This is a genomic window from Mycoplasma anserisalpingitidis, assembly GCF_007858495.1.
GTDB classification, from domain to species: Bacteria; Bacillota_I; Bacilli_A; order Mycoplasmatales; family Metamycoplasmataceae; genus Mycoplasmopsis; species Mycoplasmopsis anserisalpingitidis_A.
In genome coordinates, this window is the sequence record NZ_CP041663.1 from 576,715 (window position 1) to 692,057 (window position 115,343).

Consider the following 115,343-nt stretch of genomic DNA (forward strand, 5'->3'; position numbering starts at 1 on the left):
AGATCCATGAAAAAAATAAGTAAATTAATATGTCTAGGAACTTTAACTTTATCTTTAACGCCAATTTTATCAATTAGTTGTACGCAAGGAAAAACAGATAAAGTTGATAAAGTTTCACCAACAATAATAAATAAAAATCAAGAATTAAAGAGCACAATTGAGGAATTCAATAAATTATTAAATCAACTGGTTAATGAGAATAGTGATTTGACTTCATCTATCAAAAATGTTGAACAATTTTTATTTGAAAGTTATTTTAATCAACAATTAAACAAAAATAATAAAAATATTTTTAATACTTACACCGAATTTAAAAATTCTCTTGGAGAATTATATAAAGATGAAAAATTCAATGAGTTCAAACAAGAACTTTATACTGATGTTCTACATTTGATTCAACATAATAGAGAAAATATTTTAATTCAAATTCAGAATATTTTAGAATTTAATAAAGGCGCTGATTTTGATACTTTTATAAATAAAATTAATTCAAATCAAGAACCTAAAAATGAAGATATTCAAAATCACAACTTAAAGGTTTCGAAAACATATGAAAATTATGTTTTTGACAAACATTACTACGAAGAAACTCAACTAAGCGGTAATGAACACAATGAACATGACCATGATCATGAACACATAGATGTAGATGGACAAGAAAATCACAGTCACGGTTTAATTAATTTGATTAAAGATATCGACCTAGCCATCAAAAATACTTTAAGTAAAATTCATTTTGATGGATTCAGTAATTTATTAAATGCTGAACAATTAGAAAAATTGACTAACTTAAAAAATTCAGTTGAAAATTTTGTTTTATTGTACAATCAAAATACTTTAGAAAAATTAATTGATAAATTAATTCAACTAACCACAAAAATCAATACACTTTCAGAAGAAATTTCTCAGGAATTAATTAAATAATTAATATAATTAATTTATGAGAAATTTTGTTAAATTATCAGACAAACAAAAGTACTTAAGTTATGTAGACAAAATGAAAGAAGCTACCAAAGGAAATAACTCTTTAGTTTATTTAATCTTTGTATTTTTAGGTCTTATTTGTCTTGGATTAGGTATTTATAACGGTTCAACAATTAATTATAAGAACATCGATTATTTTGGATTAAGCTTTGCAGTAATCTTATTAATAGCTGGCATAGTCTTTCTTATCTATGGTATAGTTCTAACAGTTACAAACTGAAAATTTATAGAATCTAAAACTCATAAAGAAAAAATTAAATGATACAAAATTAGTAGAAGATTTTTGTTTGATTTTCGTCCATACATTTATGAAGAAATGTTTAAAAATGAGCTTCAAAATCCGGAATTTGATATAGTAAAAAATCAAGAAGACATTTATAAAAGACTTTTTTAATTTTTGAAAAAAATAGTATGATTTTTAAGCATTGGTTGACAGCTGTTATTTTTAATAATAGAGGAAAGTCCGCGCTAGCACAGGCTGCGACGCCTGTAGTGATCATGCCAACACCAATAAGGTTGGGGTAATTTATTACACGACTAGCACCACAGAGACGAGAATTGTGAAACGGGTAAGCTCCATGAGCTAGAAACTCAAATTAAGGTAGAGGAATCTAGATTCGGGAATTGAACCGATATAGAAGTTTATAACTAGATAAATTGTCAACGCCTATTTTATAGGTACAGAACGCGGCTTATAGATGCTGAAAAATGGCTTATGCCATTTTTTTATTTATTAGAGTAAAATAGTTATATGAAATATAAAGTTGGTGAAGTTGCTTATGGCAAAGTGTTCGAGATTCAAAATGAATATATAATTGTAAAAACATTAAATGAATGAACATTTAAAATTTATTTATCTGACATTTCAGATTGGAAAAACATTGACTTAAACAAAGTTTTTAATGTTGGTGAGATAATTAATTTTATAATTAAAAGTGTTAACCCATCAAAAAGAGGTGTTGGTAATTTTAAAGCTAACCACCCAAATTTTTTAAGAAGTCCATTTAATCATGAAATTTTAGAAACTGCTGGTCATTTCGATAAATTAAAAAGACATAGTCTTAATGAAATAGGTTTTTATGAGTATAAAAATATCAAAATCAAGAATAATAAATAATATTGAATTTAATCCTAGAATAATGTATCAAATAAATGAAGCAAACTCAAAATTTAAAAGTAAAAACTTCATAAATAGCGAATATTTTGAATTTATGGAGATTGCTTCAAATTTTAATAGTAAGAAAATTGATGAGATTATTTCTTGCCTAGAACAAATACTAATGAATAAAACTCAAACTTTAGTAGTATACTCAAATTCTAGAGTCGAAAAAAGTGTAAATACAATTAAGAAGTACATATATAGTAAGTCAAAACAATGATTTAATTCACCTATAGAAATAATATTTCTAAATTCAGATGAAGATTATGACAGTTTTGAACATAAATTAAATTTCATTTTGAATAAAGTGTCTAAATTTAGTTTCATTATTATAAAAAATGATTTTGATTTATACGAAAATGTAAAGCGTTTTAAATCATTTTTAAGTTTATTTATAGATAAATTGGGTTTTGAATATTTTGGTCAAAATAGTTATCTTTTTTTACCTTCAAATTCAACCAAGTTTATAAATGAATTTTCACTAAATAGTAAGTACATTTCACTTATTAGTACAAAACTTTCACAAAACTTATTTTATTTTAGTGAATTTATGTTGCTTCTTTTTGCATTCGCAGGAGTAGATATCTACGAATTTATTAAAGGTTATAAAAATTCATTTATGTTAAGCAACGAAGAATTTGATAACAATACTCCTTTACAAATTGCTTCGCAATTACATTTCAACTTAACAAAAAAAGATGAATTTAATTTTATTTTTTTTGCTTTCAATTCTCCATCATTGGATTTAATAATCAATGATTTTATAAGAAACTTAAACTTTATTGATCCAAAAAATTTTTTCGATAAATTTGAAATACCAGGTAATATTTATAAAAATTACCAAATGTTCCTAGAAACTGATAAAAATAAGGCGGTCATTTTTTACAATCTTCAAAACGAAAAAATCGACTACCAAACTAGTCCTGAAGTTGATTATGATTTCATGGATCAAAGCATTATTATCAACTCACTTAATCAACTTAATTTTGACATTTCAAACTTATTTATAGATAGTTTGAGTTTTGATAATAGTTATACTCAATCCTTAAGTGTTGAGATTCCAAAGAATGATCACTATTATTTAGGTTATTTATTGTGTTTAAATTCGCTCATTTTAGTTTACTACTCAATTTTTAATAATGTTAGTGCATTTAAAAAATAAAAAAACTCAGTTAAATGAGTTTAGATTAAACTAATACCACAAATGATATTCAGAAAATAAATATTGTTATTCCAAAAAAGATCAATGTTGATATAGCATCAGTTAAGGTTGTTAGAATTGGCGCTGACATAACAGCTGGATCTTTTTTTAGTTTTAATGCAAAAATAGGAATAATTGTACCTAAAAATTTAGCCAAAATAATAACAAATCATAAAGCTATTGAAGAAGCTAAAATCATAAAAATAATTGAAGTTCTCTCATCGGCATGGAGTAAATCACCAGAAATTAAGAAGTAAATACTTAGTCTTAAAACATTAACGAAAAATAATATAAGACCAACAACTACAGAAATATTAAACTCTTTTAATATAACTTTTTTAATATCTTTAGATTCAATTTCTCCTAAAGCTAATGAACGAGTAATTGTTGTAGATGACTGAGAACCAGCGTTTCCGGCAGCACCAGAAATGACAGGAATTAAAGAAACAATAATAGCTGTAGAAAGTGTAACTCCAAGAGATTTGATGAAGTTTTCAGAAATATCAGTAAAACTTTGAATGATAAATTGACTTAAAGTAGCAGAAATCATCAAAATGATCAATCAAAGAATTCTTGACTTAACAATACTTAAAACGGTTGTTTTAATATAAGACTCTTCTTTATCTTCAATAGTAATTCCGGCCATTTTATACATATCTTCAGTTGCAGAATTACGAACGATATCAATAACATCGTCAGAAGTAATCATACCCACAAGACGATTATCACTTGTTACAACAGGAAGAGATGACATATCATGCTCTGCGAAAATATTTGATGCATGCTCAGTATCATTATGAGCGTAAACTGATGGAACTGCAGAATAAAGTGATTCAATTTTTTCATTTTCATTAGCAAAAACAATTTCTTCAAGAGAAATTGAACCAAGTAAAACACCTTTATCATCTGTGACGAAGAAATAGTGAGATAACTCAGCATTATTCTTTTTATAATCACGTTTAATTTTACTTAATGCTTTTTTGCAAGTATAGTCAGCTCTAATTGTTGAAATATCAACTGACATAATACTTCCGACTTGATCTTCTTTATATTTTAAAATACTATTAATTAAGTTTCTTTTTTCGGGTGGAGTTTCAAAAAGAATTCTTTTTTGAATGTTTGCGGGTAAGTCTTCAATAACGTCTGCAAGTTCATCACTTTGAAGTTCTTGAAGAATTTCCATACCTCATTCTTCTGTAAAACTAATTGCTAATTTAGCTTTAACTTCATCATCTAAATAACTAAATAATTCGGCAGCTTCATCTCTTTTTAAGACTCTTAAGTAAAATAATTGATCTTCAAGTGAAAGTTGCTCAAAACAACTCGCAACATAAGCGATCGGGTACTCATCAAGGAATTCTCGTGATAATTTTACGCTTTTGTTTTTAATTAATTTTTGTAATTCTTCAAACATTTGATCAATGTTGTTGTCCATACGACCTCCTTGATGATTTTTAAGGTTAAAAGACTAGCTTGAACTAGTCTTTCAAATATTTAATTAATTGTTCTTGGAACTCTTCGAGTTTAATAGGGACTATATTTCCGTTTTTAGCAATAGAAATAGTTCCTGTCTCTTCAGAAACAACTATGGTTGTAGCATCACAAATCTCGCTAATTCCCATAGCAGCCCTATGTCTTGAACCATATTTATTGTCCATACTTTTTCTTGTTATTTTATAGAATGTAGAAGCATAATAAATTTTGTTGTTTCTTATCACAACAGCTCCATCATGCAATGGACTTTCTTTATTAAAAATAGAAATCAATAAAGAACTTGAAATATTAGCATTAATAATAACTCCATCAGTTCTTAAGTTATCAATATTATCACTGTTTTCAATAGTAACAAGTGCACCGACTTTATTCTTGCTCAAAAACGCAACAGCTTCCCTAAGTTGATTGATAAGTCTTACTTGAGTGCTTTTTCCTAGTTTATCGTACTTACTTTTCATCATTTTAGTTTTAATGATTTCCAATAATTTAGGTAAACCCACTAATAATAAAATTAATGAAACTAAAACAGTGATAATGATTAGTAAAATTAACTGAGTAGTTTGCATCATATTTTTATTTAGAACACTTTCGTTAGCGACTGCATCAGTAACTTCTTTTAAAACATTAATTAACATCATACCTCCGTATTAAGCAAAGAAATGAACAAATGCAAATGCTAAAACTATCAATGATATTACTAACAAGCTTCCTAAAATTTTGTAAAGCAATTCACTTTTATTACTTTCTCTAACAAATTCACTCTTAGTTTGTTTTTTAGAAATTTTAACAGTAACATCTTTGTCGACTAATTCTTTTTGATTTTGTTCATAGTCATTTTGAAGAGCTTTTCTTCTTGCTTCGATTAATTCATTATTGTTCATTTTTCTCCTAAATATATAAATTATACTAAATAATTTATTATGAAATTTTAATGCTTTGTATTTGTTCTTTGATTAATTTTTCTTCTAAAGAGTTAATCATATCTAATTCTTCTTCTAATTTAGTTACAGTTTGAAGATCAGGTTTTGTAACCGGTTCTTTTGGGGCAAATAATTCGCAAGTTTCATTTGCTTTAATAATTGATGTTTCGTATGTACCTATTTTACGGGCGATATTGATAATCTCATTTTTGTCATAACTTAAAAGAGGACGAAGAATTTGCATATCTGTACTTTTACCAATCACTGCCATTGACTCAAGAGTTTGCGAAGCTACTTGACCTAAATTATCACCATTTGAAAGAGCTAAGATTCCTTTGTTTTTTGCAATAATTTCAGCTATTCTATAAAAACTTCTTCTCATTAAGGTTATTTTATAGCTTTGATTTGAAGTTAATGCTAGATAATTCATTAAAAATGTATAGTTAGCTAAATGTAAATAACTTACACCTTGATACTTGCTTAAAACTTGTACAAAGTGTTTCATTTTGTTTACTGTTCTTTCATCAGTGTGTGGTGGAGTTATAAAACTAAGGAATTCAACTTTAAGACCTCTTTTCATGAGTTTTAAAGCTGCAACTGGACTATCTATTCCACCACTAAGTAAGTGCAAAACCTTTCCACTTGAACCAACCGGCAAACCACCAATCCCTTGAATATAATCAGAAAAAATATAAACATTTTTTTCTCTAACTTCAACAAAAAAAGTTTGATCTGGATTATGTACATCTACTTTTAAATTAGTATTTTTTAAAACGTGCCCACCTAAAATATTGTTTATCTCAGATGAATTTATTGGGTATTGTTTGTAATGTCTTCTAGCTTCAATCTTGAACGTTTTACTATCGTTTCTTACTAGTTTTAAGACATTTTCTTTGATTTCATCCATTTCATGCGAACATACAATAACTGGAGAATATGAACTTATTCCAAAAATATATTGTAGATCGTTCACTGTTTGTTCTGAATAATCGGTGTACATTCTGTCAAACTGAATATCAACTTTTTGTCCTAAAATTCTTTCAGCATTTTGTTTTAAACAATTAGTAAAAAATTTTCTATTTTTCTTCTTTAAAACTAGCTCACCATATCTTATTAAAATTTTGCTATACATTATTGTGTCTCTCTTTCTTTTGGTAAATTTCTAAAATCTCTTTAAATGCTTCATTATATTTTTTTTCATTATATAAGTTAATAGCTCTATCAATTATTTCGTTATTAATTGTTGAATTTTTTAGTTGGTTAATTTTATCATAAATAAATTCAAATGCATCCTTATATCACCTTGCTTGGGAATATAAGTTAATTATATAAATTAGTTGACTTTTTCAAGCATCCATTATTGAATTTATTTCATCAATTTCAATAAATTTATTCTCTAATGATTTTAAATAAACTGAATGTATTTCCTTTAATTTATTTATTTCATTTTCAGCTATTTCACTCTCTAAAATATCAACAGTTAATAATTGGTAATAAAGAGATTGAGTGTTATTGAAATATTCAATAAAATTATTTTTTGTGTAATTTGCAATTGTTTTTTCATTTATATTTTGTTCGACTAAGGTTAAAATTTGTGAAGAATTATTTAAGAAAAAGTTTATATTATTAAATAAATCTTGATAATTTTTATCATCAGATTTTAAAATTATCTCATAGGATTTTTTTATATTATCAAATAATTCCGGAATTTGTTCTTTATCCTTTAAGTTGAATTTAATAAAATCAATGTAATCGTAAATTTCCTTAAAAAATTCAATAAATTCTTTTATCTTTTGAACTATTATTTTTTTATTATTTTTGTTTGTATAAAGTTCAAAAATTAGTTTATAAATTTGTCTTAATTTTTTTTCAGTTGAATCACAATTTTCTACTTTTAGATTCTTTTGAAGTCTTAAAATATCATTTTTTAAATTTGATAAATGTATATTATTTTTATTATTATTTAACACATCAGGTAAATTTTTATACAATGACCATTCAAAATTTCCGGCCTTATCAATTCAAATAATTAGTTCGTGCATTTTATTTTGTAACTCATTAATAACAAAATCTAAGTTATCAAAATCAGCTGAAACTTTTCTATTTTCAACATTATTCAACTCTTGAGAAATTAAATTTATTTGTTCAATAATATAGTCAAAAGTATTAATTAACTTAAAATGATTTAAATTTGAATACTGTCTTAAATTCGTAATTATTTCATACATTTTTGATCAAATCTCGTCGATAGTATTCCACTTTTCATTTAACTCTTTAGAAATATCAAAAAATTTAACAGTTAATGTTTCGAATTTTTCATTATTCATTTTAATTTTTTTGTAGTTTTTTACTAAATTGGATAATTTTTTTATTGAATATAATTCATTCATTTTTTCATAAATATCTTTTATTACATCTGTTTCAAGGATAATATTTCTGTTTAATTCTGAAAGTTCTTTGTAAGAAATAATTGAGTCATTTTTTCTTTTTCTTACATTTTCAAATCTAGTCATAATATTGCTAATTTTCTGAGCTTTTTTATTAACAGAAATTTTTAATGTGTTTGTTTTTTCATATATCAACTTTACAATTAATTGTAATACTAGATAAATTATCGCAGCAAGTAAAATAGCAACAGCAACAGCAATAATTGTAATAATAACAATTTTTGCTGTTTCTGACTTATTTGCAGTATTATTAGTAATTTCCGATAGTTTATTTTTTATATCCATAATTTAGTTTCCTTGTCTGTTGCAAAATAATTATATAAAGATTAGTAAAAAACAGAAAATATTATAAAATATTTAAGCATAAATACAGCGGTTTATTATTTTTAGAACTGAATTTATCCATTAAATTGCAAAGTAGAAGAGCTGAAAATTCGAAATCTTAAGATAAAATCACCTAACTAGGAATAAACACCTTTATGCAGAAAGAGGAAAAAATGTCAAGATATACTGGACCAGTGTTCAAAAAATCACGTCGTTTAGGTTACTCTATCTTAGAAACTGGAAAAGAATTTGCTAAAGGTAGAAAAAGAACATATGCGCCTGGACAACACGGAAACAAAAGAGTAAAACTTTCAGATTATGGTTTACACTTATATGAAAAACAAAAAATTAAATTTGTTTTTGGTATTAATGAAAAACAATTAAGAAAAGTTTACGTTAAAGCTTCAAAAATGAAAGGTGTTACAGGTACAAACTTACTTCAATTACTTGAAAGTCGTTTAGATAACTTAGTTTACAGAGCGGGGTTTGCAACAACAAGAAAACAAGCTCGTCAATTAGTTAACCACGGACACTTTACATTAGATGGTAAAAAAGCAGATATTCCATCAATGCAAATTAAATTAGGTTCAAAAATTGAACTTAGAGAAAAATCAAGAAACAATGTTCAAATTAAAGATGCTTTAGAAAACTCAAGTGCATCAGCATGATTAACAAGAAAAGATTTTGCAGTGACATATGACCGTTTACCAGAACGTAACGAAGTTCACACAGAAATCAAAGATGCTTTAATCGTTGAGTTCTACGCTAAATAGTAGGATTAAGGAGTAAATATGAAAAAAAATATTCATCCACAATATCACGAAGTTAAAGTGACTTGTTCAACATGCCAAAAAGAATTTGAATTCCGTTCAACTAGAAAACAATTTACAGTTGACGTATGTTCAGGATGCCACCCTGTTTACACAGGAAACAGAGCTAAAGTTAAAGCTACTGGAAGAATCGATAGATTCAATAGAAGACTTGAAAAAAAACAAAACTAATATAGTCTTAGAATGCACTCGATGCATTCTTTTTTTTTTTTTTTTCAATATAATATTTTAAATATTAAATCTAAAGTTTATTTTATAGTCTTTGACTATAAAAGCAAAAGGAAAAACAATGAAAAACAACTCTAAATCAAAGAAAAAGAAAACATTAATAATTTTGTCATTATTAAGTCTTACTTCAGTAACTTTAGGTTCTGTAACAGCTTTTGTTTTACATGAAAAATCTGATAAAAAAATTGAGAAACCAATTGATGAATCCAAAGTTGATGATGAATTAAAAAATCAAAAAATTGAGAAATATGAACAAATCATCAAAGAAAAAGACGAATATATTAACTCTTTAAGTGATTCCGATAAAGAAAAAAATAAAACTGAGTTAGATAAATTAGTTGATGAATTCTCAAAACTTCCAGATAAATCTGAATTAAATAACAAAACAAACACAGAACTTGATGAGTTAATTAGCAAAGCTGAAGAAATTTTCAATAACTTTAAAAATGCAGTTGAAAATAATCAAAATGATAAAAGTGAAGATGATGAAAACTCTAATTCTGAAAATAAATTTGAAAGCATAGTTGATAAGTTTCACATTCTTGAAAGTCAAATTAGAAATTACGCTTCAAAATTAGATAAAAATAAATTTGGTGATATTGCAAATGAATGTTTGAATTATGCTGAAAGTATAAGTTCATTCATTTCTCCATTTGAAAATATTAAAGAATTTAATGAAAAACAAATTGAAACATTGAATAAAAAATACAATGAATTTGTGCAAGTTTTTGCCAAATTACAATATAAAGAAAATATCATTGTATTAAATGAATTTAAGAATAAATCTCAAGAACTAATTGAGCATTTAAACAAAAACTACTCACAAGAACTTTCAAACAAATTAGTAGAATTCAAAAACCAAAAATCAATTTTAGACAAAAGAAGTTTATCAATTAAAACAATTCAAGAAATTTCAAAATTAGAAGATCTAAGTGAAATTCAGGAACTTAATCAATCATACCATTCCCTTGTTAATAAAATGGAATATGAAAAATATCGTTTAGACTTTAATAAAAAGATTGAAGATATTATTGCAAATCCAGATTCACAAATTAATGAAGATGACAAGAAAAAACTTAACGATATTGTAGAAAATTTAAATAAAACTGTTGACAATAACATTAAAAATAATGTCAAAGATGATAAATTACTTGATAAAACAAAAAATGATTTTGATAACTTGCTAAATCAAATAATAAATAAAAATCAAAATAACGAAGAAACTAATAAAGCTGAAAGTAAAAAATGAACAGAAAAATTAGAAGTATTAATTAAAGAGATTAATGGTACTTTCATTCCTGATAATTTAAATAATATTGGTACACAAGATATTAAAAATAAACTAGTCAATAGTATTGAATTAAATAAACCTAATTCTGATGCTGACCTAGAAGCTAAAGAAAAATACAATTCTCTATTAGAATCATACAATAACGCAAAAAGAGAACTGACGCAATATAACACAAATAAAGAATCATTAGAAACAACTAAAAAAATATTAGAAAGCGAAGCATTAAAATACACCGAAGAAAAATATAAATCTTTAGTTGAAAAAATAAATGAGAAAGTTAAAAAAGTTAATGAAGAATTAGAGAATTTATCTTCTGATGAATTAATAAAAACTAACTTAGAATTAAGAGAATTTATTTCAACACTTCCAAATAAAGTTGCAATATGCGATTCATTAGATAATTTAAAACAAACAATTGAACAAGCAAACTCATATATCTCTAACAATGGTGATACTTATGAAACAAATCTTAATAAAGAGTTAAATGTAATTGTTATTGCCAGTGAAGAAAAATACAAAGAATTTTTAAGTGATATTTTTAGTCCATCAATCGCTTCTGAAATAATTGATAATGTTAACAAAACTTTACAAGATAAATTGCTTGAAGTGAAAAATATTAAAGAAGAGCGTAATAAATCTAAAGAACTTTTAGAAAAGAAAATAAATGAATTAACTACTTATAAAGATAAAGTTTTAAGCAAAGATGAAAAATCTAAAAATATGTATGCCGACTTGATAAACCAATTAGAAGAATTGATTATTCAGTCAAACAAAATTAAAGATGACTCTGATGCTCAAACATTAACACAACAAATCGATAATATTGATAAACAACTAAGTGAAATTAAAAATACTAAGAACCAAAGAGATCAAGAAAATGGCTTAATAAAGGGCTCGCTTGAAGACCAGTTAATTGATGCTCAAAACTGAATTGATAGTAATTTTGATCCTAATTCAAACAACCAAATCAAGAGGAATTTAGAATCTGTTATTAATGAAATTATTTCTAATAAAGATTTACCTGAAACAGATAATCAAAAATTAAATGAACTTATTCAGCAACTAAAAAACGCTCTTGACAAAGCTAAAGAAGATCTTAAATCTCAAAATAAGGCCAAGGAAGAGTTATTAGTTAATGTTGGTAAATTAGAAAATTATATTAAAAATAATTTAACTGAATCACCATACAATGAAATAGACAACAATCTAGGTTTAAGCAAAAAAATTGATGAGATTAAAACAAATATCAATAATTATTCAGCTGAAGAGTTAAAAAACTTAAACAAAGAAATATTAGAATTAATAACTAAGAGCGAAGAAGCAAAAACTGACAAAGATCATGAAATCGCACTTAAAAAATTAAATGACTTAGTAAGTGAATCTAAAGGCTACGTAAACCAATTAAATGACTCAGTAAATAAAGATAGATATAACCAAATTTCTTCTCTTTTAGGTTCCAAAATTTCGAATGCCGAATCAAATATTAACAATCAAACTACCGAAGAGTTAAAAAACAATTATTCTAGTTTGTACAAAGCTTTAAAAGATGCTAAAGACAGTAAATATGCACTCGACCAACAAATTTACAATGATAAAAAATCTGAGTTGAACAACAAGGCGCTTGAAGCCCTCAACAAACTTGTAAACTTTAGAGATGATGTTCCCACTGAAAAAGAATTTAAAGAACAATTAAAGAAAAAAATTGATGAAGCTAAGAGTGTAACTACATTAACGAAAGAAAACATAAATTCCATTCTTGAAGAAATTGAAAATAAATCTAAAACTTTAGATGAATTAATTTCTCAAGCAGATCAGAAACTTGAATATTTCAAATCATTAAACAAATTAAAAAATGATTTAAGTAATGCTAAAGAAGAATTAGAAAATATTCCTAAAAACAATTCTGATTCAAGGTACAATGAAATCAAGGAAAATCTTGATAAGGTTATTAAAGAAATTGAAAACAACATTGAAAACAAGGATACTAACTCATTAAAAAATGACAGTACTAGACTCGAGCAAGCAGTTGAAAATGCTAAAAGTCAAGTTGAAACTGTATCTAAAGAAAATGCAAAATCAGAGTTAAATAAAACCATCGAAAAGGCAAATAAACTTTTAGACGAGCTAAAGAAGGATAATAATAGCAATAGCTATAAACAAATAATTGATGAATTATCAGAAATTACCGAACAAAGTCAAAAAGTTTATGAAGATGCAAACAATACAAGCACTAATAATGTTGAGCAAAATAATAAATTAAACCAAGCCATCGAAAAAGCTCAAGCAGATAAATCACAAGTAGATTTAAATATATTAAAGAATCAGTTAAGTGATTTAATAACTAAGTCTAACAAATTAATTGAATATATTAATTCTGATTCAGAAATTTTCGCTTCATTATCAACCGAGGATACTAAGACCAAAACAAAAGAATCACAAGGTGTCTTAGAATCTAACGAAAAAAATGTTTTAACTGAAAAATATAATAGTCTTTTAGAATCTTACAACTCACTAATTGATGCCAAAAATGCAATTTCAACCGAAACATACAATAAATATGTTGAAAAATTAAATTCTAAGGTATCTGAAGCTCTTGCAAAAGCTGAAATTTTAGATACAAATAATAAAAATGAAGCACAATTTAAATCTGAAATCATTTCGGAAATTAACAATCTAAAACAAGCTCCTGAATTAAATCAAGATGATATTATAGGAGTTGTGTCTAGCTTCAAAACACAAATCAATTCCTTGGATGACATAATTGCTAAAATTGATAAAAAGAAAAACAATTTTAATTTATTAGATGAAATGCTAAAAGTGTGAAAAAATATCACCGATTTTAGAGATGAATATAGTACTTCAAACAGCGAAAACTTTCAAATATTAGATCAACAACTTAAAATTAATGAAATGATTAGTTCTATGAGTGACAAAGTTCTCAATCAAAGTAAAACATTTGATGATAAACAAATAATTGACTTAACAAACGAATTAAGCGAAAGACTTTCACAAATATTGAGACTTAAATCTGATATTGAACTAGAAAGCGCTAACACCAAATTTACTAAAGCATTATCTGAAGCTGAAGAGCTTTACAACGATTTAATCAACCCATCTAACTACCAACGTTATGATTCATTATCAGTGGAATTCAGAAATTCAATTGATACTATAAAAAATAGTCTAGAGGGGGGGGTTGAAATTGATTTAATATTGACTAAAACATCTGAATTAAATGAATTAATTACAAACACCAAAGCTAATAGAGAATCTATTGATTTAAGTTTATATAACGAAAAAATCAACGAAAGAAAAGAATTATACAACTCATTTATTAATGAAATTCTAAGTAGATTTGATCAAAGTAATCCTGATGAAAAAGCAGATTATGACAAATTCTTAAACTTAATAAACAATGAAAATAAAGAAATTGCATTTAACTCTGAAAATATTAATGATATTTTAGCTACATTAGATGATAATATAACAAATATTAAAGACTTAAGAACTCAAGCAGAAAACCGCATAAAATATCATAATTTAACCAAAGACACAAAAAGCACAATTGAAAAAGCTGAAGAATTATTGAATGAAATTAATGAGCATAACTTATCATTAGTGTTTTTTGAAAATGGAATGACTGAACAATTAGAAAATTCGATAAATTCTGCAAAACAAGCTTTAAAATCAAATTCATTTGAAGGATTAAACAATGCAAACAATAATCTAAAAAAACTAATTTTAATCGATAAGTTCGAAATGGATTACCAAACCAATAACTTTTCTGTTGGTAAAGTATATGCTTCAAATGATGATGAAGATCAAATTAAACGTGAAGCCATAAGAGAATATATGAATCTTGCTTATGGACTAAAAGAAAAAACTCAGAATCCAAATATTACTGAAGAAGAATTGAATAGAAATATTGAAGAATTAAGCACAGCTTTTAGCAAGCTTCAAGAAAAAATAATCATTCTTGAAAATAACTTCTTTAATGAAACTGTTGGAAATCATAATTCTTTAGTTAAAGCTTCAAAAGAATTTGTAAATTCAAATTCGGTTGATATACCAGCAAACATAAAAGAATATTATGATAGATTCGAAAAAGTTTTTTCAGAAAACAGCGAAATTCCTACAACTCTAGATAACAGTAAATTCAAGCAAACAATCAAAGAAATTAGGGATAAAGACAGTAAAATTATTTCTCAAAGAGAAATAACCATGAATGCAGTCATGTTACTTAGCGAAATTAATAAATACAAAGATTATGAATCTAAAATAAATTCAATTTACTCAAACAAATCAATAAATGAAGATTATGTTGATATTTTAGACAAATACCGTTCAGATGTAATCCAATCACTAAACGATAGAAAAATTAGTGATACTACAATTGATGATAAATTACTTGGAAATCGGGCAGAAAACGAAAAATTTATTTCTTATGTTAGAAACATCAATAATATACTTGAAAATGCTTTAACAAAAACAATTGATGAAATTTATCAAGAACAAGAAATAGATAAAAATAATTTGATAATTGACTTGCAACAAAAAATAGATGAATTTAACTCATATAAAACAGAAAAAGAAAAAAATAATATTACTCTTAGAGGTATTGAAAAAACCGAAAAAGAACAAATAGATAATGATTTTCAATCATTACCAAAAGATATTTCAAATACCTTCCAAGGTATTTTGGACAACCAAAATAGCATTAATTCACTAAGAACTTGAAATACATCATATGATAATATAATTACTGGATCTAAGAGATATGTCGCAGCTATTGAAGAAACTATTAGAAAAAATAAAGATGTTTTCTTCTTCAGTGTAAAACAAGTAAGAAACAGAAACAATGCTATAACTGGTGTATTAAGCATTGAAACTTATAATGAAATTGATCAAATGTGAGATGCAAAATACGAAAAACTTGATAATGAATTCTTAAGTAATCAAGAAAACCTTTTGGTATTACATGATTATAATGTTTTAAGTACACCAGAACAAATAAATCAATATCATTCTCAAATAGATCAACTTTATAATGATTATCTTGTAAAAGTTAATCAACAATCTAAAGATTTAATTAACTATCAAATTAATGAATTAAATTCTCTGGGTGTTGAATTAGACAATATTGTTAATTCAGCTAAAGATAAATACTCATCTAATAACTTTAGAATTTTAGGTGAATTTGCTAAACAAGTTGATAAATTCAAAGAAAATTCCATTTCATATACAAAAAGCGAAATTCAAAGAATCGCTATTGAACCTACTAAGAATGCTTTTGCTAATTTTAAGAAAGCAATTGACCAAAAAGTATTAGTTAGAAATAAAGTTCCTTTACTACAAGCTGAGCTTAATGATAAAATTTCAATTATTGACACTTTAGTAAAAAATATTGAAAAATTAAGAGAAATACATGAAAAATACGCACCTGGACCTGTTGTTACTGACGAAGAACATAAAAAAATTATAGAAATCTTTTTTGAAATAGAACTTAGTAAATCGGATCCAACTTATAATCTAATATTATCTAAAAATGGTTCTACAGATGGTGATCTTGATATCGAATCGTGAAAAAGAGAAATTGCATATACTAATGAATTAATAAATTACTTTAAAAATAAATAATATTTTTAATTGCATTTGAGCTTTATTATCACAAATAAAATTAATTAAATACCAAAAAATCAACTTTTTTGGTTTTTTTCATACTTTTTTTTTTTTTTTTTTTTATTCTAATATAATTTAAATGATCAAACTATTGTTTTTTATAACAAAAAGAAGGAAAAATGAAAAAAAGAAAAATTGCTATTTATCCTCTGCTTTTTACATCCGTTGCATTGGGTATAACAGTAATTTCACTCCATAATAAGATTGAAGTTAAAATTGATAAAGACAAACAAGATAAAATTAGTAAATATGATGAAATCCTAAAAGAAAAGGATGATTTTGTTAATAGTTTGACTGATGAAAATTCTTCAAACATTAAAAGTGAAATTAAAGATAAATTCAATAATTTACCTTCTAAAGAAGAATTGAAAGATAAAACAAACGAAGAAATTAAAAATTCTATTAGTGAAGCCGAAAAAATCTTGAACGAATACAAAGATAAGGTACAAAATAATTCTTCAGATCTTTCAAATGATGAAACTAAATCAAGTAGATCTCAAGAGTTAAAAGATAAAATTTATCAAATTAAAAAAGATATTACTGAAAATAGCAACAATAACAACGATCCATCTAAAAAAGAAATTATCAAAGAATTAGAAGATTTTATCACTGAAATAGAAGGAAAAGAAGAACAACTTAGTGATGAGGAAATTGATAATAAAATTAAAGAATTAGACACTATTGTTCACAATACCAAAGAAAAATTAGAACAATTCGATCAAGACAAGCAAGATAAAATTAACAAATATGATGAAATCCTAAAAGAAAAGGATGATTTTGTTAATGGTTTGACTGACGAAAATTCTTCAAACATTAAAAGTGAAATTGAAGATAAATTCAATAATTTACCTTCTAAAGAAGAATTGAAAGATAAAACAAACGAAGAAATTGAAAATTCTATTAATGAAGCTGAAAAAATCTTGAACGATTACAAAGATAAGGTACAAAATAATTCTTCAGATCTTTCAAATGATGAAACTAAATCAAGTAGATCTCAAGAGTTAAAAGATAAAATTTATCAAATTAAAAAAGATATTACTGAAAATAGCAACAATAACAACGATCCAACTAAAAAAGAAATTATCAAAGAATTAGAAGATTTTATCACTGAAATAGAAGGAAAAGAAGAACAACTTAGTGATGAGGAAATTGATAATAAAATTAAAGAATTAGACACCATTGTTCACAATATCAAAGAAAAATTAGAACAATTCGAAAAAGAAAAATTTAATATGAAAAAACTTGAATTTAATGAATATATTTTAAACATTGAAAAAGAAGATGTTTTTACTCATGAATTATTCAAGGACTTAAGGCTAATTTTTCTTGAAAATCTAGAATTTTATAAAAAACTTTCTTTTAACACTTCTGAACAAATAGACTCTTTTCTAAATAATATAAACTCATGATATGAAATGATTAAATCAGAACGAAATTCTATAGTAATTGAGGATATCAAAAAAATTTCATATGAAAGAATTGTTCCTAAAGCATACGAAATACGTTCTTTTATGAATAATTTAGCATTTGCTGGCAAAATTTTTGATATACAAAACGAGATAGAACAGAAGTATAATACAGATTTAGGTAATCTAAATTTATTATTTGATTATAGAAATGTTTTTTTAAGAATCGATGAAAATTGTAGTACATTTATTGAAATTGTAAAACCAGTTATTAATGATGTATTATTTCCATCAAATCATTATATTGTAACTTCATGATTTAGTGATACGTCGAAACAGTTAAATTCTTTGGAATGACAATTATATATAAGTGATTTTTTAGATAAATGAAGAAGTGAAATGGATTATACACAAGAAAACGATGTATTTAAAAATAACTTAATTAAGAAGCTTTCTGAACTTAATAATTATATTAATCAACTAATTATCGCTGAATATCAAAGATATTTAGAAATTATTCCATCAACTTATTATTGAAAAAATAAGATAGAAAATCCAACGGAAGATGAAAAAAGAATAATCATAGAAGTTGAAGAAATGTGAAATGATAAACCAATTGAAGTTAATAATTCAAATTTAAACAATGTTACTGAATTTCTAGTTAATTTAAACTCTAAAATCTCGTCAATATATGAAAATAGAATTACATCATTAATTAAAGAAATAGAAGAAGAAAATATAGATCCTAATAAATATCCTAAACTTTTTGAATATGTGAATACATTTAATACACGTAATAAATTTATAGATTTTGATGAATTAAGATTATTAGAATTTTATATTAATAAAGAATATTCAAAAATACTTAAAAACTAATTTAACATTTAGATTATACACAGACATAAGTCTGTGTTTTAGTTTTAAACTTAATAAAATAAACATTTTAATTCATTCATTTTATTAAATGTAAAATTTGATTAATTCAAAAAAAAAAAAAAAAAACGCCTATGCGTTGGTGCCGTCTATAGGACTCGAACCTACGACCTACTGATTACAAGTCAGTTGCTCTACCAACTGAGCTAAGACGGCATGGTGGAAGATAAGGGACTCGAACCCATGACATTTGCCTTGTAAGGGCAACGCTCTCCCAACTGAGCTAATCTTCCAAATGGCAGTCTGTACGGGGATCGAACCCGTGTATGCATGGATGAAAACCATGTGTGTTAACCGCTTCACCAACAGACCAAATATAATGGCGCCGATTATTGGGATTGAACCAACGACAAACTGGTTAACAGCCAGCTGCTCTACCGCTGAGCTAAATCGGCACTTTATTATTATACAACCTATTTGTTGTGCTTTAATATTTTAACATATTTAAGTAAAATACAAATAATTTTTTAATATTTTTTAAATCTACAATTATTCGCGGTAGATGAGTAAATTATATACTAAAAAATAATTATTCAATATCTTTTGAAATAAATAAAATCGATTTATTAAAACTATAAAGTTTTTCTTTAATTACAATCATATCTTTTGGTATTACTATTTTATCTCTATTATCTGTTTCAATAATTACATTACCATTTTTATTTAATAAATTTTTCTGATCAATTAATTCCAAACATTTATTTATTAATTCATAATCCTTGAATGGAGCATCCATAAAAATAAAATCAAATGCTTTATCATTTTTCAATAAATATTCATAACAATCAGTTAATACCACTGTAGCATTATCGATATTAAGTTTATTCAAATTACTATTAATAATTTGGTAAGCATTTCTATCTTTTTCAAGACCCACTGCATGTTTAGCACCGCGTGAAATTGCTTCAATAATTCATGCACCACTACCAGTAAATAAATCTAATACTTCAGCATTTTCTAGATTAAAGTGAATACTAGAAAAAATTGCTTCACGAACCTTTTCAATAGTTGGTCTAGTTGTTTCTCAACTAGGTCTTTCTATATAATGATTTCTATATTTGCCAGAGATTATTCTAAGTCGATTGATTACAACCTTTTCTTTTTTATTTTTCATGTAAAGAATTATAAACAAAAAAATATTCATGTATAAATAATATATATAGTTAATGATATCTTTATTATTAATGCTCATTATTCATTATTGCTGTCTATTAATTTATTTTGTAATATAATTTAAATAAATTTAACAATAATTAAAGAGGTAATTATAAAAATGAGTAATAAATTAGAAAAAAAATTAGTTGCTTCAATGCAAGGAATTGCTCTTGACTCAATTAATAAAGCTGGTCAAGGACACATTGGTATGGCTATTGGGGCTGCTCCAATTACATACACACTTTTTGGTAAACATTTAAACATTAACCAAAATGATCCAAAATGAATCAACCGTGATAGATTTGTTTTAAGTGCTGGGCATGGATCTATGTCAATTTATTCAATTATGCACTTTTTAGGGCTTTTATCAAAAGAAGATATGATGGAACACAAACACATCCACTCAAAAACTCCATCACACCCTGAAATTGATTCAAACGATTACATCGATGCTTCAACAGGACCACTTGGTCAAGGTGTGGCTATGGCTGTTGGTATGGCTCTTTCACAAAAATATCTTCAAAGTAAATTTAATAAAGAAAACTTTGAAATTTTCAACCATGATGTTTATGCTTTACATGGGGACGGATGTATCCAAGAAGGTGTTGCTCTTGAAGCTATCCAATTAGCAGGAACACTTAATTTAGATCGTCTAATCTTAATCCACGATTTTAACAATATTCAAATTGACTCACAATCAAATGAAGTTAATGGCGTAAATTTAATTGAATTCTTCAAATCTCAAAACTTTGAAACATTCACAGCTAATGTTAATGATTTAGAATCAATTGATTTAGCTATTCAACAAGCTAAAAAAGCTAAAAAACCTTCATACATTCAAGTTCACTCAGTTATTGCTGCAAATACTCCAAATGCTGGAAAAAGTGCTGGACACAACGGAACTCTAAAACCTGAAGAAACAGTTGAATTCAAAAACAAAATCGGTCTTTCAAACACAGTTCCATTTGAATATGATAATGATGTTTATGAATATGCTCACACATTAATGGAAGCAAAAAATGTTGAATATGAAAAATGATTAAACTTATTCGAAGAATATAAAGCTAAATATGCTAAAGAAGCCGAAATGATTAGTGCAATTTCTTCAAAAGAAGTTAAATATGATTTAACAGGAGTTGAGTTTACTGAAACTAATGTTCCTACAAGAAATTACATCAACACAATTATGAAGTTTATCGATAAGAATTTCGATAGTGTTGTTGGAGGTTCAGCTGATTTAGCGGCGGCAACTAAAGTAGCATTCTCAAAACAATTAAATTCTGAAGGTGGAAAAAACATCAAATATGGAATTAGAGAATTTGCTATGGCTGCAATCAATAATGGAATCTACTTAGACATGAATCTTAAGACAATTGATGGAACATTCTTAGCTTTTGCTGACTATATGAAAGCTGGAATTAGACTTGGTGCTTTAATGGAAATTCCTTCAATTCACGTATTCACACACGACTCATATCAAGTTGGAGGAGATGGTCCTACACACCAACCATTCGATCAAATTCCTATGTTACGTGCTATGTCAAACGTTAAAGTTGTTCGTCCATGTGATGAATCTGAAATGTTGGGTGCATTCCAATACGGATTAAATAGTAAAAAAGATCAAATCGCAATTATTGGATGTCGTCAAAATATCAAATCATTCAATGCTATTAAAAAAGGTACATTACCAGCAGCTTACGTAATTAAAAATCAAATTAACTACGATTTAAGTATCTTAGCTAGTGGTTCAGAAGTTGAACTTGCTGTCAAAGTATCAAACTTACTTGAAGAAAAAGGAATTAAATCTCAAGTTGTTTCAGTTCCTGTTTTACAAGATTTAGTAAACAATGAATCATTAATCAAAACACTTGGATTAAATTCTAAACCAATGTATGCAATCGAAGCAACAAGTGACTCAATGTGATTCCGTTTAGCAAAATACAATAAATTTGATGCATTCTTATCTGAAGGATATGGATGATCTGAAGATGGTCAAAAAGTTTATGAACTCAAAGGATTTGAAGCTAATAAACTTTCAGCAAAAATTCAAGAATTTCTTAAATAATTAAATTATTAAATCGGTTCGCCGATTTTTTTAATCTAAAAAATATGAAAAATTTTGCATGTTTGCTCAGATTTTTTTAAAAAAGCGTTTACAAATTTGCCTTATTTATAGATATAAAGGAAATATTTTCACTATTATTTTTTCATCTTAAATTTATTATGGAAATGCTAATAAAAATTTTGGAAAATAAAAAAGTAAAAAGGAGGTTTTTTATGAAATTTAGAAGCAAAAAGATACTTTTAACTTCAACTATATTTTTAATGGGATCTTCATCTCTACCTATTCTGTTTGTAAATTCATGCATAAAAACAGAGAAAGACAATCAAAAGGAAAGTAAAATTTTAAAATTTTATGAAGAAAAAGATATTGATATAAATCCGTATTCATTAGATTTCTCAACAATTATGAATACAAACATAGAATCAAATAATATTTTATATTCTTCAGTTGCTCCTCAACTTTTTAGAGCAAAAACAATCTCAGCACCAACTTACAAAAAGAATTCGAGTTATGGATTGGAAAATTCAGGATTATATGCATATAAATTTGAATTAGCTGAAAAAATTATAATTTACAAATCCGATGATGAAGTAGTTCACTTTGATAGCGATGATTATAAAATTGAACAAAAGAATAGTGGTGAAATTTATGAAAAATTAATGAGTGATAATGACAAATCCATAAATTCTCAAAATTTCATCGATTCAATGAATAATGCAACTAAAATCGAAATCAAAATTAAAGACAATATTTACTGAGTTGACTCAAAGGGTAATAGAACCAATTATCTAGTAAATGCTGAAGACTTTTGATTTTCGTATTTAAGAAGTTATTATAACGGATTCTTCCAAAGAACTTTCACTGGTCAAAATGGTAGTCCATCAACATCAATGAATATTGATGCTCAGAATAGAATAAGACTAAAAGATCTATCAAATAAACGTTTTGGTAGTGTGTTGTTTACAAATAATCAACAATTTGAAATACATGGGATAAGTTCTGGTAAATTTATTGAATTTGATTCTGAATTTAACTCTATTAATTCAGTAAAAGAAAATAAACTGATTTTTGAGCAAGATCCAGATTACAAAAATGTAAAAAACTTTATGGGATTTTTTGACTTAATGTTAGTAAACTCATTGATTTTTAGTCCTGCACCAAGTCAATATATAAAAGAATTATCAAAAAAACATAATGAGTATTTTACAAAAGATGACCAAGAAATTCCATTATATGGTTATGGTATCATAAAAAATATTGGATTATATTTTTATGGAACAAATGGCTGAGAAAACAATCTTTATGCAGGACCATACATTCCAAATTCGACTAGTTCATCTCATAACAAAATACTTTTAACTAAAAATAAACATTATTGAGATAAACAATTTGTTGAATCAAATAAGACGATTGAACAAATCGAATTTAATTACTCTCAAAATGACTCAATTTTAAACTTTAACAAAATTAAAACTGAAAAAAACTCATTGATAAATTTTCTCTCGTTAACTCCTGAACAGCAAAATTACATAAACGTAAACTTAGATAAATTTAACTTAATTCCATATAAAAAATACAATAATACTAAGTCAGTTGGTAATAATGCTTTTAACATTACTCCGAAACCAAATGAATTGGTTAATGCTGGTTCAAAGTTTACATTAAATTCAGTTGATTACAATAGTATTGCATTCAACGATAATTATTCAAAAATAGTTTATGGTAGTTCTATAAATGAAATTCAACAAGGATTTAGAGGAAAATTCGATAGTAAAACTTCTATCTCCTCAGGAGTTTTTGACAATAAATCAATTGCTTTTCGTTCAATAATTAATGCATCATTAAATTGAACATATATTAAAGATACATTAAATGTAAATTCCCAATTATGACTAACAAATGCAGCACCAGACACAAAAATAGGTGGTAATAACCAAAGCACTTCAAAATTTAAAACTGTAAGAGATGCAAATGATATTATCAATGATTTAATTGTAATTAATGAACTTGGTGAGAAAATTAACTTAGAAAAGTCTAATTCAAACCAAATCAAAAGTTCTAATTTTGAAGTATTAAAAAATCAAATGAATTTACTTCTCAATTCACTTTTTGATAATTCAGAACTAAAACTAGATAAAAATGATAAGATAACCTGATATATTTATAATAATCGTCTAATTAATCAAAATGAAAGAAATATGTTTGAACAAATGATTCAAACCATAAAAGGATTAGATGAAAGACTAAATCCAATTTTTGTTTATTTACCAACTCAAATTGAAGTAAATAAAGTTTTAGGATCATACAATGGAGGAGGAAATAACTCTATTTCACAATTCATTACCTACTCATATGAAAAAAATGATTTATCACCTTACTTAGATAAAATTACTCATGCGATTGGTTTAAGTCCATTTGCTCTTTGATATAAATTCAGCATGCTAAATGATGAAGATGTCTTGGCATTAAACTTCCCTGCACTCACTCGTTTTAGTAAAACGATGAAAGAAAAGTTTGAGGATGGGTTCCTAAAATTAAATGAAATTTATGTAAAGGAAGACAACCAATTCAGAAAAATAGTTTGGGATGACTTAAATAAATTCAATTCTTATGAAGAAAGAAATCTTTATCTAAGAGGAATACAAAAGACTGAGGAAGAAAATAAAACTGGTTTTGTTAATGTTGGTTTTGGTGGTTTAGGATACTTATGAGATCCGATAAAAAAGATATTCAAAATTGACAACATTATTGAACAAGCCAAATTCGCTAATTATTATTTAAAAATAACTACAAATGAAGAATTGATTCAACTTCTTAGAGAATTAAATACATTTAGATCATTCAATATTGATTTAGATAAAAATATTGATTCAATAAACTTCTTGGATTACAAAATAGTAAATAAAGATGTTCTTTATGAAATACCTTTTAACGATGTAATTTATGTTCAAGATATTAAACTCAAATAAATTTAGTTTTATTGGTTTAATTCTACTAAAAATTATTTCATCATCAATCTTCTTTATAACATTCTTATCAATTATCTACTTGTTTTTTAACTTAAATTCAGTAGTACCATTAAAAGTTAAGGAGATTATCGATGATCCAAATAGAGATATAACCATCTTAAACAAGATTGTCTCTGAATATTTTTTAGATAAAAGCATCATTTTTAGACTTATAAAATTTTGACAACGTTTTTTCACTGGAGAATTGTATGGTTTTTCATCAATTAATGAAAAAATAGGAGTTTACAGTAGTTCACTCACTCAAAACTTTAATTATTGAATTGATTCAAATAAATACACTTTTACAATTTCATTTATAAGTCTTATTTTGAGCGTTCCTATTTCTTTTATTCTTTCATTTTTAGTTGCAATAAAACGTTTTTCTTGAATTGACTATACATTAAATTCTTTTATTCTAACAATTTTAAGTATACCTATAGTAGTCTTTATACCTCTTTGTAACATATTATTAAATTTTGTAGGAGTTGATTATAACTTCGACTATAATAATTTTTGAAAACTGATTTATCCAACTTTAAGTTTACTAACGTTTATTTGCTTTTCTTGAATTCAGATTTTAAGACCTATAATGATTGAGATAACTCAATCAAACTCATATAATTTTCTTAGACAAATGGGTTTCTCACAAACAAAAATGTTCTTATATTTATTTATACCTAGATCTATTAATAAAGCTTTAACAGCATTACCGTTTTATTTAATAAGTGTTTTTTTCTATGGTATTTATCTTGAAACTTTTTATAATTTTCCGGGTACAATAAATCATTTTTATGGTGTTATAAGTAATTATGAAACTGATTCAGCTTGTTATTTTTTATCGATCATAATTATTGTGTTTATGTTTGCCACAGTGATTACTCAAAGTTTAAATGTAGTACTTAAAAATAGGTGGAATAATGAATAAAAGTTTCTTTAATTTTTCTCAAAAAGAACAACATTTTGTTGTTCCAATCCATAAGAATAGTAATTTTTTAAGAAAATTATTATCAAATAAATTATTTATTTGATTAATGGCATTTACAATAATTATTCTAATAATTTCATTAATATCATTTATTTTTAACGGAGGAGTAATTCCACTATTAAAAGAATTAGGAATTGAAAAGAATATTAAACCAATTTTTTTAAGAAAAAACAATTTAATAGAAACAATTTATAATCCGGAAGTTAATGAAAAAATCAAACTTTTGGTCTCTTTTTTAGAAAAAAATAATATTGATTACAGTATCGATTACACTAAATTGGTACCTAAATTATCTTTTAATATTTTAGATATTCTAAACACAAAAGAGCGTTTTGAACTATTATTAGGTACAAATAATTTGGGCGAATCAGTTTTAATAAGCACAATGAATAAGTTTACTCATTCAGTGCTTATTACAATGTCTATATTTATAGCTGAACTTCTTATTGCTTTACCAATAGGTTCGTTTATCTCACTAAATAGAAGGAATTTTACAATTTGTAACGCTGTTTTTAGTTACTTCATTATGGTTCCTGACTTAGTTATTCTAATGTTGTTATTAGTTGTTGTAAAAAACTTTTTTGTGTTGCTAACAATATTGCTTATAACTGGTATTTTTAGATTGATATATTGAACAATGCAATATTGCTCTGCTGAAATACAGAAGGAATATATGATTATCTTAATCAATTCAAACCTATCTAAAACTGCATTGGTTTATAAACACTTGATACCTAAAGTAATATCGAAAATTCTTATTTTATTCTCTGCTAGAGTGGGTTACATGATTGGATTAATAAGTACAATAAACATAATTGGATTTCCAATTGAATGAAATGTGTTAAACAATGTAAAGGAAAATTGAAAATATTTAAATGACAACATTTGACAAATATTATTTCCAATAATTCATTTGACAATATTTTTACTATCTTTCAGATTAGTAATAGTTTCTCTAGCAAGAACAATCGATACTATAAAATAGGAGAATTATGAAAAAATTTAATTTTAATGGATATTTACTTGAATACTTTGAATTATTCAATAATAAAGACAAAAACTTAATATTTATTCATGGTTTTGGATCTAATATAGAATTTTTTAGTAAATTAATTACTAAACTTAGTTCTAATTATAATATTTATGGATTGAATATGCCTGCTCATGGTGATTCGGAATATTCTGAAAACTTAATGAATTTTAAAATGTTTTGTGAAATTTTTAGACAGTTCATGAACTTCTTGGACTTAGATAATATTACGCTAATTGGCCACTCCCTTGGTGGAGGCATTGCTGCCGCTAATTTAAATAATTCTTATAAAATCAAAAAATGTGTCTTAATTGGTCCGATGAATCCAACAAGTTTATCCAGAGTTAATGAATTTAACGAGTGTTTCTTCCCTAGAACAGTTAATGAATGAGAAAAACTAATAAAGCTTTGTTATTACAATCCCGAAATAATAATTCAAAATCCAGAAATTAGAAAAAGAACTGAAGCGTACTTAAAAGACTATTCAGTTGAACTTGACTATATTTATCAACTAGGTAAAGATCTTCCTTCAAGTACAAACATGGAAATAATTGATATTGGTTTAAAAAACTTTAATGGTGAAATAGGATTATTTTTTGGAGATCATGATGGAATAATCGATTTAAAAAAAATCACTTCTTATTATAGAAGTGTTTCAAAAAATTTGAATGTTTATGAAATCAAAAAATCCAGGACATTCTATTTGACTTGAAAATTGAGAGGATTTCATAACAAATCTTACAAGTTTTCTAGAAAAATAATTATAAACTGGTGTTTACATAAATGTAACCATCAGTTTTTTTAATGTCAATAACTGTAATTAAGATGTTTTTGTCATATTGTCTAATTAAACTGATTAAGTCGGCAGCATCAATATACATACAATTTGTGAAAATCATAAATTGCTCTTGTTTTGAGTAGCTTCCAATCACTTTTGACACACTGAAAGAAAATCTACTGCTACTGTTTTCGTGGATAGCATTCAACAACTGTTCATATTCTTTAGCAAAAATTTGGACTTGAACTGTTTTATATCTTGGGAAAATTAAGTTAATTGCAACTTGGAAAATAGCCATCATTCCAAGACCAGCTAAGAAGTTAGGACTAAATAAAACATCTAAAGCTAAAGTGTTTTCTTGAACTTGAGTCGTATCAATTTTTTCAGTGTTTAACGCTATAATAGCCGGTATAAAGTTTCCGATTAAATTTGCAAATATAAGAGAAATAACATTAAGAATAGTTAATACTTGACCTAAATCTTTATGTTTTTTCTTAGCAATCATTGTACCAAGAATATCAAATCCTCCAGAACAAGATTCTAAAATGAATAATGCACCAGTGAATACGCCATTTAAAGTTCCTCAAGCCAAACCATATAAAATAATTGAAACTTGTTTAGTTGCATCTGAAGACGAATTTCACAAGGTCATATATATAGTATATTCAGTAAATCCAGCTGGTGAACCTTTGTTAAGGTTAGCGAAAATAAACACATCTTCAACATTTGGAATAAATCCAATTATTAGTCCCACAAGAGTTTGTACAAATAAAAATAAGATTGTAAAATAGAAGAATCTTTTTGATAAATATTTATAACTAAGCAATAATAGAGGTATATTTAATATAAAATATAACACTCAGAAAATCAAGTTATATCAAAAATAAGAAACTTCCTGTGAGTAGCCATTGTATCTCAAAAGGAATTGACTAAGTCTTCCGATTGATTGACCTATAGCACTAAGACCTAATTCATACAATCCAGTGTTTTGGACAAGGAAAACTAGGCAAGCTCCATACAAAATTCCTATAAATACAATTAACAAAATTTGTTTGAAATTACTCTTGTTGTTATATAACTGAGAAAAGTACAGAACAGAACTTTGAACTTTTACTCTTTGATATGCGTTTTTCTTTTTAATTTTTACTTCTTGGGTTGTTTCTTTTTTAGTTTTATTATTTAAAATTTCATTATCTTTTTTCATGTTTTAAATTATATAATAAAATGCTTTTACTTCTTTATTTTAAGTAAAATAAATAACAAAGTTCTCTTAATTCTACTGCTTGTGTAACGCTTTGAAACACATTTTTGAACAAATGAATCGTAATCAGTGATATCGATGTGTTTTTTAAATAAATTTTCAATTCCTTCATCAACCATTTTATATTTTCTTAGTTTTTTAGGACTTGAATTTCTTATAATTTTTTGTAATTTTGGGTAAGAATCTTGAATTCTTTTTTTACTAAATCATTTTTTTGGAACTGGAGTGAATTTAGAAAAATCTTCACCATTAAAAAACATCTCTCTAATTTTTGTTGCACTTGCAAAAGAATCACTAACTTCTAATGAATGATAATTAACAGTACGTTCATGAGTTAAAGGAATAATATTCAAATTATTAAAAATAATTGTTTTTACATATTCATTAGCTAAAATATCATTAGGAAGTTCGATATTTCTACCGGATAATTCTTGTAATGCTAAATTTGTTGCTTTGGGAAATGAATTTCCTTTTTCTTTTAAATATTTTTTAACTAAAAAATTATATTTGTCTGAATTATTTTTGATTAAATTAGCACATTCGATAAAAATATCTATATTATTACTTTCACAACCAAAAACTAAATAATTTATTTTTTTTTTATTTAACTTAAATATTGCTTGCTGTGCAAAAATATGTGCAGCTTGAGAAGTATCCATCACATTCAACGGAATTACTTTTGATACACCATAACTTTTAGCCATTTTCTTTCTTTTTCTATAAGAAAGGATTGCTAATTCGCCTCTTTGAGTATATTTTTTACTTAAAGCAACAATAATTTGTGAATTTGGAAATTGTTTTTTTATTCAATTTATTTGAAATATATGACCATTGTGAAACGGATTATATTCCGCGATTATTCCAACTTTGATTTTATTATTAAACATATTATTATTGTATAATACAATTATGATAAAAAAAGATAAATTTAAGTCATCTTTTCAACCATTAATAAGTATTTTAATACCAACTTATAATATTACTAAATATTTTGATGATACTTTAAAATCTATAAATAATCAAACGTACAAGAACATAGAAGTTATTATTAGTGATGATAATTCAAAAGATTTCTTTTACAATAAATTAGTTAAAAAGGCTGAAAAATATCCTGACTTGAATATAAAGATTTATCATCAAGAAGAGAATAAAGGTGTTGCTTTTGCAAGAGATTTTTTAGTTGAAAAGGCAAGCGGAGAATATATATTTTTTCTTGATGATGATGACCGTTTATATTCAAGAAACACTCTTTTAAATATTATAAAATACTTAAAGCCAGACACAGAAATATATTCTGGCAATTTTGTATTTGCTTTTGATGCAATACCTTATAATCCTCATAAGAGTAATTATGTCAATTATTCGATTTACAATTCATCAAGAGCGTTAAATAACTCTGTAGATTACTACTTAAAAAAAATTACTTTTACTTGAGGTAATTTATTTAAAAAGGATTTTTTGATAAAAAACAACATTAAATTCAATGATTCTGGACTTAGAATTTTTGAAGATATAGCATCGCTTGGAAAAATCTACTTCTTATGTTCAAAATTTCAATATACAAATAAACCAACTGTGAGATATTTAAGAAGAAGAAATAGTTTATCAAATCTTAATATTGAAAAATTTAATGAAAAAATGCTATTTCTAGAGCAAGCTTATAGAATTAGCATTAATCAAATTAATGAGATATTAAAAAAACAAGATAATCCTAATTCAGAGGAAATAATAAATAAATTACACAATGCAAAATTTATAGAATTTCTTAATTTAATTACTCAGCATTATCTTAAAAGCAGAAAAATAAAAAGAAATAGAGAAATTATTGATAAATACATTTCGAATAATATTTTAAGAATAAAAAACGAAATTTTTCAATATGCAAAACTTAAGTTTTTTGCTAAAAATATGTATTATTTGCCTATTTTTAATAAAATTAAGAAAACTCTTAATGAGAAATAAAAACTTTTTTATATCTACAAAAAAATAAGCAATTATATTTAATTTTTGCTTTTATATTTTAAAAAAGTATATATAATTGTAATGCTAATTATTAGAACCACTTGAATAAGGAGGAAAAATGGCTATTGTACCAAAACGTAAAACATCTAAACAACGTAAACACAAGAGAAGAACCCACGATGCGCTAACAACACCTAACCTTGTTGCATGCTCAAATTGTACTCAATTGATCGAACAACACTGTGTATGCAGATTCTGTGGTTTCTACAAAGGAAAAAAAGTTGAAGGTTTTACACCAATCAACAATTAATTATATTAATAATGCACCTCTTTGGTGCTTTTTTTGTCCACTTTTTGTTTACATTCAAATTAACTAGCATATTAGTTTGGAGGTTAATATATGATACTTTATAAAATTGGTGAAATAATGCATATAAATGCACAAAATATAATATTCGAATCTAAAGGTGATGGATATTCGCTAATAGTACCTAATTCTGCACGTTTTAGTGCCAATCAAAAAGTTAAATTATTCATATACGAATATAAAAGTGATTATAGTGCTCAAACTTATGCTTTTAAAGACTATATGGAAAGGGTTCTATTTGTTGATTTAATATCATTAACCGGTATTGGACCTAGAATTGCAATGAATTTACTGGACAATGATTGAGAAAAAATAGCGAATTACATAGCTCTTTCTGATGTTGAATCACTTAGTAAAATTCCTTATGTTCAAGATAAGCAAGCTAAACTAATAGTGGTAAATTTACAAAACAAATGAAACAAAATTTTACTTAAAAATAAAGATATTACCAAAAACACAAATGAAATATCTAATATAAATGACGTAGTGTCCTCATTAAAGATCATGGGATTTAAAGAAAAACAAATAAATGAAGCTATAAGCAAAATAGAAAATAAAGGTGATGTTGAAGAAATGATTCAGAAAAGTATAGAATTCATTTCAAAACAAATGAATGAAAGTAGAATTACAACCAAGTAGTTTTGATGAATTTATTGGTCAAAGCAATGTAAAGAATACTATCAAAACTATGATTGATAGTTCATTAAGACAAGGGATTAATCTTGACCACATGTTATTCCATGGAATACCTGGTACTGGCAAAACTTCTTTAGCAGGTATAATTGCAAATGAGTTGAATAGACAGATACACTATGTTCAAGCTTCAAATTTAGAGAAAAAATCAGATTTAATAACTATTTTGACTTGCTTGAATGAAGGTGATATTTTATTTATAGATGAAATCCATTCGTTAAATTCAATAATTGAGGAATCGTTGTATAATGCAATGGAATATTTTGTTTTTGACTTAATAATTGGTGTTGATGCGAGTGCAAGAACTATGAGAATGAATTTGAAAAAATTTACTTTAATTGGTGCTACAACAAAATTCAATATGATTTCAAAACCATTCAAAGAACGTTTTGGTTATATCGCTCGTTTTAATAATTACACTAAAAAAGAACTTTGTAAAATTATAAGAAATAGCGCAGACAAATTACAAATAAAAATAAAAGATGAAGAAATATTACAAATTTCTTCCTTTTCCAACTTTACCCCCAGAATTGCTAACAACTTACTCAAAAGATGTAATGATTTTAGAATTTCTCTTAATAAAGATATAATTGACCAAGAAACGGTAAAAATTACTTTCTATAATTTAGATCTTTATAAATTAGGACTAGGAAAAGAACATGTTGATTATCTTAAAATGCTTAGAGAAAATTTTAACGATAAGTGAGTTTCGCTTGATACCATTGCGAATTTGATGAGTATACCTAAAGAAAATATTTTAATTAATATTGAGCCACTTTTATTAATGCATGGACTATTGATTAAGAGCTCCAGAGGTAGAAAAATTAGTTCATATGGTATTGATTATTTACTAGATTTAAAAAAATAAAAAATGCCCGTTAAATAGGGCATTTCTATTATTAATCTTCGTCTTTTGATTGAATATTTCTACGTTTAATAATTTCATCAGAAATATTTTTTGGAGTTTTTTCATAATGATCAAATTGCATTTGATATGTTCCACGTCCACTTGTCATACTACGTAAATCTGTTGAATAACCAAACATTTCTGAAAGAGGAACTGCAGCTTTAACAATTGTAGCTCCATCATTTCTTTGTTCTTGGTCATTAACAAGTCCTCTACGACGCGATAAGTCTCCGATAACATCTCCAATGTAATCACTAGGAACAACTACTGAAACATCCATAATAGGTTCTAATAAAACTGTTCCAATTGCATCTTTAGCTTTTGTAAGAGCCTTAGAAGCAGCTATTTTGTAAGCCATTTCAGATGAGTCAACATCATGGTATGATCCATCAAATAATGTAGCTTTAATATCAATCATTGGGTAACCAGCTAAAATACCAGCAGCCATTTTTTCTTCAAGACCTTTTTGAATAGGTTTGATATATTCCTTAGGAATTTTACCACCGACGATTTTGTCAACGAATTCAAACCCACCATCTGGATTAGGTTCAAATTTAAGTCAAACATGACCATATTGTCCTTTACCACCAGATTGTTTGATGTGTTTTCCTTCAACCTCTGCTGTTTTTGTGATTGTTTCACGGTATGATACTTGAGGTGCTCCAACTTTAGCTTGAACACCAAATTCACGTTTAAGACGGTCAACAATAATGTCTAAGTGTAATTCACCCATTCCGGCAATAATTGTTTGTCCTGTTTCTTCATCTGTGTATGTTCTAAATGTTGGATCTTCAGCTGCTAATTTTTGTAATCCTAATGATAATTTTTCTGTAGCAGCTTTTGATTCTGGTTCAAGAGCTTGTGAAATAACTGGTTCTGGGAATACCATTTTTTCAAGAACAAGTTTTTCTGATTTTTCTGAAAGTAATGTATCTCCAGTTGTTGTAAATTTAAGTCCAACTGCAGCAGCAATATCTCCAGCACGACATTCATCGATTTCTACACGACTATTTGCATGCATTTGTAAGATACGCCCAATACGTTCTTTTTCACCTTTTGTTGAGTTGTAAACGTATGTACCTTTACTTAAAACTCCACGATAAACACGGAAGAATGTTAATGTTCCAACATAAGGATCGGTCATAACTTTGAATGCTAAAGCAGCGAATTCACCATCATCTGTTGATTCAACATTAACTTGTTTATCCTCATATTCAGCTTTAATAGCTGGAATATCAATAGGTGATGGTAAGTAATCAACAACGGCGTCGATCATCTTCTTAACACCTTTATTTTTAAATGATGTTCCACAAACAGCTGGGAAAAATTCACTTGTTAATGTAGCTTTACGGATAGCTTCTTTGAAAGTTACTTCATCAACTTCAGCTCCATCTAATACTAACATCATAAGATCTTCATCATAGTTAGCAACAGCTTCAAGTAATTCTTGACGTTTGATTTCAACAATATCTTTTAATTCTTCTGGAATTTCAATTTCAAATTCTTCTTCAACGGCTTCACCATTATATGTGAAAGCTCTTCTTGTTACTAAATCAACCATACCTTTAAAGTCAGCTTCTTGACCAATAGGTCATTGAATAGCAACTGCATTTCCACCTAAACGTGTTTTAACTGATTTAACCGCAGCAGCAAAGTCTGCTCCAGCTTTATCCATTTTGTTAACATAAACAATACGTGGAACTTTATAATTTGTAGCTTGTCTTCAAACTGTTTCAGTTTGAGGTTCAACTCCTGATTGAGCATCTAAAACCGCTACAGCACCATCTAATACACGTAATGAACGTTCAACCTCAACAGTAAAGTCAACGTGTCCTGGTGTATCGATAATGTTAATTCTTTTTCCTTTTCAGAAAGCTGTTGTAGCAGCTGATGTAATTGTGATACCACGTTCTTGTTCTTGAGCCATTCAGTCCATTTGGCTGGCTCCGTCGTGTGTTTCACCAATTTTGTGAATTTTACCTGTGTGGAATAAAATTCTTTCTGTTGTTGTTGTTTTTCCTGCATCAATGTGGGCCATAATACCGATGTTACGGTAGTCTTTTAAGTCAAATTCTCTAGCCATAAATTAGAGTTTTACTATCATCTAAAGTGAGCGAAAGCACGGTTGGCTTCAGCCATTTTGTGTGTATCTTCACGTTTTTTGATAGCTCCACCTGTTTTGTTTGATGCGTCGATGATTTCGTTAGCTAAACGAACATCCATTGTTTTTTCATTTCTAAGACGAGCATATTGAACTAATCATCTTAATGAAAGTGTTTGTTTTCTACGAGGAGAAACTTCGGTAGGAACTTGGTAGTTTGTCCCTCCAATTCTTCTTGTTCTGATTTCTAATTGTGGAGTAATATTTTCCACAGCTGCTAAGAAAACTTCCATTGGATCTTTTTGAGTTTTTTCTTTAACAATTTCAAATGCTGAGTATAAAATGTCTTGGGCGATTGATTTTTTACCATCTAACATAATAGTATTAATTAACTTTGTAATTAAAACTGAGTTAAAAACTGGATCTGCAAGAACTTCTCTTATAGGTGCACTTTTCTTTCTTGACATATTTTTCCTTTCTTTGAATTTTTAATTTTTGTTTTAGTTTCTTATATTAATTAATTTTATTTATTATGCTTTAGGTTTTTTAGTTCCGTATAAACTACGACCTTGCATACGCTTGTTTACACCAGCAGCATCTTGAGTTCCACGAACGATGTGGTATCTAACCCCAGGTAAGTCTTTAACACGTCCTCCACGGATTAAAACAACTGAGTGTTCTTGTAAGTTGTGTCCTTCTCCTGGAATATATGCAGTAACTTCCATTCCGTTTGATAATTTAACACGAGCATATTTACGTAATGCTGAGTTAGGTTTTTTAGGTGTCATTGTAGCTACACGAGTACATACACCACGTTTGAATGGAGAAGCCATTTTTTTAGCTTTTTTAATTAATGTGTTGTAGGTTACACTTAAAGCAGGAGCGTTTTGTTTCTTAATTTTTGATTCACGTCCATTTGTAACCAATTGGTTAATTGTAGGCATTTCATTTTCCTTTCTTTTTTATTTGTTAAACCTATTATAAATAACTGTATTATTATATAACAACTTACCCGAGTGTATCGATTTTTTTTAGTTTTTTTATTCCTATAAAATAGGTGTTTTCGTAAAAATAAAACAAAAAAACAAATACATTAAAATATTTGTTTCATTATTTTTCTGTTTTTGTATAAATATATATTTTTTCTGCTAATTCTTCTTTAGTTAGATCTTCATATCCAAAAATATTTAATTTCTCAGCAATCTTGAATAATTTTTGATTTGGTAATTCTAATAATTTTTTAATTTCTTCTTCTCTTTGCGAATCTTCTTTGGATATGTTTTTTTCTTTACTATGCGAAGATTTATTTATTTCAAACTCTTCGGTTTCATCAACCTCTTTTGCATTTTGTTGAGCTTCCTCATCTTTAATATTTTGATATGAATTTGGATTTCTATAAAAATCACCCATAAATGGATTGTACATTCCATAAGGATTATTAGGATTTTGACTCATGTTTTCCTTCATCATTTTCATAAATTCTTCTTGTTGCTTCATGAATTCGATTCTAATAAATGCTTTTCTAATGGCTGATACTTCTCTTCCCAATAAAATTCCAAAAATTATAGTTATGACTGATTGAAAAATATTTAACCCCATAATTGCCAGAGGGAATTTACCAATCACATTTACATTTTTATAAAAAATACTAAAATCATCAATTAAAGTAAGAAAATTAATAAGATTGATGAAAACTGTAAGATAAACTAGATAAACAACTAGTTGATTCAAATGTTTAAAATTTTTCTTATCATAAGAACTCTGAACACCAAAGACATAAAATACTAATAGTGCTAAATTATAGATAACTTGTGTTATAACATTTTGTAAAAACTTTTGTTTGATGTTGTTTAAGTCACTCATAGTAAGTGTTTTAGAGCCGGCATCAATCAAAGAGGGATCTACATTATTAAAGTCTGCAAAGTAAAATAGAACGATGTTAATTATTGAAATTAATACAAGAACTAGTAAAAATGCAAAGTAACTTCAAACTCAAAATCTAAATGTCGATTTTTCGAAAGATCATAATTTTTCAGTTGTACCTTGTTTAAGGTAATCACTCTTTTTTAACATTTTATTCCTTTCTATATTTCATAATTTGTTTAAATTATAGCTTATTATTTTCTTTTAATTGTTCAAAATTGTAGTCACTAATATTGAATTGAATTGGCGGATTGCTATATAAAATAATATGTTTTTCTGTTATAGGGTGAATAAATTCTAATTTATATGCATGAAGTCTTTGATTAAAATCATCTACAGCATTTCCATAAACTGGATCTCCATAAACTGGATTTTTGATATAAGCTAAATGTACTCTTATTTGGTGAGTTCTCCCAGTTTCAAGTTCACACTTGACAAGTGATAATGGCTTATTTTCATAATAAAAAGTTTTTAATAGCTCAATATGAGTTATGGCCTCTTTTGAATTAACTGATGTTACAGTCATTTGTTGTCTATTTTTCGGATCTCGCCCTATTGGTAGATTTAATTTTATTTTACTTGAACTAAGGACACCTTCGCAAATTGCAACATAAGAACGTTTAATATTATGTTGTTTGAATTCATCAGTCAAAATTTTGTGAATCTCATTATTTTTAGCAATCATTAATAAACCAGAAGTATCCTTGTCAATTCTATGAACAATACCCGGTCTTAATAGTCCATTTTCATTAGATAAATTATTTTTAAAATGGTATAAAAGACCATTCACAAGAGTGTCATTTGTGTGACCTGGAGCTGGATGAACAACTAAATCGCTTGGTTTGTCTATTACCAATAAATCATCATCTTCATAAACAACATTAATTTCCATTTTTTTTGGCTTAACATCGGTTTCTTTATCTAATAATCTAACTATTTCTATTATTTGACCTTCTCTAACAATATATTTAGGCTTTATAACATTTGTTCCATTAACAAAAACTGCTCTTTGTTCGATTAAAGACTTAATATCATTTCTTGAAATTTCAGTATTATTGCTGATGTATTTGTCAATTCTTTCTTTGTAAGTTACTTCTAATTTAATCATATTGATTATTATACATAATAACTTTTTTTAATAATATGAATTCAAAACTTTTCTTATTCATTTTTTCACAACTAAATTGCAAAATAAAAAGTCAAACTAATGACTTTTCTTGTTGTATTATAAATTAAGCCTTGTATTTAATTCCTAATGCATTTAACATAGGCATTAAGAAGAAATTGAATGGCTTGTTGAAGTGTGGTAAGAAGAATACGTCTGTTAAAGCAATTTCTGGAAGAGTCATTCTTCTTTGAATTGCTAATGCAAACATATAAACAACTTCAACGTGAATGTCTTTTTCTCATGAACCAATTTGAACACCAAGAAGTCTTAATGAATCTCTTTCATAAGTAATCTTCATTGCTACTTTACTGTAGTGACCAACAAATTCACAACGGTCATTATCCATTCAATATTCTTCACCAATATTATCAGCTTTTAATCCGGCAGCAACAGCAGTTTGTTTTGTAAATCCTGTTGAAGCGTAGTGACAGTCAAATACATTAATTGCATTTGTTCCAGCTACACCCGGAAATGGAACGTGAAGTCCAGCTAAATCTAAAGCAGCAACTAATCCAGATTTAACAGCATTTGTTGCCAAAGCAACGTGTGAGTAATCATTTGTTACACAGTTTTTAAGTGCACATGAGTCACCAATTGCATAAATATCTTTATCTGAAATTGAACGTTGAAACTCATCAACCTTAATAGCACCGTTTGGTAATTTTTCAACATCGGCTAAAGCATCAGTTCTAGGTTTAAATCCAATACATAAAATTACTAAATCGGCTTTAAATTGATCTTTGTCTGTAACAACAGATGAAACATTAACTCCATCCTTTGAAGTAAATTCAACAACTTTTTGACCTAGCGCTAATTTAACACCAGATTTTTCCATTCTTTGTTCCATTTCATGTGTGAATTCTTCATCGAAATAATTAGGGATAACTCTTTCTTGTAAGTCAATTAATGTAACATTTTTACCTTTTTGGTGGAATGCTTCAACTAATTCAACTCCAATGTATCCAGCGCCAACAACTACAACATTTTTAACTTTCTTATCATTTGCCTTTTCAACAATTTCTTCTGCATGTTGGTAAAGTTTTGATAATAAAATGTTTTTGTATTCACGTCCTTTGAAAGCTGGTTCGATTGGTCATGTGCCACCAGCAAACACTAATTTATCGTAAGAATCAGTAAATTCTTTACCACTTTTGTTATCTCTTACAACAACAGTTTTCGAAGCTCTATCAATTTTAATAACTTCATGGTTTGTTTTTAAATCTACACCATATTGATTTCTTAAAATTTCTGGTGAAGAGTAAAATAAAGCAGAAGGGTCACTAAAAGCTCCACCTACTCAAATCGCAATTCCACACCCTAAAAATGATGTGTTAGTATTTCTATCATATGCTACAACTTCAGCATTTGGATTTACAGTTTTAAGGGTTCTTAAAAAAGAAGTTCCAGCGTGGTTGGCACCTACAACTAAAATTTTCATAATATCCTTTCGTATAAATAAAATTATTAATTGAATTTATCTATTTTTTCATTAATAATTAAGTTTATTTTATCACTTATTAACTTAAAAATAGATTTTTTTCATAAATGTGGAAATGTGGAAAATCACTGCTTTTGACAATTACAAATATTTATTTTTAACTAAAAATTCTTGAATTCTACACTTAAAATCACTTTATTTTTAAGGTCTATTTTAACTTTAGCATAACTGAAAGAGCTACCAAAACGTGGATAAGTTATGCTACCTGGGTTTATAAACGCTGGATAGTTATCTTTAGATTCAAAATAATTTGGAAAATGAGTGTGTCCATAAATGATTAAGTCATTATTTTTATATTTTAAGAATGTAGATCTTAGTTTATGATAATCCATTAAAGTGTTATAGTTTCCAAATTCATGTCCATGAGTTAAGACAAACTTAAAGTTAGAAATTGTAACTTCAACAACACTATCTAGTGAACTTAAAAAATCATTGTTTCCACATACTGCAAAATTAAAATGTTTGTTAACTCAACTATCATTTAGCTCACTGTCTCCACTGAAAAAAGAAATATCATAATTTTCATGTTTTAAAATTTCTTCTGCTTTACGATAATTGCCATGAATATCAGACATACATAAAATTTCGATTGTTTCATTCATAATCTAATTATAAAAAAAATAAAATAGTTTATGATTTTAAATATGCTACAAATTTTTAATGATATATCTAATTATGCAACAATTATTTTTACAGTTGCATTAAGCATTCCACAATTAATAAAACTTTTAAAAGATAAAAAAACAGGGGAAATCAATTTTTATTCATTTTGAATTTTTCACATTGGAATCTGTTTATGAGTTTTCTTCGGTGCATTAAGCAATACGGAAAACCCTTATATTTTAAAAAATGTTGTTATTGCAGACGGAATTAGTTGTTTGCTAAATGGTTTAATGACATACATGCTTTACCACTTCAAAAAGGAATTTAGTAAAAAAATAAAACTTTATGCAGCCTTAGGTGTTTTAGTATCTTGAATAATAACCGGAACAATGGTAATACTTTATATTGCTTTACCAAATTTCAGACTTACTCCTTTACAAAATTCAATTTTCGGAGCTATAGCACCGGCATTTACTACTTTCTCATTTTTACCTCAATTGATAACATCAATAAAAACAAAACAATGAAGAGGAATCACTTCATGAATGTTTGTTTTATATGAAGTTAATAATATTTTCTGAATAATCTTCTGAACAACTTCAATGGGATTAAATGGCATTTTATGGGACTTGGTAATAGGTTTAGCATGACAAATTGTTTCGCTTTGCATTTATGCGTACCAACTTACAATGACAGTTATTGATGAACAAAAATTCAAGAAATCTCAAAGAAAACAAGCGTAAGAAAAGAGCTCTAAAGCTCTTTTTTCATTCTTTTTACAACTTCATCAATATCAAAAAGTGAGTAACCAATCAGACCAGTTTCTTCATCGAAATCAATCATAATAAAGTCACGACAACCATCAAATAAGAATCTACCAATTATTCTAAGAGCAGTGTCATTTCCTTCGACTTGTCTCACAGATTCACTATAAAATTCAACATCCGTAGGACAAAAATTATCAAATAGGAATTTTTTTAAATCTTTTGTTATATTTTTTAATTTATATTTATTAGCAAGTTGCTCTCACATTTTTTTAGTCTTTGGCAAGTCTTCCACAAGACAATCAATTGTAAAAAATACAATATCATCAAACTCATTAATCATTTCTTCAAAAATATTCAATGTATCATCATCTATGTATGTTCCTGGCTCAGTTAAAATTCTGAAAAAATCAAGTTCTTCTTTACCTTCTCAAACTAGCCCATCAGGATCATTAAAATTTATTTCTCCAAAAAAACGGTGTTTTTTTACCTTCATTCTACTCCTTTGCATTTTAAATATTATATATAGTAAAGGACTAAAATAAATAAAAAAAACTTAATATTTTAAGTTGATCAATCTTAAAGTATTAAGCAATAACATTATTTTTCTTAAGAGTTTTAATTGTTTTAGCACTAACTCTTAAAGTTTTTGTACCAGAAGCAGTTTTAATTTTAACTTTTTGGAGATTAACATTAAATTTTCTTCTTGAAGCGTTCATAGCATGTGAACGTTTATTTCCAAATTGTGGTCCTTTACCTGAAATTTGATCTCTTCTTGACATGAGGACTCCTTTCTAATATATTAGCTAATAAATAGGCTTATTTATTATATAGAATTTTTTAATATAGCAAAAAACTTTTTTATCCAGAATCAAAAGTTTATAATTTAACCAAAAATGAAAACAAACTTAAACTTTTTACACAAAACTAGTGAACTTTTCATGCACAAACGATTTACAAAAAAAGTAAAAATGGTATAATGGTCAATATGAATAAATTAGAAAAAATTACACCTTTAGAACAAGACTTTGCTAAATGATATACAGACGTAGTAAAACAAGGGCAATTGATTGCTTATGGACCTGCTAAAGGTACATTAGTTTTTAAACCAAATTCTTACGGAATTTGAGAATTAATTCAAGAAAACTTGAATAAAATCTTTAAGCAAAAAGGAATTCAAAACGTTTATTTACCTCTTTTAATACCTCAAAAGTTATTTGAACTTGAAAAAGAACATGTTAATGGTTTTAATCCAGAATTAGCAACCGTAACTAGGGTAGGAGACCGAGAATTATCTGAAAAATTCTACATCCGCCCTACTTCAGAAGTTTTATTTGCCAACTTGTTCAAAAATTCAATTGAATCTTACAAAGATCTTCCAATTATTTACAATCAATGAGCTAATGTGCTTAGATGAGAGAAGACTACTAATCCATTTTTAAGAAGCAGGGAATTCTTATGACAAGAAGGCCACACATGTCACTCTAATGCTTTAGAGGCAAGAAAATTAACAAGAGAAATGATCAAGGTTTATGCAAAATTCTTGAAGAAATATTTAGCTATCCCTGTTATTATTGGTAAAAAAACTTCACACGAAAAATTTGCTGGCGCCTGTTCAACATATACAATCGAAGCTATGATGAAAGATGGAAGAGCATTGCAAGCTGGAACCAGCCATTATTTAGCTCAAAACTTTTCTAAGCCATATGAAATTATCTTTAAAAATCAAGACAATGAATACATCAATGTATTCCAAACTTCATGAGGTGTTTCTACTCGCTTATTAGGAGCAATTATTATGACTCACGGGGATAATCATGGAATAGTGATACCTCCTAGAGTTGCGCCTACACAAATTGATATTTTAGAATTATTTGCTGATAAAAATGATGAGGTTAAAGAAGTTTCTAAAAAGTTAAACAAAGAGTTATCTAAAAAATGAAGAGTTAGAGTTGATTCAACTAATAAGAACCCTGGTTTTAAGGCAGCAAACAGTGAAATTCAAGGAACCCCACTTAGAATAGAAATTGGGCCAAGAGATCTTGAAAATAAAAATGTGACAGTTGTAAGAAGAGATACACTAGAAAAAATTACTGTAAAAGTTAAAGACATCAAAAACCTTGTCGGAACACTTTTAGACGATATTCATGAAAATCTCTATGAAAAAGCATTAGAAAGATTGAATAAGAACAGTGTTACTGTGTTTACTTATGATGATTTTAAAAAAGAAATTAACAATGGTAAATTTGTAACAGCACCATTTTGTTGTTTAGATGAAGCTGAAGTAAAAATCAAAGAAGAAACAGGAGCATCAACTAGATGTATTCCTTTGAAATTAGATAAACCTGAAAAAAACAAAAAATGTATTTTTGAAGAATGCAAAAAAGAAACAAACAGATATGTTGTTTTTGCTAAATCATACTAATTTATAACTATTATAAATAAGTGTCTCGCCACTTTATTGTGGAAAAAACACTTATTTTTTATTTTATTTTTCTTCCAATTTGTTCAATGTTAATATTTAATTGGAGGTATTAGATGAGAAATGATGAAAAAAGTATGACAAAAAGTCAGATAATTAAAAATATAGTTGAAACAAATCGACTAGGAAAGACAATAAATGAAATTAGAAAGAATGGACAAAGCAATAATTCAATACAATATCAACTACCTAAAGATTTCCAAATTGATTGAGAAGATGAGGATATTGACTGAAATTGAGAAACAGAATATGTTAAATTTATACTAAAAAATATGACAAAAATTAATTCTATGATTATAGAAAAAACATATATACAAAATAACAATTTAAAAGATAAAAATTGATATAAGGAATATTTTTCAAAAACTACTTTCTATAAAAAGAAGAAACAAGCTGAATTGGAGTTTTTAACACTTTATTTTGCAAGTAGGACTAATAAACAATATATCGCACATTAGCGAATTGAATAAAAAGAATATTTTAGATCCTTATACTTTTTCCTCGCACTTAGTAGTTCATAACAATATTGAAAATAAAAATGATCAAATAGACGCAACAATTTATTTGGTTCGAAATTTTAGAAATAACAAATTTTCGTTAATATTTAAAGTAAATAGAAAATTTAGTAATCCCTTTAAATATTTAAATGTTAAATTTGACATACAGGTAAATGGCAAATATTTGCTAACAAATTCTAAAAAATTTAGTGAATATGGCTTGATTTTGGATGAAAACTTAAATCTTCCTATTAATAAACTTGAAAAAATTAAAATAATAGTTAAAAATGATAAAGAAACATTATATGAGAACGAAATAATCAAATCAGATAACATAGTAAAAAATTTTTATTTAGAGACTGAAGAACAATATTTTACATTCAAAATTCCATATACTTATAAATTTGAAACATCATCAAATGAATTAAAGAACAAAAGAAGCATTTTTAACCTTCAAACGTTTATGAAATTTAATGAAATTAATCAAAATACTAATTTATTTTCTTTTTTTTCTTCTAATTTCAGCAAAATATCAGATGACGATGTTTTTAAGAAAGTAAATTTATTTTTTCCTAAATTTCTTAATTTTAAAATCAAGGATAAATTAAGCAAAAAAGAAATCAAATTGATGGAACAAAGTAAGTCGTTTGATCCAAATTTTATAAATGAAAACGATAAATTAAAATTCAAAAATATTAATGTAGTTTTTAATAATGATCAAGAATATAATGAACTATTAAATAAAAATCTTATAAATGACTTAACACTTTTTTCATTCGATGTTATTGATATGTGTGTAAATATAAAACACAAAAAATTCTATGAAGAAAGTGCTTTAGAAACAAAAATAGAAAAGATAGCTATATCAATTCAAGATATTAATACACTCCAAAATAACCTTATACAAATTAAAATTGAAGATTGAGTAGAATTTATAAATTTAGAACGAATTTCTTATGAAGATTTTATTATTTATATAAGAAAAAAATATGAAATTTAGTAAATCAAATCTAATAATTTTTATTTCGGTAATTAGTATTGGGTTAGTGGCTGTTGGTTCATTTTACATTTATAATAGTGTGTTTAAAGTTGAAAAAAATATGATTAAAGAAAATAAAAATCAGAAACAAGCGGATGAAATTAAAAATCAAAGTATTTTTCCAAATATTGATGACTCATATTATCAAGAATTTCTAATAAAAAATGATTTTGGGAACAGTAAAATCGACGATAAATTGGTAATCACTTTTATTAAAGATATTTTAAAAAGAATGTCCGTTAGTTACGGTTCAATATCATTCAAATCGGAAATAACTGAAAAGAAAATTATAATAACCTTACAATGACAACACAATGAAAAATTCGAAGTAAAAAAATATACGTTCCAAATTAAAACTATATAATTAAGTTGTTATGAGTATAAAAGAAATAGTTATTAAAGAATTTAATAAATTATCAAAAAGTAAAAAAGTAAAGGAAAGTGATAATATTAAAGATTTAGAAATCGATTCTTTAGATTTTGCTGAACTTATCATTAATGCTGAAGATATGTTCGAAATTCATCTTCCAGATTCAGAACTTACAAATTTAGTTACTGTAAATGATGTGATTTTATTAATAGAAAAAACAAAAAATACTATATAATTGAAAATGGACTAGGAGTATAGTTCAACGGTAGAACAACGGGCTTCAACCCCGTGTGCTGTGGGTTCGAATCCTGCTACTCCTGCCATTTTTATTTTTTAAAAAACTAGTAAAATTTCATTTAGGAGTATGAAATGGATAAAAATAAAATTGCTATAATTGGAACTGGTGCTTGAGGATCGGCTCTAGCGAATGTTCTCTTAAAAAATAACCATAATATCATAATGTACGGAATAAACCAAGATGAAATAAATGATATAAATAATGGGTATAACAGAAAATATTTTGGTAATAAAAGATTTCACAATTTTAAAAATTTAGCCGCGACAAATAATCTAGATATAACATTAAAGAATGCTGACTATGTTATTTTAGCCACACCATCAAGTCATATTAAGACAATGCTTAAGGAAATTCAAAAAGTACTTAATTATAGAAAAATAAATTTAATAAATGTTGCTAAAGGTATAGATAGCGAATCAAAAAATTTCTTTTCAGAATTAATTTACTCAAAGTTCAAGAAAAACCTAAAAAATATGGCAACTTTAATAGGTCCCAGTTATGCTGTAGAAGTTTTTGAGAATGAATTGACAATGATTAATGTTGTTGGTAGAGATATAAATTTCTTAGCGAAATTAACTAAGGTTTTCAACAATGATTCATTTAAATTAGTAATTAATAAGAACGAAAAGGGTTCTGAACTTTTTGCTGCATTAAAAAATGTTTTAGCTATTGGTGTTGGTATTATAAGTTATTCAAATAAAAGCAAAAATACTCAATCAGCAATGTTAACAATTGGTGTAAAAGAAATACACAAAATTTATAAAAGTCTTTTTCCAGAACTTGATGATGAAATAGGATTCGAATTAGCTGGTATTGGTGACATTTTTCTAACGTGTTCATCTAACAAAAGTAGAAACTTTTCTTTTGGTTTAGATATTGCTGACAAAGGTCTCAAAGAAGTTTTAAATAATCAAACAAAAACAGTTGAAGGTTATACAACAGCAAAAATTTTAGAAAAAATCATTAAAGAAAAAGATATTTACGTACCATTTATGACAAATATCATAAATGTTTTATACCATAATAAATCACCATTCAAAATTCTTGATTTTCTTGAAGAGTATTAAAATATAATTCAATATAAAATAAAATAGTTTAAAATATTAGTATTTGTATAAAGGAGAATGATGATTAAAGCTATTAAAGATGATAAAAATCAAACAATAACAGTTACTATTCCTGTTACTAAAGAAGAATATTCAAAAAATCGTTCAAAAGCTGAACAAAAAGTTATTAAAAAAATTAAAATTCCTGGATTCAGAAATGGTTCAAAATTACCTAAAAATGTTTTAGATAAATATTTATCACAGGCTCAAGTTGAACACGAAACAATCAATTTGATTGCAGAAACAAAATTTATTGATGCACTTAAAAGTGCTGTTGAAGTTACAAAGTACTTCTTTGATAAACCAGTATCAATCGACTACAAGAAAGCAGAAGATGAAAATCATGGCGAATTAATTATTGTTTTTGATAGAACAGTTGATTTTGATTCAATTAAACTTGACAATCTTAAAATTAAATTTGAACAAAGAGAAGTTACAGATGCTATTGTAGAAGAAGAATTGAAAAAACTTTTACAAAAATATTCAACTTATGAAGAAGTTAATGCTAAATCAGAACTTAATGACACTGTAAACATTGACTTTAAAGGATATGTTGGTGATGAACCTTTCGAAGGTGGTGAAGCTGAAGGATTTGATCTTGTTTTAGGATCAAAACAATTTATTGAAGGATTTGAAGACCAATTAGTCGGTAAAGAAGCTGGATGAAAAGGTGAAGTTAAAGTTACTTTCCCTAAAGAATACTTTGCAAAAACTCTTGCCGGTAAAGATGCTATTTTTGAAGTAACAATTAACAAAGTATTAAAAATTAAAGAAATTGAATTAACAAAAGAAAATCTTATGTTAATTGGTGGAACAGAGGAAGATACTGTTGAAACTGCTAAAACTAAATTCAAAGAAAGATTAGTTGTTACATACAAAAATGAAGACAAACAAAATTTCTTTGAAAATTTAGTTCGTGAAGGTGTTTCTAAAACAGAATTAAATTTTAGTAATACATTACTTGAATTCAAAATTAAAGAAGTTGAATCAACAATAAATAAACAATTAAAACAACAAAATATTAAAAAAGTTGAATATTTACAACTTCTTGGAATTAACGATGATGAATATAATGAAAGATTAAGAGAAGAAGCTAAAGAAGGTCTTAAAGCAGATGTTATAAAAGAAGCTGTTATCACTTCTTTAGGTCTTGAACCTGTTTCAAAAGAAGAAATTGAAGAAAAATACAATTCAATCACTAAAGAAACTAACTTGCCTATTGAACAACTTAAACATTTCTTACCTGAACAAAGAGTAAAAGAAATTGTTGAAATCGATAAAAGACTTGATGCTACAATTCAAAAATACAGTAAATAATTAAAAAGGTGGTAAAATTCCACTTTTTTTATTCAATCTTTAACTTGACCACTCATAATTAACTATAATTGTTTATACTTTTATTATTTATAGGAGGCATTATGCAAATTAAAGGTATAGGAGCATCTAAAGGTATAGCTTTAGCTAAAGTTCTTAAAATTGAAGAAAAAAATGTTGAAATTGTTGAAAAAACTTCAAATAGTGTTGAACAAGAACTTAAACTTCTAGTAAATGCAATGAAAGCAGTTGAAGTTAAAATTCAAAAAGGTAAAGAATTAGCTAAAGATCCTGAACACGCTGAAATTTTTGAAGCACACTTAAACTTTTTAAATGACCCTTTCACGAATGAAAGGGTCACAGAAATGGTTAATCAAGGTTATTCAGCCATTTATTCAGTATCAAAGATTTATGGAGAAAATGAACAAATCTTTCTTTCTATGGATGATGAATACATGAGAGAAAGAGCAGCAGATATTAGAGATATTAAAACTAAATTGCTTTATGCTTTAAGTGGAATTAATGAACATGATTTATCTGCTATAAGTGAAGAAGTAATTATTGTGGCAAATGATTTAACACCATCACAAACTGTTCAATTAAATAAAAAATACGTTAAAGGGTTTGCCACAAATATCGGTGGTCCAACTTCTCATACAGCTATTATGGCAAGAAGTTTGGGCATTCCTAGTGTTGTGGGTACAAATAACATTCTTGAATTGGTTAATGATGGTGATTATCTTTCTATTAACGGTGATAAAGGCTTGGTAATTGTAAACCCAACAGAACAAGAGATCGTTGAAATCAATAAGCAAAAGAAACTTTATGAAGAATATCTTGAAAAATTGAAATTATTTAAGAATAAAGAAAGTAAGACAAGTGACAATCACAAAGTTGAACTAGCCGCTAATATCGGATCGCCTGCAGACTTACAATCAATTATTGATAATGATGCTGAAGCTGTTGGATTATTCAGATCAGAATTTTTATACATGGATAATTCGGATTGACCAAGCGAAGATGAACAATTTGAAGCTTACAAAAAAGTTGTTTCAGGTATGAATGGGAAAAGAGTTGTTATAAGAACTCTTGATATCGGTGGAGATAAAACATTAAAATACTTCAAATTCCCTGAAGAAATGAACCCATTTTTAGGATATAGAGCTATTCGTTTCTGTTTACAAAATAAATCAATCTTTAAGACTCAATTAAGAGCCTTAATTAGAGCAAGTTACTATGGTAGAATTGCAATTATGATTCCAATGATCACAAATGTTACTGAGTTTTTGGAAGCAAAAGATTTCTTTACTGAAACATATAAAGAATTAAGCAAAGAAACAAACGAAATTGCTCCATTAAACGAAATTGAATTTGGTCTAATGATGGAAACTCCAGCAGCTGCTATTTTATCTGATAAGTTCTGTAAATATGCTGATTTCGTTTCTATCGGTACAAATGATTTAATTCAATATTCAATGGCTGCAGATAGAATGAATGAATCAATTTCTTATCTTTATCAACCACTTAATCCATCAATTTTAAGATTAATTAAACACGTTATTGATGGAGCGCACAAAAACGGTAAATGAGCTGGCATGTGTGGTGAAATGGCTGGTGATAAAAGAGCTTTACCAATTTTAGTTGGATTAGGTTTAGATGAATTTTCAATGTCAGCGTCTAACATTTTAAACACTAGAGAAATGTTGTCAAACCTTTCATATCAAAAATGCAAAGAAATTGCTGAAAAAGTTATTGAAATGGATTCGTGCGAAGAAGTAGTTGAATATATCGATAACTTAAATTAACATTAATTAAGAGCTATTTAGCTCTTTTTATTTCTTTATATAAAAAATAAATTAAAAAATTTACTTCTTTATGGAAGTAAATTTTATTCAGCATTTTTTTTCTTTTTCACTATATCTAAAACTAATTCATATAAAAGATACACAAATATCAAAACTGCTCCTAGCATAACTCAGACATCAGCTAAATTAAAGGTTCCTTTATCAACCCAAGGTAAGTAGAAAATATCTTTAACAAATTCATTAAATATGAATCTATCAAGCATATTCCCGAAATCTCCTGAAGCAATCAGACAGATAAAAATCGTTAATTTTTTATTTATCATCAATGGAACAAATATGCAAAAAATAAATATCAAAACACTAACAATTTGTATTATTGTTATATTAAAAGAACTTGGAAGAAAGGTTACACCTCTATGTCAAATTGATCTTATTCCAAAAATTCCATAATTTACTACACTTTTGTAATTTATAGTTTCTGGATTAGTTCAATATCCATTTACATAAACCAATCCTTCTGAATTTAATTTATTAACATCACCATGCACAAAAATAAAAGTTTTTGTTAATTGGTCAATTAAAAGTAAAACTATAAATAAAACTATGAATATACAATAATTTATTATTATTTGCTTTTTGTTATTTTTTAAATATTTAACAAAATCATTTCATTTTAACTGAAATTTATTCATTAAATCCACCAAAATCATCTAAAGATGAAATAACGTCATAACATCTTACACAAATCTCGTCATTATGCATCTCTTCTTTTTCAAAATGATTTCAACATCTTTCACATTTTTTACTATCAAATTTAGAAACTTTAGTTTCATTAGAAATTGATACTTTACCGACCATCAATAACATTTTTAAATTCAAGTTCTTGATGAATTCACTATTAGTTTTAAGTGATAATTCAAGTTCATTACTTCTTTTAACTTCACCATTCTTTATAGAATTTTCAATTAAAATATTAATTTGGTCTCTTAATTCAAAGAATTCGTTATATTTATTAATTAATTCATAATTTGGTGTAGTTGATTTCACAAATCTTTCAAGCATAATTGATTCTTCTTTATTTTCTTTATTAAAGAAAGAATATGCTTCTTCTGCAGTTGTTGGTAAAATTGGTGCAAGAGCTAAAATTATAAAATCTGTTATTTCATAAAGATTCTTAAGAACCATTTGTCTTTCAATGTTGTCTCTGGATTCTACATATAATAAATCTTTAACAATCGAAAGATAAAAACTAGATAAATTAACAATATAATTATTAATTTCCTTAATAACATTAATGAACTTAAAACTGTTGTAGTTTTCATGTACATTCTTAATTAGAACTTTTAATTCTTCATTAATAAATTCATGAATACCTTCTAATTTTAAGTTTTTATCGTATTTATAGTCATTTGTATTAGAAATCATAAATCTTAAAGTGTTACGGATTTTTCTATACACTTCAGCATTTTGATTAAGAATATCTTCTGAAATATTAATATCATTTGAATATTCACTATTTGCAGCTCATAATCTTAATATATCAGCACCTTTCTGATTTACAACATCAAGAGGTGAAATGATATTTCCTTTTGATTTTGACATTTTTTCACCCTTGCCATCAAGAACAAATCCATGGCTAATCAAATTCTTATAAGGTGCTTTTCCTTTATAAGCAACAGAATTTATTAACGAAGAGTTGAATCAACCTCTATATTGGTCAGAACCTTCAAGATAAACATCGTATGGAGATTCAAATCCATAAACATCAGCTGCAATATTTGAAGTCCCAGAATCAAATCAAACATCCATGATATCCATTTCTTTTGTATATCCTTTATTTCTGTGAATTTCAGGAAGTAATTCATCTACTTCTTTTTCTCATCAAATGTCAGATCCATTTTCTTCAATTAACTTAATTACGTAATCAAATATTTGTTCATCAATAACCGGTTGCTTATCTTTATCGTAAAATATTATAATTGGAACTCCTCAAGTTCTTTGTCTTGAAATTGTTCAATCTCCTCTATTTTCTATCATATTCGAAAGTCTTTTATAAGCTCATTCAGGATACATTTTAACGTTTTTTAACTCACTTAAAATGTTGTTTCTAATTTTATCAATAGAAACAAACCACTGAGGTGTACCTCTAAAAATAATTGGTTTGTGTGTTCTTCAATCATGTGGATATGAATGTTTAATTTTATTAGATAAAATTAAAGATTCATTGCTTTTTAAGAAGCCAATAATTTTTTCATTTGAATCTTCATAAAACATTCCATTATAATCACAATCAAAGTCGATATTTCCATTATCTGAGATATGCATTATCATTTCAAGATTATTTGTTTTCCCAATCAAGAAATCATCCTCACCAAAAAGCGGAGCTATATGAACAAGACCAGTTCCGGCTTCCAAAGTAACATGATGTCCTATTACAACCCTAGCATTATTATTTGTAATTGGTGTTAAATATTCCACACCAACTAAATCCTTAGAAGTTAATTCGGTAATAATTTTAATTTCTTCTCATTTAAATAATTCTTGTAAATTTTCTAATAAATCTTTTGCAACGATATAATAATTATCATTAACAAAAACTTTAATATAGGTTATATTTTCTCCAACAGCAACTCCTGAATTAGCAATTAAGGTTCAAGGAGTAGTTGTTCATATAATTAATTTATCATTTGCATTAACTTTTGAATTGTCACTATTTATAACATTAAACGCAACATATATAGAATTTGAAACAACATCGGCGTATTCTACTTCAGCTTCAGCTAATGCAGACTGGCTTGATGGTGATCAATAAACTGGTTTGAGATGTTTATATACTAAACCATCTAATACCATTTTTTTGAACAATTGAAGTTGTTTAGATTCATATTTTTTATCTAAAGTTACATAAATTTTTTCTAAATCAGAGAAAAGTTGTAATGTTTTAAATTGTTTCTTTTGATTTTCAACTTGTTTAAGAGCATACTTGGCAGCTTTTTTTCTTAAAATCAAAGGATTTAATTCATCTTTAGAAATATTCATTTCTTGTAACATTTTATGTTCAATAGGTAAACCATGAGTGTCTCATCCGGCAACAAATGGTGAATAATATCCAGATAATGTTTTATATCTAACAATAATATCTTTAAGAATTTTATTCAATGCATGTCCAACATGCAAATCTCCATTTGCATATGGAGGGCCATCATGAACTATAAAAGGTTCATTATCTTTATTTTTATCTAGGGATTTAATGTAAATTAAATCTTTTTCTCACTTTTCACGGAAATTCTTTTCTTTTTGAGTTAAATTAGCTCTCATTTCAAATTTTGTGGTAGGCATTAGTAAAGTTTTTTTGTAATCCATTATCACTCCTTTATTAATTATATTGTTTGCATGATTCACAATCTCTTATTTTATAGTCATAAATATAATGATTATGAGACACAGAAGTTACTTTGAAACCTTCTATTTCTATAGCATTAGAAGTTGTCTTTACATCTAAGTTAGTATCAGTAATATTTAAAAATATAGTTGCTTTATTTGTACCTGGCACTGATTGTGATCTTTGGTTTATTTCAATTCTATAATTATGACCATTAAATGAATATAAATTTTTCTTAACTGTTATATTTCCAGTGCATAATAAATATTCAAAATTAAAATTTTCTAGTTTATTTTTAGTTGTATCAATATTAATACAATTATCTTTAGTAATATTAATATTCAATATTTCTTCTTTGAAATATTGAATATTTTCCTCTACATAACTTCTATATTTGTAAAGTGATTCTGTAGCTTCTTTTCTATCGTTATTACAAGAAGATGAAACAACACTCATCCCAACTAATGATACAATAGGCATAGTAAAATAAAATATTTTTCTTATTTTTTTAATCATTGTTCCTACTTTAACTTTTATAATTTTACTATATTCCAAAAAATGAGATTAATAAAAATAGCAAGTTAAATTCAGCTATTACACGAAATTTAACTTGCTATTTTTTGTATGGTGGCCCCGGCAGGAATCGAACCAGCGACACACAGAGCTTCAATCTGTTGCTCTACCAACTGAGCTACAGGGCCAAAATAATGGCGGTCCAGACGGGAATTGAACCCGCGATCTCCTCCGTGACAGGGAGGCGTATTAAACCACTTTACCACTGGACCATGGTTGCGGAGATAGGATTTGAACCTATGACCTTCGGGTTATGAGCCCGACGAGCTACCAACTGCTCCACTCCGCTATGTAATGTGTAAACAGATGGCGGGTGATGAGGGATTTGAACCCCCGCGGGACTTGCATCCCCTGCTAGTTTTCAAGACTAGTCCCTTCAGCCAGACTTGGGTAATCACCCGTGGTGGACCTAACTGGATTCGAACCGGTAACCGACCGGTTATGAGCCGGTTGCTCTAACCGTTGAGCTATAGGTCCATATTTTTTAACAGTTAAGCTTCCGTATGGTAGCACCGATGAGATTCGAACTCATGACCTTCCGGGTATGAACCGGATGCTCTAACCAACTGAGCTACAGTGCCAAATGGTGGAGAGTATGGGATTCGAACCCACCGCCTCCTGCGTGCAAGGCAGGCGCTCTAGCCAAATGAGCTAACCCCCCAAAATGGTGAAGAAGACAGGATTTGAACCTGCGACCCCTACGTCCCAAACGTAGCGCTCTGCCAAGCTGAGCTACTTCTCCAAACCAATTAATTTATTTTGCATTTATATTTTAACTTATTTTTAAAAAAATCAAAATAATTTTTCAAAGATTTTTATAAAAAAATATCCTCAATGGATACAATCTTTGAAAACTGAATAGCTGTTGGTAATTTATTAAAAAATCTATAAATTCATCCACTTTTAAACCTATCAATTTATTAGTAATGGTCAGCTGAATGTATCACTACACTTACACTTCCATCCTATCAACCTCGTCGTCTACAAGGAATTTCAAGGGAATACTTATCTCTGAGGAGGCTTCCCACTTAGATGCTTTCAGCGGTTATCCTTTCCACACTTGGCTACCCTGCTATGCTTCTGGCGAAACAACAGGAACACCAGCGGTGTGTCCACTCCGGTCCTCTCGTACTAAGAGCAGCTCTCATCAATATTCCAACGCCCACATCAGATAGGGACCGAACTGTCTCACGACGTTCTGAACCCAGCTCGCGTACCGCTTTAATTGGCGAACAGCCAAACCCTTGGAACCGACTCCAGCTCCAGGATGCGATGAGCCGACATCGAGGTGCCAAACCTTGCCGTCGATGTGATCTCTTGGGCAAGATAAGCCTGTTATCCCCAGGGTAACTTTTATCCGTTGAGCGACTGCCGTTCCATGACGTACAGCCGGATCACTAAGTCCTGCTTTCGCACCTGCTCGACTTGTAAGTCTCGCAGTCAAGCACACTTCTACCTTTGCGCTCTACATACGGTTTCTGACCGTATTGAGTGTACCTTTGAACGCCTCCGTTACCTTTTAGGAGGCGACCGCCCCAGTCAAACTACCCACCACGCACTGTCCTCCCACCGGATAACGGCGGCAAGTTAGAAACTCAACATACCAAGGGTGGTATTTCAACGGCGACTCCATTAGGGCTAGCGCCCTAACATCACAGTCTCCCACCTATCCTACACATGTTAGGCCAAGTTCCAATACGAAGTTGTAGTAAAGCTCCATGGGGTCTTTTCGTCTTGATGCGGGTACCCAGCGTTTTCACTGGGACCATAATTTCACCGAGTCCAATGTTGAGACAGTTGAGAGATCATTGCGCCTTTCGTGCAGGTCAGTATTTAGCCGACAAGGAATTTCGCTACCTTAGGACCGTTATAGTTACGGCCGCCGTTCACCCGGGCTTCACTTCAACGCTTCGCTTAAAGCTAACGCATCCGCTTAACCTTCGGGCACTGGGCAGGCTTCACCCCCTATACATCACCTTGCGGTTTAGCAGAGAGCTGTGTTTTTGATAAACAGTTGCCCCTCAAAATTTACTGTGGCCCATTTACATGGGCGCCCCTTCTCGCGAACTTACGGGGTCAATTTGCAGAGTTCCTTAACATTGGTTTTCTCGCTCGCCTTAGAATACTCATCTTGGGGACGTGTGTCCGTTCTCGGTACAGGTGATAAGTAGTTTAAAGTTTAGAAGCTTTTCTTGGAAGCATGAAATCACAGAATTCGTTACTTGTTGCCGTTCACTATGCATTACAACTCCCGGTTATACAGTGCGCATTTAACTACACTGACCAGTTGTTGCTTACCCCCAAATCCGATAATGGGTACTGCTATCCTTCTTCGTCACTCCATCACACTACTCTCAGTACAGGAATATTAACCTGTTGTCCATCGAATACGCTTTTCAGCCTCTCCTTAGGTCCTGACTAACCCTGGGTGGACGAACCTTGCCCAGGAAACCTTCCCCAATAGGCGTCGTGGATTCTCACCACGAATCGTTACTCATACCGGCATTCTCACTTCTTAACGCTCCACATGTCCTCACGGTCATGCTTCAATGCTGATAAGAACGCTCCTCTAACGTACAAATGTACCCGTAGCTTCGGTATTGTGTTTTAGTCCCGTTAAATTATTGGCGCAAGATCTCTTGACTAGTGAGCTATTACGCACTCTTTAAAAGATGGCTGCTTCTAAGCCAACTTCCTAGTTGTTTATGAAATCTCACAACCTTTCTCACTTAACACAATTTTGGGACCTTAGCTGACGATCTGGGTTGTTTCCCTCGCGAGCCGGGACGTTAGCACCCCGGTTCCGACTGCATGATAATACATAATGGTATTCGGAGTTTGATTATAGTCAGTACCGCTAGGCGCGGCCATTCCATATTCAGTGCTCTACCACCAAGATTTAACATCACACGCTAGCCCTAAAGCTATTTCGAGGAGAACCAGCTATCTCCAAGTTCGATTGGAATTTCTCCACTATTCACAAGTCATCCGGGCACTTTTCAGCGTACTACGGTTCGGTCCTCCACTTGGGATTAGCCAAGCTTCAACCTGCTCATGAATAGATCACATGGTTTCGGGTATATATCAACATACTAAACGCCCTATTAAGACTCGATTTCTCTACGGCTCCGCTTTTTTCCACTTAACCTCGCATGTTAACATAACTCGCCGGTCCATACTGCAAGATGTACGCCATCACCCGTTAACGGGCTCTGACTAATTGTAAGTAAATGGTTTCAGAATCTATTTCACTCCCCTCCCGGGGTTCTTTTCACCTTTCCCTCACGGTACTAGTTCACTATCGGTGTCTGGTTAGTATTTAGCCTTACCGGATGGTCCCGGCAGATTCAGACAGGGTTTCACGTGCCCCGCCCTACTCAGGATACAGCCATAAGATTGTAATATTTCGCATACAGGAGTTTCACCTTCTATGCTAAACTTTTCCAAGTTTTTCTGCTATACTACAATTTTGTAACTTAAAAAGGCTGTCCTACAACCCCAACATGTGTTGGTTTGGGCTCTTCCATTTTCGCTCGCCGCTACTAATAGAATCATTATTTATTTTCTCTTCCTGTTGCTACTAAGATGTTTCAGTTCACAACGTGTCTCGTCTATCTAACTATTTTATTCATTAGAAAGCAACTAGACTTTACTCTAGTTAGGTTTCCCCATTCGGAAATCCCCGTTTCATAGCGTATTTCCAGCTCCACGAGGCTTATCGCAGGTTATCACGTCCTTCATCGACTTCCAGACCCAAGGCATCCACCATAAACTCTTACTTATTTAAAAGTACAATATTTACCTATTGTTGATGTATTTTAAGACATTTTAATAAATTAAATTTATTAACTCGGTATCAAAACAAATAAGACATAATCTTTATTTTGTTTAATGATGTCGTTGTTATATTAAAAATGTATAACTATTCAGTTTTCAAAGATCATGAGAGAAAATTCTCTCAAAACTAGATATACGCTAGTGGACTAAAACATTAGCACATGACATTAAAAATATTTAGTCATTGTTATCAGTACTTGTTGTACTAAGGTGTACTCCGTAGAAAGGAGGTAATCCATCCCCACGTTCTCGTAGGGATACCTTGTTACGACTTCACCCCAGTCACCAGTCCTGCCTTAGGCAGTTGTCTCCGTAGTTAACAAAACCGACTTCGGGCATTACCAGCTCCCATGGTGTGACGGGCGGTGTGTACAAGACCCGAGAACGTATTCACCGTAGCGTAGCTGATCTACGATTACTAGCGATTCCGACTTCATGTAGTCGAGTTGCAGACTACAATCCGAACTGAGAACGGTTTTTTGAGATTTGCTCCACGTCGCCGTATTGCATCTCTTTGTACCGTCCATTGTAGCACGTGTGTTGCCCCACTCGTAAGAGGCATGATGATTTGACGTCGTCCCCACCTTCCTCCCAATTACTCGGGCAGTCTCCTTAGAACATTTAACTAAGGACAAGGGTTGCGCTCGTTGCAGGACTTAACCGAACATCTCACGACACGAGCTGACGACAACCATGCACCATCTGTCATTCCGTTAGCCTCCACTATATCTCTATAGCTTTGCGGAAGATGTCAAGAGTGGGTAAGGTTCTACGCGTATCTTCAAATTAAACCACATGCTCCACCGCTTGTGCGGATCCCCGTCAATTCCTTTAAGTTTCACTCTTGCGAGCATACTACTCAGGCGGATGATTTAATGCGTTAGCTGTGCCGATGAGTTTCCCATCAGCTAATCATCATCGTTTACAGCGTGGACTACCAGGGTATCTAATCCTGTTTGCTCCCCACGCTTTCGTCTCTCAGTGTCAGTGTATGCCCAGTTAGCTGCCTTCGCCAAGTTGGTGTTCTTCCTTATATCTACGCATTTCACCGCTTCACAAGGAATTCCGCTAACCTCTTCATAACTCTAGTTTGCCAGTATCCAACGCAATTTGGGGTTGAGCCCCAAGTTTTCACGTCAGACTTAACAAACAACCTACAGACGCTTTACGCCCAATAATTCCGGATAACGCTTGCAACCTATGTATTACCGCGGCTGCTGGCACATAGTTAGCCGTTGCTTTCTGACAAGGTACCGTCAAGATAAAGTCATTTCCTACTTTATTTTTTCTTCCCTTATAACAGCAGTTTACAACCCGAAGGCCGTCATCCTGCACGCTGTGTCGCTCCATCAGACTTTCGTCCATTGTGGAAAATTCCCTACTGCTGCCTCCCGTAGGAGTCTGGGCCGTATCTCAGTCCCAGTGTGGCGGATCAGTCTCTCAACCCCGCTAAACATCATAGCCTTGGTAGGCCATTACCCTACCAACTAGCTAATGTTACGCACCCCAATCCTCTAGCGAAGCAAACGCTCCTTTTATATATTCTTCATGCGAAAAACATAAGTATCCGGCATTAGCGATCATTTCTAATCGTTATTCCAATCTAGAGGGCATGTTAAGTACGTGTTACTCACCCATTCGCCGCTAAGTTCCGAAGAACTCCGCTCGACATGCATGTATTAGGCACACAGCCAGCGTTCATCCTGAGCCAGGATCAAACTCTCGAAAAAATTGACTGTCATGTTTGTATATCTAGTTTTCAAAGAACTTTTTTGTTTTGTGTGAAACAATTATAACATAAAAAAATTTTTAGTTAATTATTTTTTTATCTTTTTTATATTTTTTTAGTTGCTAATTTGTTAGCTAAGTAAGTATAGCACAAAAATAAAATTATTAATTAATTTTTTTAATTTTATTATGTATATCTCTTATAATTTTACTATAGCTTATATTTTTATTCAATGAATCTGATTTTTTAGGTTTGTAAGAATTAAATAAAAAGTTAAATATTTCATTATTCCGATGTTTTTCAATACTATTTATGTAATTTTTATCTATATTATTATTTATTATTAATTGAATAATGTCAGTAATATAAACACTACTTATTTCTATTTTATCAATTATTCTTGAGATTATGTACTTATTCATATTGTTGTCTTCTCCTTTGTTAATTAAAATCGAATTAGAAATGATCTTAATTAACTCAAGTTTAATCTCTTCTATTTTATTTATAAAAATATCTAAATTTCCAGAATCATAAATTTTATTTAATATTGTTAGTGTGTCGATTAGTGTAGTTTTATCATTTAAATATTCATTGTTTAAAATTCTATATCTTATTAATAAATTGTATTGCAACAATAAATACTTAATAAGAGAATCATCTTCATCATCGTCGAAACTACCTATAGCAAAGTCAGGTATTCTAAAATCAGATTTTTCTTCACAGAATTCAATAAAATTGTTTCAATGGATATCAACGATATCGTTATCAGTTATACTAACATCTCTTTTTAATGAAATATTATTATTTTTTATAAAATAATTTTTAACAATCAATTCATTATAGTTGAAAAATATTTTATTTCTGTCATTTGTTAAAATTGCATTTATGAAATTTAAAAATGAATTTCAAAGTCCATAATGAACTAGTTCATTATAAATTTCATCTTTTTTCTTTGTGTTTGGGCTATATTCATCTCATAAATCGGATGAATATTTTAATCTGCTATTCCTTGATTTAAAGTCATTAAAATCTTTAATAAATGTTTCTGGATTAAATTCTATTATTTTTTCCTCCACCAATTCAATAAATCATGAATATAGTTTTTCAATAATATCATAAAAATCAATGTGAGGTTTATTTGAACGATTGATTACAAACTTAGAACTTTTAATATATGGTTCACTATATAAATATCATTTACGTTTAGTTGTGTAAATTGTTGAATAATCTTCATTTCTATAATTTGCAAAATTCAAGAAATTATTGTGACTTTTTTCCTTTAAATTATCAATTGTTAAATAAACTTTCTTAAGAATTGTGTCTTTATATTTGTAAATAATATTTATTTGATATTTTTTATGTAAGTCCTTAGGAATTGTTGAATTAAAATTCATTTCTAACAAAATATTGTCAAACATCTCAATCAGATCATCTATTTCTTTATTTATCTTAAATTCAACTTTTTCATATACAAATCCTTCATTTTTAAGAAGGTGTTGCTTTTCTTTCAATACTAAATAATTATTTTGAAATCTAGGAACTTCTATATTTTTAAGAGTGCTCGCAAAATATTTTAAAAATTTTATGTAGTCTTTATCATCCAATAATATAGAACTGGTATTTAAAAAGTTGTTAAAAGTCTTATCATTCACTTTATTAATTTCAATCTCCTTTGTTAAGTTTATATAAAATAAAAAAAAGTCCATGACGGACGAAATCTTTGAAAACTGAATAGCTGTTGGTAATTTATTAAAAAATCTATAAATTCATCCACTTTTAAACCTATCAATTTATTAGTAATGGTCAGCTGAATGTATCACTACACTTACACATTTTAAAAAATTATTTTTTCGTGTGTCTAAATAATTATACCAAATATTTTTTTAATCCAAATAAAAAAAAAAAAAAAAAAATAACAAATTTATTAAATTAATTTTTAGCTATGTTTAATTTAGTAATTTTATTATTTTCTTTATTTATATTATTAAGTTCCATAATAACCGCATTGAATTGTTGTTTATTTTTAGAAACTTCAAATTTTGATGGTCTATCAAATCTCATTTTCTCGTATACTGATTCAAAATCAGCTCCAATTGCAGAATTAGATGGGCCAGTCATCCCTACATCTGTTATATATAGAGTATTATTAGGTAATTTTTTATCATCATTTGTTTGTACATGTGTGTGTGTGCCACAAATTGCATCAACTTTACCATCAACATATAATCCTAATACATTTTTTTCACTTGTTGTTTCAGCATGGAAATCAATAAAGTGAAAATCTGTTTTTTCTTTAAATTTAATAATATTATCTATACAATCAAAAAAATTATCTGCATATTCTTCATTTCATGGAGGAGATAATTTATTAAAAGTAATTCCCATTAACTGAGTTACTCTTAATGATACACCTTTAATATTAAAAATTCTAGATCCTTCACCGGCATATTGAGGATTAATATTAGCTGGTCTAATTACATCTTCATTGTGGATTATTTCAAGAATTTCTTTTTTTGCTCAAACATGATTACCTAAAGTAAAAGCATCTACTCCAGATAATTTTAACCTTTCATAATCCTCTTTAACAAACCCTTTTCTTCCAGATACATTTTCTGCTTGACCAATAACAAAGTCTATGTAATATTCTTTTCTTATTATTGGAAGTAATTCTTCAACAAACTCAATTCCAGGTTCTCCAAATATATCGCCAATAAATAATAATTTAAGTTTTTGATTAGTCATTTTACCGTTTTCTACAAAATGAATTAATATTTATTAAATTATATATATTTATTTAAAGTATTTTATTTTCTATTTCATTTAGTAAAACTCCATCACAAATTAATACATCTCTCATAGTTTTTTTGCCTTGAGCTAAATTTTTGCCCTCATAAGAGTATCATGAACCCTTCTTTACTAAAACATTTTTTTCGACTGCTTCATCTATTATTTCACCAATTCTGTCAATGCCGCATGAAAAAAGTAATTCTGTATCCATTTTTTTATAAGGAGCTGCTAATTTATTTTTTACTACTTTAATTTTTAATTCGTTTCCAACAGTATCTTTACCATCAACTATGGGTTGGCCTTTTCTTACCTCAAGTCTTATTGAAGCATAAAATTTTAACGCTCTACCTCCTGTTGTGGTTTCTGGATTACCATAACAAACACCAACTTTCTCTCTTATTTGATTAATAAAAATAATTGTAGTTTTATTTTTGTTAGAAATCGAAGTTATTTTTCTTAATGCTTTAGACATTAACCTTGCTTGAGAACCAATTTGTTGTTCTCTCATATCTCCATTCAACTCAGATTCTGGCACTAAGGCAGCTACTGAATCCACAACTATCAAATCAATATTCCCTGATTTAGATAACATATCTACAATTTCTAATGCTTGTTCTCCTGAATCAGGTTGACTTATTAATAATTTTTCAACATCAACACCGATTTTTCCTGCATATACTGGATCAATCGAATGTTCAGCATCAATAAATGCTGCTATTCCGCCTTTTTTTTGAATTTCCGCAACCGCATGTAAACATAAAGTGGTTTTTCCTGAACTTTCTGGTCCATAAATTTCAATAATTCTTCCTTTCGGTCAACCACCTATTCCTAAAATATCATTTAATTTAAAACTTCCACTTGAAAAAGTATCAACGTCTGCGTGTGGTACATCCCCTAAATACATAATTGATTCATTCCCGAATTTTTTACTAATTTCTAAAATAGCTTCATCAATAATTTTTTTCTTATCGCTCATATAAACCTCCATAATAATATGAATGTTTATTCAGAAGTGAACAAAAAATGAACAAAAAGAATAAAAAAGCCTCCCGGCTTTTATTATTTACGTAAATTAAGTTCTTTAATACATCTATTGTATTCTTCTAAATCTTTTGATTTTAAGTGATCAAGTAATACACGACGTTTATTGATTTTAGCCATAAATCCACGACGTGAGTGTTTGTCTTTTGGATTTTTTAAGAAATGTGGTTTTAATGATTCGATATCTTCAGTTAAAATAGCAATTTGAACAAAAGTATTTCCTGTGTCTTTTGCGTTTTTTCCGTATTTCTTAACTAATCCTAATTTTGTTTCATTAGAAATCATAATTTTGTCTCCTATTTTTAAATTATGTTTTATCCAAGTGTTAAACTTATTTATCACCTAGTATAAAAATTTGCAATTAAGAAAATGCTTATAAATTATATACTATTATCATTAATAATAAAATTTTTTACTTCAAGTACATCTTCGCTTGTTAATTTATCATTTTGTGAGTTGGTTATTAACCTAATTTCTGAATATATGATTAACTTGGCTGCCACATTTTCAATTTCAAATGCTTTTATATCAATAAGCTTAAAATGAAAATTATTCCTCAAACTTATATGTAAGACGCAATAATATTTAATTTTGTTTACAATGAGCGCTGCCGCATAAATTCCTGAATGAATTTCAATAATATCATTATTTATTGATAATTCAAGATTAGATTTAATTTTGCATGTCAATAAGTACTCTCGCGTTAATAAAGAATTCAAAAACTTAATTTGCCCAAAATTCAATAATTCTTTTAAGTTTTTAGTCCCGATTTTTATATCTTTATATTTTAATAAATCTAAATCAATTACATTCATATTTTTAAAGTTATCTTTTAGTTTTGATGTATCTCATTTAGCAGACTTTCCAAATTTAAAGTCTTTCCCACAAATAATTGAACAATTATTTTTATTATTTGTTAATCTTTCTATAAATACATCACCTTCAAGAAGTGAAATTTTACTAAAATCTAATTCAATCACTTTATCAATTTCATTAAATGTGCTGAAGATATATCTTTTTGCGTCATTATCACAAAATAGTCCATCTTTCATTTTGAACATTGTTGTTTCATTCTTGAAATAAACCAAAACAATTTGTTCATTTTTTTTAATTTCAGCTGCTTTTTTCAATAATTGATAATGTCCTAAATGGAATGACTCGAATGCACCGATTACATATATTATATTTTCTGTGGGTTTTCAGCTATCTAATTCATAAATTTCTAGTGGTTTCATTTTATATCAACTTTAACTCTTTAAGTTTTAAATATGCTCCGTCATATTCGCAATCAAGAGCAACATCATCAGCAACACTTTTAATTCTTCAATTTGCTCTTTCCATAGCAACACCATAAACAGCATCACGAATCATTTCAAAATCGTTAGATGAATCACCAAAAGCAATTAAATTATCATTTGAATAACCGATTTTTTTTGTTAATAATTCTAAAGTTGAACTTTTTGTTGTTTTTTTAGGACCTATGAATATACCTCTACTTCAAGTAGAATTTATTTCCATATTTAAATTATTTTTATTTATAAATTCATTAATCAAATCGACTTTATTTGAAATATTTTCTCCACTTAAAGTGATTACGTAAATTCTTTTATCAATTACTTTGTTAAAATCTAATTCCTCATATTTACTTATATTAGGTCTAATGAATCAAGTGTCTAAATTAGTATTTTTAGAATAATATGATTTATTTACATCTGTTATTATGAAATTAAAATTATCATTATAAAATTCATCATAAAGTATTTTTACTTCATTTAAGTTTAAACCAACTTCATAAATAATTTCATTTTTATTACAATCAAGTATGAATGAACCGTTAGCTCCAATAAAATAATCTGGTTTCAATTGCTCTAAAAAATCACAAATTGTTGAAAATTCTCTAGCAGTCGCTAGTATTGAGACAATCCCATTTTTTCTTAAAAGCGAAAATGCATCAATAGTTTTTTGACTGAATTTTGTATTTCCATTTGGGAGAATTGTACCATCAATATCAAATGCAGCACATTTTATAATATTTTTAAGATTTTTCATAATACCTCACTTTAGAAAATAAATTATATCTTATTAGGGAAAATCTTTTTAACAATAAGCTCATTGTTAAAAATTTTTGCAACCCCGCCAATTTCATTAGTATCTCCATTGATTAATAAAACTACTTCATCATTTTTATTATTTATATTAGTTAATTTATTACCGTTTTTCAAATATTCTCTTTGCTTTTGATTGTATATAAATATTGGTAAGTTTAAAATATCTTTGTAATTTATTTCGGCAAATTCCTTACCATTCAACATACTTATATGCAAAACACCGATACCATTTCTTTCTAATTTTGTCATTGTTGAATAATTTTTGCAAAGAAGACCTAAATCATTAACTAAACTTCTAATATAACAACCCTCAGAAACCTTAAAATAAATTCTATAAGTCTGTTTTGCGAAGTCAAAACTCAATAATTTATAGTCAAATATTTTAATTTTCTGTTCTTTTATTTCAAAATCCATGTCATTTCTAGCAAGTTCATATGCTCTTACTCCATTAATTTTTTTTGCAGAAAATTTTGGCGGCACTTGGCTTCTTGTTTCACTTAATTCTTCAAGTTTTTTGTTTAAAACTTCTTCAGTGACTTTATTGTCTGTAATATTTATAACCTTACCTAAAATGTCATATGTATCAGTTTCATATCCAAAAACACCTTCAACTATATATTCTTTAGTTTTATTTGAGATATACTCTAATAATTTTGTGTCCTCATCAGTTGCTGCAAGCAACAACCCTTCAGCTAGAGGGTCAAGAGTTCCACTATGCCCTATTTTTTTAATTTTATTTTCTCTTCTAAATTTGCTTATTGCTTCAAATGAACTAATTCCAGTTTTTTTGTGTATTAAATAAAACATATTCTCCTTTTTCTATAGTTATATTATAAATAAAAAACCACCAAATTGGTGGTTTGCATTTCTATTAAGTTTATGTTTTTATTATTAATTAAACTAATTCAATGATTGCCATACGTGTATTATCACCTAAACGTGCAGGTAATTTAATAATTCTTGTGTATCCACCATTTCTTTCTTGGTATTTTGGTGCAATATTTGAAAATAAATGTGTAAGTACTTCAACGTTTTCTTTTGTTTTAATTGGGCGTAAATAAGCAGCAACAGCACGACGATTTGCTAAAGTTGGATTTTTAGCTTTTTGAATCATTCTTTCAGCGTGTTTACGTAATTCTTTTGCTCTTGTTAAAGTTGTTGTTATTCTTCCATTAACAAATAATTCACTTGTTAATGAACGCATAACTCCATTTCTTCATTTAGTATCACGTGAGTAAATTTGTTTTGGGTTAGCCATTATTCATCTCCTTTTTTAAGTGTAAATCCAAACTCTTGAAGTTTTTGTACTATTTCTTCTAATGATTTTTTACCTAAGTTCTTTGTTTGTTCAAGCTCATCATATGTCATTTCGATAATATCTGAAACTTTTGTTTTATTTATTCTTCTTAATGCATTTAATGAACGTACAGAAAGATTTAATTGGTTGATATCAAGATCTGCTTCATTTTCTTGTGGTTCCTCTTCGACTTCATCTGCGAAAACATCAACTTTCATTTCATCAGTGTTTCCTATAACCATAAAGTGTGCAATTAAAATTTCTGAAGCTTGCTTAATAGCTTGTTCGGCTTTGACTGTTCCATCAGTAATTAATGTAAAATCTAGTCTTTCTTCAACTTTAGCGCTAGATGAGTTTAATTCTTCAACCTTGTAGTTAACAAGTTTGATTGGAGAGAATTTTGAATCAACAGCGATAAACTTACCTTTTTTAATTTTTGAATTAGCTGCTAATTCACCTTCAAGTTTATTAACAATTAATTTGTTTTCTTCACTTGATAAAAATCCACGACCTGGTCTTATAAACATTTCAATTTTTAACGAGTTAACCGCACTAACATCAGCAATGTGAATGTTGTGGTCGATGATTTCAACATTTGGATTGTCAACAACTGTTAAATATCTTGATGTAATTTCGCCAACTTCATCTGCTTTAAGTTCAACCTTGATGATTTCATCATCATTAACTAATTCAGAATCATATTTAAATCTTACTTCTCTTAAATTCATAATTAGTGATGGAACATCTTCAACCACACCAGGAATTCCTTGGAATTCATGATTAACACCTTCTATTTTAATACAGAATGGGGCTAAAGAAGTGATATTTGATAATAAAACTCTTCTTAAAGCAACACCAAGTGTATTTCCAAATCCTCTTTCTAATGGTTGTAAACTGAATGTAGTTTCAAAATCACTTACTTTGTTTAATGAAGGAACTTTAAGATAATCTAATCTTTTCATCTTTTCCATTTAAGATACCTACTTTCTTATCATTAATAATAGTACTTTTATTTCTTAGCACGTTTTAGAATACGCTTAGGAGGTCTTGTTCCGTTGTGAGGAACAGGTGTAACATCCTTAATTTCTGTAACTGTGATACCTGAAACTTCGATTTGTTTTCTTGCAGCATCTTTTCCAGCTCCAAGACCTTTAAGTTCAACTTTAACAGATTTAATACCGTGTTCTTTAGCAGCTTCAGCCGCTGCTTGAGCTGCTAGACCTGCAGCATAAGGTGTTTTTTTCTTAGTACCTTTGTAACCAATAGCACCAGCTGATGATCATGCTATAACATTACCTTGTTCATCTGAAAATGTAACAATTGTGTTTTGGTTGGTTGAATGAATATGTGCAATACCTGTTGTAATATTCTTTTTCTTAGTTTTACGAGCCATATATTATTTACCTTTCTTTCCAGCAACTGTTTTTCTAGGTCCTTTACGTGTACGAGCATTCTTTTTAGTTGATTGTCCACGTACAGGTAATCCTTTACGGTGTCTAATTCCACGGTAACATTTAATTTCCATTAAACGTTTAATGTTTAAGTTAACTTCTCTACGTAAATCACCTTCTGTTGTATAGTGTTTAGCTGCTTCACGAATTTTTGATAATTCATCTTCTGATAAGCTCTTTACACGAGCATCTTCACTTATTCCTGCTTCAGCACAAATCTTTTTAGCTAAGCTTGGTCCGATACCATAAATATATGTTAATGACACAACAACACGTTTGTCATTAGGAATTTCAACGTTTAAAATTCTGGCCATCTTATCTCCTATCCTTGTCTTTGTTTGTGTTTAGGTAATTCACAAATTACTCTAATAACACCTTTACGTTTAATAATTTTGCAATCTTTACACATTCTTTTAACACTAGCTCTAACTTTCATTTTAGCTCCTTTAATTATTTGTGTCTGTAAACGATACGTCCTTGAGTTAAATCATATGGACTAATATCAACATCTACTTTATCACCAGGTAAAATTCTTATGTGATTAACTCTCATTTTACCTGAAATATAAACTTTCATAGTCATGCCGTTTTCTAATTCTACTTCATATGAATCAGTAGAATAAACAGTTTTAACCACTCCAGTCATCTTTATTGCGTCTTTTGCCAATTTAGATTCCTTTCGTTAAAACTACACCTTTTCCATTTTTAATCAAAACAGTATGTTCATAATGTGCTGTATTAGAACCATCAGTTGAAACAACTGTTCATCCATCTTTTAGAATTTTGATCTTTTTGGTTTGAGTAATCATAGGTTCGATGCAAATAACCATCCCATCCTTTAATAATGGACCAGTATTTTTCTTACCTCTATTAGGAACATTTGGATCCTCATGAAGTTGAAGCCCAATTCCATGACCACAAAAATCATCAGGTGTGAAAAAATTATTTTTCTTAATAACCTCTCAAATAGCAGCTGAAATATCACCTACTCTTGCTCCAGGTTTTATAGCGTTAAGACCTGCTTCAAAAGATTGTTTTGCAACTAAAATTAGCTTTTTATCAGTTTCACTAATTTCCCCTATACCTTTTGTGAAAGCACTATCACTGTTGTAACCTTGTCAGATACAACCCAAATCAACGCTAACTAGGTCCCCATCTTTAACTATATAGTCAGAAGGAATACCATGGATCAATTCATCATTTACGGATATACAAGCAGTTGCAGGAAAGCCGTATAATCCTTTAAATGCCGGAACGGCACCTCTCTTTACTATTTCTTTAAAAGCTAATTGATCAATTTCTTTTAAAGAAACCCCTGGTCTTACGAAATCTCAAACAATTTGTTTGACTTCTGCCAAGATTTTACATGATTTGGTAATTTTATCTATTGCACTTTTATCTTTTATTAAAGAAATAATAAATCCTAAATATGTTAATTATTATGTTTTAAATTGTATTACTATTTAATTTTTTTCAAAACACTATCTGCAACATTTTCTGGAGCGTCAATAGCTTCTACCACAATCAATCTGTTTGCATTTTTAAAATAATCAATTAATGGATTTGTTTGTTCATTATAAATTTCTAATCTTTTGATAATTGAACTAGGTTGATCGTCTTTACGTTGTTCTAAATCGCCACCACAATTTTCACATTTATCACCCTTTGAACTTGGTTTAAATTTAACATGATACCCAGTTGAACACTTTGAACAAGTTCTTCTTCCAGATAATCTTTCTAAAATAACTGATTCTGGAGCATACAATTCAACCACTTTATAATCAAAGTTTTCGATTGTTTCTAAAAATTTTGCTTGATCAATTGTTCTTGGAAAACCATCAAGAATTATTTTTGTATTTGCTTTAATTGTTTCATCTATTTTATTTTTAACAATTCTGTTTGTTATTTCATCAGGAACATAACCACCAGTTGTAACAATTTCTTGCACTTTCAATCCTAATTCAGTTTTGTTCTTTATTTCGTTTCTAAATATATTGCCTGTAGAAACATGTTCTAAATCTGTTAAATTAGCGATAATTGAAGCTACTGTTCCTTTTCCAACACCAGGAGCTCCTAAAAAAATTAAATTACAATTTTGTTTTATCATAATAAACCATCTCCATTTACATTTTTAGAGTTAAAGTTAGCTTTAGTAACTCTTTTAGCTTTAGCAAGCTTAACAGTTTTATTTCTTGCTTTTAATTGAGTTATTGTTTCGATGGCTACGGAAACTAAAATCATTAAACCGGTTCCACCGAAAGCAATTTGAGCAGGTAAAATGCCTAAAATAACTTGTACATGCTGCATACTTGCTAAAATAACAAGATAGAAGGCACTAAACAAACTCAATCTAAATACAACACCAATTAAATAATCTTGTGTTTCTTCACCAGGTCTAACACCAGGAATAAATGTTGAATTTTTAGCAAAATCTTCGGCTATTTTATCAACTTTTGATTGTTGTATTCCCATCAATAATGAGAAAACAAATGTTATAACAACTAATAATCCTAAACCGAATGGTTGAGTGAATTGTAAATTATGTTTAATTCATCAAGCACCATAATTATCTTTAGGTAGAATATTAGCGATCATTGTCGGGAAAGAAATAACCATCATTGCAAAGATAACAGGCATAATTCCACCTGGATTTAATTTAATTGGTAATTTACCCATTTCTTTAGTATTTCTTGATCTACCTGATCCAACTTGTTGAATAGGAATATGTCTTTCACTATTGTAAACAATAGAAATAATTAGAATTACCAAGAAATAACATATTACATAAAAACTAAAATTAATTAAACCGATTAATGAACCACTAACTAAAAAATCATTTGATAATTCCTTAAAGGCTGATTGGAATTGAATTGGTAATCTCATTGCTATACCAGTGAAAATAATCAAACTAGTACCATTACCAATACCTTTATTTGTTATTTCTTCAGATAAGAATAAACAAAATAAAGTTGCACCGACCAAAATCATTGGAAGTATAAAGAAAACTATAACATTTTCATTCATTCCGCTTGGAGAAACTATTTGAATAAATGCACTTGAAACTCCTCCAGCTGTTAATGATTTAGTTAAGAAAATTGCTTGAGGTATTGCAATTACTAAAGTTATTGCTCTGGTAATAACATTGATTTTCTTTCTTCCGTGTGGTCCGCTTTGACTTAACTTGTAAATAGGTGGGAATAATTTTGACTGTAAAATCATCATTATAAGTGATGCATTAATAAAAGGGCTTATTCCTAAGGCAAAAATCGAGAATCTAGATAACCCACCACCACCAACTAAATTTAGTGTGTCAAAAAATGAATCGCTATTAATATTTCTTGCAGAATTAATTTTAACAAATGGTGCTGTTATAGTTGTACCAATGATATAAATACTTAACAAAAGCAAGGTGAATAGAACTTTTTTGGTTATATCTTTAGTACTTCAAAAACTTAAAAAAATACTCTTTATCTTATTTCATAATGTAAAAAGTTTATTTGATTTCCTTCTAAAAAAACTCATTCATCCTCACTTTTTATTAAATATAAATTGTATTTTAATTATATAAAATTTAGTGTTTTTTTAAAGCAATTATGTTCCGGCAATATTTAGTTAAAAATAAGCTATAATTGTTAAAAAATCAATCAATGTCAATCTTGAATTTTTGAAAAAGTTTTACTAAAATCTTCTAGATTTCATTTCTCAAAATCAAAGCTATTTAGAAGTTGATTCGCTGGAATAATGTATCCACATTTGTTATGTACAAACATTTTTTTAGATTTAAAATAATTGAATTTAGGTTGCTTTAACCCACATTGTTTACACACATTTACTTCATCAACAACTAATTTAAATAACATAGTTTCAAGTTCATCCATTAACTTTTCTCTTTTGTTGAAAGGTGTATTTTCAAAATTGTCATTAATGTATTTAATTTTATTTTCAATTTGTTCTAATTTATATATATTCATATTAACCTCCACCTTAATATGTGTTAATTTATCTAGGTGAACTAAAAAAGAACAAAATAAAAAGTTGACGAAATGTCGTCAACTATATTTTATTATTCTAAAATTTTTCCACCAGCGGCTTCAACAGCTTTTCTTGCTGATTCAGAAACTTTGTGAATGTTGATTGTTAAAGATTTAGTTAATTCACCATTTCCTAATAATTTAATAGGTAATGTTCTTTTAATTAAACCTTTTTCAAATAAAGTTTCTACTGATACTTCATCATTGTTTTCATAGCATCTTTCAAGGTCTTTAAGATTAATTACTTGGTATTCAACATGGTTTACATTGTTGAATCCACGTTTTCCAATACGACGGAATCATGGTGTTTGACCCCCTTCGAATCCTAATCTATGACCTTTACGTTTATTTTGCCCTGATTGCCCTTTACCCGCTTGTTTACCTTTACCAGCTGCGTGACCACGACCTTTACGGTGTTTTTCTGGTCTTGATTCTTCTGTATATTTAAGAGTATGTAATTTAATTCTATCCATTATAATAGTTCCTTTACATCTTTATCTCTGATTTCAGCAATTTTTTCAGGTGTTCTTAAAGTTTTAAGAGCTTTAACAGTAGCTTTAACAATATTTGTTTTTGAACGTGATCCATATGTCTTTGTAACAATGTTGTTGTATCCGGCTAATTCAGCAACAGCACGAACTGAACCCGAAGCAATAAGTCCTTTACCTTCAGGTGCCGGTTTTAAAATAACTTTTGAAGCTAAGAATTTAGCGTTTGTTTCATGAGGAATAGTTCCATTATATAAAGGAACTTCAACAAGGTTGTTTTGAGCATCTTTAACAGCTTTTTTAATTGCATCTGGAACTTCATTTGCTTTACCGTGTCCATATCCAACACGACCTTTTTTATTTCCAACAACAACGAATGCTGAGAAACTAAATCTTCTTCCACCTTTAACAACTTTTGTAACACGAGCAATATCAACAACTTTTTCTGAGAAATCAGCAAAAGCATCATTAACTCTTTTTTCTTTTACATTGTTTCTTCTTTGTTTTTCTGAATTACTTTGACGTTTTTCACTATTGTTTTCAGCGTTTTTAACAGCAGGTTTTGTATTTCTTTTCTTAAGAGTTACATTTTTTGTTCCTGTTTCTTCAACAGTTTTTTCAATTTTCTTTTGGTTTTCCATTAGAATTTAACTCCTTTTTCTCTTACAGCTTCAGCAAACGCTCTAACACGACCATGGTAAATGTAACCTCCACGGTCAAAAACAACTTCTTTAATTCCTAAATCCACGATTTTTTGTCCCATTACAGAACCTAATTCACTAGCAGCTTTAATGTTTCCACCATATTCTTTGTTTGATAATGTTGAAGCACTTGTTAAAGTAACTCCTTTAGAGTCATCAATTAATTGAGCATATAAGTTTTGGTGAGATTTGAAAACATTTAAACGAGGTTTAACACTTGAACCAACGATGTGTTGACGTAAACGAACATGTTTAACTTTTCTTGCTTGATTTCTTGATAATTTTGCCATATTGTATACCTTATACTTCTATTATTTAGAAGCTGTTTTCCCTTCTTTACGTCTAATTTTTTCACCTTTATATGCAATACCTTTTCCTGAGTATGGGTTAGGTTTTCTAATTGCTCTAACATTAGCTGCAAATTCACCAACTGATTGTTTGTTGATTCCTGAAACAATAACAATTGTAGGTTTAGGAACTTCAACTTTAACATCAGAAGGAACATTTAAAATAACATCGTGTGAGTAACCAGCAGAAACATGAAGTTGATTTTCTTTATACACTGCTTTATATCCAACCCCATTAATTGCTAATTCTTTTTGGAATCCTTTTGAAACACCAACGATCATATTTGAAATGTGAGCATTTGTTGTTCCATGTAATTGTTTAGTGTGTTTTTCTTCATTTGCACGAAGTGTTGTAACTTGATTATTTTCAACTTTAACAGTGATTAATGAACTGAATTGTCTTTCTAATTTTCCTAATTTTCCACTTACTGTAACTAAAGTATCATTTACAGTAACTGTTGTTCCAGCGGGAATGTTAAGAACTCTATTTCCAACACGAGACATAGAAATACCTATCAAATGTGGGCGATAACTTCTCCCCCAACATTTTCCTTTCTAGCTGTTTTATCAGTCATAATACCTTTTGAAGTTGAAATAATTGCTGTTCCATAACCCGATAATACTTTAGGTAATTCATCAGCTTTAACATATACTCTTAAACCTGGTTTTGAAATACGTTTAATTCCTACAATCGCAGATTGTGAACCTTTATATTTTAATGTAACTACTAATGATTTATCAACACCTTCACCTTCCACTGCATAAGATGAGATGTATCCTTCAGCTAAAATTAAATCTAGAATTTTTGCTTTTTTATTTGAGTAAGGAATTGAAACAGTTTTATGTTTTCTTTGATTAGAATTTTTGATACGAACGATCATATCTGAAATAGGATCTGTAATAAACATTATCAACTCGCTTTCTTCATACCTGGAATTTTACCTTCATTAGCTAAACCTCTGAAGCAGATACGACAAATTTTATATTTTCTTAATACTGAGTGTGGACGTCCACATAATTCACAACGTGTATATGCACGTGTTGAGAATTTAGGGTGACGTTTAGCTTTTTCGATTAATGCTTTTCTAGCCATTATTTATCTCCTTTTTTCTCAAATGGTACACCAACTAATTCTAGTAATGTTCTAGCTTCATTATTTGTTTTAGCAGTAGTTACGATTAATACGTCTAATCCTTTAATACGACGAATTTTGTCAAATTCAATTTCAGGGAAGATAATTTCTTCTTTAATTCCTAAAGCAAAGTTACCTCTACCATCAAATGCTTTAGGGTTAGCTCCACGGAAATCACGGATACGTGGCATTGCAACATTAATTAATTTTTCTAAGAAATCTCACATTCTTTCTCTACGTAAAGTTACTTTTCCACCCATAGGCATACCTTCACGTAATTTTCAAGAAGCATTAGATTTTTTAGCTCTTGTTTGGAATGGTTTTTGACTTGTGATTTGTGTCAATTCATTTAAAACTTCTTCAATAGCTTTTGAGTTAGAAACTTCTTTACCAGCTGTCATATTGATAACAATTTTTTCAATTCTTGGAACTTCCATAATAGATGAGTAATTGTATTTTTCTCTTAAAGCAGGAACTGCTTTTTCTAAATAAACTTGTTTTAAATTCATAATTAAATTTCCTTCTTAGTTTTCTTAGCGATTCTTACTTTTTTACCATCTTTATTTACTTGGAATCCAATTTTTGAAAATTGAGCGTTTGTATTTTTACCAGCTTTTTTAACTAAATATGCTACGTTTGAAACATGGATTGGAGCTTCGATGTTTGATATTGAGCCTTCTGTATTCATTTGTGATGGTTTGTTGTGTTTTGTAACCATATTTAAATCTTTAACAATTACTGTTTGTTTTTTAGAATCGATTTTTTCAATTCTTCCTGTTTTACCTTTTTCTCTTCCAGCAATTACAATAACTTCATCACCTTTTTTAAATTTAACTTTATTCATAAATGACTCCTTATTATAATACTTCAGGTGCTAATGAAACGATTTTTGGGAATCTTTCACGAATTTCACGAGCAACTGGTCCAAACACACGTGTTCCACGTGGTGATAAATCTTCTTTAAGTAAAACAACAGCATTATCATCAAAACGAATGTATGATCCGTTTGGACGTTTTGTTCCATAACGACTTCTTACAACCACAGCTTTTACAACTTGTCCTGCTTTAACACCTCCATTAGGAATTGCTTTTTTAACAGAACATACAACAATATCACCGATATTTGCCACTTTCTTTTTACTTCCACCTAAAATACGGATAACACCAATTTCTTTAGCACCAGAGTTATCTGCAACATTAGCTCTTGATAATTCAATTAACATTAATTATCTCCTTGTGAAGCTTGTGATTTTTCTTTGATCGATACCAATCTAAAGTGTTTTGTTTTTGAAAGTGGTCTAGTTTCCATAATTACAACAATATCATTTAATCCAGCTTCATGGTTTTCATCATGAACTGCAAAACGTTTTGTAGATTTATAACGTTTTGAGTATAAAGTATTTTTCTTGTAAGTATCAACTGCAACAATAATTGTTTTTTGGTTTTTACCTGCAGAAACTACTCTACCAACACGTGTTTTTCTTGCGTTTCTTTCCATAATTATTTAGCTCCTTTTTCATTTAAAGCTGTTAACACCTTAGCAATATCTTTTCTCATAGCATTAATTTTGTGTGTTTGATCTAAACTTCCAGTAGCATTTTTGAATTTTAATGTTCATAATTCAGCTTTTAAATCATTTACTAATTTTTGTAATTCTTCAACTGATTTATCTTTTATGTCTTTGTATAACATTATTCTTCTCCTTGTGTTTTAGCTACTATTCTTCATTTAACTGGCAATTTGTGTCCACCAAGACGTAGAGCATCACGAGCAATATCTTCTCTAACTCCACTTACTTCGAACATCATTGTATCAACTTTAACTGCTGTATATCATTTTTCTGGAGATCCTTTTCCTGACCCCATACGTAACCCAATAGGTTTAGAAGTTTTAGCAAAGTGAGGGAAAATTCTAATAATAACTTGTCCTTCACGTCCCATACGTCTTGTAATAGCGATACGAGCACTTTCAATTTGACGGGCATCTACTCAAGCACTTGTAACTGCTTGTAAACCAAATTCTCCAAAAGCAACAGTGTTACCTTTTTGAGCACGTCTTTTATCGTGTTTTTGTAAGAATGGTTTACGGTATTTTGTTCTCTTTGGTTGAAGCATTATTTGTTATCTCCTTCCAAAATTTCTCCTAATGAAACTCAAACTTTAACACCAATAGCTCCGTATGTTGTACGAGCTGTTGCTGTTGCATAGTCAACATTTTGTCTTAATGTGTGAAGTTTCATTTCTCCTTCTGAATATCCTTCAGTACGAGCCATATCAACTCCGTTTAAACGTCCACTAACAGCGGTTTTAATACCTTTAGCTCCTGAACGCATAGCGTTTCTGATAGCCATTTTTTGTGCTGTACGGAATGATTCACGATTTTCTAATTTAATAGCAATTGATTCAGCAAGTAATCTAGCATTTAAATCAGGTTTTTTAAGTTCTACAACTTGAATATTTACATTTAGATTTTTGTTTTTGATTGATTTTGTTAATTTTACTGTTAATTCAGCAATATTTTTACCTTCTTGTCCTAACATTGCTGCTGGTTTAGCTGTATGTACAATAACAGTTACTTTGTTATCTTGAGTTCTTCTAACTTCAACTTGACCAATTTGATATTGACGAACTAAAGCATCAAAGAAATTATAAATTTTAGCATCTTCAACAAGTTTTGATCCAAAGTCTTTTTTATCTTCGTATCATGTTGTGTTGTGTGCCTTAGTTACACCATAACGGAATCCATTTGGATTGACTTTTTGTCCCATTAGTTTCTCTCCTCTAATTTAACTGTTAAGTGTGATGTACGTTTGAAAATAGAATATGCTCTTCCTTGAGATCTTGGTTGAAATCTTTTAAGTGTTGGTCCTTCGTTAACTAACACTTCTTTAACAAATAATTTTGACGCATCCATTCCATGATTGTTTGTTGCATTAGCAATAGCTGATTGGATTAATTTAATAAATAAAGGAGATGCTTTTTTGTTTGTATTATATAAAATACCAAGTGCTTCTCTTACGTCCTTACCTCTGAATAAATCAGCAACTAAACGAGCCTTACGAGCACTTACACGTTGCATTTTAACGTGTGCTACCGCTTGTACTTTTTCCATTATTTCTTCTTACCTTTATCTGCACCATGTCCTGTATATGTACGGGTAGGTGAGAATTCTCCTAATTTGTGTCCAACCATATCATCTGTAACATAAACATCTATGAATTGTTTACCATTGTGTACTTGGAATGTTAACCCTACAAAGTGAGGGAAAATTGTAGAACGTCTTGATCAAGTTTTAATAGGTTTTTTAGGTGCTTTACCTTCAACAATAGCATCTACTTTTTTAAGTAAATGATCATCTGCGAAAGGTCCTTTTTTAAGACTACGTGCCATTATTTAGCATCCTTTCTTCTTCTAATAATTAATTTGTTTGAAGATTTCTTAGTTTTTCTTGTCTTAACTCCAAGAGCTTTTTTACCTCAAGGTGTAAGAGGAGCTTTACGACCAACAGGTTGTTTTCCTTCTCCCCCTCCATGTGGGTGGTCTACTGGGTTCATTACTGATCCACGTACTGTAGGTCTAACACCCATATGTCTATTTTTACCAGCTTTACCAATATTTACTAATAAATGTTCTTCATTACCAACAAAACCAATTGTTGCACGACAACGAGCTAAAACACGTCTTGTTTCACCAGATTTTAATCTTAAAACAACGTATTTTCCATCATCGTCTTTACCCAAAATTTGTGCAGATGTACCGGCACTACGAGCGATGATACCTCCACCCCCTGGTTGCATTTCGATGTTGTGAACAAATGTACCCTCAGGAATGTTGCTTAGTGGAAGTGAGTTACCAACAATAATATCGGCATTTTCACCTGAAACAACTGTTTGTCCAACTTTAATTCCTTTAGGTGCTAAAATATATCTTTTTTCTCCATCTGCATATGCTAATAAACAAATGTTTGCTGATCTATTTGGATCATATTCAATTGTTTTAACAATTGCTGGAATATTATCTTTATTACGTTTAAAATCAACGATTCTGTAATATCTTTTTACACGACCACCGTGGTGACGAACTGTAATTTTTCCTTGGTTGTTACGACCTGCATTATTTTTTAAAATCACCATTAATGATTTTTCAGGTGCATGACCACTTAAGTTTTGTCTGTAGTCGAGAATTGACATATTACGACGACCATTGGTTGTTGGCTTATAGTATTTAATAGCCATGTCTTTTCTCCTTTGCTTAAAAATAGTTGCGGATCTTTCTTTTAAGCATGACTTTTCCGCTTTACATTGTATTAATAATTTAATTTATATTATATATAAGATTGGAGGTATAATTATTCACCGCCAACTTTTCTAGTTGTTGTTGTTTTTTTAACGTTAGCTTTAGTTGCTGATTTTGTGGCGTTTTTAACGTTTGCACTTGCTTTCTTAGCAGCGAGTTTTTCGGCAGCTCTTTTTTCAACTTCTGAAACTTCTTTTTTAGCTGTTTTCTTAGTTTTTTCTTCTTTTTCTTCAACTTTAACTTCATCAGAAGGGTAGAAGTTGATTGAATAACCTTCAGCTAATTTAACAATAGCTTTTTTGTAACGATTTGTAAACCCATGGTAACGTCCTATGTTTTTTGGTTGTTTTTCAAATTTCATTGTGTTTACTTTTTCAACTTTTACTTGGAAAATAATTTCAATAGCTCTAGCAATTTGGAATTTATTCGCATTATAAGCTACTTCGAATGAATATGAATTATTATTTACTGTTTGATGATTACTCTTTTCAGTAATAATAGGTCTTCTAATAATATCTGTAAGTTGCATTATTTAAATTTCCCTTCTAAAATTGAAAGTGATTCGTTTGAAATAACCATTAAGTCAGCTAAAAGTAATAATTCAACTGAAATTGAGTTTGCTTTAACTGTGTAAACATATGGAACATTAGCTGTAGATTTGAAAACTGTTTCATCTTCAGTTACAACTAGCACACGTCTATATTCTTTTTCATTAACTAAAGAATCTAATTTAGTAATGAATTCTTTTGTTGAAATTTTTGATAATTTTAAATCATCAACTAAAACTGCTTTATCTTGAGCTAAAAGTGTTAATGCAGATTTGAAAGCAGCAAATCTAACTTTTTTGTTAACTTTTAATGAATAGTTCTTTTCTGATTGAGGTCCAAATGCTCTTCCACCACCAACAAATTGAGGTGATCTTAATGAACCTTGACGAGCTTTACCTGTACCTTTTTGTCTTCAAGGTTTTTTACCTGTACCACTTACTTCAGCTCTATTTTTAACTTGGTGTGTACCTTGTCTTCTTGAAGCTCTCTCTGATAAAACTGTATCAAAAATAGCTTGTTCATATATTTTTTCACTAGCAAAAAGATTTTCAGGAAGTTTTACATTAGCATTTTTTAATTTTGTATCAGCCATGATTATTTATCTCCTTCTTTTGCTTCAGCTTCTTCAGCAGCTTTAATTAAAGGTAATAATTCTGAAGAGTGCATTCCTGCTTTAACTTCAATACCATATTTTTTAGATTTTTCAACTAATTCATTCATTAACATAACTTCTTTAACATCTACTAATCTAATAGCTTCGTGGTTTGGAAGTCCTTTTACAGCTTGTTTAATCATAACAAATGATTTTTTAGGTCCAGGAATTGATCCCTTAACTAAAATCATGTTGTTTTCAACATCAACTTTAACAATTTCTAAATTTTGTACTGTTGTTTTTGTATTTCCTAATTGTCCAGGCATTGTCATACCTTTAACAACTTTATTACCACTAATGTCCCCTAAAGAACCAGTTTGACGGATAGGTTGAGAACCCCCTCCTCCACCGTGTGATTTAGGTCCAATGTGTTGGTTTCATCTTTTGATTGTACCAGCAAAACCTTTCCCTTTAGAAATACCTGTTACATCAACAAGTTCACCGGATGCAAAGATACTTGCATCCACCTTTTGTCCGAGTTCATAACCAACCATGTCACGAACTTCTTTTACGTAGCGCTTAGGTGTTGTATTAGCCTTAGAAAAGTGTCCAATTTCAGGTTTGTTTGAACGTTTTTCTTTTTTATCAAAAACAGATAATTGTGTTGCTTCATATCCGTTTTTTTCTTTTGTTAAAACGCTTGTTACAACATTTGGTTCAACTTCAATAACAGTAACTGGAACTGATAATCCAAATTCTGTGTAAATTTGAGTCATACCAATTTTACGTCCTAAGATTCCTTTCATAATTTCTCCTTAAATTTTGATTACTTGATTTTAATTTGAATTGCAACTCCACTTGGCAATTCTAATCTTTTAATTTTGTCTTGTGTTTCAACTGTTGGATTTGTGATAACTACAAGTCTTTGGCTTGTTCTTGATTCATATTGTTCACGGCTTTTTTTGTTAACGTGAACTGATCTTAAGATAGTGATTTCTTCTCTCTTTGTTGGAAGAGGAACTGGTCCACTAACTTTAGAACCTGATTTTTCTGCTAAAAGATAGATTTTTTTAGCAGCTTCATCAACCAAAGCATGATCAAAACCTTTGATTTTAATGCTTAATTTGCTCATTGTTGTCTCCTTTGTTCATTTTTGAACACAGCTCTATATGAAAACCCGTTTCAACCTCAACAACTATTTTTTGCTGGAACGACAACCTCATATGTCCTCGCTGTAGTTTCTAAAATATTATATAGATGTTTTAAAATTAACAAAACAAATAGTTTAGTTATTTTTATACATAATTTTACCAACAACTATTTTTGGTGTATCACATTAAATTTAACAAAAATTTTAGTTCTTTTTTATCTTTACTTATAATATATAATTTTAATTATGGAGATATATGACTGAGAACAATATTTATAAAAAATGGTTAAAAAAAGTTCGTAACAAAGAGTTTTGAAATAAGTTTCATTACATTTTTTCTAATCTTACCGAAAGTCAAATAAATTCATATTTTGATAAAAAAATAAAAATAGATAAAAGTAATATTATTTTAGAATTAGGTATCGGAACGCACCTGGCTAATGAATTCACGATAGGGGCAATTTCAGAATCTTTCTCTAAATTTATTAATATTGATTCTAAGCTAGATAAAAATAAAATTCTGGTAAGCTGTCCAGAAAGTGAGGATTTATTAGTTATATCTAACATTTTTTCGCGTATACTATATAAAAACAATAATGATATTTTGTTTTATGAACAAAAAAATAATATACCGCTTAATTTAATTTATTATTTTGCTCAAGAAAATAATTTTGACTATATTATAAATATATCCAATTATAATAATTCAAAGAAATTTATACAGATTCGTTTAACTAATTCAAAAGGTGTAAGTTTAAGTGAAAAACAGATAAATGAAATTAATTCTATTTTACAAGATATTGATCTAACAGAAATTGAAGTTCCTATATCACCAATTCAATTTATGGATCTGGATAAACTAAACAGAAACTATTTAAGTGATATTGTTGAACAAAAGAAATATCTAAATGATAACGAAAACAAATTAAAATATTATGTTGGTTTTCAAGAACAGAAAAATAGTGAATTTTACAGGGAAGTATTCGACAAAACAAACACAAAAATAAATATATTAAGCAACGCAAAAGTTAACAAAAATACTAAAGTTTTTGATAATACTATTTTTAAAAAAATGAATATTAACTCAGTTCTGAAAAGAAATGATGTTAATTTTGTTATCTCAAATAATGGAGATTCTTTTAATATTTCGGTTAAACATAAGGGTGTATTCAAATATTTTAAAACTGACGAAGTTGCTGGTTTATATTTAGATTATTTGATAAATAATTTTGATATAAGCCAAAAATATTACATTGCTAAATCAAAACTAACTGGAGATTTTGTTAAGTCTATAGCAACTTCAAAGAACATTGAGGTAATTGAATTTACAAGTTGAGATGAATTAAACAAAATTATTGATAGCAATAATCAAAAAAAACTGCTTTTTGCATACGATGAACATAACAGATTTATCTCTTATAACTCAAAATTTATTTTAAATGACGCAATTTCTATGGTAATTGATTTCTACAAAATATGTGAAATTTATAGTAAAGATAATATAACTCTATTTGAAAGATTGAATCATATTAAAAATAAATATTCAAATTATTACCAATCTGTAAAAACATATGATATGACTTTTGAACAGTCTATTAGATTTTTCAGAAGAATCAATGACAGAGAAAAAATAGGTAAATTTAATGTTGTTAAAAGCGAAATTTACAATTTCGACCTTGAAAAAAATAAAACTTTTTGTGAAATAAAGTTAAACAATAAAAATGGAATAAAAATAATTTATGATAAATTTACCGAAAAAATAACAATTAATGTTGAAACCGAGGGTAAAACATCAAATGACAAAAATAATGATGATTACTTAAAATTAATTGTGCAAGGTAAGGAAATTCTAGATTCTATTAACGAACTAAGGGAAGATTTTGTTATTAAAAAATTTAGTTTAAAAGGTTTTTTAAAATATAGTTTTTTGGTCGCTTTAACAATTGGTATATTTATTTTTCTTTTTTATGTTGTTTATAATATTAAACTAGAAAATAATAAGAGTGCCTCTCCACTATTTGTTCTCAAAACAATTTGAATGTTTGTCAGGTATGATAGAATGACTAGATTCTTATTTGTCTTTATATTTATTTTCATACTATTTGAAATGTTTATAAATGCCTTGATCTTTAAAAGGTTATTTATGTACCAGAATGAAAAAGTTAGCTTCTGGACTTTGTTTGTAGGTAGTTTTATAGGAATTATAATTCAAAACATTACCCCTAAATCAATTGGTTCCGACATAGCAACATATTGATACTTAAGAAGAAAAAATGTTAATAGATCAAAATTAATTAGTGCTGTAATTCTTAATACTTTCATATGACAATTAACAAATATTGTTTTAAGTATAATTGTGGTCCCTGTTGGTTTAGTTTTTTATAAAGAGTTGTTTACTAATGGTTCATCAAATAATATTTTCTCGTTCACTTTCTTTTTAGTTTTAAGTTTATTATCAGATACTTTATTTTCGCTTTTTTTCCTTGTTTTAGCAGGATACAAAAGAATTCAAACACCAATTTTAAAAGCTATTATAAAAATTATTGAATGATTTTCATTCATAGGAATTGCAAAAACTGATGAACTTTATGCAAATTGAAAATATGAATTATATAAAGTAAGCAATGGAATAAATGTGGTGTTCAAAAGATGATGAAGAATTTGCGAATTATTGTTCTATAAGTCTTCAGTTTGATTCATAGCGCCGATTTCTTTATACTTGCATTATATGAACATGCTTGATGAAAATTTAATGGGTGGTTGATACTTTAATATGACAATTTCGCAATTCTTGGTAAGAAATGTTAACTCATTTAGTCCTACACCCGGAGGAACCGGAACATCGGATTATTTTACAAAAATAATTTATAGAATAACACTTTCTGATAATATTGATCAATTTGGTTTTGATCTAGAAAACCGTTCATCTATCATAACCGCAATAAAAACCTTTGGTCAAATTGTAATACCTTCTCTTTTATCAGCAATCGCTTTATTTATAGTGTATATTGGAGAAAAAAGAATACAATTTTATAAGCAAAAAAATAAAAATAACTTGTTAATTAATAACCAAACTATCATTAGTAGTAAAACAAAAAGTAATTTTAATAAAATTGCTTGCCCAACTTTTATAATTTCTGTTTCAATATTAATTTTATTATTTATATTTATGTAGGAGTAATATGCAAATTTCTGATCATCCTTCCATTCAATTAAATATTGATAAAAGGAAAAATAAGAATTTAGACTTATTAAAAAAGATTGCAAAATTTTGTGAGGAAAATAATTTATTTTATTCTCTTTACTTTGGTAGTGCCTTAGGTGCAGTGCGTGATAAAGAAATAATAAAATGGGATGCAGATATTGATATTATTATTAATTTGGATACTTATGAAAAATTAAAACAAAAGTTTCCTAAAAATATTATCAATAATCAAAATTGCAAAAATTATTGTTATCAATTCCCTAGATTTGTAGATGTCTATGATGAGAACAATCCGAATTCTTCTTTTGTAGATTTGTTTGTTATAGTAGAAAGTGATCCAGAAAAATTTTTAAAATATTCTAAATCAACCTTTAATAAATTAAGAGCTTTTAAAGGTTATTTTAAGAATTTCAGAAAATTTTACACTCATAAATTAGCACAAAATTTAATTGTTTTATTTGTTAAATTATTCCTTTTTTGAGTTAAACCTTTAACTATTGATGATGCTCAAAGGCAAGTTAGCACAGAAAAAGATACTGGAATTTATTTTATTGTTCATTGGCCAAATTCAAAACAAAAATTAATTGATGATCATATAATACTAAAAAGAGACACACAAGAAACTATAAAAGTTGAATTAAACGGATTTAAATTTAACGTTATCAAAAATATTCAATTCTATCTTGAACAAATGTATGGTAAAAATTGAAAAACGCCTATAAAATCAAGTAATTATGTTTTTTATGGCTATTATGAAATGGGAAAATAAAACAAAAAATCAACATATAAGTGGTTTTACTACTAATGTTGATTTTTTAAATTATTTAATTAAAAGTGAAACTCCATCCATTTCTTTGGGTTGTTTAACACCAATATAATCTAAAATTGTTGGAGCAACATCGGCCAATTTTCCGTCTTTTAATTTAATATTTTTATCACTTGAAATAAGCATTACTGGACTGCTTGTATGTTTTGTGGCTGGTTTTCCATTTTCATCTTCAGTAATTTCGGCATTACCATGGTCTGCAGTAATGAAAACAGTTATATTATTTCTCTCAGCTCAATCAAAAATTCTTTTAATTTGTGTATCTAAGAACGAAACCGCTTCAATTGTTGACTTAAGATTTCCTGTATGACCAACCATATCTGGGTTTGCGAAGTTCATTATTGTAACATCATAATTTGCACCGTGTTCCAAAAGTTTATCAGTGATACCTTCAGCTGACATATGTGGAGCGTCAGCATATGACTCAACTTTCAACGAATCCACTAAAATTCTCTTTGAATTTTTAAACTCAATGTCATTACCACCATCCATAAAGAATGTTACATGAGCGTATTTTTGTGTTTCAGCAATTCTTAACTGGGTTTTTCCTTCTAACTCTAAAACTCTACCAATTGGCATTGAAATTTCCATCTCATCAAACGCTACAATAGTATTTAATCCTTCATATTTCATCATCGAAACAAATTTATTAATTTTAACCGGATGAACTGGTTTGTTATCATATAATGTTGAACCGATGAATAGGTGTGTTAATTGTCTTGCTCTATCTGGACGGAAGTTAAAGAAAATAATTGAATCACCATCTTTAACAAATTCTTCTTTTGAGCAATTTTTGTTAATTGATGGTACAAAAAATTCATCTGAAATTTCGTTTTTGTATGATTCTTCCACAAATTCTGGTGCCGAATTATATGTTGATGAACTGTGTCCTAACAATGCTTCGTAGTGTTTTTCAACTCTGTCAAACATTTTATCACGGTCCATTCCATAAAATCTTCCACCAATTGATGCTATTTTGTATCCAAACTCATCAACAAGGTTTTGCAATTTTTCTATTGATTGTTTAATTGAACGAGGAGCAACATCACGACCATCTCCAAAAGCATGAACAGAAACTTTTTTAAGACCAAAAGCATGTGCTTCCCTTAAAATTTCAAATAAATGGTCTTCTAAAGAATGAACCCCACCTGGACTTAATAGACCCATAACATGTAGTGTTGAATCATTTTTCTTAACATCGTTAAATGCTTCTAGGAAAGCTTTGTTTTTTCCAAATTCTTTATTTTTAAGAGCTTTTGCAATTAGTGATAAACCTGTGTAAACGATTGTACCAGCACCAATATTCAAGTGTCCAACTTCTGAGTTACCCATTTGTCCGCTTGGTAAACCGACAAATTCTCCACTAGCTTGAATAATACTATTTGGATATTCTTTAAATAATTTATCAAATGTTGGTGTATTTGCAAGAGCAAAACCATTTCCTTGTGTTTCTTCTCTTAGACCTAAACCATCTATAACTATTAATACAGTTTTTTTCATAATTTCTCCTATATTATCTTTAAATTTATTAAATTATACTCTAAAGTGTTTTTATATTTTTATTGTTGTTTTATTTGAATTTTAAATATTGGTAATGTATCTATTTTTAAAAAAAGATTAAACTAAGTGTTTAATCTCTACTCGATACTTTTAAATCCTTCATTGTATAAATTAGCATATATTCCATTTTTTGCAATTAATTCATTGTGGTTTCCGCTTTCGAGAATCACACCATGGTCCATAACTAAAATATTTGTTGCTTTTTTAATGGTTGATAATCTATGAGCAATTATCAACATCGTTTTATCTTTCATCATTAATTTAATACAGTTTTGAATTTTCTGTTCTGTGATACTATCGATATTACTTGTTGCTTCATCCATTATTATTATTTTCTTTTCTGAAGCTAGTGCTCTAGCAATAGAAACTAATTGCCTTTGACCTTGCGATAACTCTTCTGCATTGTGAGTTAATTTTGTACTATATTTTTCTTTTAATGTTTGAATATACTCATCAAGACCTATTTCACGACAAATTTCGATAACTTTTTCATCAGAGATATTCTTATTTGCATTTTTAATATTATTCATTAATGTGTCTTCAAAAAGCATTACATCCTGAGAAATTAATGCAATGTTTTCTCTTCAGCTTTTTGCATTATACTCGATTGCATTTTGATTATCAATAAGCACTTGTCCATCATTCGTTTCATAAAACTTCATTAAAATTTTACTAATAGTTGTTTTACCACAACCTGTGTGTCCGACCAATGCAAGCGATTCACCAGGATTAATAGTGAAATTAATATTTTTCAAAACTTTAACATCAAGATTAGATGGGTATGCGAAATTAACGGACTTGAATTCTATTTTTCCTTCCGCAAATACTAAATTAGGTTTAATTTTATCTTCCTTATCGTTGGAAATCTTAAGAATATTTTCAATTCTATCTCAACTAGAAATCCCTTGTTGTAATTCAGCTGAGATATTTAATAAGTTAGAAATACTGTTTGTAAAAGTCTTGCTATAAACATTAAAAGAAGTAACAACCCCAATAGTATAAACACCATAAATTCCATATGAGGGATAAGATTTTGTTATAAAAGTAATTCCTATAATAATTATTACTAATTCAGAAATGACCTTTAACGCAGAATAAGCAGGATAAGCGATTGTTTGGTGTAAGAAAGCCTTTTGTGTGACTTCTCTGTGACGATTATTGTGTTCATCAAATTTATTTTCAATTCTATTTCATTGTCTGTGAACTCTAACAAGAGGTAAAATATCTAAAGTTTCTTCTAAATAAGCATTTAGTGCTCCAAAGGCGTCCCTTGATTTTTTTCACTGTTTTCTACTTTTAGAAACTAAGTAAATAAAAAGAATTGAAATAGGTGGAATAATTAAGTAAGTGATTAATCCTAAAATTGGTGCTAATAACAACATTCAAAATGTCGACAATAAAATGTCAAAAACAAAATCACATAAACTTAGAAGTACACTATTCATACTTGAAAAAGCTGAAACGGTATCTTCAGTTACAACTGCCATAAAATCACCTGTTTTTTCAGTTTCGAAATTAAAAAAACTCATTTCTTGAATATGTCTATATAAATTGCTTCTCATTTCACGTTCAAAACGTGTGGTGATTTTAGTCATAAAATATGTTGTTAGTCCTACAAAAGTTCTATGAATAACATATACTAGTAAAAAAACGGTTAAAACCACTAAAAAAATTGATAAATTAAATTTTTCTAAATTTCCTTTTGAAAAAAACTTATCCAATATTCAACCGGTACCAAACCCTATAGCACTTCAACTTAATGCTTTAATGAATGCAAATGTAATGAAAGTTATTCAAACTTTTGGTTTAACTTTAGCAGCATATATCATTCTTAAAAAGGTTTTTAATGAACTATTACTCTTCATAATTTTCTCTTTGCGCATTCGCAAACTCCTTATAAATTTCACATCTTGATAATAACTCGCTGTGAGTTCCTTGATCAATGATTCTCCCACCATCTAAAACAATGATTATGTCAGCATTTGAAACAGAATTAATTTTTTGTGAAATTATGAAAACTGTAGTATTAATTAAACTATTAGCTAGATTTTTTCTTACGATCAAATCAGTTTTATTATCCAACGCGCTAGTGGTATCGTCTAATACTAAAATTTGTGGATTTTTTAGGATAGCCTGAGCTATTGCAATTCTTTGCTTTTGACCACCACTTAAATTGATACCTCTTTGACCAATAACTTGATCAAACTTTTTGTCATAATCATTAACAAAGTCTAAACAAGCTACTTTAGAAGCATTTTCAATAGTTTCATTATCGTAATTTCTAGTTGAAAACTCGATATTTTCCTTTATAGTACCACTAAAAATTAACGGTTTTTGAAATACTTGACTTACTTTTGAGTGGAAATCATTGTAATCAATTTCATTAATATTAACTCCACCTACAAAAATTTGACCTTCAGTTGCTTTCAATTCTTTGACTAAAAGTAGTGCCAACGTACTTTTACCTGAACCTGTTTTACCTATAACACCTACTGTTTTGTTTGAAGGGATTTTAAAACTAATGTTTTTTAATGTATTTTGTTCACTGTCAGCATTCGAATATTTAAAACTTACATTCTTAAATTCAATTTCATTGCTAACTAATTTAATTTCTTTTGAACTGTTTATTTCTTCGCACTCTATATTTAATATTTCTAAATATCTTTTTGCACTAACTTGAGAACGAGTCAAACTATTAATAGTTTGTGATAGACTGAAAATAGAACTAGAAATAATTCACATGTACGAGTTAAATTGATAAATTTTACCTACTTCTGAGCTTGATTTTGAAGCGCCAATGAAATAGATTAATAAACCACCTATTAAAAATACAATTATTGTTGCAATATCATTTGAAAAATCATTAAATCTTCAAGCTGTTATATTTAGTTTATTCGCCCTAATGGAAATATCGTAAAGTTTATCATTAGATTTAGTAAATGTATCATATCTATCATCTTCAAGATTGTACGACTTAACTAGCTGAATAAGATTTATATCTTCCTTAACTTTATCATTAATTTCTTCAAAAACCGCATTTTCCTTTCTAAAAAGAGGAAAAATTTTATAAATAATAATTGAAGAAATTATAATTATTAAAGGCATTAAAATAAATATACTAATTGAATACAAAATACTTAAAGTTATAGAAAAAATCAATCCTCAAATTAAGTTAAAAATATTTTGTAAAATCGATTTGGTAACAAAATAAATTCCATCAACAATTTTTCTTATATCATTACTAAAAAGAGTCATAATTCTAGCATAACTTAGTGAATCTATTTGTTCTTTTCTGAGCTTAATTATTTTATTAAACATTATTTTTCTTATTTCATATCTTGTTTGATTGAGAATATAATTATTCAATAAAGACGGAATTAAGTTGCATAAAAAAAGTAGATAAGCTGCAGATAAAGTTATTATTACTAATAAATCATAATTATCTAACATTGTAGAATTACTGCTAAATTTTCACAAAAAAACTTCAATATGTTTTATTTCATTACCATTAGCATATTCGATAAACTGTCTAATCAAAGAAGGAATTAACATTACAACAAAACTTGGTATAAAGTTAAAAATGACTGTAATTAAGATTACAAATTTTAACTTACTACTAAATAATTTAATAACCCTTAGCATAATTTAAATTATAATTTAATATATTATTTTAATGTAGTAAAAGGATGAAATGTTGATAGGTCAAAATTTAACCGTAAAATCTCAAGCAGAATTGGCTAATTTAGCTAAAAAAATTCTTGAAATTAAACCAAAAGTTAAGTTTGTTTTGCTAAGCGGAGATCTTGGTGCTGGTAAAACAACTTTTGTAAAATATTTAGCAACAGAATTAGGAATAAGCCAGAACATAACTTCACCAACATTTAACTATATGAAGAATTATGATGGACTAATCCACATCGATGCTTACAACTTAAGTGGTGATTTAGATGAATTTGAAGATTTTTTTGAAGATAATATAATTGCTATAGAATGGTTTGAAAATTTAAGTGTTAATTTCGAAAATGCATTGATAATTAATATAAAAATTATCGATCAAAATACTAGAGAAATTAAAATTGAGAGGATATAATGAAAGTGTATTTAGATACAGCAACTGAAGATTTTTTTGTAGCGCTTTTTGATGATAATTATTCTTTGATTGATAAAATACACTTAGAAAATTACAGAAAAAAAGTTTCGCTAATACCCGAACAATTTAGTGAGTTGTTAAATAGAAATTCTCTAAGTGTTACTCAAATTGATCAATTCATAACTAATGTTGGTCCTGGTTTTTTTACTGGTGTTCGTTCAGGAATGGTGTTTTTTAGAACTATTTCAATGCAGCTTAATAAAATCTTTTCAACAATTTCGACATTTGAAATTTTATATGAACAAAATAATAAGTTAGATGTTATTTTTTTAGATGCGCAGGGTGATAAATTATATAAATTTGATTCTAAATCGTATGGGCAAAAAAACATTAAAGAACTTATTGAAGTTGTGAATAAGGATGAAAATATTAAGATAAGTAAAATAAATTTCGAACATATTTCAAAAAATTTTCAAAATTATCAAAAATATTTTAATAATCAAAAACCATTAAAACAAGAAGTTTTATATATCAAAAAACCGCAAATAGGAGTAAAAAAATAATGAAAATTTTAGGAATTGAAACAAGTCATGATGATACTTCTATAGCAATATTGGATGATGGTAAAATTATTGATATGATGACTATTTCACAAATAGATATTTTTAAAGAATTTGGCGGTACTATTCCAGAAATTTCATCAAGGGAGCATGTCCAAAACATTTCGATTATTCATGATTTATTACTAAAAAAACACAATTTAAATGAAATTGATTATATTGCTTACACTAAAGAGCCTGGTTTGATAGGAACCCTACAAGTTGGTTTTTTATTTGCAAATGCATTAAGTTTGTCACTAAATAAACCTTTAATACCAATAAATCACCTAGAAGGACATTTCTTTAGTGCGACAATAAATAATGAAGTCTCATTTCCAGCACTCTGTTTACTTGTTTCTGGAGGTCACACTCAATTAATTTATGCCACAAATTATTTTAAAACAGAAATAATTGGAGAGACACTCGATGATGCTGTTGGTGAAGTTTTTGACAAAGTTTCAAGAAGATTAGAAACTGGGTTTCCAGGTGGTCCTGCAATTGACAAAATTTTTAATTCTTATACCGGAGATTACATTAATTTCACTCAACCTCACACTGAAAATAAGTATGATTTTTCATTCAGCGGATTAAAAAGTCAAGTTTTAAATTATTGCAACACAACTGAAATGAAAAACATCCAACTAAATAAAGAACAAATCGCGAGTTCATTTCAAAATACCGCTATCAATTATCTAATAAATAAAACTAAAAGCGCACTAGAAGAATATCCAGTTAATTCATTGATTCTAGGCGGTGGTGTTAGTGCTAACTCATATTTAAGAAAAGAATTTAAAAAGCTTCACAATAACGTAATAATTCCAAATATGAAATATACAACTGATAATGGAGCAATGATTGCTCAAGTGGCTTATTTGAGATTAACAAAAAAGGAGTAAAATTGCCAAATATACCAAAAATCTTTTTCGTTGACCTTGATGGAACAATAATAAATAAAAGGAATAAACTTATTTCAAAAAAGAATCTTAAAGCTGTTGAGTGGATCAATCAAGAATCAAAATTTATCATAACTACAGGAAGAAGTTATTGTGATAGAAAAGTTAAAAGAATTTTACAAATGACTAATTCCGACACGGCTATCTTAAGTTCTGGAGCGCAAATTCTTTATAAAAATGAGTTAATTCATGAATATTTTTTTGATATAGGTGAAGTTTTAAAAATTGTTGAAATAGCAAACAAATATAAAATTAACTTTGCCTTATTCACCAGTGAAAGAGAATATCTAATAACTCAAAATCACTTATACAAATTCATTTCTTCTTTGACTCAAAGCAAACGAATGAAATCACTTCATATCAAGGAAATTAATAAAATAAACTTAAATAAAATACTAAAAATTACCTTTATTGTTTATCCATTTCAAATAAATAAAATACTTAAAAAACTTAGATATTCAATAAGCGGAGTCAATTACTTTTCAGCACACTACAACTGAGTTATAGAAATTACTTCCTCTAGAGTTTCTAAATCCGCACAAGCTCTTGAAATATGTGATAAATTAAATATTGATCCCCAAGATTGTATTAACTTTGGGGATTCTATGGCTGATGAAGATTTATCTAAAGTTTTAGGACAATCTGTAGCAATGCAAAATGGAGATTTTGAATACATCAAAAATGCAACTTTCATAGCTCCACACTATAAATATGATGGTTTTTACCATGTTGTTAGTGAGTTATTAAACAAAAAAGGAGAAAAATAGTTAATTATGAATATTAAAAAACCTAAAATTATTTTTATTGACCTTGATGGAACGTCACTAGATATAAAGGATTCAATGCATTCCAATTTTAGTATCGAAAATATAAGAGCTATTGAAGAGATTTCGAAAGAAATACCTATTATAGTTTCAACCGGCAGAGGTTACAATGAAGAAACATTAAGAATATTAAAAACAATTAATGCAACTAACTTTATTCTTTGAAATGGCGCTAAAATTTTTATAAATAATGAAGAAGTTGTATCTAAGAAAATAGAAATAGAGGCTGTAAAAAATATTCTTAATGATATTGCAAAAAATAAGGTTTTAGCAATACTTAACTCAGATCTAAAGAAAAGTTTTACTAAATCTATTTTTTTCAAAATTGTTGATGTTTTCAAAGGATTTAAAAATAATATAGATTATCTTGAAAAAGTTCCTTTCGACACATTTAAGATTTTAGTTTTTGCATTATCTAAGAAAAAATTAATAAAATTGCAAAAACAATGATCTAAAAAATATGAAGGCATTTTAGAGGTTTCTTTTAGCGGTAGACAAAACACTTTAATGGAGATTACATCAGTAAACGCTAGTAAAGGATTGTCTGAAAAAGAATATTGTGAAATGTTTGGAATCGATCCGAAAGATGCGATGCATATTGGTGATTCGATGAATGATGCTTCAGCAAAAGGAATACTTGGTACAGTTGTTGCAATGAAAAACTCATCGGATTTATTCAAAAAAATTGCTGATATAACTCTAGAATTTGATTATAAAAATGCTGGATTATCCAAATTTATAAGACAATTTGCAAATAAAAATTAATAATTTTATTCAAGTTCTATGATTTAATAAAAATTTATTTTAATATATAATATTGCTTATAATGCGCTAAATTAAAAGCATATTTATAAAAACTATTTTTTGGTAAAATATATATGCTAATTTATACGGATAGGTTCTAGCTGAAAGACTAGACTTAGGTGGTTTTAGCGCTAAAACATAGTAAATAATAATGAAAGGAAAAGACAATGGCAAAATTAGATTTCGATCGTAGTAAAGAACACGTTAACGTTGGAACAATTGGTCACGTTGACCACGGTAAAACAACTTTAACTGCTGCTATTGCTACAGTTTTATCTAAAAAAGGATTATCAGAAGCTCGTGATTATGCTTCTATCGATAATGCTCCTGAAGAAAGAGCACGTGGTATTACAATTAATACATCACACATCGAATACCAAACAGAAAACCGTCACTACGCTCACGTAGACTGTCCAGGTCACGCTGACTACGTTAAAAACATGATTACAGGGGCTGCACAAATGGATGGTGCTATCTTAGTTGTTGCTGCAACAGATGGACCTATGCCTCAAACACGTGAACACATTCTTTTATCTAAACAAGTTGGGGTACCTCGTATCGTTGTATTCTTAAACAAATGTGATATGTTAGAAGGTGAAGACGAAATGATCGACCTTGTTGAAATGGAAGTTCGTTCAATGCTTTCAGAATATGGATTTGACGGAGATAATGCTCCAGTTATCCGTGGATCAGCTTTCCAAGCACTTCAAGGTGATGCAAAATACGAAAACGCTATTATGGAATTAATGGCTGCAGTTGACTCATACATTGAAACACCTATTAAAGAATTCGACAAACCATTCTTAATGGCTGTAGAAGATGTTTTCACAATTACAGGGCGTGGAACAGTTGCTACAGGACGTGTAGAACGTGGTAGATTAGAATTAAACCAAGAGGTTGAAATCGTTGGATTAAAACCTACTAAAAAAACAGTTGTTACAGGAATCGAAATGTTCCGTAAAAACCTTAAAGAAGCTCAAGCTGGGGACAACGCAGGATTATTACTTCGTGGTGTAAACCGTGAAGACATTGAACGTGGACAAGTTTTAGCAAAACCAGGTTCAATTATTCCTCACACAGAATTTGAAGCTGCTATTTATGTTCTTAAAAAAGAAGAAGGTGGACGTCACACACCATTCTTCAAGAACTATAAACCTCAATTCTACTTCCGTACAACAGACGTTACAGGTGGAGTTGAATTTGAAGCTGGACGTGAAATGGTTATGCCAGGTGAAAACGTTAACTTAAAAGTTAAATTAATCGCTCCTATCGCTGTAGAAGAAGGAACAAAATTCTCTATTCGTGAAGGTGGACGTACAGTTGGTGCTGGTTCAGTAACAAAAATTATTAAATAGTTTAAATACAAAAACACAAGATTTAGTCTTGTGTTTTTTAATTATCTTGCTTCATGTAGTTAGTAATTTCATTTCAATATAAATCTAAATTCACATTACTTTTCGATAAACTTTCTAAAATATAATCTTTAATTTGCTTATCGCTGTTTGATAATGAATTAAAATTTTCATAACCTAGTTGTTTTAATTTTTCTAATTCTGATTGACTACTAAAATAAAAATAAATGTTTTTGTATATTTTTGGTAACAAATAATTTTCTGAACGATTTACATAAAAACTATTCATTACATATTTCTTTATCTGTTCATCACTTTTATCAACATCTTCCAATTCATGTTTTAATCACTCATTCAGCTGAATGTGTAAATTCTCTAAAACTTCTTTACCTATTCTATAATTATCTTCAATACCCCTAATCACTAAATTATTAACTTGTGCTAGCTCTATTAAAGGTAAATAAAATCTTAAATTATCTGAATTTATTCAAAGATTAATTTTTTTACTTTTGTTGTTATTCATTATATTTTTTACATTATCTATTAACTCATCAATGTAAAATATACCTAATTTTTTTACCGATGTTTTGTTTCTAATTTCAATTTCATATGTTTTGAGTTTTTCCGAGCTATCTGAATTTACTCGTTCCAATTCATCCGATTCATTTTTATAAAATATTATTCTTTCATTTTTAAGAAAATTTTCTAATTTCTCAAAATTTATATATTTGCCTAACTCTAAACTCGTTGGATAAAATAAATGTGTTTCTGATTTTGATAGCATAGATAATCTTATACTATTATAAAAGGCTTGTTCACCATCTTGAATAAAGAAAATATTAATATCTGCTGCATCAAGAGAATCTATTGAATCTCAAGAGTTATCATCATTAAATTGGACATATTCATCTATAGAAAAATTATCATTTGCAGCTTTATCAAAATCATAAATAATTCTCCCACCATAATATTTAGTGGCTACTGTTCCACTAGCAATCATTCCGCAAACAACTACAATTGATCCTAATCAAAGCGTACTCTTAACTCACTTTTTCATAATATACCTTCACTAACTACTTTTATTAACTAAATATTTAACATTAAATTCATCATATTCAATTTCTTTGAACATAATAAAGTTTTCAAAAAGATTTAAATTTATTTTAATATCCCCATAATACTCATCTTTAATAAAACTTAAAATAACTTCATCAACAAGGTTTATTGTCTGTAAATAAATTGAAAGACCACCACAAATAAAAATATCTTTTTTACTGTTTTTGTAAGAATTTATGAAACCTATATTAGTTACAATTCTTTCATTTGCTCTTTCTGCTCTAATTGTTAAATCATCAGATAAAATAAATACATTTTTTGCTTTAGGAAGTCCATTTTTTAGTGATAAAAATGTTGTTTTACCTATTAAAACATTTTGGTTCATTATATTACTTTGAAAAAAATTCATCTCAGATTTTATGTTTCAAGGTAGTTTGTTTTTATTTCCGATTACACCATTCTTATCACATGCTAATATAGCTTTAATCACTATGAAATTATAACAAAAGCAAAAATAAAATTGCTTATTTAAAATAAGCAATTTACTTATAAGTAATTATTTTTTAAGGTTATAGAATGTTTCACTACCTAAGAATTTACTTACTGATCCCAATTCTTCTTCAATAGCTAATAAACGGTTGTATTTTGCAATACGATCTGTACGTGATAATGAACCAGTTTTAATTTGACCTGTATTCATAGCAACAGCTACGTCAGCGATTGTTGAATCTTCTGTTTCACCTGAACGGTGTGAAACAACTGCTGTCATATTAGCTTTTTGAGCCATTTGAATAGCTTCAAAAGTTTCAGTAACTGTTCCAATTTGGTTTAATTTAATTAAAATAGCGTTCATTGATTTTTCTTTAATAGCACGTTCTAATATTTTTACGTTTGTAACTGTTAAGTCGTCACCAACAATTTGAACTCTATCTCCATATTGTGCTGTGAATTTCTTAAATCCTTCTCAGTCGCTTTCTGCAAAACCATCTTCAATTGAAATGATTGGGTATTTGTTCACTAATGCACCTAAGTATGAAATCATTTCATCACTTGTGTAACTTAATTTAACATTTCCTAAATTTTCAAAACCAACACGTTTTTCTTCAATGGCTGCTTTTAATTTTTTGAATGTATATGTGTTGTTTTCATATAATTCACTACATGCAGCATCCATTGCGATAGCAACTGCTTTTTCTCCTGAACGAGCTGGTGTATATCCAGCTGCTTTAATAGCTTCAACGATGAAGTCTAAAGCTTCTTCATGTGATCTGAAATTTGGAGCAAATCCACCCTCATCACCAACTTGAACACCATGTCCAGCTTTCTTTAATAATTTAGCTAAATTGTGGAATACCATGTTAGCCATTTGTAAAGCTTCTCTAAATGTTTTAGCCCCAACTGGCATAATCATAAATTCTTGGAAATCTAATGTATTTGATGCGTGCTCACCACCATTAATAACATTTAACATTGGTAAAGGTAATTGGTGAGCATTAAATCCACCTAAATATTTGTATAAAGGTAAATCTAATTCATCTGCTGCAGCTCTAGCAACTGCTAAAGATACACCTAAAATAGCATTAGCTCCGAATTTTGATTTAGTTTCTGTTCCATCTAATTCAATCATTCTGTAGTCGATTAAACGTTGTTCTGTAACTTCCATTCCTAAAAGTTCTGGTGCGATGTCATTGTTAACGTGATCAACAGCTAACATAACTCCTTTACCACCGAATCAATTCGATTCATATTTTGAACCTTTATCTCTTAATTCTAATGCTTCTCTTGAACCTGTTGAAGCTCCTGAAGGAACCATTGCTGAACCGTATCCTCCTAATTCAGTTTCAACTATAACTTGAACAGTAGGATTACCACGTGAATCTAAAACTTCACGAGCATGAATTTTTGTAATTGCTGACATTTTTTTCTCCTTATTTTAATATATTATTAGAAATTATAGCATTATTAAAATGTTGTAATAGGTTTAATTTTTCAAAGATTAAATTTTATGTAAATATTTCACAAAAAAAGTAGGACTAACCTACTTTAATTAATGATTCAATTTTAATATCTTTGTCAAAAATTTCTCTACCATTTAAGTCACACAATTCCATAAGTAGAACGATTTTTTTAACTTTAACACCTTGTGATTCTAAAAGTTTGACAATCGCTTTTGTTGTTCCACCAGTTGCTAATACATCATCAACAATAGCAGCTGTTTGACCAGGTTTAATAAAACCTTTTTGAAGTTCTAATTTATTTGAACCATATTCTAAATCATATTCCATCGAAATAACTTCACCTGGTAATTTATTTGGTTTTCTCACCATTATAAATGGTTTTTTAAGAAATGCAGCTACAGGAGTTCCAAAAAGAAATCCCCTTGCATCTGGCCCTACAATAATGTCACAGTCTTTACATAAATCTGCCATTTGATTAATTGTGTAATTTAATACTTCTCCATTAGCTAACAATGGCGAAATATCTTTGAATAAAATTCCTTTTTTAGGAAAATCAGGCACATTTCTTATAAATTTTTCTAAATTCATTTTTTATCCTTTTTTAATTAACTTGCACATCTTCAAAAAACATAAGAATATCATCTTCTTTAATGTCATTAAAGTTTTTAATGTGACATCCAAAATCTTTACCTTTAACAACTTCTTTAGCGTCATTTAATTCACGTTTCAATGAATCTATACTTCCTTCATGAATTAATTTACCAGTTCTATATACTTTAACTTTTGAATTTGCTCTTACAACACCTTCATCCATCATAGCGCCAGCAATGTTACCGACTTTAGAATAAAAGAAAATTTTGATAATGTGAGCTTCACCAACTTTTCTTTCCTCATAAACAGGTGCCTTTTCGCCTTCTAACATTTTTTCACATGATTCAATAATTTTATAAATAACATCATGTGAAGAAATTGTCACTCCTAAGTTTGCTGCAGATTGTTTTTGAGCAGCAGTTGGCTTATTATTAAATGTGAAGATGGTAGCATTTGAAGCCTGAGCCAATAGTAAATCACTGTTATTTATTGTTCCTGCAGCTCAACTTACTACCTTAATTACGGCTTCATCATTATTTAACCCATCAATTTTATGTTTAATAGCTTCTGCAACACCGTGAACATCGGATTTTATGATAACATTTAACACTTTTTTACCGTCAGAGTCTAGGGTTGCTTGATTTCTTTGATAAAGTTCATTTTGTTTGTCTATAACATTTTTTTCAGCTGCTAGTTTTTTAGCAAATTTTTCATCTGAAAAACCAACAAATTTATCACCTGCCATAGGGATGTAATTTAATCCACTAACAACAACCGGCATACCTGGAGTAGCTTTAGGAATTTCAACTCCATTAGTATCTGTTAAAAGTCTAACTCTTCCATATCTAGAACCCGCAACAATAAAATCTCCTTTAATAAGAGTTCCGTTTTCAATTATCAATGTTGAAACAGCACCGATTCCTTTATCAGTTCTAGATTCGATGACAACGCCAATTGGATATCTATTTGGATTCGCTTTTAAATCTAAAAGTTCAGCTAAAGTATTGATTGCATCAAATAATTCATCTAATCCTTTTCCTTTTAGCGCTGAACCTGTTACCATCATTGTGTCTCCACCGTATTCTTCGATGATAACATCATTCTCCGCTAGTTCACCTTTAATTCTATCTAAGTCTTTATTTGGTTTATCCATTTTATTAACAAAGACAATAATTGGTACATTTACAGCTTTAGCATGTTGAATCGCTTCAATAGTTTGTGGCATAACACCATCATCAGCAGCAACAACCAAAACAACAATATCAGTTATTTTAGCACCTCTTGCTCTCATTGATGTAAACGCTTCATGTCCCGGTGTATCAATAAATGTAATCTTATTTTTCTTATATTCAATTTGATAAGCGCCAGTGTGTTGTGTAATTCCACTTGACTCTGTAGCTACAATATTTGAATTTCTTATCTTGTCAATCAAAGTTGTTTTACCGTGGTCTACGTGTCCCATAACAGTAATTATAGGAGCTCTTTTTTGTAAATCTTTTTCTTTGTCCTTAAATTCAACTTCATCTAAGAAATTACCTGCATCAACACTTGTTTCTTTATTAAAATCAAATCCATATTCTAGACATAATTCAGCAATTTCTTCTTCATCTAAAACATAATTAAGGTTATATACCTTTCCTTTTAAGAAAAATCTTTTAATAATATCATTTGTGTTAATCTTAGTTTTTTCTGCGAAATCACTTATTGACATTTTTCCTGTGAAGATAAAAACACCATCTTTTAATTCAGTTTTAACAACTGACATTTGTTTTTTAACTTCTTCAACATTACTAATTCTATTTAACTTTTTTTCCATAAGACCTCCGTTAATTCGTTATAAATGTTGTTATAAACTTCAAGGTTTACATTTGTTCTAAAAGCTCTATTTAACGCCTTTGTTTTAATGAACTGAGACCATAAATTAGGATCATTTTTTAGATAACAACCCCTACCATTCTTTGTTTTGTTTAGGTCTAATGAAATAATATTTGTTTCTTTTTTATAATCAAATCTTATCAACTGTGAAACATCTAAAATTTCATGGGTAATCACGCATTTGCGTGTGTAATTATTATTTTTCTCACTCATCATCGAAATCACTTAAATCTAAATTTGAGTCAAGACCATAATTAGCCAAGTCAGAATCAACTTTGAAGTCTCTAAGTTCAATTTTTGCTTTTTTGTATTCTTTATCAACTGATTTCTTCTCTTTTTCAGGTTTTTCTGAACTAGCATCATCTTCAAAATCTTCATCAAATTCACTTATCTCATTATCATCAAAGATTTTGTCAAAATCAATGTCATTTAAAAAATCATATTCATCACTGTTTTTTGATTGTTTTTCTAATTCTAAAACATTATCTTCACTAAAGAAATCATCAAGATTCAATTTTTCTGATTTCTTAACTTTAGGTTTCTCGTTCTTAGTAGGATTTTCACTTTGATTTTTTTCAATGGCTGAAGTTTGTTGCTCCATGAATTCTGAAACGTCTTGTGCAAACTCATTAATATCGAAATTAAATCCTGAGAAGAAGTTGTTACTTTTTGTTGGTTTTCTACCTTTTGGTTTTTTAATTAATGGTTTGTCATATTCTTTAGATTCTTTGAATGGAATTTCCTTTTCAAGCGCTTCTTCAGTAGTGATTGCCTCTAAATTAACACCCGTTAAGTTTTTAGCTAGTTCAATATTAGAACCTTTTTTACCAATTGCGACAAGAATGTTTTCTTTATTAAGAATTACAAAAGCTGAGTCGTTATCAGGAGTTTTGAATACTACATCAACAACTTTAGCCGGAGACATCGCATTTATAATAAATTGTCTAAGATCATCAGAAAATGGAATAACATCTAATTTTTCGCCTTCTAATTTTTCACTAATTGATAAAATTCTTGAACCATTAACACCGATTATCGAAGCTGCTGCATCAATATTTTCATCATGAATTGATTTAACTGCTATTTTTGATCTCTCACCTGGTTGTCTAACAACCCTAACAATTTCAACTGAACCATCAGATATTTCAGGAATATCATTTTTTAATAAATCTTCAACTGCTTTAGGAGAATCTGTTGAAACTAAACATTGACTTAATTTACTTTCTTCATGAACTTCTTCGAGATAAACATCAATAATTGAACCTGGTTTCATCTGTAAGCGTCTATTTACTTTATTACTTGGTAAGAAAGCAGTAACATTGTCTTCAAAAATCATATTGTATGAGCCATTATTATTTTTAGAAAGAACTCTGGCTTTTAACCTTTGTCCAATCAAATTAGAATATTTGTTAAATACTTTTTGTTTTTGGTTCATCTTTAATCTTTGGATGAATCCATTTCTAATTACAGTTTTAATTTTTTCACTAAGTAGATTAAAATCAATTGTATATTTGACTACGTCACCCACTTCGCAATTTGGATGCAATTTTGATGCTTCAGAAATTGTTATAAAAGAAATTCTTTCCGGATCATTTTCTGATTCAAATTCAAAATTATCTTCAACAACTTCCATGTTATTGTTAAAAATAATTACTTTTTCTTCATCATTATCTAATTCGAAAATAATTTCGGCTTCTGGGTCTATATCTCTATTGATAGCTTTTGTTGTTTCTTGTGAAAAAATTTCACAAACCTCTTCTTTTGTAAGATTGTTACTTAAAGCATAACCCTTAATAACTTTGTATCAGTCCTTTTTGATTAATTCACTTTTGTTAATAAATGAATCGTTTGCGTCATTTGTTTTTTTAACAGCCATAACTACTCCTAAAATTTAATGTATTTTTCAATATTATTAATGTCATTTTTCATTAATTTAATTTTTCTAAACTGTCCATGATCATTTCACTTTAATAAAATTTCGCTAGGACTAAATTCTAATAATTCGCCAATATATATATCATGTTTACTTACACTTTTATTTAATTTAACTTTGATGAATGTGCCTATTTTATCCATTAATTCATCAAATTCATATTCTAATTTCTCACCTTTAGACATAACGGTTAGTGCATATTCATCTTTGAATCAAGTTACAGATTCAAGATATTCATTTAATAAGGCCGTTCACTTATTAACTTGATTTAAATCATTAGCATCAACAGTTACTTCAAGAACTTGTTGACCAAATTCACTAATTAGTTTTGCATCAATTATCGCCTCACCAAAATGATTTTTCAACTCTTCTTTATAATTCAATTTCTCCTCCAAAAATAACAAAAGTTGCATAAATGCAACTCGTAAATCCTGAATGCTTTTAAATTATAGCATAATCAAATGATTATAATTAATAAATTAAAAAAATCACCTAGTGTTTATTCACAACACTAAATGACATTATTTATTCATTAATTCATTTTCCTTGTCTTTTACAATTGCGGAAATTTCATTGATGTATTTGTCTACTTCTTTTTGAACAATTTCTAAAATTCTCTTTTGTTCATCTTCAGAAATGCTTTCATCAGATTTGACTAATTTATTAACATCTTGTCTAGCATTTCTTACTCCAACTTTTGCTTGTTCAGAGTGTTTTGGTAATGCTTTTGTTAATTCTTTTCTTCTTTCTGTTGTTAATGCTGGAAAGGTAATTCTGACTTGATTCCCTTCATCAACAGGAGTAATTCCTAAATTAGCATTATTAATTGCTTTTAAAATATCTTTAACAGATGATTGATCATAAGGTTTGATTAATAATTGTTGTGGTTCAGGAACTGAAATGTTTGCTAATTCATCTAATGAAGTTGGTGTACCGTAGTAATCTACCTTTACTCATTTAACTAGTTGAGGATTAGCTCTACCAGTTGAAATTTTAGATAATTCAAATTTAAGATGATGAATTGACTTATCAGCAGCTTCCTTGATTTGTAATAAATATAATTCTATGTCCATTATTTTACCACCTCTGTGTGAGTTATTTCTCCTTTGAGCGCTCTAACAATTGCATCAGGCTCAGCAATATTAAAAATAATAAGAGAAATATTGTTATCTCTAGCCATACTTGTGGCTGTTAAATCCATAACTTGAAGTTTTCTTTCAAGAATTTCATCATAAGTAATTTTATCAAAACGTTTTGCATCAGGGTTTATTTTTGGATCGCTATCATAAACACCTTCAACTTTATTTTTTCCCATTAAAATAACTTCGGCTCCAACTTCTGAAGCATACAATGTTGCAGCTGTATCCGTTGTGAAATAAGGTCTACCAGTACCTCCAACAAAAATTACAACTTCGCCATCTTTTAAGTATTTTAGCGCTTTCTCATTAACATAATTTTCCGCTACTTTAGCATCAATATTAATTGAACTTTGAACTCTAGAAGGCAATCCATGTTGTTCAAAACCACTTCTTAGAGCAAGTCCATTCATGATTGTTGCTAACATTCCGATGTAGTCAGCGCGGTTTCTAGGTATACCATTTTTTGCAGCCGAAGCTCCTCTTCAGAAGTTTCCACCACCTATAACAACGGAAACTTCGACCCCCATATCAACAATTTGTTTTAATTGTCTAGCAATATTCGCAACTAATTCATAGTCAATTGCTAAATGTTTTTCTTTATTAACTAATCCTTCTCCAGAAAGTTTAACTAATATTCTTTTATATTTCATATAACCACATCCTTATAATTTGCTTATAACTTAATATATGTATGTATTGATTATAAATTATTTTAAAGGTTTTCAAATTATTATTTTATAATTTATCTAGACAGGGGTATTCACTTATGTGGATTGAGAAACACTCTTAGAGCTGATCTAGGTAATGCTAGCGTAGCGAGTTCGTTTTTTAAATTCCTCCCTGTCAGAGAGGAATTTTTTATATGTTTTTAAGAAAAAAGATTACATTAACTTTATTTTCAGTAGCAAGCATTTTATCACTATTGAGTTTATCATCTTCGTGTGATAAAAAAATAAACAATACTGAAGTTATGAATATTTCATTGATTTCTCCTTGAATGGAAGATGAAGATAAACCTGAAAAAATAAGATTCGAATTAGAAAATAAATTGCAGGAAATTATTGGTGAAAAAATAAAAATTAAAGTAACATACGCTTCAGATGATTACTTAGTTAATTTGCAAAATATTAGCAAAGGAGTCATCGATTTGGCTTTTGTTTCACATTCAAGTTATGAAAATTATATTAACCAAGATACAACAAAAGCTAATAAAATTAAACCAATAATACAAACACTTACTAAATCTTTTAAGTATGATAATGAAAAATTTAGTTATGTTGATGGAACAGAAAATGACAAAATAATAACTAGCGCTAAACTTCAAAGCGACTTGTTTAACCAAAAAAAATACAGCCAATGAAATTACTCATGAAATGGTTCAATTTATGAGCATTTTTATGATGACAAATTAGTAGATTTTCAACGTGGTATAATTTGAATTTCAGGAACTGATGAAGTTAGAAATGAAATTGTAAACGCTTGAAATAATAAGGATTGAAACAAATTTAGAAGTTTCGGAATTGTGCATGGAAGTGCTGATTCAGGAAGTAAATATTTACTTCCAGAAAGACTTCTAAAACAACACTTTAACCTTGAAAACAATTCTTTTGTATCATTAGCTTATGAAATAACGAATTATTCAAATTATTTTTTGAACGGTAAAACAAAGGATATGCTAAAAAATAATTCATTCCATATTTGTTTTGATAATGAAGGTTCATATTCATGAACAAAAAACACCATTGATAACATTTCTAAGTACACACCTATGGAAAATGAAAAAATGGAAATTTTAGCATTAACAGATCCATTGCAATACAATATTGCTGTGGTAAATAGCAAAAAAGTGAACGAAGAAATTCAAAAAATAATTACTGATGCTTTTGTACAATTATATTCTTCAGGTAGTGACAATTGAGGTCCTACAGTTGGTTTTTATGGATACACAAAATACGAACAATAATATAGAACTTAAAAACGTTTCTGTTTATGACAAAAATAAATTGTTATTGTCTAAAATTAATCTCGAATTAAATCAAGGTGAATTAATAGGAATAATTGGTAAAAGTGGAGCAGGCAAAACTACAATTTTAAATACTATAATTTCCTTCAATAACATTAAAACAGGGAAAATATGTTTTAATAATAAAATTATTTCGACAAGAAAAGATAAAAAAAAATTCAGAAAAAACATTTCTTATATTTCACAATTCCCTAATTTAATTAATGATTTAAGTGTTTTAGATAATTTAAACAGATTATGCGAATTTAAAAAAAGTTGATTTAGTAGAATGTTTTGAAATCCTAAGGATAAAGAAAACGAAAAAATTATAAAAATTCTAGAAAATTTAGGACTAGAAGGTAAATTATTTGAAAAAACCGAAAAACTTTCTGGTGGTGAAAAACAAAGATTGATAGTTGCTATAGAAATTTACAATGATAAAAGCATAATTTTTGCTGATGAACCAACTTCGAATCTTGACCCATTCAATGCAAATTTAATTATCAAACAATTTAAAAAAATGAGCAAAAACAAAATTGTTGTTATCAACATTCATGACTTGAATCTAGCAACCAAATATTGTGATAAATTGATTTGCCTAGAAAATGGAGAAATAAAAAATATAATCGAAAAGAAATATTTTAACAAAGGAAATTTAAATGAATTTTTTGACTAAAATCAAGAACTTTTTTTCATGAGAAAGTGGTAGTAATAGAAAAATCAAATCTTGAGTTAAATGATTTGTAATATTTTTGTTAATATTGTTTTTTATTTATTGTTTACTAGACTTAAATCCTTTTCATATTTATTCTGATAATTTAACTGATTTACAAAAGACACTTTATAAGTTTTTTCTTCTTAATACTGTTGATGAAAAAAATTTTGCTAATTCTAATTTATGACAGATAAATTGAATTTATTTTTCTAAGACTATTCAATATGTTGTTTTAGGAAATTTTTTAGGATTTATCTTTGCTATTTTTACATCATTTTATTCAACAAGAAAATTTCATAAGAACAAATTTTTTATTATATTTGTTAGAACCCTAATTTTAGTTTTAAGAATCTTACCAGTTTTTGTCTTTATCTCCTTAATTAGTAATTCATTTAATGGGATTTTAGGCGCAACTCTTATAATATTTTGATTTACCTGAATATGATTAAGTTCATATTTGACAAACCTTTTTGAAAACACCTCTGATGTTGAATATTGACAAATGATTTACTCAGGCAAGAGTAAACTTAATTCATTTTACAAAAATATAATTTTAAGAAACAGACCAAAAATAATTTTGATGTATTTTCTTTCACTCGAGTCAAACATTAGGTGAACAACCGTATTGGGAGCTGTAGGAATTTCTGGTATAGGTTTTTTATTTGAATTGTATCAATCAAGACATGAGTTTCTCTCTGTGACTATTTTATATATGTTTATTTTGATTCTTTCTCTTGAAATGATAATGTTATTGTTTAATAAGTTTCTATTTAATAATTTTAAATTAAATACAAATTCAAATATTATTAATAATATTAATTATCGTAAACTACAGATTGCTTTGTTTATTTTATTAACCGTGACTTTCATATTATCAGTTAATATTATTAGAGAATTTGAATTTAAATCCATAAACTTTAATAATTTTTTTAGAACTTTATATAGGTTCTTAAATCCTGATTTTAGTGATTTTAATAAATTGGAATTAAATGGATGATTTTGGACATTAAAAATAATTAAACAATCTTATGTATGCTTGGTAATTTCAATATTTTTTAGTCTTATTTATTCTATTTTTATGTCTGAAAAAATAAATAATTGATTTGTTTCATATATATTAAAAACTATCCTTTCTTTTTTTAGGATGTTACCTTCAATTTTCATATTTTATCTGTTAAATATATTTTTAGATAGTATTGGTGCAATGACCTGAACGCTTGCTTTTGCGTCTTTTAGAGGTTTAACTAAGTATGTTTCTGAAAGTATAAATTCAATAGATATAAAATACTTTGAATACTATAAAATAATGAAAAAAAATAAATTTTATATTTACAGAAAATTGATTTTGCCTTACATAAAGAAAGATTTAATAAGTTACATTCAATTAGAATTTGAAAATATATGTAGAGATAGTTTATTTTATGGTGCTTTCACTGGTTGAGGATTAGGTAATTTATATATTATTTATGATAAAAAAGATAATATTGAAAAAATATCAGCTATTTTGATACCTATAACTCTTTTATTTGTTCTCTTTGAATTAATCTCGATATATTTTAGAAAAACTCGAAGATAATTAAGTCACTTAAGTGACTTTTTAATTTATAAAAAATCACGAAATTAATCGTGATAATCTATTATTTTTTACCATAATTGTACTTTTCATACAATTCAGGATTATTTATTTGTAAGTAGTGTTTTGCCACTTTTCTATCAATCAATACTTCAGCAATTTTTTGAGGATTTATATTCATATTTTGTCTGTCATTTTCTGTTGTCATAGACATTAGGGTTTTGTATTCTTTTTCAATTTCACCGTCTTCAAGAGTTATTTTTAATGATCTTGGTAATCATGAACGAATAAAATTCATTTTAAATGCTTTTAAAGTTTGATTTTTGAATTGATCGTAATGTTCATTTTTAATTTCTTCAATTTCTTTTTCACTCATTTGTGTATTATTAAATTTGAATTGAGATATAAAATCTTGAATTCTTCTATGAATCTCTGAATCAATTAACTCTTTAGGCTCATCTTTTGAAATATCAATTTGTTTTTCAAACTCTTGATAGATAGAAAGTGCATAATTGTGTAATTCTTTATTAAACAATTGTTCCACAACAGTTGAAACAATGAATTTTTTAGCATCATCTCTATTTTTTATTTCAGGTACTCCAATAAGTGATGCATTGTCATCATTAATAGGCATATTTTGAGTTTGTCTTACTCTCAAAACATCAACTCCATATTCTCTATTATCGATTGTAATCTCAACGTGTGACCCAACTTTAGCACCTTCAAGAGCTGCATCTAATTCTTTAAGTAAAGGATCTTTATCTTCATCTGAATTATAAATATATTCACTATTTGATGATAAGTTTGATTGTCTATCTAAAATTTTTACTAAAACTAAATCGTTTTTTTCAAGAATTTTATCATTCTTATCAATTTTAAATGCATAAGAATTCATAAATGAATCAATAAATGGTTGAATTTGAGGAGTTTCTTCTAGTTTGTCATTAATTTTATATTCAGGATGTACATTTGAATTATTAAATCTTTCTAATTCATCAATGTAAAAGAAATGTAATTCAGCAGTACATTCTTCAATTTTTGAAATCACATTTTTGACAATTGGTGAGAAGTAAATTCTACTATAGTCGGTTGAAAATTCTCTAAAACATTCACCAATTTGCTTTGAAATGAAATTTGATGTTGCAATGCCTAAGATGTCATTTTGATTAAAATCTTTTCTACCTGAACTTTGCAAATAATCTGTGGCATTTTTTTGTTCAGCTAGTCAATCATTAATATTTGCATCAATTCTTTTAACTAAAACTTTTTTATTTTCCATTTTTACTCCACTTCAACTGGCACACCATTTCAAATTAAATAATTAATAGCTTCGCCAATTGCATCATCTTCATGATCACCGATAACAAAATCTGCAGCTTGTTTTGCATCTTTTGTAGCATTACCCATAGCAATACCAATTCCACATTTAGTTAACATTTCCGTGTCATTACCACTATCACCAAATGCAATAACATCTTCTATTTTTAGATTTAATTGCTGACAAAGGTACAGTAAACCTTGAAATTTTGAAATTCCTTTTTTGTTAACATCAGTATAAACTGAGTTTGTTAAAACAACTTGATATTTATCACCAAGAATTTTTTGCATTTCCTTTGTATTTTTCTCTGCTTTATTTCTTGGACTTCTTATTGCAACTTGAGTAATTGATGCATTCTCTTCTTCTAAAGCAACTCTAACTTGTTCTTCTGTAAATCTATTTAAAATTGCAAGATCCATAGTTTCATTTTCAAGTCATGATGGTAATTCACTACCATCATTTGAAAAAATAATTGTTCCATTAAAGGCATCTGTATCTACAGAAAAAATCAATTCCTCTTCTTTAGCTTTTTGAAGCATTGCCTCAAATGCATCCATACCAATTGAACCTAAAATTGTAGTTTCATTTTTTTCAAGATCGAAAGTTAAAGCACCATTTGAACAAACTAAATAATCGATATATTTTAAGACTCCGTTATTAATTAAAGGGATAACTTTCAATAAACCCCTTCCGGTTGCAATTACGTTTGTCGAACCAAATCTTTTAGCTTCCATTAACATTTTCTCAGTTTCTGGGTGAAGAGTATTATCTTTTCTTAAAATTGTTCCATCTAGATCGAAAGCTAAAACTTTATTTGCTAATCCTTTTTTCTTTCTTCTAACAACCGGCATTAATTTTCAACCTTTCTTTTAAGTGTTGGGAATAAAAGAACATCTCTAATTGAAGTTTTTTCAGTAAATAACATACATAATCTATCAATACCAATTCCGCAACCACCAGCAGGAGGCATTCCATATTCTAAAGCTTCAATAAAGTCATAATCAATATCACTTGCTTCATCATTTCCTTTATTTTTCTCTTCAAGTTGAAGTTCAAATCTTCCAAGTTGATCAATAGGATCATGAAGCTCAGTATACATATTTGCATATTCTTTTGTGTTGATGAATAATTCAGCTCTTTCAGTAAATCTCGGATCTTTACCTTTAGCTGTTAAAGGTGAGATTTCTATTGGATGTCCATACACAAAAGTTGGTTGAATTAATGTTTCTTCAATTAAAACTTCAAAAAGCTCATTAATAATGTGACCAATTGTGAAGTATTTTTCAACTTTAACTTTGTGTTTTTTAGCCACTTCAACCGCTTCTTCAAAACTAATTTCCCTGAAATTGTAACCTGTTGCTTTTGAAACTGCATCAACCATATCGATTCTATTGAATGGTTTAGTTAAATCAATTTCAACATCTCCATTCATAACTTTTTCTTTTCCAAGTTTTTTTGCAATTTGCTTGAACAATGCTTCTGTACGTTCCATCATTCCATCTAAGTTTGAATATGCTTCGTAAAACTCAATACTTGTAAATTCAGGATTATGAGTTGTATCAATTCCTTCATTTCTGAAAATTCTTCCAATTTCGTAAACACGATCTCAACCACCAACAAGTAATTTCTTAAGAGGTACTTCTGTTGCGATTCTTAAAACAAAATCTTGTGTTAAAGCGTTATGGAATGTTTTGAATGGTCTTGCTGATGCCCCGGAAATATAGTGATGTAAAATAGGTGTTTCAACTTCAATATATTCTAAATTATCGAAATATCTTCTGATTTCACTGATAATTCTACTTCTTGTTAAAAGTGCTGTTCTACTGTCATGATTCATGATCATGTCAACATATCTTCTTCTGTATCTTTCTTCAACGTCGGTTAATCCATGGAATTTTTCTGGAAGTGGTCTAAGTGATTTGGTTAATAATTTTAAGTCACTTGTTCTGACTGAAACTTCACCAGTGTGAGTTTTCATAACAGTTCCTTCAATATAAACAATATCACCTAAATCAAGTGCGTTAACTAATTTTGCTAATTCTACATGTTCTTTTTTGTTAAAGTAAGCTTGAATTCTACCGTGATAATCTTGAAGTACAATGAATGGACCTCTCATTGTCATAATTCTTCCGGCTATAGCGGTAAAAATATTTTGAGATTCTAATTCTTCTTTAGATATATCTTCATATTTTTTAGCTAATTGATCACTGTATTCAATATCTTTTAAGCCATAAGCTAATTTAAAAGCTTCAATATTGTTATCTTTATAAAAATCTAATTTTTTTCTTCTGATCAATTCTTGTTCAGTGTATTTAAAACTCATATTTTTCCTTTCAAATAATAAGTATATTAATTATATATATTTATTTTGTTTTTTAATACCCTAGTTTAAGTAAAATATGTATTTTTCTATTGCAAATAAGTTTAATTAAACAAAAACACAACCATTGTTGTGCTTAGTTTTATAATTGTTTTAATTGACTTGGATGTATTTTATTTGCATTTCTCTTATCACTGGTGATTTTACCATTTTCAACTCTAATAATTCTATCTGCAATTGGCATCATTGAAGGGTTATGTGACACCATTACAATTGTTGTTCCTTCATTTTGGTTAATATCATATAAATTTGAAAGCACAATTCTCGTGGTATTTTCATCAAGAGCTCCAGTTGGCTCATCAGCAAAAATTAATTCTGCGTTTTTAGCTAAAGCTCTTAAGATAGAGATACGTTGTTGTTGACCACCAGACATTTGAGCAGGGTATTTATCTTTAACTTCATAAATCTCATATTGTTTAAAAAGTTCATTAATATCTTTTTGTTTTTCTTTATTTTTTTGAAGATAAAGTCCAGTTTCAACATTATCATAACCAGTTAGATTTTCTAGTAAATTATAATTTTGGAAAATAAATGAAACATGTTTTCGTCTGAATAAAGTTAATTGATTATCACTTAAATAAGGCAAATTATTGTCACAAACAATAACATCACCATGACTAGGGCGGTCTAGACCACTAATTAAATTTAATAAAGTACTTTTCCCTGAACCGGATTTACCATAAATTATGATGAATTCACCTTTTTTAATCTCTAAATCAACTTCATTCAGAACTTTGGTTACAGTATTACCAGAAAGATAATATTTACTAACTTTTTGTACTTCAATAATGTTATTGTTGCTATTTTTCTTATTTTTATTTGCATCTTTTTTGCGTTTAGAATTAGTTGCTTTGTTAAGAAGCTTAGCAACTTTATTACTTACAACATATTCTTTATCTTTAATTTCTGTATTAATATAATCGAAGACGTTATTTTTGGTAACTTTTAATTTTTTCTTAAAATTAAACATTATTTTCCTTTCAATAATTCCACTGGTTTAATGCTGTTTATGTGTTTTCATGAAGCAAACGTTGTTGCTGCAAAAACACCAAAAACAATTATTAATGTATAAATAACTTGCATAACTCCTAATTTTATTGGCACTGCAATAGCCGCTATTTGAATTAGTAAATTACTAAATATGTTGATAATAATTAGTGAAAATGGGATAGCAATTAAGGTTGAAATAATAATAAATGGAATAAATATTGAGAAAAACATTGTAATCTTTTCTTTTTGACTATATCCTAGAATTGATCAAATTGCTATATTTTTCTTGTTTTCATTAATTAAAATGTGTGAAATTATTACGATAATTGTCATTGTAATAATTAAACCTAAACTAATAATAATTGTTGATAAACTTTCCATATTACTTGAAATTGATTTGGTAAATGAAACTTCTATATCTTTAGATTCCAATGAAGAAGCTGTAGACATGTATAATCAACCATCAAAAATTGCTGAATATTTATCAATTGAAGTTTCAGGATTGCTTCTTAAGTTGTTAAATACAGTTTCATAATTGTTTGATGAACCTGAACTTAGAAACATAGCTACATCTTCTTTTGAATTTCCTGAAGTTATCATAACTCCTTTTTCACCAAATAAGTTATCATAAATTTCTTGTTTTTCTTTTAAGTCAAGATTATTAACATCATAAGTTGAAAGACCTGCTCAATAACCAGAAGGAGAATAAAGAGATGTGGAACCTAAAATTTGAGTAGCTTTATCAGAAGAAGAAAGAATTCCATTAAATGGTTGCTCATATCTAAATTTCATTTTATCTAGTCCAGTAATTCTATCTGCATCATTTTTAGAGATAACAAATTCTTGATTAATGTAAGTTTCACTAATTCCAATAATCTTAAATTTATAAGTTGTCGAAGGTTTACTATAGTTAGAATTTATAGATTCATTTATTTTATAGGTATATCTATCAATATGATTCAATACACTTAAATCAATTATAGAATCAATACCTAAATTAAATTTCTTAGAACTTACGTGGTTAATTACAAGAGGAATGTATCTATCATCTTTAAAATTATTTAATTTTTCAATTAAATCTTCACCGCTAGAATTTGTAATTTTGACTAATTTAGAATTTTTATCGTACCCGTAAAGTTTAATTGATTCATTGTTTATTTCACTTGAAACATAAGTGTATTTCTCATCATATTTTTCATCAAAATAAATTCCACCAAATGAAATTAAGAAATCTTCCAATTCTTTTTCTTTAATTTTATTATATGCATTAACTAAAAATTCTCTATATTCTTCTCTTAAATTTTTTGTTGTTATTTGTTTAATATCGTATTCTTTGGTTTTGCTATTTCATTCATAGTACATGAATTTTGAATCAGTAATTACAGTTTTATTTGGTATATAGTGGAAGAAGTTTAATTCTTTAGTTGTTTTTTCAAAATTCACTTGTCCTTCATCATTAATAACTAATCCTTCTTGAGTTAACTCAAGTTCTTTACCAATTTTATCTCTAATTAAATTAATTCTTGATTTTTGTGAATCTGGCATTGAATTGTATGCAATTGATCAAGGATCAACAGCAATCCCTGAATCAACCTTAATATTAACTGAGAATTGTGAAAGTATGTGTGATGTAAACTCATCTGGTTCACCATTTTTGCCACCATAATTAATTATTGAAGAGTAACCAGGTCTAAAATAATCTGCATAATTTCTTTTTAATTCTATTCCTTCACCTAGAGGCACATAAATCGACTTATCCAAATCTTTAATGTCAAATGGATGAATTGCTCCTCCTTGAGTAGTTGGAGTTTCTAAATCATATTTAAATTTGTAATGTCTATTTTGGTAAGTTTTTTGGATTGATTTATCAAATACATTGAAGGTAGATAATCCAAATATTACAGTAATTCCAGTAAGGATTATACTTAATGCAAATGACATTAATTTTCAGAAGCTATTGAATAATAATGAACCACTAAATCTAACTTTAACATTATTTTTCTTAAGTAACTGTTGGAATTTCTTTTGTTTTTGACC

110 protein-coding genes, 13 tRNA genes, 2 rRNA genes, 1 other RNA gene, 2 pseudogenes and 1 riboswitch (1 of these 129 running past the window's edge) are annotated in these 115,343 nt (G+C 28.2%); of the genes and pseudogenes, 39 read left to right on the forward strand and 89 right to left on the reverse strand.

Annotation, left to right across the window (positions count from 1 at the left end):
• Positions 1–6 precede the first annotated feature (6 nt).
• From FOY43_RS02235 to FOY43_RS02255, 5 genes are all read left to right on the forward strand, one after another.
• Positions 7–924 (forward strand): hypothetical protein, encoded by a 918-nt coding sequence (locus FOY43_RS02235; RefSeq protein WP_146308935.1) that lies wholly within the window; start codon positions 7–9, stop codon positions 922–924.
• A gap of 16 nt (positions 925–940) precedes the next feature.
• On the forward strand, positions 941–1,378 hold the full coding sequence (locus tag FOY43_RS02240) for a hypothetical protein (protein WP_146308936.1): 438 nt from the start codon (positions 941–943) through the stop codon (positions 1,376–1,378).
• A 27-nt stretch (positions 1,379–1,405) separates the two neighbouring features.
• An RNA gene (gene rnpB / locus FOY43_RS02245) (RNase P RNA component class B) lies at positions 1,406–1,684 on the forward strand.
• Positions 1,685–1,735: 51 nt separating this feature from the next.
• Positions 1,736–2,101 (forward strand): hypothetical protein, encoded by a 366-nt coding sequence (locus FOY43_RS02250; RefSeq protein WP_146308937.1) that lies wholly within the window; start codon positions 1,736–1,738, stop codon positions 2,099–2,101.
• The gene (locus FOY43_RS02255; RefSeq protein WP_146308938.1) at positions 2,064–3,305 is read left to right on the forward strand and encodes a hypothetical protein; all 1,242 of its coding nucleotides are present in this window, start codon (positions 2,064–2,066) and stop codon (positions 3,303–3,305) included. The genes FOY43_RS02250 and FOY43_RS02255 overlap by 38 nt, the downstream gene beginning before the upstream one ends.
• 25 nt (positions 3,306–3,330) lie before the next feature.
• On the opposite strand, the gene mgtE is transcribed toward FOY43_RS02255, so the two are convergent.
• From mgtE to FOY43_RS02280, 5 genes are read right to left on the reverse strand one after another with little or no spacing between them, the layout of a single operon-like run.
• The gene (gene mgtE, locus FOY43_RS02260; protein ID WP_146308939.1) at positions 3,331–4,779 is read right to left on the reverse strand and encodes a magnesium transporter; all 1,449 of its coding nucleotides are present in this window, start codon (positions 4,777–4,779) and stop codon (positions 3,331–3,333) included.
• Positions 4,780–4,822: 43 nt separating this feature from the next.
• Positions 4,823–5,476, reverse strand: a complete 654-nt coding sequence (locus FOY43_RS02265) for a diadenylate cyclase (protein WP_328592690.1) — start codon at positions 5,474–5,476, stop codon at positions 4,823–4,825.
• Positions 5,477–5,485: 9 nt separating this feature from the next.
• On the reverse strand, positions 5,486–5,719 hold the full coding sequence (locus FOY43_RS02270; protein ID WP_146308940.1) for a hypothetical protein: 234 nt from the start codon (positions 5,717–5,719) through the stop codon (positions 5,486–5,488).
• A 37-nt stretch (positions 5,720–5,756) separates the two neighbouring features.
• Complete coding sequence (gene thiI, locus FOY43_RS02275; protein ID WP_146308941.1) at positions 5,757–6,890, reverse strand: tRNA uracil 4-sulfurtransferase ThiI; 1,134 nt, start codon at positions 6,888–6,890, stop codon at positions 5,757–5,759.
• The gene (locus FOY43_RS02280; protein ID WP_146308942.1) at positions 6,883–8,490 is read right to left on the reverse strand and encodes a hypothetical protein; all 1,608 of its coding nucleotides are present in this window, start codon (positions 8,488–8,490) and stop codon (positions 6,883–6,885) included. Before FOY43_RS02280 ends, thiI begins: the two co-directional genes overlap by 8 nt.
• A gap of 212 nt (positions 8,491–8,702) precedes the next feature.
• Here FOY43_RS02280 and rpsD point away from each other — a divergent pair, with 212 nt between their 5' ends.
• From rpsD to FOY43_RS02300, 4 genes are all read left to right on the forward strand, one after another.
• Positions 8,703–9,302 (forward strand): 30S ribosomal protein S4, encoded by a 600-nt coding sequence (gene rpsD, locus FOY43_RS02285; RefSeq protein ID WP_146308943.1) that lies wholly within the window; start codon positions 8,703–8,705, stop codon positions 9,300–9,302.
• Between the two features lie 18 nt (positions 9,303–9,320).
• Positions 9,321–9,530: a 50S ribosomal protein L31 gene (rpmE, locus tag FOY43_RS02290; RefSeq protein WP_146308944.1), complete on the forward strand. Its 210-nt coding sequence runs from the start codon at positions 9,321–9,323 to the stop codon at positions 9,528–9,530.
• A gap of 118 nt (positions 9,531–9,648) precedes the next feature.
• On the forward strand, positions 9,649–16,515 hold the full coding sequence (locus FOY43_RS02295) for a hypothetical protein (RefSeq protein ID WP_146308945.1): 6,867 nt from the start codon (positions 9,649–9,651) through the stop codon (positions 16,513–16,515).
• Between the two features lie 161 nt (positions 16,516–16,676).
• The gene (locus FOY43_RS02300) at positions 16,677–18,839 is read left to right on the forward strand and encodes a hypothetical protein (protein ID WP_146308946.1); all 2,163 of its coding nucleotides are present in this window, start codon (positions 16,677–16,679) and stop codon (positions 18,837–18,839) included.
• Positions 18,840–18,976: 137 nt separating this feature from the next.
• Here the strand turns inward: FOY43_RS02300 and FOY43_RS02305 are convergent.
• From FOY43_RS02305 to rsmD, 5 genes are all read right to left on the reverse strand, one after another.
• Positions 18,977–19,052 (reverse strand) — tRNA-Thr (locus FOY43_RS02305).
• Between the two features lies 1 nt (position 19,053).
• Positions 19,054–19,129: transfer RNA gene (locus FOY43_RS02310), tRNA-Val, on the reverse strand.
• Between the two features lie 3 nt (positions 19,130–19,132).
• Positions 19,133–19,208: transfer RNA gene (locus FOY43_RS02315), tRNA-Glu, on the reverse strand.
• Between the two features lie 8 nt (positions 19,209–19,216).
• Positions 19,217–19,291, reverse strand: a tRNA-Asn gene (locus FOY43_RS02320).
• Positions 19,292–19,425: 134 nt separating this feature from the next.
• On the reverse strand, positions 19,426–20,010 hold the full coding sequence (gene rsmD / locus FOY43_RS02325) for a 16S rRNA (guanine(966)-N(2))-methyltransferase RsmD (RefSeq protein ID WP_146308947.1): 585 nt from the start codon (positions 20,008–20,010) through the stop codon (positions 19,426–19,428).
• A 159-nt stretch (positions 20,011–20,169) separates the two neighbouring features.
• Between rsmD and FOY43_RS02330 the strand changes: the two genes are divergently transcribed.
• From FOY43_RS02330 to FOY43_RS02350, 5 genes are all read left to right on the forward strand, one after another.
• Positions 20,170–22,116: a transketolase family protein gene (locus FOY43_RS02330; RefSeq protein WP_146308948.1), complete on the forward strand. Its 1,947-nt coding sequence runs from the start codon at positions 20,170–20,172 to the stop codon at positions 22,114–22,116.
• Positions 22,117–22,328: 212 nt separating this feature from the next.
• Entirely contained in the window at positions 22,329–25,085 is a 2,757-nt protein-coding gene (locus FOY43_RS02335) for an OppA family ABC transporter substrate-binding lipoprotein (protein WP_146308949.1), read from the forward strand.
• Positions 25,060–26,049: an ABC transporter permease subunit gene (locus tag FOY43_RS02340; protein ID WP_146308950.1), complete on the forward strand. Its 990-nt coding sequence runs from the start codon at positions 25,060–25,062 to the stop codon at positions 26,047–26,049. The genes FOY43_RS02335 and FOY43_RS02340 overlap by 26 nt, the downstream gene beginning before the upstream one ends.
• The gene (locus FOY43_RS02345) at positions 26,042–27,094 is read left to right on the forward strand and encodes an ABC transporter permease subunit (RefSeq protein WP_146308951.1); all 1,053 of its coding nucleotides are present in this window, start codon (positions 26,042–26,044) and stop codon (positions 27,092–27,094) included. The genes FOY43_RS02340 and FOY43_RS02345 overlap by 8 nt, the downstream gene beginning before the upstream one ends.
• A gap of 7 nt (positions 27,095–27,101) precedes the next feature.
• Positions 27,102–27,944, forward strand: a complete 843-nt coding sequence (locus FOY43_RS02350; RefSeq protein WP_146308952.1) for an alpha/beta fold hydrolase — start codon at positions 27,102–27,104, stop codon at positions 27,942–27,944.
• On the opposite strand, the gene FOY43_RS02355 is transcribed toward FOY43_RS02350, so the two are convergent.
• Both FOY43_RS02355 and FOY43_RS02360 read right to left on the reverse strand, forming a co-directional pair.
• A complete protein-coding gene (locus FOY43_RS02355) occupies positions 27,901–29,121 on the reverse strand; it encodes a YitT family protein (RefSeq protein ID WP_146308953.1) in 1,221 nt (406 codons plus the stop codon). The two genes, FOY43_RS02350 and FOY43_RS02355, sit on opposite strands and share 44 nt — an antisense overlap.
• 26 nt (positions 29,122–29,147) lie before the next feature.
• The gene (locus tag FOY43_RS02360) at positions 29,148–30,065 is read right to left on the reverse strand and encodes a nucleotidyltransferase (RefSeq protein ID WP_146308954.1); all 918 of its coding nucleotides are present in this window, start codon (positions 30,063–30,065) and stop codon (positions 29,148–29,150) included.
• A gap of 22 nt (positions 30,066–30,087) precedes the next feature.
• On the opposite strand from FOY43_RS02360, the gene FOY43_RS02365 reads away from it, so the two are divergent.
• The 4 genes from FOY43_RS02365 (at position 30,088) to ruvB (ending at position 33,068) form a co-directional block, all read left to right on the forward strand.
• Entirely contained in the window at positions 30,088–31,140 is a 1,053-nt protein-coding gene (locus FOY43_RS02365) for a glycosyltransferase family 2 protein (RefSeq protein WP_146308955.1), read from the forward strand.
• Positions 31,141–31,258: 118 nt separating this feature from the next.
• The gene (gene rpmF, locus FOY43_RS02370; protein WP_006886861.1) at positions 31,259–31,450 is read left to right on the forward strand and encodes a 50S ribosomal protein L32; all 192 of its coding nucleotides are present in this window, start codon (positions 31,259–31,261) and stop codon (positions 31,448–31,450) included.
• 90 nt (positions 31,451–31,540) lie between these two features.
• A complete protein-coding gene (gene ruvA, locus FOY43_RS02375; protein WP_146308956.1) occupies positions 31,541–32,146 on the forward strand; it encodes a Holliday junction branch migration protein RuvA in 606 nt (201 codons plus the stop codon).
• On the forward strand, positions 32,121–33,068 hold the full coding sequence (gene ruvB / locus FOY43_RS02380; RefSeq protein ID WP_146308957.1) for a Holliday junction branch migration DNA helicase RuvB: 948 nt from the start codon (positions 32,121–32,123) through the stop codon (positions 33,066–33,068). Before ruvA ends, ruvB begins: the two co-directional genes overlap by 26 nt.
• A 31-nt stretch (positions 33,069–33,099) precedes the next feature.
• On the opposite strand, the gene fusA is transcribed toward ruvB, so the two are convergent.
• The 7 genes from fusA to FOY43_RS02415 all read right to left on the reverse strand — a co-directional run bounded on the left by fusA (position 33,100) and on the right by FOY43_RS02415 (position 40,399).
• Positions 33,100–35,190, reverse strand: coding sequence for an elongation factor G (gene fusA, locus FOY43_RS02385; RefSeq protein ID WP_146308958.1), 2,091 nt, complete (start codon positions 35,188–35,190; stop codon positions 33,100–33,102).
• Positions 35,191–35,204: 14 nt separating this feature from the next.
• Entirely contained in the window at positions 35,205–35,675 is a 471-nt protein-coding gene (gene rpsG / locus FOY43_RS02390) for a 30S ribosomal protein S7 (protein WP_006886865.1), read from the reverse strand.
• Between the two features lie 63 nt (positions 35,676–35,738).
• Positions 35,739–36,152, reverse strand: coding sequence for a 30S ribosomal protein S12 (gene rpsL, locus FOY43_RS02395; protein WP_006886866.1), 414 nt, complete (start codon positions 36,150–36,152; stop codon positions 35,739–35,741).
• A gap of 166 nt (positions 36,153–36,318) precedes the next feature.
• The gene (locus tag FOY43_RS02400; RefSeq protein ID WP_146308959.1) at positions 36,319–37,281 is read right to left on the reverse strand and encodes a hypothetical protein; all 963 of its coding nucleotides are present in this window, start codon (positions 37,279–37,281) and stop codon (positions 36,319–36,321) included.
• A 34-nt stretch (positions 37,282–37,315) separates the two neighbouring features.
• Positions 37,316–38,239, reverse strand: a complete 924-nt coding sequence (locus tag FOY43_RS02405; RefSeq protein ID WP_146308960.1) for an RluA family pseudouridine synthase — start codon at positions 38,237–38,239, stop codon at positions 37,316–37,318.
• 124 nt (positions 38,240–38,363) lie between these two features.
• Complete coding sequence (locus FOY43_RS02410; protein WP_146308961.1) at positions 38,364–39,737, reverse strand: FAD-dependent oxidoreductase; 1,374 nt, start codon at positions 39,735–39,737, stop codon at positions 38,364–38,366.
• Between the two features lie 161 nt (positions 39,738–39,898).
• Positions 39,899–40,399: a metallophosphoesterase family protein gene (locus tag FOY43_RS02415; protein WP_146308962.1), complete on the reverse strand. Its 501-nt coding sequence runs from the start codon at positions 40,397–40,399 to the stop codon at positions 39,899–39,901.
• Between the two features lie 30 nt (positions 40,400–40,429).
• On the opposite strand from FOY43_RS02415, the gene FOY43_RS02420 reads away from it, so the two are divergent.
• Positions 40,430–41,143, forward strand: coding sequence for a PQ-loop domain-containing transporter (locus FOY43_RS02420; RefSeq protein ID WP_236094556.1), 714 nt, complete (start codon positions 40,430–40,432; stop codon positions 41,141–41,143).
• Between the two features lie 10 nt (positions 41,144–41,153).
• Here FOY43_RS02420 and FOY43_RS02425 read toward each other — a convergent pair whose 3' ends face one another.
• Complete coding sequence (locus FOY43_RS02425; protein ID WP_146308964.1) at positions 41,154–41,660, reverse strand: hypothetical protein; 507 nt, start codon at positions 41,658–41,660, stop codon at positions 41,154–41,156.
• A 91-nt stretch (positions 41,661–41,751) separates the two neighbouring features.
• Positions 41,752–41,946 carry a 50S ribosomal protein L28 gene (rpmB, locus tag FOY43_RS02430; protein WP_006886874.1) on the reverse strand — a complete coding sequence of 65 codons (195 nt, stop codon included), beginning with the start codon at positions 41,944–41,946 and terminating at the stop codon, positions 41,752–41,754.
• 206 nt (positions 41,947–42,152) lie between these two features.
• Between rpmB and proS the strand changes: the two genes are divergently transcribed.
• The 9 genes from proS to ptsP all read left to right on the forward strand — a co-directional run bounded on the left by proS (position 42,153) and on the right by ptsP (position 50,075).
• The gene (gene proS, locus FOY43_RS02435; protein ID WP_146308965.1) at positions 42,153–43,589 is read left to right on the forward strand and encodes a proline--tRNA ligase; all 1,437 of its coding nucleotides are present in this window, start codon (positions 42,153–42,155) and stop codon (positions 43,587–43,589) included.
• A gap of 113 nt (positions 43,590–43,702) precedes the next feature.
• Entirely contained in the window at positions 43,703–44,104 is a 402-nt protein-coding gene (locus FOY43_RS02440) for an MG284/MPN403 family protein (RefSeq protein ID WP_146308966.1), read from the forward strand.
• Between the two features lie 4 nt (positions 44,105–44,108).
• Positions 44,109–45,143 carry a hypothetical protein gene (locus tag FOY43_RS02445; RefSeq protein WP_146308967.1) on the forward strand — a complete coding sequence of 345 codons (1,035 nt, stop codon included), beginning with the start codon at positions 44,109–44,111 and terminating at the stop codon, positions 45,141–45,143.
• A complete protein-coding gene (locus FOY43_RS02450; RefSeq protein WP_146308968.1) occupies positions 45,133–45,546 on the forward strand; it encodes an MHO_1590 family protein in 414 nt (137 codons plus the stop codon). The genes FOY43_RS02445 and FOY43_RS02450 overlap by 11 nt, the downstream gene beginning before the upstream one ends.
• 10 nt (positions 45,547–45,556) lie before the next feature.
• On the forward strand, positions 45,557–45,787 hold the full coding sequence (locus FOY43_RS02455) for a phosphopantetheine-binding protein (RefSeq protein ID WP_236094557.1): 231 nt from the start codon (positions 45,557–45,559) through the stop codon (positions 45,785–45,787).
• A gap of 13 nt (positions 45,788–45,800) precedes the next feature.
• Positions 45,801–45,875 (forward strand) — tRNA-Trp (locus FOY43_RS02460).
• Between the two features lie 46 nt (positions 45,876–45,921).
• The gene (locus tag FOY43_RS02465; RefSeq protein ID WP_146308969.1) at positions 45,922–46,917 is read left to right on the forward strand and encodes an NAD(P)H-dependent glycerol-3-phosphate dehydrogenase; all 996 of its coding nucleotides are present in this window, start codon (positions 45,922–45,924) and stop codon (positions 46,915–46,917) included.
• A 57-nt stretch (positions 46,918–46,974) separates the two neighbouring features.
• Positions 46,975–48,273, forward strand: a complete 1,299-nt coding sequence (tig, locus tag FOY43_RS02470; protein WP_146308970.1) for a trigger factor — start codon at positions 46,975–46,977, stop codon at positions 48,271–48,273.
• A gap of 101 nt (positions 48,274–48,374) precedes the next feature.
• Positions 48,375–50,075 carry a phosphoenolpyruvate--protein phosphotransferase gene (gene ptsP / locus FOY43_RS02475; RefSeq protein WP_146308971.1) on the forward strand — a complete coding sequence of 567 codons (1,701 nt, stop codon included), beginning with the start codon at positions 48,375–48,377 and terminating at the stop codon, positions 50,073–50,075.
• A gap of 83 nt (positions 50,076–50,158) precedes the next feature.
• Here ptsP and FOY43_RS02480 read toward each other — a convergent pair whose 3' ends face one another.
• From FOY43_RS02480 to rpsJ, 50 genes and pseudogenes are all read right to left on the reverse strand, one after another.
• The gene (locus FOY43_RS02480) at positions 50,159–50,767 is read right to left on the reverse strand and encodes a signal peptidase II (protein WP_162847762.1); all 609 of its coding nucleotides are present in this window, start codon (positions 50,765–50,767) and stop codon (positions 50,159–50,161) included.
• On the reverse strand, positions 50,760–53,438 hold the full coding sequence (ileS, locus tag FOY43_RS02485) for an isoleucine--tRNA ligase (protein ID WP_146308973.1): 2,679 nt from the start codon (positions 53,436–53,438) through the stop codon (positions 50,760–50,762). The genes FOY43_RS02480 and ileS overlap by 8 nt, the downstream gene beginning before the upstream one ends.
• A gap of 13 nt (positions 53,439–53,451) precedes the next feature.
• On the reverse strand, positions 53,452–53,973 hold the full coding sequence (locus FOY43_RS02490) for a hypothetical protein (RefSeq protein WP_146308974.1): 522 nt from the start codon (positions 53,971–53,973) through the stop codon (positions 53,452–53,454).
• 109 nt (positions 53,974–54,082) lie between these two features.
• Positions 54,083–54,158 (reverse strand) — tRNA-Phe (locus FOY43_RS02495).
• 7 nt (positions 54,159–54,165) lie between these two features.
• Positions 54,166–54,242, reverse strand: a tRNA-Asp gene (locus tag FOY43_RS02500).
• 1 nt (position 54,243) lies between these two features.
• Positions 54,244–54,319, reverse strand: a tRNA-Met gene (locus FOY43_RS02505).
• A gap of 18 nt (positions 54,320–54,337) precedes the next feature.
• Positions 54,338–54,430: transfer RNA gene (locus tag FOY43_RS02510), tRNA-Ser, on the reverse strand.
• A gap of 1 nt (position 54,431) precedes the next feature.
• Positions 54,432–54,507 (reverse strand) — tRNA-Ile (locus tag FOY43_RS02515).
• Positions 54,508–54,534: 27 nt separating this feature from the next.
• Positions 54,535–54,611: transfer RNA gene (locus FOY43_RS02520), tRNA-Met, on the reverse strand.
• 3 nt (positions 54,612–54,614) lie between these two features.
• A tRNA-Ala gene (locus FOY43_RS02525) sits at positions 54,615–54,691 on the reverse strand.
• A gap of 4 nt (positions 54,692–54,695) precedes the next feature.
• Positions 54,696–54,772 (reverse strand) — tRNA-Pro (locus FOY43_RS02530).
• 157 nt (positions 54,773–54,929) lie between these two features.
• A 23S ribosomal RNA gene (locus FOY43_RS02535) occupies positions 54,930–57,819 on the reverse strand.
• 271 nt (positions 57,820–58,090) lie between these two features.
• Positions 58,091–59,597: ribosomal RNA gene (locus FOY43_RS02540) — 16S ribosomal RNA — on the reverse strand.
• The 16S and 23S rRNA genes sit together here with 8 tRNA genes alongside, the layout of an rRNA operon.
• A gap of 163 nt (positions 59,598–59,760) precedes the next feature.
• A complete protein-coding gene (locus tag FOY43_RS02545) occupies positions 59,761–61,248 on the reverse strand; it encodes a hypothetical protein (RefSeq protein WP_146308975.1) in 1,488 nt (495 codons plus the stop codon).
• A gap of 277 nt (positions 61,249–61,525) precedes the next feature.
• On the reverse strand, positions 61,526–62,338 hold the full coding sequence (locus FOY43_RS02550) for a TIGR00282 family metallophosphoesterase (RefSeq protein ID WP_146308976.1): 813 nt from the start codon (positions 62,336–62,338) through the stop codon (positions 61,526–61,528).
• A 52-nt stretch (positions 62,339–62,390) separates the two neighbouring features.
• Positions 62,391–63,359, reverse strand: a complete 969-nt coding sequence (gene recA / locus FOY43_RS02555) for a recombinase RecA (protein WP_236094558.1) — start codon at positions 63,357–63,359, stop codon at positions 62,391–62,393.
• An 83-nt stretch (positions 63,360–63,442) separates the two neighbouring features.
• Positions 63,443–63,709, reverse strand: coding sequence for a 30S ribosomal protein S15 (gene rpsO, locus FOY43_RS02560; protein ID WP_146308978.1), 267 nt, complete (start codon positions 63,707–63,709; stop codon positions 63,443–63,445).
• A gap of 95 nt (positions 63,710–63,804) precedes the next feature.
• Positions 63,805–64,659, reverse strand: a complete 855-nt coding sequence (locus tag FOY43_RS02565) for an FAD synthase (RefSeq protein WP_146308979.1) — start codon at positions 64,657–64,659, stop codon at positions 63,805–63,807.
• A 1-nt stretch (position 64,660) separates the two neighbouring features.
• The gene (locus tag FOY43_RS02570; protein WP_146308980.1) at positions 64,661–65,473 is read right to left on the reverse strand and encodes a YcsE-related riboflavin metabolism phosphatase; all 813 of its coding nucleotides are present in this window, start codon (positions 65,471–65,473) and stop codon (positions 64,661–64,663) included.
• A gap of 23 nt (positions 65,474–65,496) precedes the next feature.
• Positions 65,497–66,339 (reverse strand): tRNA pseudouridine(55) synthase TruB, encoded by an 843-nt coding sequence (gene truB / locus FOY43_RS02575; protein WP_146308981.1) that lies wholly within the window; start codon positions 66,337–66,339, stop codon positions 65,497–65,499.
• 88 nt (positions 66,340–66,427) lie between these two features.
• Positions 66,428–66,790: a 50S ribosomal protein L17 gene (gene rplQ / locus FOY43_RS02580; RefSeq protein ID WP_146308982.1), complete on the reverse strand. Its 363-nt coding sequence runs from the start codon at positions 66,788–66,790 to the stop codon at positions 66,428–66,430.
• Positions 66,790–67,800 (reverse strand): DNA-directed RNA polymerase subunit alpha, encoded by a 1,011-nt coding sequence (locus tag FOY43_RS02585; protein WP_146308983.1) that lies wholly within the window; start codon positions 67,798–67,800, stop codon positions 66,790–66,792. The genes rplQ and FOY43_RS02585 overlap by 1 nt, the downstream gene beginning before the upstream one ends.
• Before the next feature lie 38 nt (positions 67,801–67,838).
• Entirely contained in the window at positions 67,839–68,222 is a 384-nt protein-coding gene (gene rpsK / locus FOY43_RS02590) for a 30S ribosomal protein S11 (protein WP_146308984.1), read from the reverse strand.
• A 3-nt stretch (positions 68,223–68,225) separates the two neighbouring features.
• Entirely contained in the window at positions 68,226–68,594 is a 369-nt protein-coding gene (gene rpsM, locus FOY43_RS02595) for a 30S ribosomal protein S13 (protein ID WP_146308985.1), read from the reverse strand.
• 8 nt (positions 68,595–68,602) lie between these two features.
• The gene (rpmJ, locus tag FOY43_RS02600) at positions 68,603–68,716 is read right to left on the reverse strand and encodes a 50S ribosomal protein L36 (RefSeq protein ID WP_006886393.1); all 114 of its coding nucleotides are present in this window, start codon (positions 68,714–68,716) and stop codon (positions 68,603–68,605) included.
• Positions 68,717–68,730: 14 nt separating this feature from the next.
• Positions 68,731–68,925 (reverse strand): translation initiation factor IF-1, encoded by a 195-nt coding sequence (gene infA / locus FOY43_RS02605; RefSeq protein WP_318023608.1) that lies wholly within the window; start codon positions 68,923–68,925, stop codon positions 68,731–68,733.
• Positions 68,926–68,947: 22 nt separating this feature from the next.
• On the reverse strand, positions 68,948–69,715 hold the full coding sequence (gene map, locus FOY43_RS02610) for a type I methionyl aminopeptidase (RefSeq protein ID WP_328592698.1): 768 nt from the start codon (positions 69,713–69,715) through the stop codon (positions 68,948–68,950).
• Positions 69,716–69,738: 23 nt separating this feature from the next.
• Positions 69,739–70,386: an adenylate kinase family protein gene (locus tag FOY43_RS02615; protein ID WP_146308987.1), complete on the reverse strand. Its 648-nt coding sequence runs from the start codon at positions 70,384–70,386 to the stop codon at positions 69,739–69,741.
• The gene (gene secY, locus FOY43_RS02620) at positions 70,380–71,801 is read right to left on the reverse strand and encodes a preprotein translocase subunit SecY (protein WP_146308988.1); all 1,422 of its coding nucleotides are present in this window, start codon (positions 71,799–71,801) and stop codon (positions 70,380–70,382) included. Before secY ends, FOY43_RS02615 begins: the two co-directional genes overlap by 7 nt.
• A gap of 110 nt (positions 71,802–71,911) precedes the next feature.
• The gene (locus FOY43_RS02625; RefSeq protein ID WP_146308989.1) at positions 71,912–72,250 is read right to left on the reverse strand and encodes a hypothetical protein; all 339 of its coding nucleotides are present in this window, start codon (positions 72,248–72,250) and stop codon (positions 71,912–71,914) included.
• Between the two features lie 92 nt (positions 72,251–72,342).
• Positions 72,343–72,783 (reverse strand): 50S ribosomal protein L15, encoded by a 441-nt coding sequence (gene rplO / locus FOY43_RS02630; RefSeq protein WP_146308990.1) that lies wholly within the window; start codon positions 72,781–72,783, stop codon positions 72,343–72,345.
• Positions 72,783–73,265 (reverse strand): annotated as a pseudogene (gene rpsE / locus FOY43_RS02635) (30S ribosomal protein S5); the annotation flags it as partial. The pseudogene rpsE and the gene rplO, both read right to left, overlap by 1 nt.
• Positions 73,266–73,438: 173 nt before the next feature.
• On the reverse strand, positions 73,439–73,789 hold the full coding sequence (rplR, locus tag FOY43_RS02640; protein ID WP_146308992.1) for a 50S ribosomal protein L18: 351 nt from the start codon (positions 73,787–73,789) through the stop codon (positions 73,439–73,441).
• A 21-nt stretch (positions 73,790–73,810) separates the two neighbouring features.
• A complete protein-coding gene (gene rplF / locus FOY43_RS02645) occupies positions 73,811–74,350 on the reverse strand; it encodes a 50S ribosomal protein L6 (RefSeq protein WP_146308993.1) in 540 nt (179 codons plus the stop codon).
• 8 nt (positions 74,351–74,358) lie between these two features.
• Complete coding sequence (gene rpsH / locus FOY43_RS02650) at positions 74,359–74,754, reverse strand: 30S ribosomal protein S8 (RefSeq protein WP_146308994.1); 396 nt, start codon at positions 74,752–74,754, stop codon at positions 74,359–74,361.
• Complete coding sequence (locus FOY43_RS02655) at positions 74,754–74,939, reverse strand: type Z 30S ribosomal protein S14 (RefSeq protein WP_006886404.1); 186 nt, start codon at positions 74,937–74,939, stop codon at positions 74,754–74,756. The genes rpsH and FOY43_RS02655 overlap by 1 nt, the downstream gene beginning before the upstream one ends.
• Entirely contained in the window at positions 74,939–75,493 is a 555-nt protein-coding gene (gene rplE, locus FOY43_RS02660; RefSeq protein ID WP_419179394.1) for a 50S ribosomal protein L5, read from the reverse strand. The genes FOY43_RS02655 and rplE overlap by 1 nt, the downstream gene beginning before the upstream one ends.
• The gene (gene rplX, locus FOY43_RS02665) at positions 75,490–75,822 is read right to left on the reverse strand and encodes a 50S ribosomal protein L24 (RefSeq protein WP_146308996.1); all 333 of its coding nucleotides are present in this window, start codon (positions 75,820–75,822) and stop codon (positions 75,490–75,492) included. The genes rplE and rplX overlap by 4 nt, the downstream gene beginning before the upstream one ends.
• 13 nt (positions 75,823–75,835) lie before the next feature.
• Positions 75,836–76,201, reverse strand: coding sequence for a 50S ribosomal protein L14 (gene rplN / locus FOY43_RS02670; protein ID WP_146308997.1), 366 nt, complete (start codon positions 76,199–76,201; stop codon positions 75,836–75,838).
• Positions 76,201–76,476 (reverse strand): 30S ribosomal protein S17, encoded by a 276-nt coding sequence (gene rpsQ / locus FOY43_RS02675; protein ID WP_146308998.1) that lies wholly within the window; start codon positions 76,474–76,476, stop codon positions 76,201–76,203. The genes rplN and rpsQ overlap by 1 nt, the downstream gene beginning before the upstream one ends.
• A gap of 2 nt (positions 76,477–76,478) precedes the next feature.
• A complete protein-coding gene (rpmC, locus tag FOY43_RS02680) occupies positions 76,479–76,670 on the reverse strand; it encodes a 50S ribosomal protein L29 (protein ID WP_006886409.1) in 192 nt (63 codons plus the stop codon).
• Entirely contained in the window at positions 76,670–77,092 is a 423-nt protein-coding gene (gene rplP, locus FOY43_RS02685; RefSeq protein ID WP_146308999.1) for a 50S ribosomal protein L16, read from the reverse strand. The genes rpmC and rplP overlap by 1 nt, the downstream gene beginning before the upstream one ends.
• Complete coding sequence (rpsC, locus tag FOY43_RS02690) at positions 77,092–77,745, reverse strand: 30S ribosomal protein S3 (RefSeq protein WP_006886411.1); 654 nt, start codon at positions 77,743–77,745, stop codon at positions 77,092–77,094. The genes rplP and rpsC overlap by 1 nt, the downstream gene beginning before the upstream one ends.
• On the reverse strand, positions 77,745–78,089 hold the full coding sequence (rplV, locus tag FOY43_RS02695) for a 50S ribosomal protein L22 (RefSeq protein ID WP_146309000.1): 345 nt from the start codon (positions 78,087–78,089) through the stop codon (positions 77,745–77,747). The genes rpsC and rplV overlap by 1 nt, the downstream gene beginning before the upstream one ends.
• On the reverse strand, positions 78,089–78,367 hold the full coding sequence (gene rpsS, locus FOY43_RS02700) for a 30S ribosomal protein S19 (protein WP_006886413.1): 279 nt from the start codon (positions 78,365–78,367) through the stop codon (positions 78,089–78,091). Before rpsS ends, rplV begins: the two co-directional genes overlap by 1 nt.
• Positions 78,367–79,212 carry a 50S ribosomal protein L2 gene (gene rplB / locus FOY43_RS02705; protein ID WP_146309001.1) on the reverse strand — a complete coding sequence of 282 codons (846 nt, stop codon included), beginning with the start codon at positions 79,210–79,212 and terminating at the stop codon, positions 78,367–78,369. Before rplB ends, rpsS begins: the two co-directional genes overlap by 1 nt.
• A 113-nt stretch (positions 79,213–79,325) precedes the next feature.
• On the reverse strand, positions 79,326–79,802 hold the full coding sequence (rplW, locus tag FOY43_RS02710; RefSeq protein WP_146309002.1) for a 50S ribosomal protein L23: 477 nt from the start codon (positions 79,800–79,802) through the stop codon (positions 79,326–79,328).
• The gene (gene rplD / locus FOY43_RS02715) at positions 79,802–80,413 is read right to left on the reverse strand and encodes a 50S ribosomal protein L4 (RefSeq protein WP_146309003.1); all 612 of its coding nucleotides are present in this window, start codon (positions 80,411–80,413) and stop codon (positions 79,802–79,804) included. The genes rplW and rplD overlap by 1 nt, the downstream gene beginning before the upstream one ends.
• A 173-nt stretch (positions 80,414–80,586) precedes the next feature.
• Positions 80,587–81,222: pseudogene (gene rplC, locus FOY43_RS02720) on the reverse strand (50S ribosomal protein L3); the annotation flags it as partial.
• Between the two features lie 17 nt (positions 81,223–81,239).
• The gene (gene rpsJ, locus FOY43_RS02725; RefSeq protein ID WP_146309005.1) at positions 81,240–81,545 is read right to left on the reverse strand and encodes a 30S ribosomal protein S10; all 306 of its coding nucleotides are present in this window, start codon (positions 81,543–81,545) and stop codon (positions 81,240–81,242) included.
• A 274-nt stretch (positions 81,546–81,819) separates the two neighbouring features.
• Here rpsJ and FOY43_RS02730 point away from each other — a divergent pair, with 274 nt between their 5' ends.
• Positions 81,820–84,738 (forward strand): lysylphosphatidylglycerol synthase domain-containing protein, encoded by a 2,919-nt coding sequence (locus FOY43_RS02730; protein ID WP_146309006.1) that lies wholly within the window; start codon positions 81,820–81,822, stop codon positions 84,736–84,738.
• Between the two features lie 7 nt (positions 84,739–84,745).
• Positions 84,746–85,537, forward strand: a complete 792-nt coding sequence (gene mf1, locus FOY43_RS02735; RefSeq protein ID WP_146309007.1) for a diacylglycerol cholinephosphotransferase Mf1 — start codon at positions 84,746–84,748, stop codon at positions 85,535–85,537.
• Positions 85,538–85,588: 51 nt separating this feature from the next.
• Here the strand turns inward: mf1 and gpmI are convergent, their stop codons facing one another.
• The 3 genes from gpmI to FOY43_RS02750 all read right to left on the reverse strand — a co-directional run bounded on the left by gpmI (position 85,589) and on the right by FOY43_RS02750 (position 90,796).
• Positions 85,589–87,094, reverse strand: coding sequence for a 2,3-bisphosphoglycerate-independent phosphoglycerate mutase (gpmI, locus tag FOY43_RS02740; protein ID WP_146309008.1), 1,506 nt, complete (start codon positions 87,092–87,094; stop codon positions 85,589–85,591).
• 137 nt (positions 87,095–87,231) lie between these two features.
• A complete protein-coding gene (locus FOY43_RS02745) occupies positions 87,232–89,037 on the reverse strand; it encodes an ABC transporter ATP-binding protein (protein WP_162847763.1) in 1,806 nt (601 codons plus the stop codon).
• Entirely contained in the window at positions 89,009–90,796 is a 1,788-nt protein-coding gene (locus FOY43_RS02750) for an ABC transporter ATP-binding protein (RefSeq protein ID WP_146309010.1), read from the reverse strand. The genes FOY43_RS02745 and FOY43_RS02750 overlap by 29 nt, the downstream gene beginning before the upstream one ends.
• Positions 90,797–90,845: 49 nt before the next feature.
• On the opposite strand from FOY43_RS02750, the gene tsaE reads away from it, so the two are divergent.
• From tsaE to tuf, 6 genes are all read left to right on the forward strand, one after another.
• Positions 90,846–91,244, forward strand: a complete 399-nt coding sequence (tsaE, locus tag FOY43_RS02755) for a tRNA (adenosine(37)-N6)-threonylcarbamoyltransferase complex ATPase subunit type 1 TsaE (RefSeq protein WP_146309011.1) — start codon at positions 90,846–90,848, stop codon at positions 91,242–91,244.
• Positions 91,244–91,807: a tRNA (adenosine(37)-N6)-threonylcarbamoyltransferase complex dimerization subunit type 1 TsaB gene (gene tsaB, locus FOY43_RS02760; protein WP_146309012.1), complete on the forward strand. Its 564-nt coding sequence runs from the start codon at positions 91,244–91,246 to the stop codon at positions 91,805–91,807. Before tsaE ends, tsaB begins: the two co-directional genes overlap by 1 nt.
• Positions 91,807–92,739, forward strand: a complete 933-nt coding sequence (tsaD, locus tag FOY43_RS02765; protein ID WP_146309013.1) for a tRNA (adenosine(37)-N6)-threonylcarbamoyltransferase complex transferase subunit TsaD — start codon at positions 91,807–91,809, stop codon at positions 92,737–92,739. Before tsaB ends, tsaD begins: the two co-directional genes overlap by 1 nt.
• A gap of 2 nt (positions 92,740–92,741) precedes the next feature.
• A complete protein-coding gene (locus tag FOY43_RS02770; protein WP_146309014.1) occupies positions 92,742–93,563 on the forward strand; it encodes an HAD-IIB family hydrolase in 822 nt (273 codons plus the stop codon).
• 6 nt (positions 93,564–93,569) lie between these two features.
• Positions 93,570–94,385, forward strand: a complete 816-nt coding sequence (locus tag FOY43_RS02775) for an HAD family hydrolase (RefSeq protein ID WP_146309015.1) — start codon at positions 93,570–93,572, stop codon at positions 94,383–94,385.
• A 206-nt stretch (positions 94,386–94,591) separates the two neighbouring features.
• Complete coding sequence (gene tuf, locus FOY43_RS02780) at positions 94,592–95,779, forward strand: elongation factor Tu (RefSeq protein WP_146309016.1); 1,188 nt, start codon at positions 94,592–94,594, stop codon at positions 95,777–95,779.
• Between the two features lie 37 nt (positions 95,780–95,816).
• Here tuf and FOY43_RS02785 read toward each other — a convergent pair whose 3' ends face one another.
• The 10 genes from FOY43_RS02785 to pyrH all read right to left on the reverse strand — a co-directional run bounded on the left by FOY43_RS02785 (position 95,817) and on the right by pyrH (position 104,978).
• Complete coding sequence (locus FOY43_RS02785) at positions 95,817–96,833, reverse strand: hypothetical protein (RefSeq protein WP_146309017.1); 1,017 nt, start codon at positions 96,831–96,833, stop codon at positions 95,817–95,819.
• Positions 96,834–96,845: 12 nt separating this feature from the next.
• Positions 96,846–97,322: a dihydrofolate reductase gene (locus FOY43_RS02790; RefSeq protein ID WP_146309018.1), complete on the reverse strand. Its 477-nt coding sequence runs from the start codon at positions 97,320–97,322 to the stop codon at positions 96,846–96,848.
• A gap of 66 nt (positions 97,323–97,388) precedes the next feature.
• Positions 97,389–98,750: a phosphopyruvate hydratase gene (eno, locus tag FOY43_RS02795; RefSeq protein ID WP_146309019.1), complete on the reverse strand. Its 1,362-nt coding sequence runs from the start codon at positions 98,748–98,750 to the stop codon at positions 97,389–97,391.
• A 115-nt stretch (positions 98,751–98,865) separates the two neighbouring features.
• Entirely contained in the window at positions 98,866–99,378 is a 513-nt protein-coding gene (locus FOY43_RS02800) for an adenine phosphoribosyltransferase (RefSeq protein WP_146309020.1), read from the reverse strand.
• Between the two features lie 13 nt (positions 99,379–99,391).
• On the reverse strand, positions 99,392–101,197 hold the full coding sequence (gene infB / locus FOY43_RS02805; protein ID WP_146309021.1) for a translation initiation factor IF-2: 1,806 nt from the start codon (positions 101,195–101,197) through the stop codon (positions 99,392–99,394).
• Entirely contained in the window at positions 101,182–101,472 is a 291-nt protein-coding gene (locus tag FOY43_RS02810) for a YlxR family protein (protein WP_328592693.1), read from the reverse strand. The genes infB and FOY43_RS02810 overlap by 16 nt, the downstream gene beginning before the upstream one ends.
• Positions 101,453–103,132 carry a transcription termination factor NusA gene (gene nusA, locus FOY43_RS02815; protein ID WP_146309022.1) on the reverse strand — a complete coding sequence of 560 codons (1,680 nt, stop codon included), beginning with the start codon at positions 103,130–103,132 and terminating at the stop codon, positions 101,453–101,455. The genes FOY43_RS02810 and nusA overlap by 20 nt, the downstream gene beginning before the upstream one ends.
• An 8-nt stretch (positions 103,133–103,140) precedes the next feature.
• Positions 103,141–103,572, reverse strand: coding sequence for a ribosome assembly cofactor RimP (locus tag FOY43_RS02820; protein WP_146309023.1), 432 nt, complete (start codon positions 103,570–103,572; stop codon positions 103,141–103,143).
• A gap of 138 nt (positions 103,573–103,710) precedes the next feature.
• Positions 103,711–104,262 (reverse strand): ribosome recycling factor, encoded by a 552-nt coding sequence (gene frr / locus FOY43_RS02825; RefSeq protein WP_146309024.1) that lies wholly within the window; start codon positions 104,260–104,262, stop codon positions 103,711–103,713.
• Positions 104,262–104,978, reverse strand: coding sequence for a UMP kinase (gene pyrH, locus FOY43_RS02830; RefSeq protein WP_146309025.1), 717 nt, complete (start codon positions 104,976–104,978; stop codon positions 104,262–104,264). Before pyrH ends, frr begins: the two co-directional genes overlap by 1 nt.
• Before the next feature lie 92 nt (positions 104,979–105,070).
• Positions 105,071–105,164, forward strand: a riboswitch (TPP riboswitch).
• Between the two features lie 26 nt (positions 105,165–105,190).
• Between pyrH and cypl the strand changes: the two genes are divergently transcribed.
• Genes cypl through FOY43_RS02845 form a run of 3 tightly spaced genes read left to right on the forward strand, consistent with a single transcriptional unit; the run spans position 105,191 to position 108,621 of the window.
• A complete protein-coding gene (cypl, locus tag FOY43_RS02835) occupies positions 105,191–106,291 on the forward strand; it encodes an ABC transporter thiamine pyrophosphate-binding lipoprotein p37/Cypl (protein ID WP_146309026.1) in 1,101 nt (366 codons plus the stop codon).
• Complete coding sequence (locus FOY43_RS02840; protein ID WP_162847764.1) at positions 106,266–107,006, forward strand: ATP-binding cassette domain-containing protein; 741 nt, start codon at positions 106,266–106,268, stop codon at positions 107,004–107,006. The genes cypl and FOY43_RS02840 overlap by 26 nt, the downstream gene beginning before the upstream one ends.
• On the forward strand, positions 106,990–108,621 hold the full coding sequence (locus tag FOY43_RS02845) for a PhnE/PtxC family ABC transporter permease (RefSeq protein WP_146309028.1): 1,632 nt from the start codon (positions 106,990–106,992) through the stop codon (positions 108,619–108,621). The genes FOY43_RS02840 and FOY43_RS02845 overlap by 17 nt, the downstream gene beginning before the upstream one ends.
• A gap of 61 nt (positions 108,622–108,682) precedes the next feature.
• On the opposite strand, the gene FOY43_RS02850 is transcribed toward FOY43_RS02845, so the two are convergent.
• The 5 genes from FOY43_RS02850 to FOY43_RS02870 form a co-directional block, all read right to left on the reverse strand.
• Positions 108,683–109,897: a trigger factor-related chaperone gene (locus FOY43_RS02850; protein ID WP_146309029.1), complete on the reverse strand. Its 1,215-nt coding sequence runs from the start codon at positions 109,895–109,897 to the stop codon at positions 108,683–108,685.
• A gap of 2 nt (positions 109,898–109,899) precedes the next feature.
• Positions 109,900–110,787 carry an HAD family hydrolase gene (locus FOY43_RS02855; RefSeq protein WP_146309030.1) on the reverse strand — a complete coding sequence of 296 codons (888 nt, stop codon included), beginning with the start codon at positions 110,785–110,787 and terminating at the stop codon, positions 109,900–109,902.
• Positions 110,787–112,259: a lysine--tRNA ligase gene (gene lysS / locus FOY43_RS02860; RefSeq protein ID WP_146309031.1), complete on the reverse strand. Its 1,473-nt coding sequence runs from the start codon at positions 112,257–112,259 to the stop codon at positions 110,787–110,789. Before lysS ends, FOY43_RS02855 begins: the two co-directional genes overlap by 1 nt.
• 139 nt (positions 112,260–112,398) lie before the next feature.
• The gene (locus FOY43_RS02865) at positions 112,399–113,286 is read right to left on the reverse strand and encodes an ABC transporter ATP-binding protein (protein ID WP_146309032.1); all 888 of its coding nucleotides are present in this window, start codon (positions 113,284–113,286) and stop codon (positions 112,399–112,401) included.
• Positions 113,286–115,343 carry the 3' end of an ABC transporter permease gene (locus FOY43_RS02870; protein ID WP_146309033.1) on the reverse strand. Its footprint extends 5,658 nt past the window's final position, so 2,058 of the gene's 7,716 nt are visible here — the last part of the coding sequence; the start codon falls outside the window, past its right edge; the stop codon is at positions 113,286–113,288. The genes FOY43_RS02865 and FOY43_RS02870 overlap by 1 nt, the downstream gene beginning before the upstream one ends.